110 protein-coding genes, 2 tRNA genes, 1 rRNA gene and 3 riboswitches (1 of these 116 running past the window's edge) are annotated in these 115,343 nt (G+C 46.9%); of the genes, 30 read left to right on the top strand and 83 right to left on the bottom strand.

What is annotated here, in order from left to right; translation table 11 throughout:
- The 4 genes from KNQ18_RS15025 to KNQ18_RS15010 all read right to left on the bottom strand — a co-directional run.
- Positions 1 to 721: the 5' portion of a hypothetical protein gene (locus tag KNQ18_RS15025; RefSeq protein WP_215085305.1), read on the bottom strand. 215 nt of this gene lie to the left of the window's left edge; the window shows 721 of its 936 coding nt (coding positions 1–721); it begins with the start codon at positions 719 to 721; its stop codon lies off the left edge, out of view.
- A 112-nt stretch (positions 722 to 833) separates the two neighbouring features.
- The gene (locus tag KNQ18_RS15020; RefSeq protein ID WP_050678267.1) at positions 834 to 1,193 is read right to left on the bottom strand and encodes a hypothetical protein; all 360 of its coding nucleotides are present in this window, start codon (positions 1,191 to 1,193) and stop codon (positions 834 to 836) included.
- A 29-nt stretch (positions 1,194 to 1,222) separates the two neighbouring features.
- The gene (locus KNQ18_RS15015; RefSeq protein WP_050678268.1) at positions 1,223 to 1,708 is read right to left on the bottom strand and encodes a GNAT family N-acetyltransferase; all 486 of its coding nucleotides are present in this window, start codon (positions 1,706 to 1,708) and stop codon (positions 1,223 to 1,225) included.
- Positions 1,709 to 1,723: 15 nt separating this feature from the next.
- A complete protein-coding gene (locus tag KNQ18_RS15010; protein WP_064300835.1) occupies positions 1,724 to 2,239 on the bottom strand; it encodes a GNAT family N-acetyltransferase in 516 nt (171 codons plus the stop codon).
- Positions 2,240 to 2,487: 248 nt separating this feature from the next.
- Between KNQ18_RS15010 and murB the strand changes: the two genes are divergently transcribed.
- Positions 2,488 to 3,399 (top strand): UDP-N-acetylmuramate dehydrogenase, encoded by a 912-nt coding sequence (murB, locus tag KNQ18_RS15005; RefSeq protein WP_035398835.1) that lies wholly within the window; start codon positions 2,488 to 2,490, stop codon positions 3,397 to 3,399.
- A 55-nt stretch (positions 3,400 to 3,454) separates the two neighbouring features.
- Here the strand turns inward: murB and KNQ18_RS15000 are convergent, their stop codons facing one another.
- A complete protein-coding gene (locus KNQ18_RS15000) occupies positions 3,455 to 4,678 on the bottom strand; it encodes an aminopeptidase (RefSeq protein WP_023467199.1) in 1,224 nt (407 codons plus the stop codon).
- A gap of 98 nt (positions 4,679 to 4,776) precedes the next feature.
- On the opposite strand from KNQ18_RS15000, the gene KNQ18_RS14995 reads away from it, so the two are divergent.
- Positions 4,777 to 5,196, top strand: a complete 420-nt coding sequence (locus KNQ18_RS14995; protein WP_023467198.1) for a YkvA family protein — start codon at positions 4,777 to 4,779, stop codon at positions 5,194 to 5,196.
- Between the two features lie 32 nt (positions 5,197 to 5,228).
- On the opposite strand, the gene KNQ18_RS14990 is transcribed toward KNQ18_RS14995, so the two are convergent.
- On the bottom strand, positions 5,229 to 6,065 hold the full coding sequence (locus KNQ18_RS14990; protein WP_023467197.1) for a formate/nitrite transporter family protein: 837 nt from the start codon (positions 6,063 to 6,065) through the stop codon (positions 5,229 to 5,231).
- Positions 6,066 to 6,248: 183 nt separating this feature from the next.
- Complete coding sequence (locus KNQ18_RS14985) at positions 6,249 to 6,851, bottom strand: hypothetical protein (RefSeq protein ID WP_215085303.1); 603 nt, start codon at positions 6,849 to 6,851, stop codon at positions 6,249 to 6,251.
- Between the two features lie 136 nt (positions 6,852 to 6,987).
- Here KNQ18_RS14985 and KNQ18_RS14980 point away from each other — a divergent pair, with 136 nt between their 5' ends.
- Positions 6,988 to 7,854, top strand: coding sequence for a YitT family protein (locus KNQ18_RS14980; protein ID WP_029340819.1), 867 nt, complete (start codon positions 6,988 to 6,990; stop codon positions 7,852 to 7,854).
- A 193-nt stretch (positions 7,855 to 8,047) separates the two neighbouring features.
- The gene (locus tag KNQ18_RS14975; RefSeq protein ID WP_050678272.1) at positions 8,048 to 8,686 is read left to right on the top strand and encodes a CHASE3 domain-containing protein; all 639 of its coding nucleotides are present in this window, start codon (positions 8,048 to 8,050) and stop codon (positions 8,684 to 8,686) included.
- 45 nt (positions 8,687 to 8,731) lie between these two features.
- On the opposite strand, the gene KNQ18_RS14970 is transcribed toward KNQ18_RS14975, so the two are convergent.
- The 7 genes from KNQ18_RS14970 to KNQ18_RS17445 all read right to left on the bottom strand — a co-directional run bounded on the left by KNQ18_RS14970 (position 8,732) and on the right by KNQ18_RS17445 (position 14,997).
- Complete coding sequence (locus KNQ18_RS14970) at positions 8,732 to 9,100, bottom strand: ArsR/SmtB family transcription factor (RefSeq protein ID WP_050678101.1); 369 nt, start codon at positions 9,098 to 9,100, stop codon at positions 8,732 to 8,734.
- A gap of 55 nt (positions 9,101 to 9,155) precedes the next feature.
- Positions 9,156 to 9,440 (bottom strand): hypothetical protein, encoded by a 285-nt coding sequence (locus KNQ18_RS14965; RefSeq protein ID WP_231884728.1) that lies wholly within the window; start codon positions 9,438 to 9,440, stop codon positions 9,156 to 9,158.
- 170 nt (positions 9,441 to 9,610) lie between these two features.
- Complete coding sequence (gene thiE / locus KNQ18_RS14960) at positions 9,611 to 10,249, bottom strand: thiamine phosphate synthase (RefSeq protein ID WP_214806261.1); 639 nt, start codon at positions 10,247 to 10,249, stop codon at positions 9,611 to 9,613.
- Positions 10,239 to 11,006, bottom strand: coding sequence for a hydroxyethylthiazole kinase (thiM, locus tag KNQ18_RS14955; protein ID WP_214806259.1), 768 nt, complete (start codon positions 11,004 to 11,006; stop codon positions 10,239 to 10,241). Before thiM ends, thiE begins: the two co-directional genes overlap by 11 nt.
- A complete protein-coding gene (gene thiD, locus KNQ18_RS14950) occupies positions 10,987 to 11,790 on the bottom strand; it encodes a bifunctional hydroxymethylpyrimidine kinase/phosphomethylpyrimidine kinase (RefSeq protein WP_214806257.1) in 804 nt (267 codons plus the stop codon). Before thiD ends, thiM begins: the two co-directional genes overlap by 20 nt.
- Before the next feature lie 115 nt (positions 11,791 to 11,905).
- Positions 11,906 to 12,016: riboswitch (TPP riboswitch) on the bottom strand.
- 63 nt (positions 12,017 to 12,079) lie between these two features.
- Complete coding sequence (locus KNQ18_RS14945) at positions 12,080 to 13,357, bottom strand: murein hydrolase activator EnvC family protein (RefSeq protein ID WP_215085301.1); 1,278 nt, start codon at positions 13,355 to 13,357, stop codon at positions 12,080 to 12,082.
- A gap of 203 nt (positions 13,358 to 13,560) precedes the next feature.
- Entirely contained in the window at positions 13,561 to 14,997 is a 1,437-nt protein-coding gene (locus KNQ18_RS17445; RefSeq protein ID WP_215085299.1) for a murein hydrolase activator EnvC family protein, read from the bottom strand.
- Between the two features lie 263 nt (positions 14,998 to 15,260).
- On the opposite strand from KNQ18_RS17445, the gene KNQ18_RS14935 reads away from it, so the two are divergent.
- Positions 15,261 to 15,671, top strand: a complete 411-nt coding sequence (locus KNQ18_RS14935) for a VOC family protein (protein WP_149426829.1) — start codon at positions 15,261 to 15,263, stop codon at positions 15,669 to 15,671.
- 46 nt (positions 15,672 to 15,717) lie between these two features.
- Here KNQ18_RS14935 and KNQ18_RS14930 read toward each other — a convergent pair whose 3' ends face one another.
- The 6 genes from KNQ18_RS14930 to KNQ18_RS14905 form a co-directional block, all read right to left on the bottom strand.
- Positions 15,718 to 16,230: a type 1 glutamine amidotransferase domain-containing protein gene (locus KNQ18_RS14930; RefSeq protein ID WP_029340809.1), complete on the bottom strand. Its 513-nt coding sequence runs from the start codon at positions 16,228 to 16,230 to the stop codon at positions 15,718 to 15,720.
- 26 nt (positions 16,231 to 16,256) lie between these two features.
- On the bottom strand, positions 16,257 to 16,430 hold the full coding sequence (locus KNQ18_RS14925) for a hypothetical protein (protein WP_023467179.1): 174 nt from the start codon (positions 16,428 to 16,430) through the stop codon (positions 16,257 to 16,259).
- Between the two features lie 32 nt (positions 16,431 to 16,462).
- Positions 16,463 to 16,897 carry an organic hydroperoxide resistance protein gene (locus KNQ18_RS14920; RefSeq protein ID WP_023467178.1) on the bottom strand — a complete coding sequence of 145 codons (435 nt, stop codon included), beginning with the start codon at positions 16,895 to 16,897 and terminating at the stop codon, positions 16,463 to 16,465.
- Between the two features lie 176 nt (positions 16,898 to 17,073).
- Entirely contained in the window at positions 17,074 to 18,411 is a 1,338-nt protein-coding gene (locus KNQ18_RS14915; protein WP_047395079.1) for a hemolysin family protein, read from the bottom strand.
- A gap of 192 nt (positions 18,412 to 18,603) precedes the next feature.
- Positions 18,604 to 19,086 carry a DUF456 domain-containing protein gene (locus tag KNQ18_RS14910; RefSeq protein WP_023467174.1) on the bottom strand — a complete coding sequence of 161 codons (483 nt, stop codon included), beginning with the start codon at positions 19,084 to 19,086 and terminating at the stop codon, positions 18,604 to 18,606.
- A 37-nt stretch (positions 19,087 to 19,123) separates the two neighbouring features.
- Positions 19,124 to 20,353: a DUF2254 domain-containing protein gene (locus KNQ18_RS14905; protein ID WP_215085297.1), complete on the bottom strand. Its 1,230-nt coding sequence runs from the start codon at positions 20,351 to 20,353 to the stop codon at positions 19,124 to 19,126.
- 181 nt (positions 20,354 to 20,534) lie between these two features.
- Here KNQ18_RS14905 and KNQ18_RS14900 point away from each other — a divergent pair, with 181 nt between their 5' ends.
- Entirely contained in the window at positions 20,535 to 22,019 is a 1,485-nt protein-coding gene (locus KNQ18_RS14900) for an aldehyde dehydrogenase family protein (protein ID WP_023467170.1), read from the top strand.
- 55 nt (positions 22,020 to 22,074) lie between these two features.
- Entirely contained in the window at positions 22,075 to 22,464 is a 390-nt protein-coding gene (locus tag KNQ18_RS14895; RefSeq protein ID WP_029340806.1) for a tautomerase family protein, read from the top strand.
- Between the two features lie 107 nt (positions 22,465 to 22,571).
- Here the strand turns inward: KNQ18_RS14895 and yidD are convergent, their stop codons facing one another.
- Positions 22,572 to 22,856 (bottom strand): membrane protein insertion efficiency factor YidD, encoded by a 285-nt coding sequence (gene yidD / locus KNQ18_RS14890; RefSeq protein WP_058703741.1) that lies wholly within the window; start codon positions 22,854 to 22,856, stop codon positions 22,572 to 22,574.
- Between the two features lie 104 nt (positions 22,857 to 22,960).
- Between yidD and KNQ18_RS14885 the strand changes: the two genes are divergently transcribed.
- From KNQ18_RS14885 to KNQ18_RS14875, 3 genes are all read left to right on the top strand, one after another.
- Positions 22,961 to 23,926: a quinone oxidoreductase family protein gene (locus KNQ18_RS14885; RefSeq protein WP_215085295.1), complete on the top strand. Its 966-nt coding sequence runs from the start codon at positions 22,961 to 22,963 to the stop codon at positions 23,924 to 23,926.
- A 151-nt stretch (positions 23,927 to 24,077) separates the two neighbouring features.
- The gene (locus tag KNQ18_RS14880; protein ID WP_029340804.1) at positions 24,078 to 26,396 is read left to right on the top strand and encodes a YhgE/Pip domain-containing protein; all 2,319 of its coding nucleotides are present in this window, start codon (positions 24,078 to 24,080) and stop codon (positions 26,394 to 26,396) included.
- Positions 26,383 to 26,937, top strand: a complete 555-nt coding sequence (locus KNQ18_RS14875; protein WP_215085293.1) for a TetR/AcrR family transcriptional regulator — start codon at positions 26,383 to 26,385, stop codon at positions 26,935 to 26,937. Before KNQ18_RS14880 ends, KNQ18_RS14875 begins: the two co-directional genes overlap by 14 nt.
- A gap of 16 nt (positions 26,938 to 26,953) precedes the next feature.
- On the opposite strand, the gene KNQ18_RS14870 is transcribed toward KNQ18_RS14875, so the two are convergent.
- Positions 26,954 to 27,589, bottom strand: coding sequence for a sterol desaturase family protein (locus KNQ18_RS14870; protein WP_215085291.1), 636 nt, complete (start codon positions 27,587 to 27,589; stop codon positions 26,954 to 26,956).
- Between the two features lie 127 nt (positions 27,590 to 27,716).
- On the opposite strand from KNQ18_RS14870, the gene KNQ18_RS14865 reads away from it, so the two are divergent.
- The gene (locus KNQ18_RS14865) at positions 27,717 to 27,995 is read left to right on the top strand and encodes a hypothetical protein (RefSeq protein ID WP_050678090.1); all 279 of its coding nucleotides are present in this window, start codon (positions 27,717 to 27,719) and stop codon (positions 27,993 to 27,995) included.
- A gap of 35 nt (positions 27,996 to 28,030) precedes the next feature.
- Here KNQ18_RS14865 and KNQ18_RS14860 read toward each other — a convergent pair whose 3' ends face one another.
- Positions 28,031 to 28,765 (bottom strand): metallophosphoesterase family protein, encoded by a 735-nt coding sequence (locus tag KNQ18_RS14860; RefSeq protein ID WP_215085289.1) that lies wholly within the window; start codon positions 28,763 to 28,765, stop codon positions 28,031 to 28,033.
- A 360-nt stretch (positions 28,766 to 29,125) separates the two neighbouring features.
- Here KNQ18_RS14860 and KNQ18_RS14855 point away from each other — a divergent pair, with 360 nt between their 5' ends.
- Positions 29,126 to 30,148 carry a PTS sugar transporter subunit IIC gene (locus tag KNQ18_RS14855; protein WP_029340800.1) on the top strand — a complete coding sequence of 341 codons (1,023 nt, stop codon included), beginning with the start codon at positions 29,126 to 29,128 and terminating at the stop codon, positions 30,146 to 30,148.
- A 95-nt stretch (positions 30,149 to 30,243) separates the two neighbouring features.
- Here KNQ18_RS14855 and KNQ18_RS14850 read toward each other — a convergent pair.
- Positions 30,244 to 30,316 (bottom strand) — tRNA-Val (locus KNQ18_RS14850).
- A gap of 186 nt (positions 30,317 to 30,502) precedes the next feature.
- Between KNQ18_RS14850 and KNQ18_RS14845 the strand changes: the two genes are divergently transcribed.
- Positions 30,503 to 33,643: an efflux RND transporter permease subunit gene (locus KNQ18_RS14845; RefSeq protein WP_215085287.1), complete on the top strand. Its 3,141-nt coding sequence runs from the start codon at positions 30,503 to 30,505 to the stop codon at positions 33,641 to 33,643.
- 61 nt (positions 33,644 to 33,704) lie between these two features.
- On the opposite strand, the gene KNQ18_RS14840 is transcribed toward KNQ18_RS14845, so the two are convergent.
- Together KNQ18_RS14840 and KNQ18_RS14835 are read right to left on the bottom strand one after the other, a co-directional pair.
- Positions 33,705 to 34,181 carry a hypothetical protein gene (locus KNQ18_RS14840; RefSeq protein ID WP_023467153.1) on the bottom strand — a complete coding sequence of 159 codons (477 nt, stop codon included), beginning with the start codon at positions 34,179 to 34,181 and terminating at the stop codon, positions 33,705 to 33,707.
- A 65-nt stretch (positions 34,182 to 34,246) separates the two neighbouring features.
- On the bottom strand, positions 34,247 to 35,074 hold the full coding sequence (locus tag KNQ18_RS14835) for a M15 family metallopeptidase (protein WP_149426824.1): 828 nt from the start codon (positions 35,072 to 35,074) through the stop codon (positions 34,247 to 34,249).
- Positions 35,075 to 35,291: 217 nt separating this feature from the next.
- On the opposite strand from KNQ18_RS14835, the gene KNQ18_RS14830 reads away from it, so the two are divergent.
- Together KNQ18_RS14830 and KNQ18_RS14825 are read left to right on the top strand one after the other, a co-directional pair.
- Positions 35,292 to 35,837: a methyltransferase family protein gene (locus KNQ18_RS14830; protein ID WP_353049776.1), complete on the top strand. Its 546-nt coding sequence runs from the start codon at positions 35,292 to 35,294 to the stop codon at positions 35,835 to 35,837.
- Positions 35,838 to 35,853: 16 nt separating this feature from the next.
- The gene (locus KNQ18_RS14825) at positions 35,854 to 37,341 is read left to right on the top strand and encodes a phytoene desaturase family protein (RefSeq protein ID WP_023467150.1); all 1,488 of its coding nucleotides are present in this window, start codon (positions 35,854 to 35,856) and stop codon (positions 37,339 to 37,341) included.
- 58 nt (positions 37,342 to 37,399) lie between these two features.
- Here KNQ18_RS14825 and KNQ18_RS14820 read toward each other — a convergent pair whose 3' ends face one another.
- The 3 genes from KNQ18_RS14820 to KNQ18_RS14810 are packed head-to-tail and all read right to left on the bottom strand — an operon-like array spanning position 37,400 to position 39,984.
- On the bottom strand, positions 37,400 to 37,966 hold the full coding sequence (locus KNQ18_RS14820) for a histidine phosphatase family protein (RefSeq protein WP_215085285.1): 567 nt from the start codon (positions 37,964 to 37,966) through the stop codon (positions 37,400 to 37,402).
- 16 nt (positions 37,967 to 37,982) lie between these two features.
- Positions 37,983 to 38,633: a response regulator transcription factor gene (locus KNQ18_RS14815; protein WP_215085283.1), complete on the bottom strand. Its 651-nt coding sequence runs from the start codon at positions 38,631 to 38,633 to the stop codon at positions 37,983 to 37,985.
- 1 nt (position 38,634) lies between these two features.
- Entirely contained in the window at positions 38,635 to 39,984 is a 1,350-nt protein-coding gene (locus tag KNQ18_RS14810) for a sensor histidine kinase (RefSeq protein ID WP_214725340.1), read from the bottom strand.
- A 147-nt stretch (positions 39,985 to 40,131) separates the two neighbouring features.
- Between KNQ18_RS14810 and KNQ18_RS14805 the strand changes: the two genes are divergently transcribed.
- Entirely contained in the window at positions 40,132 to 40,683 is a 552-nt protein-coding gene (locus KNQ18_RS14805) for a YdhK family protein (RefSeq protein ID WP_133208512.1), read from the top strand.
- Between the two features lie 46 nt (positions 40,684 to 40,729).
- On the opposite strand, the gene KNQ18_RS14800 is transcribed toward KNQ18_RS14805, so the two are convergent.
- Positions 40,730 to 40,802, bottom strand: a tRNA-Val gene (locus KNQ18_RS14800).
- 140 nt (positions 40,803 to 40,942) lie between these two features.
- Complete coding sequence (locus tag KNQ18_RS14795) at positions 40,943 to 41,569, bottom strand: nitroreductase family protein (protein ID WP_035398905.1); 627 nt, start codon at positions 41,567 to 41,569, stop codon at positions 40,943 to 40,945.
- A 184-nt stretch (positions 41,570 to 41,753) separates the two neighbouring features.
- On the opposite strand from KNQ18_RS14795, the gene yhfH reads away from it, so the two are divergent.
- The 4 genes from yhfH (at position 41,754) to KNQ18_RS14775 (ending at position 44,599) form a co-directional block, all read left to right on the top strand.
- Complete coding sequence (gene yhfH, locus KNQ18_RS14790; RefSeq protein WP_064505459.1) at positions 41,754 to 41,900, top strand: protein YhfH; 147 nt, start codon at positions 41,754 to 41,756, stop codon at positions 41,898 to 41,900.
- A gap of 193 nt (positions 41,901 to 42,093) precedes the next feature.
- On the top strand, positions 42,094 to 42,939 hold the full coding sequence (locus KNQ18_RS14785) for a polysaccharide deacetylase family protein (protein ID WP_215085281.1): 846 nt from the start codon (positions 42,094 to 42,096) through the stop codon (positions 42,937 to 42,939).
- 15 nt (positions 42,940 to 42,954) lie between these two features.
- A complete protein-coding gene (locus KNQ18_RS14780) occupies positions 42,955 to 43,596 on the top strand; it encodes a YkyA family protein (protein ID WP_214725346.1) in 642 nt (213 codons plus the stop codon).
- Between the two features lie 100 nt (positions 43,597 to 43,696).
- A complete protein-coding gene (locus KNQ18_RS14775; RefSeq protein ID WP_214772474.1) occupies positions 43,697 to 44,599 on the top strand; it encodes an EamA family transporter in 903 nt (300 codons plus the stop codon).
- A 21-nt stretch (positions 44,600 to 44,620) separates the two neighbouring features.
- On the opposite strand, the gene nagE is transcribed toward KNQ18_RS14775, so the two are convergent.
- From nagE to KNQ18_RS14760, 3 genes are all read right to left on the bottom strand, one after another.
- Positions 44,621 to 46,129, bottom strand: a complete 1,509-nt coding sequence (gene nagE / locus KNQ18_RS14770; RefSeq protein ID WP_023467140.1) for an N-acetylglucosamine-specific PTS transporter subunit IIBC — start codon at positions 46,127 to 46,129, stop codon at positions 44,621 to 44,623.
- Positions 46,130 to 46,350: 221 nt separating this feature from the next.
- A complete protein-coding gene (locus KNQ18_RS14765; protein WP_149426819.1) occupies positions 46,351 to 46,548 on the bottom strand; it encodes a CsbD family protein in 198 nt (65 codons plus the stop codon).
- 151 nt (positions 46,549 to 46,699) lie between these two features.
- A complete protein-coding gene (locus tag KNQ18_RS14760) occupies positions 46,700 to 47,902 on the bottom strand; it encodes an ornithine--oxo-acid transaminase (RefSeq protein WP_029340787.1) in 1,203 nt (400 codons plus the stop codon).
- A 186-nt stretch (positions 47,903 to 48,088) separates the two neighbouring features.
- Here KNQ18_RS14760 and KNQ18_RS14755 point away from each other — a divergent pair, with 186 nt between their 5' ends.
- Positions 48,089 to 50,116, top strand: a complete 2,028-nt coding sequence (locus KNQ18_RS14755) for a sensor domain-containing protein (protein ID WP_215085280.1) — start codon at positions 48,089 to 48,091, stop codon at positions 50,114 to 50,116.
- Between the two features lie 57 nt (positions 50,117 to 50,173).
- Here KNQ18_RS14755 and KNQ18_RS14750 read toward each other — a convergent pair whose 3' ends face one another.
- Positions 50,174 to 51,571 (bottom strand): basic amino acid/polyamine antiporter, encoded by a 1,398-nt coding sequence (locus tag KNQ18_RS14750; RefSeq protein ID WP_208796388.1) that lies wholly within the window; start codon positions 51,569 to 51,571, stop codon positions 50,174 to 50,176.
- Between the two features lie 110 nt (positions 51,572 to 51,681).
- Here KNQ18_RS14750 and KNQ18_RS14745 point away from each other — a divergent pair, with 110 nt between their 5' ends.
- Both KNQ18_RS14745 and KNQ18_RS14740 read left to right on the top strand, forming a co-directional pair.
- Positions 51,682 to 52,365 (top strand): MgtC/SapB family protein, encoded by a 684-nt coding sequence (locus tag KNQ18_RS14745; protein ID WP_149426816.1) that lies wholly within the window; start codon positions 51,682 to 51,684, stop codon positions 52,363 to 52,365.
- Between the two features lie 109 nt (positions 52,366 to 52,474).
- The gene (locus KNQ18_RS14740) at positions 52,475 to 54,109 is read left to right on the top strand and encodes a peptide ABC transporter substrate-binding protein (RefSeq protein WP_029340783.1); all 1,635 of its coding nucleotides are present in this window, start codon (positions 52,475 to 52,477) and stop codon (positions 54,107 to 54,109) included.
- Positions 54,110 to 54,225: 116 nt separating this feature from the next.
- Here KNQ18_RS14740 and KNQ18_RS14735 read toward each other — a convergent pair whose 3' ends face one another.
- Positions 54,226 to 54,483 carry a hypothetical protein gene (locus KNQ18_RS14735; protein ID WP_023467133.1) on the bottom strand — a complete coding sequence of 86 codons (258 nt, stop codon included), beginning with the start codon at positions 54,481 to 54,483 and terminating at the stop codon, positions 54,226 to 54,228.
- 262 nt (positions 54,484 to 54,745) lie between these two features.
- Positions 54,746 to 56,479 (bottom strand): adenine deaminase, encoded by a 1,734-nt coding sequence (gene ade / locus KNQ18_RS14730; protein WP_215085277.1) that lies wholly within the window; start codon positions 56,477 to 56,479, stop codon positions 54,746 to 54,748.
- A 124-nt stretch (positions 56,480 to 56,603) separates the two neighbouring features.
- Between ade and KNQ18_RS14725 the strand changes: the two genes are divergently transcribed.
- Positions 56,604 to 57,143 carry a gamma carbonic anhydrase family protein gene (locus tag KNQ18_RS14725; RefSeq protein ID WP_050678069.1) on the top strand — a complete coding sequence of 180 codons (540 nt, stop codon included), beginning with the start codon at positions 56,604 to 56,606 and terminating at the stop codon, positions 57,141 to 57,143.
- Positions 57,144 to 57,254: 111 nt separating this feature from the next.
- The gene (locus tag KNQ18_RS14720; protein ID WP_215085275.1) at positions 57,255 to 57,440 is read left to right on the top strand and encodes a hypothetical protein; all 186 of its coding nucleotides are present in this window, start codon (positions 57,255 to 57,257) and stop codon (positions 57,438 to 57,440) included.
- Between the two features lie 145 nt (positions 57,441 to 57,585).
- Here KNQ18_RS14720 and KNQ18_RS14715 read toward each other — a convergent pair whose 3' ends face one another.
- Together KNQ18_RS14715 and KNQ18_RS14710 are read right to left on the bottom strand one after the other, a co-directional pair.
- On the bottom strand, positions 57,586 to 59,169 hold the full coding sequence (locus tag KNQ18_RS14715) for an ABC transporter permease/substrate-binding protein (protein ID WP_029340779.1): 1,584 nt from the start codon (positions 59,167 to 59,169) through the stop codon (positions 57,586 to 57,588).
- The gene (locus KNQ18_RS14710; RefSeq protein WP_029340778.1) at positions 59,166 to 60,293 is read right to left on the bottom strand and encodes an ABC transporter ATP-binding protein; all 1,128 of its coding nucleotides are present in this window, start codon (positions 60,291 to 60,293) and stop codon (positions 59,166 to 59,168) included. Before KNQ18_RS14710 ends, KNQ18_RS14715 begins: the two co-directional genes overlap by 4 nt.
- A 192-nt stretch (positions 60,294 to 60,485) precedes the next feature.
- Between KNQ18_RS14710 and KNQ18_RS14705 the strand changes: the two genes are divergently transcribed.
- Entirely contained in the window at positions 60,486 to 61,481 is a 996-nt protein-coding gene (locus KNQ18_RS14705) for a LysM peptidoglycan-binding domain-containing protein (protein WP_214806222.1), read from the top strand.
- A 124-nt stretch (positions 61,482 to 61,605) separates the two neighbouring features.
- Here the strand turns inward: KNQ18_RS14705 and lysA are convergent, their stop codons facing one another.
- The 12 genes from lysA to KNQ18_RS14645 form a co-directional block, all read right to left on the bottom strand.
- The gene (lysA, locus tag KNQ18_RS14700) at positions 61,606 to 62,922 is read right to left on the bottom strand and encodes a diaminopimelate decarboxylase (protein WP_149426811.1); all 1,317 of its coding nucleotides are present in this window, start codon (positions 62,920 to 62,922) and stop codon (positions 61,606 to 61,608) included.
- Between the two features lie 13 nt (positions 62,923 to 62,935).
- Positions 62,936 to 63,994: an alanine racemase gene (gene alr / locus KNQ18_RS14695; RefSeq protein ID WP_055966600.1), complete on the bottom strand. Its 1,059-nt coding sequence runs from the start codon at positions 63,992 to 63,994 to the stop codon at positions 62,936 to 62,938.
- A complete protein-coding gene (locus KNQ18_RS14690) occupies positions 63,991 to 64,923 on the bottom strand; it encodes a branched-chain amino acid transaminase (protein ID WP_023467124.1) in 933 nt (310 codons plus the stop codon). The genes alr and KNQ18_RS14690 overlap by 4 nt, the downstream gene beginning before the upstream one ends.
- 25 nt (positions 64,924 to 64,948) lie before the next feature.
- Positions 64,949 to 65,656 (bottom strand): 2,3,4,5-tetrahydropyridine-2,6-dicarboxylate N-acetyltransferase, encoded by a 708-nt coding sequence (dapD, locus tag KNQ18_RS14685; RefSeq protein ID WP_029340774.1) that lies wholly within the window; start codon positions 65,654 to 65,656, stop codon positions 64,949 to 64,951.
- Positions 65,643 to 66,389: a 4-hydroxy-tetrahydrodipicolinate reductase gene (gene dapB / locus KNQ18_RS14680; protein ID WP_023467121.1), complete on the bottom strand. Its 747-nt coding sequence runs from the start codon at positions 66,387 to 66,389 to the stop codon at positions 65,643 to 65,645. Before dapB ends, dapD begins: the two co-directional genes overlap by 14 nt.
- Positions 66,386 to 67,267, bottom strand: a complete 882-nt coding sequence (dapA, locus tag KNQ18_RS14675) for a 4-hydroxy-tetrahydrodipicolinate synthase (protein ID WP_023467119.1) — start codon at positions 67,265 to 67,267, stop codon at positions 66,386 to 66,388. The genes dapB and dapA overlap by 4 nt, the downstream gene beginning before the upstream one ends.
- Before the next feature lie 17 nt (positions 67,268 to 67,284).
- On the bottom strand, positions 67,285 to 68,277 hold the full coding sequence (locus KNQ18_RS14670; protein WP_214772465.1) for an aspartate-semialdehyde dehydrogenase: 993 nt from the start codon (positions 68,275 to 68,277) through the stop codon (positions 67,285 to 67,287).
- Positions 68,278 to 68,290: 13 nt separating this feature from the next.
- Positions 68,291 to 69,490: an aspartate kinase gene (locus KNQ18_RS14665; RefSeq protein WP_047395005.1), complete on the bottom strand. Its 1,200-nt coding sequence runs from the start codon at positions 69,488 to 69,490 to the stop codon at positions 68,291 to 68,293.
- Positions 69,491 to 69,603: 113 nt separating this feature from the next.
- Positions 69,604 to 69,781: riboswitch (Lysine riboswitch) on the bottom strand.
- 70 nt (positions 69,782 to 69,851) lie between these two features.
- Positions 69,852 to 71,222: an argininosuccinate lyase gene (gene argH / locus KNQ18_RS14660; protein ID WP_047395002.1), complete on the bottom strand. Its 1,371-nt coding sequence runs from the start codon at positions 71,220 to 71,222 to the stop codon at positions 69,852 to 69,854.
- Positions 71,219 to 72,424, bottom strand: a complete 1,206-nt coding sequence (locus KNQ18_RS14655) for an argininosuccinate synthase (RefSeq protein WP_050678063.1) — start codon at positions 72,422 to 72,424, stop codon at positions 71,219 to 71,221. Before KNQ18_RS14655 ends, argH begins: the two co-directional genes overlap by 4 nt.
- A 118-nt stretch (positions 72,425 to 72,542) precedes the next feature.
- A complete protein-coding gene (locus tag KNQ18_RS14650) occupies positions 72,543 to 72,971 on the bottom strand; it encodes a GNAT family N-acetyltransferase (RefSeq protein ID WP_023467111.1) in 429 nt (142 codons plus the stop codon).
- A complete protein-coding gene (locus KNQ18_RS14645) occupies positions 72,968 to 74,116 on the bottom strand; it encodes an alanyl-tRNA editing protein (protein WP_215085273.1) in 1,149 nt (382 codons plus the stop codon). The genes KNQ18_RS14650 and KNQ18_RS14645 overlap by 4 nt, the downstream gene beginning before the upstream one ends.
- Before the next feature lie 128 nt (positions 74,117 to 74,244).
- Between KNQ18_RS14645 and phnF the strand changes: the two genes are divergently transcribed.
- Positions 74,245 to 74,979 (top strand): phosphonate metabolism transcriptional regulator PhnF, encoded by a 735-nt coding sequence (phnF, locus tag KNQ18_RS14640; RefSeq protein ID WP_029340766.1) that lies wholly within the window; start codon positions 74,245 to 74,247, stop codon positions 74,977 to 74,979.
- A 56-nt stretch (positions 74,980 to 75,035) separates the two neighbouring features.
- On the opposite strand, the gene KNQ18_RS14635 is transcribed toward phnF, so the two are convergent.
- The 5 genes from KNQ18_RS14635 to KNQ18_RS14615 form a co-directional block, all read right to left on the bottom strand.
- A complete protein-coding gene (locus tag KNQ18_RS14635) occupies positions 75,036 to 76,148 on the bottom strand; it encodes an LCP family protein (RefSeq protein ID WP_231681811.1) in 1,113 nt (370 codons plus the stop codon).
- Positions 76,149 to 76,447: 299 nt separating this feature from the next.
- Positions 76,448 to 77,209 (bottom strand): glucosamine-6-phosphate deaminase, encoded by a 762-nt coding sequence (gene nagB / locus KNQ18_RS14630; RefSeq protein WP_050679000.1) that lies wholly within the window; start codon positions 77,207 to 77,209, stop codon positions 76,448 to 76,450.
- Positions 77,206 to 78,363, bottom strand: coding sequence for an N-acetylglucosamine-6-phosphate deacetylase (gene nagA / locus KNQ18_RS14625; protein WP_215085271.1), 1,158 nt, complete (start codon positions 78,361 to 78,363; stop codon positions 77,206 to 77,208). Before nagA ends, nagB begins: the two co-directional genes overlap by 4 nt.
- Before the next feature lie 183 nt (positions 78,364 to 78,546).
- Complete coding sequence (gene mprF, locus KNQ18_RS14620) at positions 78,547 to 81,105, bottom strand: bifunctional lysylphosphatidylglycerol flippase/synthetase MprF (RefSeq protein WP_215085263.1); 2,559 nt, start codon at positions 81,103 to 81,105, stop codon at positions 78,547 to 78,549.
- Positions 81,102 to 82,457, bottom strand: coding sequence for an MATE family efflux transporter (locus tag KNQ18_RS14615; RefSeq protein ID WP_023467101.1), 1,356 nt, complete (start codon positions 82,455 to 82,457; stop codon positions 81,102 to 81,104). The genes mprF and KNQ18_RS14615 overlap by 4 nt, the downstream gene beginning before the upstream one ends.
- A 92-nt stretch (positions 82,458 to 82,549) precedes the next feature.
- On the opposite strand from KNQ18_RS14615, the gene KNQ18_RS14610 reads away from it, so the two are divergent.
- Complete coding sequence (locus KNQ18_RS14610; protein WP_023467100.1) at positions 82,550 to 83,338, top strand: CHAD domain-containing protein; 789 nt, start codon at positions 82,550 to 82,552, stop codon at positions 83,336 to 83,338.
- Here KNQ18_RS14610 and glsA read toward each other — a convergent pair.
- The 3 genes from glsA to KNQ18_RS14595 form a co-directional block, all read right to left on the bottom strand.
- Entirely contained in the window at positions 83,329 to 84,261 is a 933-nt protein-coding gene (gene glsA, locus KNQ18_RS14605) for a glutaminase A (RefSeq protein WP_023467099.1), read from the bottom strand. The genes KNQ18_RS14610 and glsA overlap by 10 nt on opposite strands.
- Before the next feature lie 127 nt (positions 84,262 to 84,388).
- On the bottom strand, positions 84,389 to 86,965 hold the full coding sequence (gene clpB / locus KNQ18_RS14600) for an ATP-dependent chaperone ClpB (protein ID WP_215085261.1): 2,577 nt from the start codon (positions 86,963 to 86,965) through the stop codon (positions 84,389 to 84,391).
- Positions 86,966 to 86,971: 6 nt separating this feature from the next.
- Positions 86,972 to 87,829, bottom strand: coding sequence for a DnaJ C-terminal domain-containing protein (locus KNQ18_RS14595; RefSeq protein ID WP_050678995.1), 858 nt, complete (start codon positions 87,827 to 87,829; stop codon positions 86,972 to 86,974).
- A gap of 195 nt (positions 87,830 to 88,024) precedes the next feature.
- Here KNQ18_RS14595 and KNQ18_RS14590 point away from each other — a divergent pair, with 195 nt between their 5' ends.
- Entirely contained in the window at positions 88,025 to 88,219 is a 195-nt protein-coding gene (locus KNQ18_RS14590) for a YwbE family protein (RefSeq protein ID WP_023467094.1), read from the top strand.
- A gap of 55 nt (positions 88,220 to 88,274) precedes the next feature.
- On the opposite strand, the gene KNQ18_RS14585 is transcribed toward KNQ18_RS14590, so the two are convergent.
- From KNQ18_RS14585 to KNQ18_RS14575, 3 genes are all read right to left on the bottom strand, one after another.
- The gene (locus KNQ18_RS14585; RefSeq protein WP_215085254.1) at positions 88,275 to 89,450 is read right to left on the bottom strand and encodes a M20 metallopeptidase family protein; all 1,176 of its coding nucleotides are present in this window, start codon (positions 89,448 to 89,450) and stop codon (positions 88,275 to 88,277) included.
- 13 nt (positions 89,451 to 89,463) lie between these two features.
- Positions 89,464 to 90,318: a MurR/RpiR family transcriptional regulator gene (locus tag KNQ18_RS14580; protein WP_215085252.1), complete on the bottom strand. Its 855-nt coding sequence runs from the start codon at positions 90,316 to 90,318 to the stop codon at positions 89,464 to 89,466.
- Positions 90,319 to 90,589: 271 nt separating this feature from the next.
- The gene (locus KNQ18_RS14575) at positions 90,590 to 91,768 is read right to left on the bottom strand and encodes a CamS family sex pheromone protein (protein ID WP_047394974.1); all 1,179 of its coding nucleotides are present in this window, start codon (positions 91,766 to 91,768) and stop codon (positions 90,590 to 90,592) included.
- A 134-nt stretch (positions 91,769 to 91,902) separates the two neighbouring features.
- Here KNQ18_RS14575 and KNQ18_RS14570 point away from each other — a divergent pair, with 134 nt between their 5' ends.
- Positions 91,903 to 92,484, top strand: a complete 582-nt coding sequence (locus KNQ18_RS14570; RefSeq protein ID WP_023467085.1) for a class D sortase — start codon at positions 91,903 to 91,905, stop codon at positions 92,482 to 92,484.
- Positions 92,485 to 92,954: 470 nt separating this feature from the next.
- Here the strand turns inward: KNQ18_RS14570 and ligA are convergent, their stop codons facing one another.
- From ligA to rrf, 21 genes are all read right to left on the bottom strand, one after another.
- Entirely contained in the window at positions 92,955 to 94,949 is a 1,995-nt protein-coding gene (ligA, locus tag KNQ18_RS14565) for an NAD-dependent DNA ligase LigA (protein ID WP_047394971.1), read from the bottom strand.
- A 14-nt stretch (positions 94,950 to 94,963) separates the two neighbouring features.
- Positions 94,964 to 97,189, bottom strand: coding sequence for a DNA helicase PcrA (gene pcrA, locus KNQ18_RS14560; protein WP_050678990.1), 2,226 nt, complete (start codon positions 97,187 to 97,189; stop codon positions 94,964 to 94,966).
- Positions 97,190 to 97,234: 45 nt separating this feature from the next.
- Positions 97,235 to 97,930, bottom strand: coding sequence for a heptaprenylglyceryl phosphate synthase (gene pcrB, locus KNQ18_RS14555; RefSeq protein ID WP_023467081.1), 696 nt, complete (start codon positions 97,928 to 97,930; stop codon positions 97,235 to 97,237).
- Between the two features lie 62 nt (positions 97,931 to 97,992).
- Positions 97,993 to 98,217: a hypothetical protein gene (locus KNQ18_RS14550; protein WP_035398958.1), complete on the bottom strand. Its 225-nt coding sequence runs from the start codon at positions 98,215 to 98,217 to the stop codon at positions 97,993 to 97,995.
- Positions 98,218 to 98,229: 12 nt separating this feature from the next.
- A complete protein-coding gene (locus tag KNQ18_RS14545; protein WP_050678989.1) occupies positions 98,230 to 99,609 on the bottom strand; it encodes a TrkH family potassium uptake protein in 1,380 nt (459 codons plus the stop codon).
- A 37-nt stretch (positions 99,610 to 99,646) separates the two neighbouring features.
- Complete coding sequence (locus KNQ18_RS14540) at positions 99,647 to 99,961, bottom strand: YerC/YecD family TrpR-related protein (RefSeq protein ID WP_023467078.1); 315 nt, start codon at positions 99,959 to 99,961, stop codon at positions 99,647 to 99,649.
- Between the two features lie 68 nt (positions 99,962 to 100,029).
- On the bottom strand, positions 100,030 to 101,769 hold the full coding sequence (locus KNQ18_RS14535; RefSeq protein ID WP_215085250.1) for an adenine deaminase C-terminal domain-containing protein: 1,740 nt from the start codon (positions 101,767 to 101,769) through the stop codon (positions 100,030 to 100,032).
- Positions 101,770 to 101,979: 210 nt separating this feature from the next.
- Positions 101,980 to 103,242 (bottom strand): phosphoribosylamine--glycine ligase, encoded by a 1,263-nt coding sequence (gene purD / locus KNQ18_RS14530; protein WP_215085248.1) that lies wholly within the window; start codon positions 103,240 to 103,242, stop codon positions 101,980 to 101,982.
- A 15-nt stretch (positions 103,243 to 103,257) separates the two neighbouring features.
- On the bottom strand, positions 103,258 to 104,778 hold the full coding sequence (purH, locus tag KNQ18_RS14525; protein ID WP_029340747.1) for a bifunctional phosphoribosylaminoimidazolecarboxamide formyltransferase/IMP cyclohydrolase: 1,521 nt from the start codon (positions 104,776 to 104,778) through the stop codon (positions 103,258 to 103,260).
- Complete coding sequence (purN, locus tag KNQ18_RS14520; RefSeq protein ID WP_023467073.1) at positions 104,775 to 105,350, bottom strand: phosphoribosylglycinamide formyltransferase; 576 nt, start codon at positions 105,348 to 105,350, stop codon at positions 104,775 to 104,777. Before purN ends, purH begins: the two co-directional genes overlap by 4 nt.
- On the bottom strand, positions 105,347 to 106,381 hold the full coding sequence (gene purM, locus KNQ18_RS14515) for a phosphoribosylformylglycinamidine cyclo-ligase (protein WP_215085246.1): 1,035 nt from the start codon (positions 106,379 to 106,381) through the stop codon (positions 105,347 to 105,349). Before purM ends, purN begins: the two co-directional genes overlap by 4 nt.
- Before the next feature lie 16 nt (positions 106,382 to 106,397).
- Positions 106,398 to 107,807: an amidophosphoribosyltransferase gene (purF, locus tag KNQ18_RS14510; RefSeq protein ID WP_133208497.1), complete on the bottom strand. Its 1,410-nt coding sequence runs from the start codon at positions 107,805 to 107,807 to the stop codon at positions 106,398 to 106,400.
- Positions 107,783 to 110,002, bottom strand: a complete 2,220-nt coding sequence (gene purL, locus KNQ18_RS14505; RefSeq protein ID WP_215085244.1) for a phosphoribosylformylglycinamidine synthase subunit PurL — start codon at positions 110,000 to 110,002, stop codon at positions 107,783 to 107,785. The genes purF and purL overlap by 25 nt, the downstream gene beginning before the upstream one ends.
- On the bottom strand, positions 109,983 to 110,666 hold the full coding sequence (gene purQ, locus KNQ18_RS14500; RefSeq protein ID WP_050678983.1) for a phosphoribosylformylglycinamidine synthase subunit PurQ: 684 nt from the start codon (positions 110,664 to 110,666) through the stop codon (positions 109,983 to 109,985). The genes purL and purQ overlap by 20 nt, the downstream gene beginning before the upstream one ends.
- Positions 110,663 to 110,911, bottom strand: coding sequence for a phosphoribosylformylglycinamidine synthase subunit PurS (gene purS / locus KNQ18_RS14495; protein WP_023467069.1), 249 nt, complete (start codon positions 110,909 to 110,911; stop codon positions 110,663 to 110,665). Before purS ends, purQ begins: the two co-directional genes overlap by 4 nt.
- Positions 110,908 to 111,615: a phosphoribosylaminoimidazolesuccinocarboxamide synthase gene (purC, locus tag KNQ18_RS14490; protein WP_023467068.1), complete on the bottom strand. Its 708-nt coding sequence runs from the start codon at positions 111,613 to 111,615 to the stop codon at positions 110,908 to 110,910. The genes purS and purC overlap by 4 nt, the downstream gene beginning before the upstream one ends.
- Before the next feature lie 59 nt (positions 111,616 to 111,674).
- Positions 111,675 to 112,970 (bottom strand): adenylosuccinate lyase, encoded by a 1,296-nt coding sequence (gene purB, locus KNQ18_RS14485; protein WP_215085242.1) that lies wholly within the window; start codon positions 112,968 to 112,970, stop codon positions 111,675 to 111,677.
- Positions 112,967 to 114,070, bottom strand: a complete 1,104-nt coding sequence (purK, locus tag KNQ18_RS14480) for a 5-(carboxyamino)imidazole ribonucleotide synthase (protein ID WP_215085240.1) — start codon at positions 114,068 to 114,070, stop codon at positions 112,967 to 112,969. The genes purB and purK overlap by 4 nt, the downstream gene beginning before the upstream one ends.
- On the bottom strand, positions 114,067 to 114,558 hold the full coding sequence (purE, locus tag KNQ18_RS14475) for a 5-(carboxyamino)imidazole ribonucleotide mutase (RefSeq protein WP_215085238.1): 492 nt from the start codon (positions 114,556 to 114,558) through the stop codon (positions 114,067 to 114,069). The genes purK and purE overlap by 4 nt, the downstream gene beginning before the upstream one ends.
- Positions 114,559 to 114,647: 89 nt before the next feature.
- Positions 114,648 to 114,749: riboswitch (purine riboswitch) on the bottom strand.
- A gap of 209 nt (positions 114,750 to 114,958) precedes the next feature.
- The gene (locus tag KNQ18_RS14470) at positions 114,959 to 115,156 is read right to left on the bottom strand and encodes an NETI motif-containing protein (RefSeq protein ID WP_023467064.1); all 198 of its coding nucleotides are present in this window, start codon (positions 115,154 to 115,156) and stop codon (positions 114,959 to 114,961) included.
- A 99-nt stretch (positions 115,157 to 115,255) separates the two neighbouring features.
- Positions 115,256 to 115,343: ribosomal RNA gene (rrf, locus tag KNQ18_RS14465) — 5S ribosomal RNA — on the bottom strand; the annotation flags it as partial.

Raw genomic sequence — 115,343 nt, 5'->3', positions numbered from 1 at the left:
GCATCACACGGTTCAACAAAGATTGGAACAGTACGGTTTGTCGTCCGATCAACGCATAAAAGGGGAAATAATGTTTAGCATAAACAAACGTCGGCAAATAGGCATCCGCCTCAATCGTCTTTAGCAACAATGGTGAAGCGGGACGTTGTAATCGTTCTGCAAGTCCAACGGTCGCCTTGCATTCGCACAGCTGATCAAGCACTCGAACCGTCAACTCCTCTTCGATATCGAGCAATAAGACGAGGTCAAGCAGATTCAATTCATGCGTCTCCATGAATTGATCACTGCGTTGAAGATGCATCGTGTAAGTAAAGTCCAGTTTTTCAGCAACAAGTGCCCATAACTCGGAATGGCGCGCCGCATATAGACCTACCGGAAAGTGAAGGGGTTGGCGGACGATCGATCGATGCCCTTCAAGTGTATAGACTTGATTGACGTCTAGACCGTATGCTAGCAGCATTTCGAGTAACTGCTGACGATTTTGACAAGTGACGAGTGTTTGAAACAGACGATCGACTTCGACGAGTGGTTGTTTCATTTCAAGCGCTATTTTTAAATGAGCAGGTGAATCCTGCTCTAGCGCCCGCTTAATGAATTGTAAGGCCTGTTGTTCCGCATCGTTCAGTTGGGCAACATGTGTCCGAAACATTTCGATGTCAAGTTCCCGGAAGGCTTGTAACGCCGGTGCAATTGATTGATTTTTAATAAAGGGTTTCCACATGATTCCCTCGACCTCCTCATTCCAGTATCTCTTCGTAGTGTACGCAATATCCTATCGTCTTGAAAGCAAAAAATGGAGAATCTTCCGTCGTTTCAGGAAGATCCTCCATTTTTTATTTTTTACCGACTTTTAAATGAGCGTTTCGAAAGACGGCATCTTGTTTTCCTGTCTTTTCAACACTTGTTCCGACAGACCCCAGGTATTCGATTTCATCCTTTGGTTGAATGAACTCATATGTGATGGCAGGTTCACCCCGAAGTCGAACGTGTATGATTTGTCGATGTCGTAAAGAGAATGATGCGCGCACTTCAAGAAAGGAGGAAGCTGATAAATCATGTTGCCGCTCTAAAATCGTCATCAACTCTTTTTCAGAGTCACGATAGTTTCCCTGCAATTGAGCATACGAAATACCGACTCCTAAAGATAGGATACCGATTAGACTAAGAGCGAAAATGACCAGCACTTTCTTCATGACTGATCCACCTCCGAGAAAAGTTCATTCTACTTATTCATCGGTTCATCCATCGTCGACGTGAAGTCTTTTTTCGAATCCTTTACGTGAAACTGCATGTCCACATGTGGAATATCATCTTCTAAATAAGGTTCGGATACGGTTTCGAAACCAAACGATCCGTAAAACCCTTCTAGGTGTGCTTGTGCCTGTAAGTAGATCGCAGCTTCTTTCTGCAAATGAACCATCGCTTTCTCCATCATTTGTCTCGCTAACCCAACCGACCGGTGTGCACGATGAACGGCTACCCGTCCAATCGCTATTCCTTTTGTCGGATGATCGTATATCCGAAGACATCCGACGATTTGACCCCTCTCACTCCGTACGACCAGGTGTGTCGCTTGTTGATCTTGATCATCTAACTCCGGATACGCGCACTCCTGCTCGACGACGAAGATATCTGTGCGTAATTTCAAAAGTTCATATAAGGTATCAGGTGTCATGTGATGAAAAGACTCGAATTCAAATTCGTACATAAAAAGCTCTCCTCTTTAGTTACGACAAAGTCGTGATAATTGTCCTGCGTAGATCGTGACGGGAATACCTCTAAAAATCGTATCTTTTTCCCAGTTCAGCCCGTTTGCACGAGCGACATTTTGCGAAGCACGATTATCGGGATGAATGATCGAGATGATTCGATCATGCCCTCGGTTGAACGCCTCCATCATTAGTTGTTTCGCTGCTTCACGACCATAACCGACTTTCCAGTGCTTCGGTTCGAGCCAATAACCGACTTCTAATTCTTCAATTCCATCCACTTCCTGCATCAATAATCCGGCGAAACCAATCGGTTCATTCGTTTCTTTTTTGAATAACAGCAAAAAACCAGTTTGTCGTTCATCCGAGTATCGCTCCAATTGCCGTTCGAACCACTCTCGTGCTTCATCTTCACTCAGGGCAGTACCTCCATTGATATAACGCATGACTTGCTCATTTTGGACAAGCGACTTATAAAAACTGAAATCCTCTTCTTCGAACGGTCGCATCCATAAACGTTCACTTTCCATCGTCATCGCCTCCTTCTATACTTCTCTTTTCCCGAGTTCTTTTCGCTTCATTCCTCTTCCTGACTCTGCTTTCCTTGTGACATTTTTCATTACTAATCGATGACATTCACTCCCTAGTGCTTGCAATTCCCGGCATAAGTCGGTATTTTGGGAACAGTATGTTGAACAACGACCGCACGATTAATGTTAAAATATATTTTGAGCGCATGAGCGCTGAGTAGGAATTCACGAAAAGGACTGAGACCATAATGACTGAACAAGTAATGACGGGACTGTATGAAGGCATTTCAAAAGAGTCCGTACTAATCAATGAACCTTTAAAATATCATACGTATACAAAAATGGGAGGAATCGCGGATTTATTCATCATTCCAACCTCTTATGAAGAAACGGCTTTTGTCGTCCGATATGCTTACGAACAAGGTATTCCCTTGACGTTGCTTGGAAACGGATCGAATCTTGTCGTTCGTGATGGTGGCATCCGTGGCATTGTCCTCTCCTTTGAGAAGTTAACCGACATCTCGGTCGAAGGACATGAACTCGTCGCTCAAAGTGGCGCAGCAATCATCGAAGCTTCTCGTGTAGCTTACGCGCATCAGCTCAGCGGTCTTGAATTCGCTTGTGGAATTCCAGGAACGATTGGTGGCGCATTGATCATGAATGCGGGAGCATACGGTGGTGAAGTCAAGGATTGCCTCCATAGCGCTACTGTATTGACACGACAAGGAGAACTGTTGAACATTTCGCATGATGAACTCGAACTGGGATACCGGACAAGTTGCTTCTCGAAGAAAGAATACATCATCCTCGAAGGTCGATTTGCGTTAACAGAGGGTGACCCAGCATTGATCAAGGAAGTCATGGATGATTTGACGCATAAGCGGGAAACGAAACAACCACTCGAGTACCCTTCTTGTGGTAGCGTCTTTAAACGTCCAGAAGGCTATTTTGCAGGTAAGCTGATTCAAGATAGTAACTTACAGGGAACACGCATCGGTGGCGCTGAAGTGTCGAAGAAACACGCTGGCTTCATCGTCAACGTCGAGAATGCGTCAGCATCCGACTATATCGCGCTCATTCGTCATGTCCAAGAAACCGTTCAAGAAAAATTCGGTATCTTACTTGAGACAGAAGTGAAAATCATCGGTGAAGAAGCATAATCAATCATTTTACGAAAAAGGTGAGCTCCGTATTCGGACTCACCTTTTTGTTCGTTTAGATCGACCAGTTTCCGTCACGCATGACTGATTCACGCGTTCCGTCTGCAAGTTCTCCTTCAATCGATAGATCCGCTGATCCAATCATGAAGTCGACATGCGTCATCGAGTCGTTCGCGCCTTGTGCTTCTAGTTCTTCTGCTGAAAGGCTTGGACCATTTTCGAGACACGTCGAGTATGCACGACCAATCGCTAAGTGGCATGAAGCATTTTCATCGAACAATGTATTATAGAATAGGATACCCGAGTCAGAAATCGGCGAGCGGTGTGGTACGAGCGCAACTTCTCCGAGATAACGTGCACCTTCATCAAGTGAAATCAAGTCATCTAATGCTTCTTGACCCTGTTTTGCTTCCGCTTTAACGATTTTTCCGTTCTCGAACCAGAGTGTGAACTCATCAATCAAGTTCCCACTATAGCTAAGTGGTTTTGTGCTTGAGACGTGTCCGTTGACTCCTGTCTTTTTCGGCAATGTGAACACTTCTTCTGTCGGCAGATTCGCGATGAAATCAACACCATCTGCATTCGGGCCACCGCCACCTAACCAAACGTGACGTTCTGGTAATTCGATTGATAATTCTGTTCCTGGAGCTGTGTAGTGCAATGTTTTGTATTTCTTCTCTGTCAGGAATTTTGCTTTTGAACGCAGATTTTGATCGTGATCCGCCCATGCAGCGACCGGATCTGCTTGATCGGCTCGTGTTGCTTTCAAAATAGCTGACCAGAGCTCTTCAACGGCATTCTCTGAATCAGGGAATACTTTCTTCGCCCAGCTTTCAGAAGGTGCTGCTACGACACACCAGCTGACATTGTCACTCATGACGAACTTCCGCCAATTAGCAAGAGCGACACCGGCTGCTTTATTCGCACGTGCAATTCGGCTCGAGTCAACGCCATTCAATAAATCTGGATCTTCACTGACGACTGATAAGAACGCTGTCTTTTCTTCTGCCAGTTGGTCGTAACGTGCTTTTAACCAATCCGGGAACGTATCAAACGACTCTTCCGGTGCATCGAAATAACGGATTTTCGTCATCTCATCATCTGACCATTGTACATACACTTGCGTAGCTCCTACTTCGTAGGCAACACGTGTGATTTCACGAACGAGCGGCAAATTTTCGATTCCTGCGCGCACCTCGAGTTGTTGTCCTGGTTGTAGATTAATTCCCGTACGCACGGCTAAAGACGCGTATTGTTGTAATTCTGCTTGTGTCGGCATTATGTAATCCCCTTTCTTGTATCTTTATTTTCACGAAATAGTTGCAATTTTGCAAGAAATAAGACGAAACTAGAAAGAGAAGAGAAGGAGGCATTACCATGGAATTCACACCCGGCGATTTTAAATCGGCTTATACGTATTTTCACCGACAGGCACTCGACCTCGTTGGTGATGAAAAAGCACAGCAAGAATTGTTAGTTCGAGCAGAAATCGGACTTGCACACTTGACGCAAGATATTGCGTCTACAGAAAGTTCCGATATTGAACGCGAGGCAGAACTCGTCCTTTATTTTCAATTAAAACAACTGCTTGAAATGCTTCGTGCTCTCTATCAGAAAAAATTCGAGATGCATGCGGAGCAAGAACAATTGTTATTGACGGCTGTTCTGTACTTCACGTCTCCAGTTGACGCCTTACCGGACGATAATGTCCTCGGGCTCTTCGATGACGCACAGATCGTCGAAACGATTTATGAAGAACTGGCTGCAGACGTCGATCGCTTTCAACATATGGAATAAAAATAGGCAGCTGTCGCAACAGCTGCCCTTTTTTATGCGTTTTGCTTCGAAGCGATATGAACAGGTGTCGTGGATTGACGTGATTCATCTACCTCTAGTTTTTCTTTATTCAACCACGTATAGATCATTCCCATGAAGACAGCTCCACCAATGATGTTTCCAGCTAGAGCGGGTAACAGGTTATGCATCGCTCCTGCAAATGTGATCGTATCCGGGTGTGGCACGACTAACGCAATGGAGAACAATGCCATATTGGCGATGACGTGATCAAATCCAGAAGCAAAGAAGACTGCGACCAGTACCATCATCATCATGATCTGCGCCAACTCATTCTTCATGTTCTTTGGAATGAAAATCGCTAAACAGACCATCCAGTTACAGAAGATAGCTCGTGTGAAGATTTCCCACGTCGTATGGTGGATCTTCGTTTCTGAGACAGAAAATAACCAGTTGTTCATACCAAGCTCTTGGATGATTCCTGTTTGAGAAAAGAGTAGCGCAAACGCTAATCCTCCAAGTCCATTTCCAATCAGACAGATCAACCAGACCTTCATCGTATCCATCTTCGTCGTATAGCCGCGCATCGTCGCCGTCGTGAAATACATCGTATTTCCTGTGAACAGCTCTGCCCCACCGTAAACGATCAGGACGAGTGCCACTCCGAAGGTCAGTCCACCGACAAGTGTCGCAACAGGTGACTCCGCCATATATAGACCGTTAATTGCTTTTAAAGTAAAAATGATTGCAAATCCAATGAAAATCCCTGCTAGCATGGCACGAACTAAGTACTCGAGAGGACGCATTTGTAGCATGCGCGTCGACTTGATTGCTTTATTCCGTAATCCTTCTAATGCTTCTACCTCGTTCATCGTAGAAACCTCTCTTTCTTTTGTTCAACACTTCACAATGTTTGTTCATTTATTATCATACTTCCATCTTAAAAGATGTTCAAGTATTGAATAGACCTGTTTTATCGTTTTTATAAAAGAACGAGATGTAAACGATATCATTGTGTCGAGATTGTGAAAAATGCCTTTTCTTGCTTTATACAACTAATTAGTTTGGATTTGCAGTCGTGATGCGAAGCGTTCAAAGAAAGTATTTCGTCTTGATGCATCGAGTACATAACCATCAATGACAACACGATTAAAGCGTCTAGAAGATGAAGTAGCTCGTTCGATATCGGTCGGAGTGTAGGCGTCGAATGTTTTCCGGTCCATCGTAAAATCTGCACCTGAATACGGATCCGTGTAGTGAATTTCAAGGTCGGTTAAATCAGGAATCGTTGAAAATAAAACAAGCGTATGATGCATCAGAACTTTAGATAACCGAGCCTTTAAAAAATCCTGATTCACTTGTAGTGTTCCGGTGTCGGTACCAATCCAAGCTTGTCGCTCTTTTCCTGTCACTTCATAGGCAAGACGTAACGATTCTCCTTCGACATCTACCTGTTTTAATTCTGATGAGAACGGAAGTTGTTCGGCTAATTGACGAACCGCTACCGTATTCATCATCGAGGCACCCACTTGTCTCGCTACAAGATCACCATCATGCCAAATGGATGATTGATTTTTTTCATTGGGTTGTTCAAAAAGACGAATTCCGACCAGTACTCCTAAACAGATACAACCAAGAATCCATAGTATTTTCTTCATTTTCATCACCTTCCTAAAAAAACGTACCCTTTTTCATCTTTTTTCATAAGAAGGGTTGAAATTTTATGCATATGAGCGTACTCTTGCAGGCAGATACTCACAGAAGGAGGAGCATGAGGTCACTCATCATATTGCCATGACTACAACACACCCACAGAAAAAGAGAGTTGAAAAAATCAGTTTCTTAATCATTGGTACGTTGCTGTATTCCCTTTACATCAGCCTACTACTATCCCCAAATGATATCGGATCAGGCGGTATCATGGGAATCACGCTCATTATTCAAGAGCTCTTCCACACGCCAATCGGATTAACGCAATTGCTCTTAAACATTCCCCTCTTCCTTTTAGGTTTCCGTTTCCTACGCAAACGATTCATGTTCTTATCTGGAATTATTGTCATTGCTTCTTCCTTTTTAATTGACTGGATCCCGACTCAAATCGTTCCGGAATCTCTAAACGATCCGCTCGTCGCTTCCATCTTTGCTGGTCTAGTCTCTGGTCTTGCAATGGCATTGATTTTCTTCGGTGGTGCTTCAACTGGAGGGCTTGATATTCTTGGAAAGTTTTTCTTTGCTCGTTTTCATAACTGGCCACTTCCTCGTATATTTCTGATGCAAGATCTTGTCATTTACATCCTTGTATGGTGGGTATTCGATCTTAAACACGTTATGTATGCTCTCATCATGAGCTTTGTTCGCGCCAAAGCCCTTCAGACGGTTTACAGTTTCTATTCTGCTTCTAAGCAATGTATCATCATTTGTGAGAAAGCAGATGAAATCAATGAAGTCATTACAAAAGAACTCGGTCGTGGTGTCACGATTCTCGATGCACGTGGAGGATACTCCAACCGAACGAAAAAAATGGTCTATGTCGTCGTTCAAAATAACGAAATCGTCCGTTTGCAAGAAATCGTCTCTTCTGTCGAGCCGAATGCATTCGTTACATTTTCGGAAATCCATACTGTTTTTGGCAATTACAAGGAACATTCGTATTCGTTTTAACACCAAGCGCAGCTTAGCTGTGCTTTTTTCATCTTCTTAGAACAGCTTCTCGTATTGCATCATCTTTCCTGCTTTTTTATTAGTATTATTCAGTTTTTCAGTCATTATCCCTATTCAAAAAATAGACAGGCTTCACTTTTTTTACGATAGTAGTTAAGCTTATGACATGTCTTTTATTTAAAGGAATGATTGCATGCACTCTCTTTGGCGTCAGCGTATTCTGCTGATTTTCTTGATCAGCTTATTCGCCTCTATCCCGATCATCTATGCTTTATCCGGTTATCGGACGATTGCAACGATGACCGAGCAAATGAAGGATCATGATATACCGTTAATCAATCAGGTAGATCAGTTGGTCGAACACAATCGAGATCGTGCCAATGCGGTTCGTGGTCTCTTATTGTATGAAGATAATCGTTATATCGAACAATATTACTTTTCAACGTCTAAAATCCATGATTTGCGAAATAGTCTGAACCAATCGTCGACTACTCCAGGGACGATTAAGGATCTCCTTCGCCGCAACAATGTCTGGGAGTCCGAGATTGAACGCGTGTTCGTCGTCTATGAACGTCAAAGTCCAACAGCCGCAAAACGTCTTGCTAGACAATCGACTCAGACGACTCAAACGATTCTCGAAGACTTATCCCGTGTGAAAGATGATTTGTATAAAACGCTTCAAGCCAAATTACAACAATCAGATACTTTAATCGCTACATATAAATGGATGTGTCTCGCTCTCTCCATCCTGTCCTTTTTATTGATTAGTGCCACGGTCTTTTTCTTCCACCACTTCGCTCCAAAAGGATCAGAACAATCGTCTTTAGAATAAACGAAAAGCGCAGCTAAAGCTGCGCTTTTCGTTTATTCTAAAGACTCATTCAGGCATTGCTTTTCCCTCTTGTACATGTTCCATCGCCATATGTACAAGCGATGACACATGATGGTCATCCAAGGAATAATAGACGACTTTACCGTCTTTTCGAAACTTGACGAGTCCTTGTTTCAACAAAGATCGAAGATGATGCGACGCTGTCGCGATCGAACAGTCGACAGAGGCCGAGACATCACAAACGCATAGTTCTTCTTCGATCGTCAGCGCATAAACGATTCGCAGTCGTGTCGCATCCGAAAGAATCTTAAATAGCTTTCCGATTTCAAGCGTCGGAATCGTATCAACGATATGTCCGATTTCAGACGCACGTTGTTCATCAATCGCAATCGTTTCACAACGGGGAATGTCCATGTCCGTCACCTCGTTTCTACTTATATTGCACCATGAGAAACGAGACATTGCAAGTTCAGCGCATTCGTCTGCGAATGAGCCAAAACACGAACCATCCTCCTACGTAATCTCCGATATCCCAGACAATTCGATTTTGATCGACAGCGCGTACGCCGATATCAATGATTTTCGTGCTTTCTAATCGGTTCGTATAACGTTGACGAAGCCGAGTCGGAATCGGTAGACGAAGAAGTGCCCGGTAATAAATATCTAAATGAGTATGTCCCCAAATTTCCGTCGCAATCGAGCTCGTTTTAATATACAACGGACGTTTGTAGCGTCTTTCATACTTTTCTTTCAATAAAAGGGCCATCTCATAAGATATACGATTAGGATGTGGAAATAAGACTTTTCCTAGATGGTAGATCCCCTGATTATCGACTCGAATGATTTGTGGTTCTAACCGATATCGAATCCAATAGCCGCGAAAACGGATCGTCTGCCATTTCAATACAATCACCTCTGAACGGATTATACCCTGTTCTGAAGTGATTGATGCCATTCACGCACAGCATCTGTCATTTGCTGCGCAGCGAGTTGCCGATCTTCTTTAGCGAAAATTTCTGAGATGACGGCATACCCTTCCAACGGGATGGGCAGAGAGGAGACATTCGTTGCTGTGATTCCACCAATACCGATTAGGGGTAATCGTACAGCTTCCCGAATCGCCTGAAGCATCGTATGCGACATGGAATCAGCGTCCGCTTTGGATGACGTCGCAAATAGAGACCCCACGCCTAAATAAGATGCTCCGTCTCGTTCTGCTTCAATCGCTTGTGCAACGGTTGCTACCGACACACCAATCACGGCATCTGGTAAAAGGCGACGTGCTGCGGTTAAAGGAATGTCTTCTTGTCCGATATGCAAACCAGCTCCGACGAGTAACGCGATATCAATCCGATCATTGATGATCAAAGGAATGTCTTCCCGATCCGTGAGTGCTTTCAACCGAACTGCCTGATCAAAGAATTCCTTTCCTTGTGCTGTTTTTTCCCGTAGTTGCACGATCGTTGCACCACCTAAAATGGCTTCCTCAACGACCGTCTCGATCGCGACTCCAGGATGGTACCGACGATCCGTCACTGCATAGATGGAGTAATCAATTGACACGTTCTGTCACCTCCACAAGATCTTGTACCGTCATGAGGCTGATGGCATTGAACAACTCTCGTTTAAAATCACCAAGACCTTGCGCGGAGGCTGCTTGTTCTCCTGCTTTTCCCATGACGAATGTTCCGTGAACAGCCGCCTCAAACGCTGTATATCCTGCACCGAGGAAGCTCGCAATCAAGGAGGCCGTCATACAGCCAGTACCCGTGATATCTCCTAGACGAGGTGTTCCTACATGTAATTCCATTTCGCGCGTTCCATCCGTGATATAGTCGTTCGGACCTGTCACGACGAGGACAGATTTGTGTTTGCGAGCGAATGCACGAATACTTTCTCGATCCATCATTGCATCTCCCGCAGCATCGACTCCCTTAGTTCGCCCATCTTCCCCAAGTAACGTCTTGATTTCAGAAGCATTTCCTTTAATGACCGTACACCCGAGATCAATGAGTTCTTTAGAAAAGGCAGTACGTAATGTCGTTGCCCCTGCTCCAACTGGATCAAGAACGATCGGGACATTCAAACGTTCCGCTTCACGGGCTGCAAGTCGTTGAGCTGCTTGCATGTCTGCATCGATCGTACCAATGTTTAAGACGAGGGCTTGTGCGAGTCTAACCATCTCTTCTACTTCGCGAATATCTTCCGCCATGACAGGTGATGCTCCAACAGCGAGTGTGACGTTTGCGCAGTCGTTGATCGTAACCGTGTTCGTCAGATGGTGAATGAGTGGTTTGTGTTCAAGAATGGTCGTAAACATGTGTATCCCTCCAAAGTGAGTGAAAATGATGTGTCGGTCCAATACCTTGTCCGAGAGCAAATCCATGACGAATTGCCTCCGTGACATAGTTTTTCGCCTGTCGTACACTATCTTGTAAATCTTCTCCAAGCGCCATCCGTGCTGCAATCGCTGCAGATAAGGTACAACCAGTTCCATGAGTATGTTGATTGTCTAACCGTTCCGATGTGAAACGATGTTCCACTTCCCCATCAAACAACAAATCCGTCGCAGCTCCTGAGAGATGTCCACCTTTTAGTAATACTGCCCCTGTCTGTGTAGCCAATTGATGCATCGCCAGTTGCATTTCCTCTAGATTGGTCACTGATCGTCCTGTTAACCGCTCCGCTTCCGGTAAATTCGGTGTAACGAGTGTCGCAAGCGGCAGAAGTTCTGAAATCAATGCTTGTTCAGCTTCCGTCCGCAATAGGGCATGACCACCTTTAGCGACCATGACGGGATCTAATATGATAGGAACTGTCTGTTTGCCGAGATGTCTAGCAATGACACGAATCGTCTGCGCATTCGAGACCATCCCGATTTTGATCGCATCGACACGAATGTCTGAAAAAATCGACGTTAACTGGGCATCTACGATTTCTGGGGATAACTCTTCCACCGCTTGAACACCCAACGTATTTTGCGCCGTGACGGCTGTCAGGACGCTCATTCCATAAACCCCTAAAGCCGAAAAGGTTTTTAAATCTGCTTGAATCCCAGCTCCACCACCGGAGTCGGATCCTGCAATCGTCAGTACATGTTTCATGTTCTTTTCACCTTCCCATCGAGCAATGTAAGGGAGTCGTGACCGACAAAAAAAGCGTCGACCGCTGTAAAAAAGCAGTCGACGCTATACGAAAGCGTTATACACGCATTCCGGTATCCGTTCGGCTCAACTTTCCTACGCTGGTATTATCCAGTTCAGGTAATAGGGTCGAAAACAGATTGGTTTTCCTCTCAGCCGGATTCCTCCAGCTCCCCTAGTTGCTCAAGTATTCGTTTCGCCTTAACTGTAGCATAGAGAAGAAAAAAAAACGAGCCGAAGCCCGTTTTGATTACAGATATGCTAATGGATTGACTGCATTTAGAGGAGAAGAGGCACTGTATTGATATCCTCCGACATGTAGTTCGAAATGTAAGTGTGGTCCTGTTGAATTCCCTGTACTACCAAGTGTCCCGACTTGCTGACCTTGAGAGACCGTTTGTCCTGCACGAACCGATAATGAACTCATATGTGCGTAGACAGTCGTGTACACTTGTCCATCGAGGAAGTGAGAAATCATGACATGATTGCCGTAAGGTCCACCACCTGATGCTGTAATGACCGTTCCAGCTGCTGCAGCGACGATTGGAGATCCGACCGAACCACTGAAATCAACACCGTTGTGGAACGTATAACCGTTCGCGCCGCTTGCTGGTCCGAATCCTTGTGACACTCCACCAGAAGATGGTCGAACGAATTTCCCTCCACTCGAAACAACCGGCGGGGCAACAGAATCAGTTGATTCCGAACTCTTACCTGTTTGTTTTGCTGCTTGAGCATTCGCTTTAGCGGCTTTTTCGGCTGCCGCTTTCTCCGCTGCTGCTTTTTCAGCCGCTGCTTTAGCAGCTGCCTTCGCTGCCGCAATTGCACGTTCTTGCGCTTCGAGAGTCGCTTGAAGTTCTTTTGCGTCTAACAGTTCTGTCGTGAACTTCGTCTTCCCTTTTCGTAATTTCTTCAGCGTGGCACTACGTTCTTTCATTTGAAGCTTTAACGCTTTCTTTTGTTCAAGCAATACTTTCTTTTCTTGCATTTGCTCCGCTTTTTTCTCAACGAGCGCTTGTTTTGCTTCTCCTAATTTTTGTTGCGTTGCGATGTAATCCGAAATCATTTTATCGTCTTGCTCAGCGATTTTTTTCCCCGCCATGACACGGCTGAATAAATCACCTAAATCCTTCGATCCAAAAATGACTTCTTCCCATTTAATCGAATTTCCATCGTTCTCTTGGAAAACACGCAAACGATCACCGAGTAGTTCTTCCTGTTTCTGTAACATTTCTTCGTAACGGACGATGTCTGCCTTTAACTCATCGATTCGAACGTTCAACTGTTCGATTTGTTTATTTTTTTCAGAGACTTGGAAAATCTTTTCGTTGATTGCTGCGTCAATTTGATTGATTTGACGTTGCTCTTTTGAGATTTTAGCTTCTTGTTTTTTGATCGCTTTTTCAAGTTTACGTTGTTCAGCGGCATTTTCAGCTTTTTTTTCTTTAATGGTCGCTGCTGCGATCGGTTGTGTTCCTGTTATAAGTAATGCTCCTAAAACAATGGTAGAAATTAGTTTTTTTAGCATATATCGTTTTCCTCACTTATGTTTTTTTCATATTTTATTATAGTATTCAAGTTTCTCTCATATCTGAAATAGATTATAGCACCGTAATCGTTTCAAAAAAATTTCATTTACATTTCAAATGAAAACGGTTTTTTGTAATATACGATTTGTTTTTTGAAAATGACAAAAAAAAGAACCGTTGCATACGCAACGATTCTTTACGATTAAAGCATCGACAATGGATTGACTGAGTTAGCTGGACCAGTTGCACTATAGCTGTATCCACCAACGTGAATTTCGAAGTGGAGGTGTGGTCCTGTTGAATTTCCTGTACTACCTAACGCGCCAATTTGTTGACCTTGGCTGACACGTTGACCAGCACGGGCATTGAGTGAACTCATGTGAGCATATACTGTCGTATATGTCTTCCCGTTCAATTGGTGAGCGATCATGACATGATTTCCGTAAGGTCCGCCACCTGATGCTGTAATGACTGTACCTGTTGCAGCTGCCACGATCGGCGTACCGACTGGACCACCAAAGTCAATTCCGTTATGGAACGTATATCCGTTCTCTCCGCCTGCAGAACCATAACCTTGTGTAACAGTTCCAGCAGTTGGATGAATGAACAGACCACCTGATGATGGTGCTGGTTTTGGTGCAGCTGGTGCTGGAGCAGGCGCAGCTGGTGCTGGTGTAGATGGTTTTGGTGCTGATTGTTTCGTCGAACCAGAAGGTTTTTCCGATTGTGCCGCTTTCTCTTGTGCTGCTTGCTGAGCTGCTGCTTCTTTAGCAGCTTGCTCTTCTGCTGCTTTTTGTGCTGCTGCTTGCGCTGCTTCAGCCTCTGCTCGTGCTTTCGCTTCACGTGCCGCTTGAGCTTGACGCTCTTTTTCGAGTCGAGCTTCACGTTCACGTGCTGCTTTTTCAGCAGCAATCGCTTTTTCTTGCGCAATCAGAATTTGTTGGACTTCTTTTGCATCCATCAATTGTGTTTCGAACTTTTCTTTTTTCTTACGTAGTTCTTTTAAGCGTTTATTCCGCTCTTTTAATTGTGATTCAAGGTCCGCTTGTTGACGTTTTAATTCTTTTTTCTCAACTACCAACTGCGCTTTCTTTTCTTTTACTTCTTGCTGCGCATCCGCTAATTGCTTTTGCGTATTCTGGTAATCCGTGATCATTTTATCATCTTGTTTTGAAATGGATTTCCCTGCCATGACACGGCTTACGAGATCACCAACGTTTTTAGCACCAAAGATGACTTCTTCCCATTTAATTGAGTTTCCATCATTCTCTTGCATGACACGAAGACGATCACCGAGTAGTTTTTCTTGGCGTTTTAGTTTCGCTTTATATTTCTCGATTTCTTTTCCAAGTTCAACGATTTCACGTTCTGTTGCTTTGATTTGACGATCCTTTGTTTCGACAGCAAAGATTTTTTCGTTCAACGCTTCGTCTAGTCGATTGACTTCTTGTTGTGTTTTAGAGATTTTTTGACCTTCTTGATTAACAGAAGACTCTAAGTTTTTTTGCTTTTTAGCATTGTCTTGTTGCTGTTGTTCGTTTTTGGCTTTCTGTTCACTTAAATCGTCAGCTGCTGCAAAATGAGGTGCTGATGAAAGAACCAGTGCGGAAACGATGAGCGACGCGAACGTTTTTTTCATGTAGTATTCCCTCTTTTTCTGTAGTGTATGTTTTATGATTTATCGTAGAGTATTTAAGTTAAATTTAAATTCTGTAATAGTTTTTCTTTTTTATAAGAACGTTTTTGATTATAGCATTCATTCCTCTTCCATAATATTTCAGTGATATTTCATTTTAAATAAATCTTTCCTCTTCTATGTAATAGAAACATTTGGAAGGTAACTCATCGTTGCAACTTTGGAGTGTTTTTGGGAAACTGAAGCGAACAGAAGGAGGATATCATATGAAATTAGACCACACTGGAATTGCCGTTCGCGACATGCAGGAAGCCATTTCATTTTATACAAACGTACTTGGAGGAATTTTAACAAAAGAGTACTCGAATCCTGCGCCTGGTGTCGCTTCCAATATTGCGGTCATCGAGTTCGATGATGCGCACATCGAGTTGTTAACGCCAACAAGTCCGGATAGTCCGATCGCTCGTTTTTTGAAACAACGTGGGAAAGGTGTCCACCACATTGCTTATCGTGTAGAGAATTTAGATCAAGCGATTGAAGAAGCAAAACAACAAGGCTTAACATTTTTAGAAGATACGTATCGAACGACGCCATTCGGACGACGATTGATTTATATGAATCCTCGTCATTCACACGGCGTCATTACGGAACTCTGTGATTATCCAGAAAATCTATAAAAAATCAGCACTGCGTTATCGCAGTGCTGATTTTTGTTCTATACCATTAGCCAAGTTTTGCAACGATTTCCCGATTGAATGCAGGAATATCATCTGGTTGACGACTTGAGACGAAATTATCGTCAACGACGACTTCTTCATCTGCAAAGTCCACACCAGCATTTTCTAAATCAATTCGAATTGATTTATAACCTGTCATTTTTCTTCCTTTGACGATTTTTGCGTTAATCATCAATTGTGGTCCATGGCAGATCGAGAAAATCGGTTTTTTCGACATATCGAATTCTTCGACGAATGAGACGAAACGCTCATCTTCTCGAAGTAAATCTGGTGAAAATCCGCCTGGAATCAGGAGAGCATCGTAGTCTGCTGCTGAAGTCTCATCAATCGAGAGATCAACATTTACTTTTGCCTCTTCCTGTTTGCCGACGAGTTCTGCACCTTTCTTAGCACCAATGACCGTGATCTCGTGCCCTGCTTCTTTTAATGCATCAACCGGTCCTGTGAATTCTACATCTTCAAAATGATCGGCGAGTACGACTGCTACTTTTTTAGACATGTGATTCATCCCCCAAGTTGTTTGATTTAAATCGGATCTTCTCCGCGATCTCGTGGAGAAACCGTATCATCTGGCATTTCGTCTTTTCCTTTTAGGATTTCCTTTTGTTGCTCCTCTGTCAGTTTCCGTTCTTTATCCGACAGACGATCCCGTTCATCTTCAAACTCTTCATTTGGACGATCGGTTTCTTTCGGTGCCATGGAAAACCCTCCTTATGATTCGTCGATTATGCTTATAGTGAATCGACGACTTTAACAGAAAGATCGACATCAATGTTGCCACGTGTCGCTTTCGAGTACGGGCAGAAATTGTGTGTCTTCTCTAGTAAATCTTCGGCTTCTTCTTGCGATACGCCGACGACCTCGACGACGAGTTTCGCTGCAATTTTTACACCGTTATCCGCTTCGTCCTGTAAGAGGCTGACTTCTGAATTCGTCCGCGTCTCGACTCGTTTTTTTGCTTGGCGCGCCATCAAATTATAGGCACCATCAAAACAAGCGGCATATCCTGCTGCGAATAACTGTTCCGGGTTTGATGTCGGAATGTCTTCTTTGCCTTTTGTTCCTGGCATGACTAAATCGAGATTGATGACGTTATCGTCTGAAGCGACTTTCCCGTCGCGACCACCGACTGCAGATGCACGTGAAGTAAGAATGACGTTTGACATAATAAAAAACCCCTTTTCCTGTTGAATTGAAAAATGCTTTTTTGCCACATAGACAGTAATACCCGTCAGTGAGGGAGATAAACACAAGATGTGTCTATCACCTTAGCTGATTCATTTTTTTAGTAGACAAAAAAAGACGATGAACTCGAAGTCCATCGTCTTGCACATTCTATTTCTTATCCGATCTCTTCTGTTGCAGTTTCTTCTCGATCAGGCAATTGAAGATAAATTGATTTGACTTGATGATTATCGACTTCCATGACTTTGATCGTGTATTCCTGATAGCGGAATTCTTGGCCACTCGACACTTCCGTATCCTGTGCCATGACCCAGCCACCAATCGTATCGATGTCTTCTTCTTCGATTCCTAGGTTAAAGCGTTCATTTAGGTCATCAATCAAGACACGGCCTGAGATCCGGTATAATCGCTCATGAATTTGTTCGATATCTGCTTTCTCATCCTTATCGAATTCATCTCGGATTTCTCCAACGATTTCTTCCAATATGTCTTCCATCGTAATCACACCAGCTGTACCACCATACTCATCAATGACGAGTGCCATTGGCGTCCGTTCCACCTGCATTTTCAACATAGCGTCTTGAAGCGGTGAATACTCGGATACAATCGGCAAGTTGTGGATGTAATAGCTTAATGCTTTTCCTTTGTTAGCCATATGATCCGTAAATAATTGTTTTGCATTGATGAAGCCAAGGATTTTATCCTTATCTCCTTCTTCCGCTACTGGGTAACGTGTGAACTGATACTCTTCAACGAGACGAATGATGTCCTCCATCGATGCATCGTTCGAGATCGTGATTAAGTCCGTCCGCGGTAACATGATATCTTTCGCGATCCGCTCATCGAACGAGAAGATGTTCTGCATGTAGGAAAGCTCAGTCTGGTTGATTTCTCCACTCTTATAACTCTGTGTCATGATGATTTTAATCTCTTCTTCAGAATGGACTTCTTCGTGTCCCGCTGGCTCGACGCCAAACAACCGAAGAATGATTCGTGCTGAACCGTTCAATGTCCAGATGAAAGGTTTCATGATTTTACCGAACCAATATAGTGGTGGCGCGAGTAACATCGTGATCGCTTCCGTTTTTTGAATCGCTAAAGATTTTGGAGCAAGTTCTCCAAGCACGACATGAAGAAACGTTACAATCGAGAATGCAAGAACGAACGAAATGATCGTCGAGACGGAGTTCGGAATGTCAATCTCTTCGAACAACATACCGAGAATCGCACCTACCGTTGATTCTCCTAACCACCCGAGACCAAGCGCTGTCACGGTAATTCCAAGTTGACAGGCCGATAAATAATAATCCAAATTCTCAAGTAGCCTCTTCGCCACTTTCGCAGTCTTGCTTCCTTCTGTAATCAACTGATCGATTCGAGACATTCGCATTTTGACGACCGAAAATTCGGCAGCTACAAAAAAAGCGGTTAAGACGATGAGTAGTGCAATGACGAGTAGCCGAATGATGATCGTCGTCGTGTCGAATGTCTCCATTGAGTGTGTACTGTCCAATCGTTTCCCCGAAGAAAGGGGATTCACCTCCATTAATATAAAGCCAGATGCCGAGGCATCTGGTGGTTTACAGCAAAAAGAAGCTTCAGACTTTCAAAGCTTCCCTACTTTTTCATATTCATACTATAACGGAACTTTCATAAAATGTGTACTTGAAGACATCATTTCAGACCGTCAGACGACATAGAGAATAAAGATTACGATCATGAGTAACATCGCGATTCCCTTTAACAAGGCACTTGATAAGATACCAAGGACTGTTCCGATCCCAACTGAAACCGAGGTTTGCCACGTCTTTTTACTAATGATTTTTTCCGTCAAGATGGCAAAGACAAACGGGAAAATTAATAATCCGATACCCGGCAAAATAAATGGTCCCGCAATCAATCCGACTGTCGTTGCAATCTTAGCCGCTTGTGAGCCTCCCCGTCGATCGACGGTGTAGGCGCTAACGAGATAATCGAGTGTAAATAAGAGAATGATGAAAATCGCTTGAATCACCCAAAAACTAATCGATAGTTCAGAGAACCCAAATCCGAATCCATAAATCAAAAAACCAACTACTAAAATCGGCGCACTTGGGATGATCGGATACACGAGACCTGCAAAAGCGACTAGAAAACAGACGACGATCAGACTCCATAACAAGATTGTCACTTTCTATTCCTCCCTTCTTTTGATTCTCTTGCCCTTTTTACGTCGAAGGGAAGACAAAAGTTTCATTCAACGCCCGATGGATTTGATTTTGTAAAAAATCACGATCCCAGTCGTTCATTGTTTCAAAACGTACTTCCGAACAGATGTATGGAATGAACCGTTGAATCGTTTCATAGTGAGCTGGTAAGGCTTGCCGCTTCATCGTTCCAAGCGACTCAAGCATCGTCGCGAGAACTGAAATATCTTCTGCTCCGTAATGTCGTAGTTGATAAAACGTCGTGTATAACAATTGTTGGTAAGTTTCCCTGACGACGATGTGTTGCTGGTCCTTTCCAACAACTAGCACACCATCTGGTATTACGGCATACTGTCGCATTAAGTCACCAATAATCCGAACCGCATGTCTCGCTGTATTCGGATCATTGATTCCTGGAGAAATCGCACGTAAAGCAACTTCACTTAATTTTTCAAGAACAAATGCAAAATCCTGTTCTGAAGATTTCGTCGGTCCAATCAATATACTTTCATTGATATCCCGGCAAGTTGCCCGTCCGATGGCTTCTCCCTCTGTTACGAATGAGCCGACCGTTCGATCAATATACACGCGGTCTTTCTGATCAAAAACATCATAATCGACTGCTTGAATATATCCGGTTCGAGTTGCCTGAATAAGATGTGGATAATTTGTCGTCATCTTTCTTTCAGTAATCTTTTGTTCTCCTGATCCTAGATGTTCGACTTGTCGTTTCAATAATTCGTTCCCTTCTTCGTGTAATCGATCGAGTAATGTCGTCACGCGAATCGACTGACTGACGATATGAATGAATGCGACGAATGCCACGATCGATATCAACACGACGAGAACGGCTACTGTCGAAGCGACGACGCTCGTCTTCAACGCCGGACGAAGAAAAAAGAGCATCGTCATCGAGTAACTGACCGCTCCAATGAATATGCCGAAAATGTGTTGCACTTGCCGATTCTCGATGAAGTTAGGCAATGTCCGTGGTGAGAATTGTGATGAATAGGTCGTCAATACGACAAGAATGGTTGAGAATGTGAACGTCATCATGGCGAGCAGTCCGGTAAAGACAGAACTATGGATTGTCTGCGCTAAGCCAAGCGTCGTTTGCCAGTCTTTTGGAAACCAGTTTGATATATACACATCTAACCACGTCACGATTCCCGTCAAACCAATCCCAATGAGACCATATAACAATGGCCACCACCAATTGATTTCTCGAGACAGGACTTTCAGCTTCTTCAAAATAAAATTCCTCCTTTTTATAGCACTATATTGATTGAATTCCTGATTTAGAGCGCTTTAAAACCCATCTGACTGACTGACTTTGAGCAATATGTTTGGTCGAAGTGCACGGATGTGTTTTACTTCTTTTCATAACGTGAATAACTTAATTGTTATGAAAACGAATGGGAGATGAAATGATATGGCTCAACAAAACGAAGCAACATTGCATACAGATTTCACGAAGATTTACATTGATGGTCAGTGGCGCACAGGCGCAAGTGACAGCAACATGACGAACACGAATCCTTTCACGGGTGAAGAGCTCTTTACAATCTCTGCAGCGAATCAACAAGATTTAGATGACGCTTATGAAGCGGCTCAAGTCGCTCAAAAAGACTGGGCGAAAGTTCCTGCCTTAAAACGTCAAGGTCTCATCGAAAACTTCTTGAAAGTCTTGTACGAAGAGAAAGAAACGATCATCGAATGGTTGATCAAAGAGTCCGGAAGTACACGCATCAAAGCGGAAGGTGAATTCCTTGCTTCTGTCTTGATCGTCAAGGAAGCTGCGACATTCCCACTTCGGATGCACGGTGAAATTCGTCCATCGGTCGTACCAGGCAAAGAAAACCGGATCTACCGTAAAGCACTTGGTGTCATCGGTGTCATCAGTCCATGGAACTTCCCGTTCCACTTAGCTGTACGGTCGATCGCTACTGCCATTGCCATCGGGAACGCAGTCGTTGTTAAACCGGCTACGGACACACCTGTTTCAGGTGGATTGATTTTTGCTAGTCTATTTGAAAAAGCTGGATTGCCAAAAGGTGTCTTGAATGTCATCGTCGGTCGCGGTTCAGAAATCGGTGATGCTATCGTCGAACATCCTGTACCACGTTTGATTTCATTCACAGGATCAACTGAAGTAGGTCGTCATATCGGTGAACTTGCTGGTAAACACCTGAAGAAAACAGCGCTTGAACTTGGCGGAAACAACGTCTTCGTCGTACTTGATGATGCTGATCTCGATCGTGCGGTCGAATCTGCTGTCTACAGCAAGTTCTATCACCAAGGTCAAATTTGTATGTCGACGAACCGAATTCTCGTCGCTTCTTCGATTCATGATGAATTCGTCGAGAAATACGTCGCTCGTGTAAAAGAGCTACAATACGGTGATCCATCACATGATCGGACACAAGTCGGACCACTCATCAACCAATCACAAGTTGAACGGATTCTTGAAGATCTCGAGAAAACAAAAGCTGCGGGTGCAACCGTTCGTGTCGGTGGCGAAGCAAAAGATAACGTCATCGCACCTACTGTCGTCACTGGTGTTACGAATGATATGCCACTCGCTAAAAATGAAATCTTCGGACCGGTCGCTGTCATCATCCCGTTCGATACGGATGAAGAGGCACTTGAAATCGCGAACTCGCTTCCGTACGGATTGAGCGGCGCTGTCCATGGTTCTTCTATTGAACGCGCGACTGCCTTTGCGCTTGAAGTCGAGACAGGTATGATTCATATCAACGATCAATCGGTCAACGATGAGCCACATATGCCATTTGGTGGTGAAAAAGATTCAGGGCTCGGTCGCTTTAACGGCGAGTGGGTACTTGAAGAATTCTCGACTGTCCAATGGTTATCTGTCATGCACGATCGTCGTCAATACAAACCATTCTTTGAGTAATATAAGAGTAGGGTTTTCCCCTACTCTACATAATTTTGTGAAGGAGTGATTTCACATGCCGTTATTACGATTCGACGTCATTGAAGGACGTTCAGAAGAAGAGTTAAAAACGTTACTCGATACCGCACACGATGCGATGGTCGAAGCATTTGATGTGCCGGAGCGCGATCGTTATCAAATCGTGCATACGCATAAAGCACATGAGATGGTCATTCAAGATACAGGACTCGGATTTGAACGGAGTAAAGATATCGTTCTTATTAGTGTGACGAGTAAAACGCGGACGGAAGAGAAAAAACAACGTCTCTACCAATTACTCGCCGAACGCTTACAAGCAAACTGCGGACTCGCACCGACTGATTTGATGGTGTCGATCGTCGAAAATGATGCAGCCGACTGGAGCTTCGGTCTTGGCGAAGCACAGTTTTTAACGGGTAAACTATGATCGTCTGTAAGTAGAACAAAAGGGAAGTATGTTATCGGTAATTTCCGGTAACATACTTCCCTTTATTTGTTCTTACTTCATTAAACAAGAGAGAACCTTCACATGACTTACTCCTTCGTTTCTTCCGTCTTCTCCCGTGGATTTTCCCGTTGCAGCGGTGCTTTCCAACTAAATTGATCGGGTTCTGGAACGAAGTCAAGGCCTCCTGGATGGAACGGTTGGCACCGTAACAATCGACGCGTCGTCAAATAACTACCTTTTACCGCACCATGACGTTCAATCGCCTCCATCCCGTAATGGGAGCATGTTGGATAGAATCGACATGTAGCTGGTTTCATGGGAGAGATGACTTTTTGATAAAAACGAATTCCTCCCATTAAGACACGCTTCATACTGTCCCTTCTTTCGTCTTTTTTTCTAGTGTAACGCATCTGTCCATCATTTTCAGATGTTCTGCCTTATACTAAAAGCAGATTTAAAAGAAGGATGTGTTGAGATGAAGGCATTAACTTTCCACGAATTCGGAGGTTCTGATGTATTACGCTTCGAAGACGTACCAACGCCAACAATCACTGAACAGGAAGTTCTGATTGAAATGAAAGCGATCGGTCTGAATTTTGCAGACATCTATCGCCGAAAAGGAAACTATCATTTAGAAGGACAGCCTCCCTATATTTTAGGGTATGAAGGTGCAGGAGTCGTCACCGCAATCGGTGCTGCTGTTTCAACGTTCCACGTAGGTCAACGAGTTGCTTTTGCGGACGTTCCGCTTGCGAACGCGGAGTACGTCGCAGCACCCGTCGATAAATTGATTCCGCTTCCTGATGGTATCTCATACGAAACAGCAGCTTCTGTCTTATTACAAGGGTTAACAGCGCATTATTTAACTCGAGATAGCTATCATGTCCAACCGGGAGATGTCGTCTTAGTGCATGCAGCTGCCGGTGGCGTTGGTCAGTTGTTGACACAGCTCATTCGTTTACTTGGCGCAACTCCGATTGGATTGACGTCTTCTCCTGAGAAAGCACAGATCGCTAAAACTGCGGGCTGTGAATCTGTCTATTTATATTCTGAGAACTGGGTCGAGCACGTGCTCGCGCAAACTTCTGGTAAAGGAGTTGATGTGGTCTACGAATCCATTGGTTCTACCTTAATGGATAGTTTCCATGTGACAAAAGTCCATGGAACGGTTGTCTTCTATGGTATGGCAGGCGGCGATCCCGTATCTGTCGATCCTCGCTTTTTGATGGATACGTCCAAAACATTGACGGGTGGTGACCTTTGGAACGTATTAACATCTTCTGAAGAACGAATCCGTAGATCTGGTGAATTATTTGATTGGATTCTATCCAATCATCTCACCCTGTCTTCTTCTACAACATTCAGATTATCTGATGGCAAAGCAGCACATGACTTTTTAGAAAGTCGACGCAGTACAGGAAAACTACTTTTGCTTCCTTAACTCGTTTTTCCAAGACGGCTCCCTGCGAGTCGTCTTTTTTATGTGAAATTAGAATTATCGATTGATTTTTTTTAATGAAGAGAGTAAAGTAAATCTCATCAAAACCTAAAACCCAAATAAGTTTTGAGTTTTAGAAAGGGGATTTGTATTTATGTTTCGCTCAGAATGGAAGAAATTGAAGAGTCCGATGATGATTGTTGTCATTCTCGCCCTCATCCTCGTACCGTTTCTCTACAACTCCATCTTCTTATCTGCATTCTGGGACCCATACGGTCAAACAGAAGATATCAAGGTCGCTATCGTCAACGAAGACAAGGCGACGAAGTTTAAAGGAGAGAAAGTCGACATCGGGGATCAATTCGTCGACAAACTCAAAAAAAATGATGATTTTGATTGGCAGTTCTTATCTAAGGACAAAGCCGAAAAAGAATTACGTGACGGCAAAATCTATATGACGGTCGTCATCCCGAAGAACTTCTCTAAAAATGCAACGACACTACTCGATGATCATCCGAAGAAGATTGAGTTGGAGTATTACTTGAATCCAGCCAAAAACTACTCGGGCACACAAATTTCGAGTACGGCTGCAAAACAATTAAACGAAAAGATCCGAAAATCCGTGACGAAACAATACAGTAGTGCGATCTTCGGTGCGTTAAAGAAAATCGCAAACGGTATGGAAAAGGCATCGGACGGTTCTTCTAAACTAGAAGATGGCAACCATAAAACAGCGGATGGTGCCAAAACACTAGCAACGAATCTTGGAAAACTTGCGGATGGAAGTCTGACACTGTCCGAAAAACTGGGCGAAGCCAATCAAGGTTCGAAAAAACTCAGTGACGGCGTCACGACACTCGACGAAAAGACTGCCCTCTTCGCCCAAAAAACGGGTGAGTTGTCTTCTGGGTTGAACACGCTAGACGAAAATGGTGGCAAATTACAAGCCGGTGCTGCACAACTAGAAGACGGAGCAACGAAACTCAGCGGTGGCTCGACACAAGTCCGTCAAGGGGCAGAACAACTGGCTGCAGGTACGGCTCAGCTTAATGAAAAAATCCCTCAATTGACGGATGGATTAAATCAATTGGATGAAAAAGCACAAGCTGCCAACGCCTTTTTAACGCAACTTAATCAAGATGCTGAAAAAGCGAAACAAGATTTACGAGCACGTCGTGAAGCCCTTGAAGCAAACGTTGCGCAACTAAAAGAAGTCATTTCTGCTTCTGAACAGTTATCGGATGAAGAAAAACAAACGTTACTCGGTTCTATCGGTTCATTAGAAGAAAACATCCAAAATCTCGCCGCCCAAGAAGGCGCGATTGATCAGAGTCTTGCTCAAGCAACGGACGCGACGAAAAAAATTGGTCAACTGGCTGCAGGTGGTCAACAAGTCGAATCAGCTGTATCACAACTGAACGCAGGTCAAGTGAAACTCGTCGACGGTGCGAAACAAGTCGAGTCTGGTGCACAACAATTAGCAAGTGGTCAACAAACATTCAATGAAAAACTCGGTCAATATACTGCAGGTGTGCATAAAGCCGCAACAGGTGGCGCACAACTGGCTGACGGGGCTAATCAGCTTTCAGATGGCACACATCAACTCCAAACAGGTGCTAGCGCGTTAAATAACGGGTTAGGACAATTGGCTTCTGGTTCAACTACGATTACGGACGGAATCGGCAAAACGACCGATGGGGCTTCGAAAATCGCGGATGCCAACACAAAACTTGAAGATGGTGCTAAAACATTGAAGGACGAGCTCAGCAAAGGAGCTAAAGACGCAACCGTCAAGCCGACGAAAGAGCGGGATAATATGCTGGCAGAACCCGTCGTCTTAAAAGAACATGACTATTCGACGGTCAACAACTACGGTTCTGGTTTATCAGCTTACATCCTTAGTATCGCCTTGTTCGCAGGTGCCTTGATGTTCTCGTCTGTCTATCAGATTCGTCCAGAACATGGCGAAAGTCTGACATGGCGCTTCCTTGTCGGTAAATTATCACTCATCTTACCGATTGGAGCCTTACAAGGTGTCGCAGCGGCTACAGCCATCGTCTATGTCCTCGATGCTGATGTCGCGAGTGTTCCTGCGCTCTATGGATTTGCTGCCTTAACAGGTATGACGTTCATTACGATTCTGTTCACGCTCGCGATGCTACTCGGTCGCGTCGGACAGTTCCTTGCCTTCCTACTACTTCTGCTTCAAATCGGTGGTAGTGGTGGTACGTTCCCAGTCGAGATGACGCCAAGCTTCTTCCAAGCCATTCATACGTTCTTACCAATGACGTATTCAGTCGGCGGATTCCGTGAAGCGCTTGGACTTGGTGTGACAGACGCCCTCATTTCAAACAGTCAAGTCCTTGCGACCATCTTAGTCGTCGCGTTGATCATCAGCTTCGTTGGAGGGCTCGGAGCCAAGCGAATTTTACTCTCAACGAAAGTGAGACGAAAACAACATGACACAGTCTGATAAAGAAATATTGATACTGGACTCAGCGATGGCTTGTTTTTCTGAACTTGGTTATAAAGGTACGACGATTGAGCGTGTCGCCCGACGCGCTCATGTCGGGAAACCGACCGTCTATCAATTGTTCGAAAGTAAACTCAACCTGTTCGAATCACTCGTAACACGTGTGCTGCAAGAGATGAAAGAAGAAGCAGAACGCGCTTACGTCGAACATGCGACGGTAGAAGAAAATAAGCAAGCAATGATCGACGCTATCGTCTATCATCAGCAACAACATTTGTTCATTCTTCAAATCATCGAAGAAACACGTAATCTCAAATTACAAGAAATGCAAGAACTACGGACACGTATCGAACGACATGTCGTCGAATATCTTAAAACGCTACTCGAGACTCGCCTTGGACAAGATGATCGTGACGTACCAGTCGATGTCACCGCCTTTCTGATTTTCCGGACGTACATTGCGTTAATTGCCGAATGGCCATTGATTGCTCGACCGTTGGAATTAGATACGATTCGTCGTGCCATGCTACGCATTTTATGAATCAAAAAACCGCCGGTCAGCTGATCGGCGGTTTTTCATATTCTTGATTCTTTTCTAAATTCCGTGCCGTTTGACTAGAAGCAACTGTTTTTTCATCCTTCAGTGTGCCAAACAACCAATCCCCTACCGGATTCGATACACCAAACCAATAGTGTTCATTTTTGAAATGATGTAACAGATGCGTTTTTTTCATCCATTTTCCAAAGCGTGTTCTCGGTTTCAACGGAACGTGTGCCACATAATGCTTCCATTCGTAAGCAAGTAACATGACGATCAATCCACTCGCGGCTGCAGCTGTCGAGACGACAGATTGTGTCAGAAGATAGGTCAGAGCCGCAAAGAAACCAAGATTCGGCAAGGAATACCAGACAGGTAAAAACAACAGATGCAGTTCATTTGGATGCGCATGATGATCGTAATGGAGTCGTTTCAACAATTTTCGTCCAAGCGCATTTTTAGGTGGTGGTAAATGGAACAAAAAACGATGCGTCAGGTATTCACTGAAACTAAAGACGATCAGTCCAAGACAAAAGAACAGTAAAATCGACCAATGAAACGGCTGAGCAAGGACATAACTACTTATTCCAATCAGTAGTACGAGCATGATCAAAATATCCGGAAATAGAAAAAAACGGCGATAGATGTCTGACATAGATGCCCTCTCCTTTCTTTTTTCGTTACAGCGTCTAATCGTACGTTCATCGATTCGTCATGTTTTTTTACTTCAAGTCGTGTAATCATTCTCACTCTTTCCCTTATACTAAATAGGGAATGGAGTGATGATCGCTTTGAGTTTATCGACCGGAATCATCTTCGTGTTACTCGCCTATACACTCATGTCGCTCTACGACATGTGGCAGGTATATCGGACAACTAGCAAGCTTTGGATGTTTGTATTATTTCTTGCGACATTAATCAGTCTCATCGTTGCCTTTTTTGTGGCCCCTGTCCTTGCGCTATTCTTTTACTGGTCACGCCATCCATTGAAACGAAACATCGGTATCGTGTTACTGATTGTCGTGTGCCTCATCTCAATTACGACGAAGCTATCTGCTTAATCGACTTCCTTCATGAACTACTCATGAAGGTTTTTTCATGTCCTACTACCGAAGAAGAGACGGCGCATCAACTCACGTTCCGGCATCTCCGTCGTATTGAGGACGTCTAAAAATGGTCGATCATCATATGAAAGCTTCAGGATTTCTGAACGGACTTGATCCTTCTCCCAATCAATGATTGCTACTGGGGCGATGGCTGTCTCCTGACATCCAAGTGCACCTGGATTAATAAAGAGTGTTTGTCCTGTCTCGACTTGTTGCGCTGGATGATGGTGACCGAAACCAATGATCCGCGCCTCACTTCCAGCAAACAGGACGGATAAGTTTTCTTTCGTTCCATCCACCGCTTGCTTTAACGGCTCTTCACCAACCTTCTTCGTCTGGTCGGCATAAGCATAGTGCGTCAGGTGCATCGTTTGTTCCTGATGCATGATATTTAAGACACGCGGTAAACGTTCCAAATACTTTTGATTTTCTTGCGTCAACGTATCCGCGATCCATTGATGGTGCTCTTTCGCATGGCGGTAACTATCGGGATATGTCTCCCCATGGATTAAAGCAAGGACACATTCATCATGATTCCCAGAAATCGTTTGAATATCAGGTCGTTGCTTCAATAGATCAATGACTTCATTATGCTCTGGTCCAATGCCGACAAGATCACCGAGACAATAGACGGCATCGATATCTGATTGTTGATCAAGATAGGACAATACCGCACGTAATGCTGATGCATTGCCATGAATATCTGTAAAAAGCATCACTTTCATGTAAACGCCTCCATTGTTGGTACATTAGGATTTCCCGATGATACCGTGAATTCCTGTCAGATTTCAGGAAAAAATAAATTGTCAGAAAATATTGATTATTAATCAAGAGCGTGTTAGGCTTAGAAAAATTCACAGAGAGGGGCACGATCGAATGATTCCGACGCAACAGCCATTTAACCAAGCCGGCCGACTGATTATTCTATGCATGAGGGACTGAAAACTTTTCCGATGATGAAACGGAAATGATTTTTGGGCCCTTCTTTCGATGCATCGAATGAGGCGCCCGCACAGAATGAGTGGCGCCTATCCCAAAAACGGATAGGCTTTTTTCATGGCAAAAAATAGAGATAGATAGAGAGGATGACAACGTTGAAAGAATATGCGATGGATCGAATGGTAAAAGTATCAGCTGGAATGGCAAATGCCGTTCTTGTAACACTCGGTGTCGGACTCCTGATTGAGACGCTCGGAAATCTTCTACATATCCAAATGCTACTGACGATTGGTGGTGTCGCAAAAGTACTACTCGCCCCTGCGCTTGGTGCCGGTATTGCCTTTCAGCTCGGAGGAAACACACTTGTCCTGTTCAGCGCGATGATCGCAGCGACGATTGGTGGTGCCGCTCTTCAATCGACTGCTTCTGGACTCGTTCTTGTACCCGGTCAGCCAATCAGTGCGTTACTCGCAGCTGCTGTCGCTGTATACGTCGGAAAACGCATGACTGGAAAAACGAAATTTGACATGATGGTGATCCCGATGAGTGCTGTCCTTGCTGGTGGCGTGACTGGAATCGGTGCTGCTGCCGTCACGACACCACTCCTTACAAAATTCAGTGCCATGATCACGGCTTCAGTCGAGTCTTCTCCTATTGCTACATCTCTTGTCATTGCACTCATCTTTAGTGTCTTATTGATGTCTCCTGCTTCGTCCGCTGCACTGGCTATCGCTTTGCAACTTGATCCTGTAGCAAGTGCCGCTGCACTGATTGGCTGTTCCGCTCAATTCGTCGGCTTTACGTTGATGGCATACCGTCAGACGGATCCAGGTGGTTTGATTGCTTCATTCTTTGTAACACCTAAAGTACAATTCCCGAATATCGTTAAAAATCCACGTCTTGTCGTTGCACCGTTTCTCGCAGCGATGATTTCAGCTCCTGTCGCGACGCTTCTACTCTCTTTGAAAGTACCGTACGAACTCGCAGGACTTGGATTAAATTCGATGATTGCCCCACTCAATATCTTCGTCAACCAAGGTCCTCAGGCGTTCCTCGTCTTCTTCTTGACTGGTGTCGTTCTACCTGGCGTCTTGACGCTCGTCTTCTATCGATTGACGACCGTCGCAGGGTGGACGAAGCGCGGCGATCTTCATCTCGAAATTCAATAAAACAATTTACCTCCCTTCCAACTATTCCTGATTGATTTCGGGAATAGTTTTTTAACGCAAAAAAATCGCTCCTTCGAAAAGGAACGATTTCGGTATGATTCTGACTGGGCTCGAACCAGCGACCTCTACCCTGTCAAGGTAGCGCTCTCCCAGCTGAGCTACAGAATCATGCTGTGTTGTTACTGGGTATGTTTTTATTATAGCAGCATATCGAAAAGTGTAAAGCCTTTTTCATAAAAAAAATTTATCTTTTTTCAAAAAGATCTTTTTAAATAAAAACAGTTTTAAAGTTGCGGGTTCTATGAGTGTCCTCTACTATGTAAATAAGCACATATAAAAGAAAGGAGCGTTCATATGAACTTTTTAACCCGATTTAGTTTGAAGAACTCGGTTGCTGTCTTCATCATTGCAATCCTATTGATTTTAGGAGGCGTGTATTCCTTCTCACAATTAAAAGTCGATCAGTTCCCAGAAATCGAGTTTCCTCAGATTTCAATCGAAGCGGTTTACCCTGGTGCATCTCCTGACGATGTCGATAAACAAGTCGTCTCAAAGCTTGAAACTTCCCTTAAAGGAATTGAAGGGGCTACCAAGCTAACCAGTTCTTCTTATGAAAGTATCGGTATCTTAAACATCGAATTCCCGTTCGATACCGATATGGATAAGGTCGAACAACAAATCGATGCTGCAATCCAAGATGCGAATCTACCGGAGGAAGCAACGACGAAATTGAATCGTTTGTCATTTGGTTCATTCCCGATCTATAACATCTCTTTCTTTAGTAAGGATGGTAAAGACATCGAAAAAATCCTAAAGGAAGATATCGAACCTGAACTTAATAAGATTCCAGGAATCAACAGCGTTTCGGTTGGTGGCTATAAGGATGATCTCGTTCAAATCACCGTCGATAAGGAGAAAGCGACGGAAGCGGGTCTCTCGCTCTCGAGCATCAAGGAACAAATCAATGGAAAGTATGTCTCGTTCCCATCTGGTCAGCTATCAGAAAACGATTCGAAAATTCCGATTCGCGTTGAGGAAAAACTAGAAAATCTAGATAAACTAAAAAATCTACAATTGACACCTGCTGCAGGTGCGACTAGTTCATCAAGTAACGGTCAAACAGGTGGTTCATCTGCTGGCGGTCCACCACAAGGTGCAACGCAAGGTCCACCAAGTACAACAGGTGGAGCAGCTGCAGATCAGGCGTCTGAACCTGCAGAACCGATTCGCCTAGAGGATATCGCAAAAATCGAAGCCGTCTCACAACAAAGTGAAAAAACGCGTTACGATTTAAAAGATTCCTTATCGATGGCAATCACGAAAAAACAAGATGCCAATACAGTCGAAATCGCAGATGAAGTCACGAAGATTCTCAATAAATATGACGACCAAGTCGACTATACGATTGGGATTGATTCAGCGAAGGATATCGAGGAGTCCGTTGCGACACTCGTCAAAGAAGGATTACTTGGTGCCCTCTTCGCATCACTCGCTGTTCTGTTATTCTTGCGGAATATCCGCGCGACGATCATCGCCATCGTCTCGATTCCATTATCATTACTCATCGCCGCTATCTTCTTGAACTGGCAAAATATCTCCCTGAACATCATGACACTTGGTGGGATGGCTGTTGCAGTCGGTCGTGTTGTCGATGATAGTATCGTTGTCATCGAGAACATCTTCCGGCGCGTCCGAAAATCCGAATCCGGTATGACGGATGAGATCATCGAACAATCGACAAAAGAGATTCTAAAAGCAATCACGTCATCTACGCTGACGACCGTCGTCGTCTTCCTACCGATTGGATTTGTCGGTGGTATTACTGGTAAGTTCTTCTTACCGTTCGCTTTGACGATTATTTTCTCATTACTTGCTTCACTACTCGTTGCGATCACGATCGTACCGATTCTCGCGAAGTTTGCATTCAAGAAGGTACCAGCGGAAGAAAAAGAAGGCGCTCTCCAACGTTGGTATGGCAAGCTGATTGAAAAATCACTCTCGCACAAGGCGATCATCTTGGTCGTATCGTTCATCCTTCTCGGTGGTTCCCTTGCGATCGTACCGCGTCTCGGCTTTACGTTCATTCCGAACGAAGCATCGAAGACCTTGACGGCATCGCTTGAACTTCCGGCTGCCACATCACTTGAAAAAACAAGTGACGTCTCGTTTGAGATGGAAAAAATGTTTGATAAAGAAAAAGCCATTGCTGACGTGACGACTTCTGTCGGAGCGCGTGACTTCACGACAGGCTTACGTCTCGATAATAAAGCAAGTTACTTCTTGAATCTAAAAGACGGTGTAAACGTCGAGAAAACGATCAAGTCACTTGAAACACAGATGGAAGACATCGCTCAAGATGAAAACGTCGATGTCAAAATCAGTGTGGCTGAACTATCAACAGGTGGTCCTCCGTCGAATAACAACGTCGATGTCGACTTGTTCTCGAACGACCTCGAAGCCCTTCAAGAGGCGGCAAAACTCGTCGAGGATAACATGTCGAAAAATAATGATTTGAAATATATCACGAACAACTTCAGCGAAAAACAAAAGCAGTATCTCGTAGAAATCGATCCTGAGAAAGCAAGTGATCGCGGACTATCTGGTTTCCAGATTCTCGGTACCGTTAACGATCAAACGAAGCCAGTTACGGTCGGAACGCTCAATCTCGACAATAAGGATCAAGACGTACAATTATCTTATGAAGAAGGACTCGTCTCGAAAGAAGATCTCGAAGACGTCCAACTCTTCTCAGCAAACGGTCCTGTCGCATTGAAAGATGTCGCGAACGTCAATGAAGTCGAGACTTTCACATCGATTCAGAAACTCGACGGAAAAGTATATGCTCGCGTATCTGGACAAGTCAAAGGAGACGACGTTCAAAACGTATCGAATGCCGTAAAAGCTGACGTCGAAAAAATCGATTTACCAGACGGTGTCTCATTGACAAGTGGTGGCGGAAATGACGATACGGTTGAAATCTTCCAATCACTTGGAATTGCGATCGTCGTTGCAATCGGACTTGTTTACCTGACAATGTTGATTACGTTCGGAAAAGCTCGGATTCCATTCATCATCTTGTCTTCTCTGATCTTTGTTCCGATCGGTTCACTCGTCACGCTCTTCCTTGCGAATGAACCATTGTCTGTCAGTGTCATGATCGGCTTCCTGATGTTGATCGGAATCGTCACCACGAACGCAATCGTTCTCGTAGACCGCATCGGTCAAAACGTCGGACGTGGTATGCCGATTCGCGAATCATTGATTGAAGCTGGTAAAACGCGATTACGCCCAATCCTGATGACCGCATTTGCAACAATCATGGCATTGGTACCACTCGCATTAACCACTTCTTCAGGAACATTGATCTCAAAAGGTCTTGCCTTGACGGTCATCGGTGGATTAACGACCTCTACGTTGTTGACACTTATCATCGTTCCTGTCGTCTATGAATTGTTCTTCTTCAAAAAAGCAAAAAAAGAACGTACGACTAAGTAAATGCACATGAAAGAAGCCTATCGCTTGGATCGCGATAGGCTTCTTTTCATTCTATAAGACCTTACGACTCTAACTGTTCATCCGTTCGTTCCAACGTACCATCATGTTGCGCCACTAATCCGTCGAGGACGGATGGCTCAAACTCTTCACCGATCGCGATAATCCCTGTTTGTCCAGGCGGAATGACACCGAGTGTTCGTTTGAATGTTTCTTGGATTTCTTGATTTTCCTTCATGTCTTTTGATCCACCAATCAGCATACCCGTCATCGAACCAAGTAAGATGCCGAATGGGCCTCCTAGAATACCAACCGCCATTCCAATTAACGACCCTTTGACGGCGCGATTCGATCCACTTAGGTCTACAGCATCTTCAAACGAAAAAGCACCATTCTCATTTCGCTTGATGACGGCAATCTGTTCGAAATCGACTTGACCTCGCGCATGATATTTCTTCAATTCACTGAACACTTGATAGGATGTCGCTTCTTCTTTGAACGTAAACGTCATGATGTGATGTTTCGCATCTTTTTTTGCCATTCGTTCCACCTCTTTCACCTGAGACGAATAACCGACTAATCCAACATCCTCTATTTACCATGTTTTTAAGGAGTCGAAACCTTTACTGGTTTCCATGGTGCGAGGTGGAAATACTCCTCCATTGTTAATCCACTGACTTTTAGACGAGCGGCAAGCGTTGCTCCGACATACCGATAGTGCCAGCTCTCATACGTATACCCCGTCCAAGATTCTTTACCAGAAGGATAGCGGAGATGGAAACCGTAGCGGTGAGCATTCGCAAACAACCATTTTGCCTCTTTTGTTTTGGAAAAGCTAAACGTGGCGTATTTTGTTGAATCAGCGCCTCCGATATCAAACGCAAGACCTGTTTGGTGTTCACTTTTCCCAGGTTCTGCACTATACGTACTCGCCTTCTCATATCCATCACGCGCAACATATTTATCAAACAACGTTTTTTGATAGGCATAGGAGCGATATGTACTAAACGCAACGAGCGTAATTCCCTCTTTTTTAGCCGCTACACGCATTTTCTCAAACGCTGCTCTTGCTTGTTGATTCTCACCAGGAGCGTACGTCGCGCGGAGCGCTAAGTTCTTATTCGCGATGAGGGTCTTACCGATCCGTTTCCCACCGATTTGTTCATCCGTCAGTAGATACTTCGTACTCGCATAACCAATCTTCGTACCATATTGTACTTTTGACCACGTACCGACTTTTGAAAGTTCCGTCACATAGATCCCCGTCGGAATAACCGCAAGACTCGGTTGATCAATCGATGCTCCTTTACGCAAATGAAGAGATGTCTTTGCTTGCCGATAAGTAGAAGTCGATGCTTCGACTGTTGGTATATACACTGATGTACAGGCCGCTGTTAATGTCAACGTCGTGATGAGTGTCGTGATGTATTTCATGAATCGTATATCTCCTTTATGCATGTTCTAATCTGCATCCATATTTTAGATTAGAATACCATTCTTTTTTTTCAAACAGGGTTCTTTCGGAATGCTTGTCATGAAAATGAAGTATTTCTGAAGTTCTCTAAATGTAGCTTAAGGACGAATTACAATGGGTAAATAACGATGTATGCGTTTTCGAAACATGATTCTGATGTAGAAAGGAGTAGCGTACGTGTCACTTTGGGAATGGATTTTCAGTATTGGTAGCATCTGCTGGATTGGTGAGATGATTCGTTTTCGGAATCGCTCCGAGTCTAAGTCAGGCGCAGCAGAACAAGTGAGTTTTTATTTGATTTTCCTTGTCCTAAGCGTAACGATCGTCTGCGCTTTCCTCTTTGCGAATGAAACCGTTTCTTCTATCATGCGCATCTTTTCATGCATTTTGTTATGGTGTGGTGTTTCCTTACGTCTATGGGGAATTCTCCACTTAAAGCAACAGTTCACTCGTCATGTCGTCGTGGCGTCTGGTGATCAGCTCGTCAGTAGCGGTCCCTATCGTTTTTTACGTCACCCGTTATACAGTGGATTGTTGTTGATTACGATGAGCTTCCCCCTGTTCACCGGTCAGTCCGGACTCTTCATTCTCTCTGGACTTCTGATGTTCATTTTCTTGCTCTACCGGATTCGAATCGAGGAAGCGATGTTAACGAAAGGTTTTGGACCTGCCTATACGGTATGGGCTGCGAAACGAAAACGATTGATTCCATTCATCTACTAAAGGAGAAGTGATTCATTTGAAGAAACGCGCAATTGTCATTGGAGCAGGTCTTGCTGGTATGTCTGCCGCCATTCGTTTGGCTGGAGATGGTTATGCAGTCACGATGCTTGAAAAGAATGCAAACGTCGGAGGGAAACTGAATCAACGGAGTGGAAAGGGATTTACTTTCGATACCGGTCCTTCCATCTTAACGATGCCTTGGGTACTCGAACAACTCTTCTCAAGCGTTCATCGTAACTTGGATGATTACTTAGAAATCGAGCGCATTGAACCGCAATGGCGTACATTCTTTGAGGATGGAACAAAAATCGATGTCAAAGGTGACTTACCTGGAATGCTTGAAGAAGTCGAACACGTCTCGTCACGGGCTGATTTCGTTGAATTGTTCCGGTACTCCAAACAAATGTACGACTTGTGCCTCGACAGTTTTTATAAATACAGTCTCGAAGATTTAAAGGACTTAAAAAAATACCATACGATGTCTGATTTATTAAAGATGGACCCGATGAATACGGTCGCGACCGGAACAAAGAAACATCTCAATGATCCGTATCTCGAACAGCTGTTCAACTATATGGTCATGTATGTTGGTTCCAACCCGTATCAGGCACCTGCTGTCTTCAATCAGATGATTTACGTTCAAATGGGACTCGGCATCTATTATGTCAAAGGTGGTATGTACCAAATCGCGCGTGCCATGAAACGGTTGCTTGATGAGCTCCGTGTCACGGTTCATCTCAACTCACCCGTTGAACAAATCGTCCTTGAAAATAAAAAAGCGGTTGGCGTCTTATCAAACGGAACGTTTCATGCAGCCGACATCGTCGTTTCAAACCTTGAGGTCATCCCGACTTACGAACGGATCGTACCGGAGAAAAAAGCCCGGAAACAGGCAAAAAAATTACAAGCGTCGTTTGCCCCTTCCGTTTCAGGTCTTGTCCTGCTGCTCGGTGTAAATCGTGAGTATCGCGGGCTAGCGCATCATAATTTCTTTTTCTCGGAAAATCCAGAGCGTGAATTCGCCCAAATGTTCAAAGAAGGTACCCCTCCTGAGGATCCGACGATTTACGTCGGAGTCTCGTCAAAATCCGACGCCTCCCAAGCTCCTGAAGGGAAGGATAACTTATTCGTCTTGACACACGTTCCACCGCTAACACTTCAAAAAGGTGAGGTCGACTGGGATGCGTACCGTGAAGTCGTTCTCGATAAACTGGAGCGGATGGGACTTCATGGACTTCGAGAATCGATCGAGTTTGAATATCGCTTTACCCCAGAAGATTTGAAGGAATTATACGGTCCAAACGGTGGATCGATTTATGGTGTCGCAGCCGATCGGAAGAAAAATGGTGGATTCAAGATTCCATCGAAGAGTGACTTGTACGAAGGACTTTATTTCGTCGGTGGTTCGACACACCCAGGCGGCGGTGTACCGATGGTCACATTGTCCGGTCAACTGACGGCGGACTTGATCCGAAAACATGAAGGTGCTGTTCCTACACCTTAAGATTTCTCCAATTACAAAAGAGACGGAAACTGATTCACGCATCAGTTCCGTCTCTTTTTTACTTTGTATTCGTCAAAAGTGGTACGACGTGAATATCCGCCTTTTCTCCTGATTTCACATCCATTCGACATACGGCTGGCATCGGTAAGGACTTCCAAAATGCGTAATCGAATGTCGGATCAAATGTTTCTAAGAGTAGCACCATGATATTTCCATGTGTTCCAAGAACGACTGTTTCGTCAGGATGCTTCTCCATTAGTCCGTCGATGAATGGTCGAATGCGTTGCGACGCTTCTTTGTTCGTTTCGCCTCCATACGGATTTTCATTCGGATGTTGCCATACATATGTGACCGCTCCTTGAAAATCGTCAAGCTCTCCCGGTGCCAACAATCGCTCTCGTAGTTCCTCTACCTCAATGAGTGGTTGTTGACGTGCCTCCGCGAGCGGTGCAATCGTCTCGATTGCCCGTTGATACGGGCTACTGTAGAATCTGTCGATTGGAATCCCTTTAAACGTTTCAAGTAAACGTATCGCATCTGCCTGTCCTGCATCGGAAAGTGACCGCTTCCGTTCATCTGGTGAATATGTCGAGTGTGCGTGCCGTACGAAATAGAGTGTCGTCATGTTTTGATTTTCCCCTTTATTGGTGTGTCCAGCGGTATCCGATTCCGCGAACTGTTTCGAGATGCTGTTCAATCGGAAAACCGCAAACACGTAGTTTTTCTCTTAAATGTCTGATATGCGAGTCGATCGTCCGCTCGTCTACAGACGCTTCCGCTCCCCATAACATCGTCGTTAGTTGATCGCGCGTCCAAACACGTCGTGGAGAATCTAAAAATACACCTAACAACTCAAATTCCGTTTTCGTTAACGAAATCTTTTGTTGGAGGTAACTACAACGATAGCTTTCCCGGTCATAGGATAGACCATCATACTGTTGCTGTAATAAAACTTCCATTCGCCCGATCAGTTCCCCTTCTTGAATCGGTTTTGATATGTAATCATTCGCTCCTACTTCTCGTGTCCGAATGATGTCTTCCCGTTGATCCCGAGCCGTAACCATCAAGATCGGGATGTTAGAGTGTTCTCGAATGAGACGACAACATGTCCAGCCATCCATATCCGGCATCATGACATCTAGTAAAATCAGGTCGAATACGTGCTGACGGCAGAGATCAAGAGCTTGTTGCGCAGAATCCACAAGCTGACACGTGTACCCATACGGCTGAATATACAGTTTGAGCAGTTCAAGCATTCTTGGTTCATCATCTACGATCAATACATGCGGCATTTTATTTCTCCTTCCACTGCAGTGTCACTTGTGTTCCATGTCCAAGTTGACTCTTGATGTTCAATTCTGCACCATGTGTCTGAGCAATTGCTTCAACGATGGAGAGTCCGATTCCAGTTCCTCCATGTTTTCGAGAACGAGATGCTTCCGTTCGGTAGAGCCGTTTCGTTACATGAGGTAAAGATTCTGCAGCGATCCCTTCTCCTGTATCTTCGATTTGAATGAAAGCCCCTACTGCGTTGACACCATAACGAACGATAATTTTTCCCGACGTCGTATGTCGCCGTGCATTTTCAATGATATTCACGATCATCTGACGGAGCTGCTGAGCGTCACCCATCACTTCTAATCGCTCACCTTCTATCTCGAACGAAACATTTTCTTGTTCGATGTCTGGACGCATCAATCGTATCACTTGATGAATCAAGTCTTCGACATCGACAGGTTTTCGCTCCATCATAAAAGCATTGGCGTCAATTCGTGCTAACCAAAACAATTGCTCAATCCATTCATTCATTTGCTGACTTTCTTCTCGAATGATCGTAATGTAGCGTTGTTGCTCATCCGGCGTCAACGTTTGGCGTTCGAGAATATCCGCGTATCCCTTTATATATGTCAATGGTGTTCGTAGTTCATGAGATACGGTTGCTAAAAATTCGGATCGTTCCCGATTCAAAAAATCGAGATCTTGTTTTAATTGCTGAATCGAACGCGCCAATTGTCCCAGTTCATCTTTTCGATCAATCGGCAACTCTCCACCTTCCCCATCCAATAGACGCGCTGTCGCTTTTTCCATCTGAATCAACGGACGAGAAATGAGTCGGGTCGTCCAAATACTTGCCGCACCTGCTAATAAAAGCGCTAGCAGACCCACTTGGAGAAACTGCTGTTTCAACGGATCAAGTACGTGATCTACGATTTCTTTAGAAGCGAACATGAAGACATGACCACGATGTTCCCCGTCAATGGTGATGGGACTGTCCGTCATTAAAAAGTCACGCATCGTCACGATTTTTCCTTGTTGACGGTAATCAAAATCCGTATGCTCTAACATGCTCTTCATCTCATTCGACAAAGGTCGTGACGCTTCGAGTTGTTTTCCATCTGCATCAGTGATCACCACAGTAAACGATGAATCTGCTTCCATCATGCTGACATGGCGCATCGTCGTTTGGTCATAGGAATCGACAAGGACATCACGGTGTGTATTTCCTCGGTTCAGTAAACCGTCTACTACTTCCTGCGTTCGTGTTTGAGACAACTGATAATACAATGTCCCAAACAACACACTGCCACAAATTAAAAATGCCGCAAGCACGATTCCTCCGACTGAGTATGAAATACGACGCATGACGATTCCTCCTTTTTCTCTCCACTTTTAGTATAGCTAAAAAAAACGCGATCGACGCAGGCAAACGAAACTGTCACCTCATCTGCACACGATTTGCATATACGCTGGGTATAGTAAAGAAGACTAGTGACTTCAGGAGGGTTTTATATGAAAAAATCATTGACATTAACCGCACTTGCTCTTAGTTCTACGCTTTGGCTCGGTGCATGTGGATCCGCCAATAACGATGGAAGTAATAGTGACTCACACGATATGTCTCATGGAGATATGATGCATTCGAGCGACGGAAAGCTACCATCCGGTTTAAAGGAAGCCAGTGATCCGACTTATCCGAAAGGAAGCAACGTCACGTTGACGACGGATCATATGGACGGTATGGACGGAGCTAAAGCAACGATTGCGGGAGCTTACGATACCGTCGTCTATGCGATCAGTTACAAACCGACTACTGGTGGAAAGATGGTGAAAAATCATAAATGGGTCATTCAGGAAGAACTCGATCCCGTTCCAACTAAACCACTGCAAGTTGGTGATGAAACGACTGTCAAAGCGGATCATATGAAAGGTATGGATGGAGCAAAAGCGACGATTGATGAAGTAAAGGAAACGACGGTCTACATGGTGAACTATGAACCGACGGACGGTGGAGAGATGGTGAAAAACCATAAATGGGTCACAGAGGATGAGATAAAGAAATAATAAAAAAAGCCCGCTTTTCCTATAAAGGAAAAGCGGGCTTTCGGTATGATTCTGACTGGGCTCGAACCAGCGACCTCTACCCTGTCAAGGTAGCGCTCTCCCAGCTGAGCTACAGAATCATGTTTGCAGTACGTTATGTACTTGCTAGGACATGTATTAATATATCAAGAAACTAAAAGGCTGACAAGTCTTTTTCCGAAAAAAAAATAAAAAAATTTAAAATGGGGGAATCAACCCCGCTTCCCCCATTTTGAATGACTTACAGGAAGGTTGATACTCGATCAATCGGTAAACGTAGTGCCGGACGTTTTTTCGCATCTTCAACCGCTTTTCCGACAGCAATTAGCATGACCGGTACATACCGTGACTCGGTGATGAACGTTTCCGCAAAACGTTGATGATCAAATCCACCCATTGCGAGTGTTGATAATCCACGCGCTTCTGCCGCAAGCATCAATTGCATCGCAGCAAGGCTCGCATTCGACATAGCCGCGTCGCGTCCATACGCCTCACTTTGATAAGCGCCTTCTACCTGTGCCTTGATCGAATCAAACAGATCCTCTGTCATGCCACCTGCTTCCACTGCTGGCCCGTACACCGGATTGTAGTTTCGATTAGCTTGAACATCACCTAAGATCGCAATGACTGCTGAAGCCGAAGTGATAGCCGGCTGATTGTATGCGATCGGTGCAAGCTGCTGCTTCGCTTCTTCCGAATGAAAGACCGTGAAATGCCAGTGTTGCAAATTCCAAGCACTCGGCGCGGCTGTCGTCCATTCTAATAGTTCTTCTACTTCCTGTTTTGAAAGCTTGAACGTTTCGTCGTAATGACGAACGGAACGTCTTTCTGTTAAGACACGCATTGTATCAAGTGTTGCCTGTGTCATGTGTAAATCCCCCTTATCATTATCAGATTACTTAGATATCGTAGCATGTCTCTTTTTCATTGTCCTCTATCAGTACTTCAAATGAATTAACTGTTATAAAACAATAGTTGACATTCAATTTCTGTACTAATACAATAAAATCAAGAAAAAGATCATTGCGTTTACTTTGAAGGAGGAAAAACACATGGAACAACCCCTTTACCAAGAAGCATCTGCTGCATTCTATCGTGAGCTTCCCGTCAAGACGTGTGCCCATTGCGGAAAAGAGATGGATGAACAATGTGAATCCTATCAAACGGAATGCGATGAGTGTGCTGTAACAGAACACTAATAACACATGAAACAATCACTTACTTAGTGGTTGTTTTTTTTATTTCTTTTAAACTCTTTCTAAATAAATCGATATTTTTTAGAAAAATTGATTTTCCGTCATCTTTTTGTCATCTGTTTGTTACAAAAGAAACAGTCAGAATGTTACATTATCTGTATATGATATTTTTTGACAAAAGGAGCGACAGACAACGATGGATCCATTTACCTCAAGCCACGCTAGCGAACTCGGTCCACGACCGCGTACAAAAAAAAGAAAGTTTTTCCCTCGATTTTTCTTACTTCTCACACTTGTTTTTCTCGGAGTTGGGGGATATGTCGCTTATCGATACGTTTTTACTCCTGAACAGCAATCCATTACGACAGGTAAATCCATTACTGAAGTACCTGTCGTCAATATGGAAAAAGCACGCGTGGAAAAATGGAATGGTGTGACGAAAAAAGTCGCTTATTTAACATTCGAGGATGGTCCATCCGCATTAACACCGGACTTACTTCGAACATTGGATCAACTTCAGACTCGTGCCACCTTCTTTTATCTCGGATCACAAGTAGATGCTTTTCCGCAAGAAGTCAAAGCTGCTGCTAAAGCTGGACACTATATCGGATTACACGGGGAAACACACGATTACGATACATTGTACGAAAAAGGAAAGTATGTCTCAGAGATGCAAAGTGTTCAGAAGAAAATCCATGAGTTGACGAAGCTAACACCACATTTGACACGACCACCTTATGGCTCTGATCCCGGCATCACGAAAAAAATTGCATCTGCCATTCATTCAGCAGACTTCCGTGTGTGGGACTGGTCAATCGATTCAATGGACTGGTATTACAAAGATAGTGCAAAAGAAGTAGCGAATACGGTCATTCGGCGAGCAGAGCGTCCGTTTGAAATCATACTCTTACATGAACAACCACAAGCCATCAAGGCACTTCCAGCCATTGTTGCCGGACTTCAGAAAAAAGGCTATCAATTCGCGATTTATGATGAAGATTTCCATATTCCGTACAACTTCGCGCAACACTCGAATTTATAAGGAGTTACTATCCAGATGAAAAAAACATTCGTAGCAGTACTGTTCCTGTCGAGCTTTGGACTCGCTGCCTGTTCCAACGATTCACCAGCCTCTCTTCATGAACAGCTAGAGCAACAAGTGAAAGGTGAAGAGAAGGCATTCACGCTAGCTGATCAACGTGCTCGTAAGGATGAAATTTCAGTTAATACGTACCAAGCCGTTCTTGATGCAGGTGCTGAAGAAATCAAACGCTCTCAAAATGAACGAGAGGAATTAGAAGCCTTAAATGACGAACGGCTTGCTTTATTGAAACAAGAAGAAACGTTACGTAAGGAAACGTACGCTGCACTCGATCTTGAAGAATTGAAGGATGCTGTCAACCAACTTGATGGTAAAGCAAAAACAGAAGGAACTGCCTTAGTGACAATCATCAAGGAACGCCAGCAGACATTTCAAACGTTCTCGAAAACGTATCGACAAGCGATGGACGCTGAAAAGAAAGTGCTTTCACGCTTGACGAAAAAACCGGATTTCGTTAAGATTGATGAGTCAACAGCGGATTTAAATCGTTTAACACGGAAAGCTACCGCGTCATTAAAGAAGTGGAATGCGCTGACCGTTCAGTATAATCAAACGAAAACCCAGCTGTATCGTTTGCTCGACACATCAACTCAATAAATCACACAGGTTGCAACCAAACCCTGTCCAAAAAACCTGGACAAGGCCCTGTTGCAACCTTTTTTGTGTGGTTTTTATTAAAAATGGAGGGAATTTATTCATGCATCGTTCAAAAGCAACCTTATTCGTTCTGATTGGCGCTATCAGTTATGGTGTCCTCTCAACGATCGTCAAACTCGCTTATGCCGCTGGATTTAACTCAGCAGCCGTTTCAGGTAGTCAATTTTTCTTCGGCTGGCTCATGATTTTCGGACTTGCCTTATTTACGAAAAATCTTCGTCTCGATCTCAAGACAGCTGGTCTGCTCATGCTGATCGGTATCTCAAGTGGTACAACCGGTTATCTGTACTATCAAAGTCTTCAGACTGTATCCGCATCCGTTGCGATCATTCTCTTATTCCAATTTACTTGGATCGGTGTCGTCATCGATGCGCTCGCATTCAGACGTTTACCTACTCGCGCGCATTTCCTGTCCGCGATTCTACTGATTGGCGGAGCCATTCTTGCGAGTGCCGCTTACTCGAGTCCACTCGATTTACGTGGAACATTATTCGGTCTTGGAGCAGCTGTCAGCTTCTCAATTTTCTTACTCGCTAGTGGACGCATCGCCAATCATTTACCCGTCATCAAGAAAAGTTTTTATATGATGACAGGTGGTCTTGCTTTCGTCATGACCATGTATCCACCGACGACATTCTTGTCCTCTGCGAACTTCGAAAATGGACTTCTGTTATACGCGATTCCGCTCGGTCTGTTCGCGTTGATTTTACCACCACTCTTATTTGCTGCTGGCGCACCTCATCTTTCCCCAGCAAGCGTTTCTTTACTTGGAGCGGCTGAACTACCGACAGCAGTCATCTGTTCTGTCTTAATTTTAGGAGAACATCTGATGAGTTCCCAATGGATCGGGATCGTCATCATCTTGATCGGAATCTTTTATCCAATCTATCGCTCAAGCAAAACAGCAGCTGTTGCGAACGTACAGCAAAACGACCTTTCCTGAGCTCAGGAAAGGTCGTTTTCTTTACTTCTGTCGTTTCATCGCATCCGCAACGAACTCGACGTCCGTGCCGATGATGATTTGCACGCTAGTCGCCCCCATCTTCATGACACCTTTTGCTCCAGCCGCTTTAATCGCTGCTTCGTCAATGATGCTTGGATCTTTGACTTGAAGACGTAAACGTGTCGCACAGTTGTCAATCGACGTGACATTTTCTGTTCCTTTTAGTCCCGCAAAGATGCGTGCTGCTTGTTGCTCATATTTATCGTCTGAATCTGTCAAAACGACTCCCGTGTCTGTGACGAGCGATTCATCTTCACGACCTGGTGTCTTCAGATCAAATTTCGTGATCATGAAGTAGAACAGGAAGTAATAGACGACCGCGAACGCGAGACCAACCGGGATGAGAAGTAATGGTTTTGTGGCAATCCCGAAGTTTAAGGCGTAATCAATGAAACCAGCCGAGAAGGAGAAGCCATGTAAAATACCGAGTAAGTTAACGATTGCCATCGATAGACCAGTTAAAACCGCATGAATGACATATAAAACAGGTGATAAGAACATGAACGAGAACTCGATTGGTTCCGTGATCCCTGTCAAGAAGGACGTCAGTCCAAGACCAATCATCGCTCCAGCAACTGCTTTTCGATTTTCTTTACGCGCAGCCATAACGATCGCAAAAGCTGCAGCCGGTAAGGCGAACATCATGATTGGGAAGAAGCCTGCTTGATAAATCCCAGCTGTCGGATCTCCAGCGAAGAAGCGCGCGATGTCACCGTTCGCGACCGTACCATCTGCTTTTTCATATGAACCGAAGACGAACCAGAAAATATTATTTAAGACGTGGTGTAAGCCGACAGGAATCAAGAGACGGTTAAAGAATCCAAACAGAGCAGCGCCTCCTGCACCAAGACCAACCATCCATTCACCAGCACCGTTGATGCCTTGCTCGATGAACGGCCAGACATAACCAAAGATGAAAGCAAGTACGAGCATGACCGCTGATGTAATGATTGGAACGAAACGACGACCACCAAAGAATGCTAACCAATCCGGTAACTTAATGTTATAGAACCGATTGTATAGAAGTCCTGCGACGATACCCGCGATGATTCCACCGAATACCGCCATATTAACGGTCGAACCGAGTGTCGCCTGATTCGCGATCGAACCAAGTGTCGCTCCGTCGACCTTAGTCGAGGAATCATTGACAATCGCCGCGATCGCATCATACTTCGCCTGAATCTGTGCGCTGGAATAATCCTTGTTCATCGAGTCGACGCCATTTTTTAAGACAAGATACCCGATGGCCCCAGCAAGACCCGCTGCTCCACTCGCATCGATCGATAGACCAATCGCGACACCAATGGCAAAAATCAATGGCAGGTTATCAAAAATAGCCCCTCCTGCTGCTACCATCAACGGAATATCAAGCATATCCGCCGAACCTAACCGGAGCACGATTCCCGCAGCCGGTAGTACTGCGATTGGTAGCATCAAGGCTTTACCAATTCGTTGTAGAAACTGCAACATACCTTTCACCCTTTCCTGAATAAAACGATAATGACAGAACAATGTAAACGCTTTTACGTTTTTTATTATTCCACATAAACAACTAAATGACTAGACCTTTATACAAATTATTTCTCATCTTTTTAGGTGATATAAAATTTCATTATAGCAGACACTAAAAACCGGACTAGAGTGATTACTCAGTCCGGATTTATTTATTTATTTATTTAGTTAAGACAGTATTAGCGACGATTCGTATCTTCGAAATTTTGTTGGACGTTACCGACGGTTTTCTTCGCCTCACCTTTTACTTGATCTTTTTTACCTTCGCGTTCTGTTGATTTATCACCTGTTGCTTTCCCGAGCGCTTCTTTCGCTTTACCTGCTACTTTATCGACGAGACCATCTGCTTTTTTATTGAGACCACTGTTGTTTGACATAACCATTACCCCCGTTTAAAAGTTTTTTTTGCGATAGTTGTCTGTTCCCTTGTCACTGATTTTCAAACGTTTCCTGAAGAAAAACCAACACTCATCCAAACAAAAACAACAGTGAACATCTCGTCCACTGTTGTTCGATGAATCTATTCATTTACTGGGCGACGGAAACACCTAACACTTGTTCAATCCGTTCGAACGCCCAATCCAATTCTTCTTTTGTAATGACGAGCGGTGGTGCAAAGCGAATGACTGTCTCATGTGTTTCTTTACAGAGCAAGCCTTTTTCTTTCAACGCTTCGCAATATGGTCGCGCTGCTTCTGTCAACTCAACACCAATGAATAATCCACGACCACGTACTTCTTTGATCATCGGGTTGTTGATTTGTTTTAGTTTCTCCATGAAGTACGTACCGAGTTCGAGTGAACGTTCCGGTAACTTTTCGTCTTCTAATACTTCAAGTGAAGCAATCGAGACGGCACACGCAAGTGGATTACCACCAAATGTCGAGCCGTGTGAACCTGGATTAAAGACAGAAAGGACATCTTTATTCGCGGCAACACACGAGATTGGGAATACACCACCACCCAGTGCTTTACCAAGAATGTACATGTCTGGTGTTACCTCGTCCCAATCAGAAGCAAACCATTTACCGGAACGACCGAGTCCAGACTGAATCTCATCCGATACGAGCAACACATTCTGCGCACGACAAACTTCTTGTGCGTCCTTCAAGAAACCATCATAAGGAATTAAGATGCCCGCTTCGCCTTGAATCGGTTCCAAGATGAATGCCGCTGTATTTTCAGTGATCGCCTGTTTTAATGCCTCAAGATCGCCATATGGAATCGTCTTGATTCCAGGAAGAAGCGGTCCAAATCCCCGTTGGTATTCTGCTTCCGTCGACATCGAGACGGCTGTCATCGTCCGACCATGGAAGTTTCCTTCACAAACGATGATTTCAGCATCACCTGGAATTTGTTTGACTTCATATGCCCAGCGTCGTGCTGCTTTTACTGCTGTCTCGACAGCTTCCGCACCTGTATTCATTGGTAACACCATGTCTTTACCCGTCAATTGTGCTACTTTTTCATAGAAAAAGCCAAGTTGATCATTGTGGAAAGCACGTGACGTCAATGTAATCTTGTCTGCCTGACGTTTTAAGGCGTCGATGATCTTTGGATGACGATGTCCTTGGTTAACGGCTGAATAGGCACTTAGCATATCCATATAGCGACGTCCTTCAGGATCCGTAACGAAGACACCCTCAGCCTCTGAGATGACGATTGGGAGTGGATGGTAGTTATGTGCTCCGAACTGTTCTGTCTGTTGAATGATTTTCTCTGTTTGATTCATCGAAATTCCCCCTCATAACTCTTTAGAAAACGCTTTCAATGTTATTATAGCAGATTCTTTCACAGAATCTTCATCTAAAAAGTATCCGAGCGAAAGGATTCTAATGCGTAAGAATTGAATATATTGGGAAAAGACAAGAGAAGTGAACCGTCATCTCTTTTCAATATAAAGGAGCGTGCGCACGTAATGGACCGTTCGACCATTGATTCCTATGAAGTCGTCATTCAAGAATTCCCTTTACCCGCTTTCATATTGAATACTGACTTGACCATCCGCTCTTGGAATGAGCTAGCCGCACAGCAATGGGGCTGGACACAACAAGAAGTCGTGGGTCAGACTGTTCCACTTCTTGAACGGGAAGACATGGCATTCAGCCAGCAGATTTGGCATGCCTTCTTGGAGCGCCGTCAATCCGTCCAATTACCGAATGCCTCCTTATTGCATAAGACGGGCACTTCTGTAACGTCAACTCTCCTTTTGTCTCCTTTACTTGATGATACAGGAACTGTCATTGCCGCTTTTGCTTGCTGTATCCCTTCAGCTGAGCAACAAACGAATATGAAACCACTCTTCCAAGGATTGATGGATTTGCGTCATGCCTTCGATCAGATTGCTTCTGTCGCCGTCTTCGACGCACGAGGAACGATCACGTACGTGAATGATCAACTCATCGATGTGACAGGATATTGCTCTGAGATGCTTCTCAACCAGCCTTGGTCACTCATCCTAGATCCATCCAGTCCCGTCGTTTCGGGGATTCGTGCACAACTTCGTGAACGAAAAGCATGGTCTGGTCGCCTTAGCCTCACTTCGCAAACGGGCGAACGAAAACATCTCCAAGCGACGCTCATTCCGATCTATGATGCGAACGGCGTTCGCTTCCAACATTTGTTCATCGGGAACGACATCACGGAAACAACAGCACTTGAAGAAGAACTCGATTTTTTAGTACATCATCATGAGATGACGCATTTATTAAATAAACGAGGATTTTTACGCGAAGGCGAAGCATTATTCCGTTCTGCCGCGTCGCATGATCCGATTGCGCTCATCTTGTTCGATATCGATCGTTTCAAAGTCATCAACGATTCGTTTGGAACACATGTCGGCGATCAACTACTTCAAGCGATGGCAACACGCCTTTTGCAACATACGACAGGTGTACTCGCCTTTCATCCGACGAGTGATCTATTTGGTGTCTTGTTACCTGCACCGTCGAGCAATCTGCTTTTCCAATATGCTCGAAAACTACAACAAGCACTGCAGCGTCCTTATTATATCAACGGTCATTCATTGATCGTTTCTTGTACGTTCGGGATCACGGTCTATCCGTCCGAAGCCAAAACATTGGAAGATTTATATCGCCGGTCGGAAACAGCTCTATACGCAGGAAAATCGATTGGTACTGGAACGATCCAGTATTTAACGCACGAGATGGACACACAATTCACACGGAAAATCCAACTCGAGCGCTCCCTTTTCACAGCACTCGAAGATCAATCCCTTTATCTTGCTTATCAACCAATCATTGAACTTCAGACACAAGCCGTCAAAGGCTTCGAAGCGTTATTACGCTGGAATCACACGGCACTCGGGAGCATTCCACCAGATGAGTTCATCCCACTCGCTGAAGAAGCTTCACTGATCACACCTATCAACAACTGGGTCATCATCGAAGCATGTGAACAGCTCGCAAAATGGCAACAGACGATTGACCCTGAACTGACGATCGCAATCAATATCTCACCGCATCAGTTCCAAAGCGACTCCTTTATTCGAACGCTGCAACATATCGTAACGGAGCGACTCGTTTCACCATCTTCCGTTACGCTGGAGATGACAGAGAATATTGCAATCTTACAGACACAACGAACGGTCGAACGCATGCACCTCATCAAGTCGCTCGGCTTCCGTTTATCAATCGATGATTTCGGTACTAGTTATTCTTCTTTACAGTATCTCAGTGCTTTTCCAATCGACGAATTAAAAATCGATAAAGTATTCATTGATGGTCTGGCGACAAATGATCATGCTTTGCTCGATTCCATCATTCAACTCGGTCGCAATCTAGAGTTGAATCTTGTCGCTGAAGGTGTTGAGACAGAACACGCGTTAGATTATCTAAAAACGACATCATGTCAGCATATGCAAGGATTTATTTTCTCTGAACCTCTATCTGTACAGGATGTCGAAAAGAGATTCTTAACACCTTAATCAAAAAAGAAGTCACGGTGGATAACAATCACCGTGACTTCTTTTGCATAGAGTTTCTTACAATTGAATTTCTCCTACAACCATTCCGTAAACAGCTACTCCTGCTAAGACAACGAGAATCATACTGGCAATCCACTCATAACGTGACATGCCCGTCCGTTGCTGTTCTCGCTCTGCTAACGCATATGCGAGAATCCCTGGCGCATAGACTAATGCCGCGATGACGATGTACCAGATACCCGACGCATAGACGAGCCAAATTGAATACGCTGATGCGATGACAGAGAAAAGTAACATTTTCTGATTGCGCTCTTCTCGCGATGTCCGAATGCTATACAACGCTGACAATAAATATGGCAATAACGCACAAATCCCAGCGATACTCGACAGGACAAGATAGGTTTGTGCTGAGAAGAGTGCGATTCCAGCGACGACCTGTGTCGCGATTTGTGTAATCAACAGCGCACCGACTGGAGCACCTTTCCGGTTCGTTTTTGCGAATGCTTTCGGAAATGCGCCGTCTTTTGCAACGAGATACGAAATCTCCGATGCGAGAATCGTCCATCCGAGAAGTGCGCCGGATAGTGAGATAATCAAACCAATCATGATGATCGTCGCACCGACCGGTCCGATCGCTGCCTCTAATACATACGCCATCGTCGGTTCTTTTAATCCAGCTAGTTGTTCTTGACTGAGCACTCCGAGTGATAAAACGGAAATTAAGATATAGATGACAAGAACGCCAACAAGTCCTGTTACTGTCGCCTTCCCGACATCACTTCGGTTTTTGGCACGGCTTGATAAGACGACAGCACCTTCGATACCGACGAAAGCCCATAGTGTGACGAGCATCGTTCCTTTTACTTGATCAAAAATCGAACCGAGTTCTGTTCCCTCTCCCCAGATATCCAAATTAAACGTTTTGATATTAAAAGCAATTCCTACTAGAAGAATGAAAATCAAGATTGGAACGAGCTTTGCGATCGTCGTAATCAAATTGACCAGCGTCGCTTCCTTGATTCCGCTCGAGACGAGCCAGAACAATCCCCAGATGACGACTATACTCATCAAAAGAAGGAATATTCGATTTTCTGCTGCGAAAATCGGGAAGAAATAACTAATCGCATTGAACACGAGCGTGATATTCGCAACTGTTCCGATCCACGCCGATACCCAGTATCCCCAAGCGCTGTTAAAACCGACGAAACGTCCGAACCCTTCACGCGCGTAGGCATAGATACCGCCTTCAAGCTCTGGTTTACTATTGGCGAGATGTTGGAATACTAGCGCGAGCATGATCATGCCAATCCCCGTTATACTCCACCCGATGAGGATAGGCCCTGCACTTGCACTTTGGGCCATTGCACCAGGAAGGTTAAAAGCTCCTCCACCGACCATGGAACCGATGACCATTGCAGCGAGCGCAAAGAATCCGATTTTTTGTTGATTCATGATGAGACACTTCCTTTTTCGTATATCTATTACATCTTACGTATATTCATTCGAAAGACACAAAAGTCATTATAACAAATCACCTTTTAAAGTAAAGAAAGGATTTGAGACAAATGAACTGGATTCATGTATTTCAGCTCGAAGACCTTCTAAAACTCCTGTTAGCCGCTACGCTTGGAATTTTCATCGGATTCGAGCGTGAAATCAAAAATAAACCGGTTGGTATACGCACTAGCCTCGTAATTACCCTGATCAGTTGCTTGTTAACCATCGTTTCCATCAAATCGGTCTTACTCTACCATGACATGGCGACGAATGTTCAGATGGATCCGATGCGTCTCGTCGCCCAAATCATTACCGGAATCGGTTTTATCGGCGCTGGTGTCATCTTACGTCGACCGCATGATATCGTCAGCGGATTAACGACTGCCGCTATTATTTGGAGTGCAAGCGGGATTGGAATCGCTGTCGGTGCAGGTTTCATCTGGGAGTCGATTTTTCTCGTTCTCTTTCTCTTCCTCTTACTGGAAGGTTTAACTCGGATGATGGGACGTATCAACAATAGTCGGTTCGAAGCAAATGTCCTCGTTGCGCATCTCTTACTTCCTTCCGGACTTGATCCGACGGACATCGTTCTTGCTCTTGAGCGTAAAGGTGTCCGTATTACGAATATGCGTTTACGTGGTAATCCCGTTCGATTGACGTTACGAATGTATTCCCCGCATAAGCTGACCTTATTCCTACTTTATGACTATTTGAAATCGCTTGGAATTGAGGATATAGACCTTGATCAGTGAGAATTATCTGAAAATTTATGTTGCATTTTTAATCACTTTCACTTAAATTAACAATATGTTCACATTTTTCTGAAATATTTAACACTAACTCTCGGGGGGTCATCGTTCCATGAATAAACCATCGAAAATCGCTTTTGCTGGACTTTCCAGCATCGCGCTTCTTGCTGTCGCTGCATGCGGGCAAGGAAATGACGAAAACACAAGCGGATCAGATTCGAAAAACAAAAAAAAGGAAGTCACACTCGTTTCGACGACGGATGTACCTCAGCTAGATCCGACGAAAACGACGGACTCGACTTCCATCATCGTCACGAACAACGTCTTTGAAGGGCTATATCGTCTTGATGGAGATAACAAACCAACACCTGGAATCGCGGAAAGCGTCGAAGTGTCGGAAGATAAAAAAACATACACATTCAAACTGCGTAAAGATGCGAAGTGGTCAGATGGATCAGCCGTCACAGCAGATGATTTCATCTATGCTTGGAAACGCGCACTTGATCCGAAGACAGCAGCAGAATACGCGTACATTTTACAAGATTTAAAGAACGCCAACAAAATCATGGCTGGCGACGCTGAACTTGATGAGCTCGGTGTCAAGAAAGTCGACGATCAAACACTTGAAGTCCAACTTGAAGCTCCAGCACCTTATTTCCTTGGTTTGACAAGTTTCCCAACTTACTTACCATTAAAACAATCATTCGTCGAAGATAAAGGCGATAAGTTCGCGACAAGTGTTGATACAATGGTCTTCAACGGACCTTTCGTCCTCGATAAGTGGCAAGCAAATGCTGGCTGGACATACAAGAAAAATCCAGATTACTGGGATAAAGCGAATGTCAAGATGGATAAAATCGATGTCAAGGTCGTCAAAGAAATCTCAACTGGCGTCAACCTGTTCGAAGCGAAAGAAGTCGACTTCGCACCAATTACGTCTGAGTTCGTTTCGCAGTATGAAAAATCAGATGATTACAAGACACGTCCAGATGCTCGGATCAACTTCCTTCGCTTTAACCAAAAGAATAAAGCTTTGAAAAATAAGAACATCCGAAAAGCGCTCGCGCTTGGTTTTGAAAAGCAAGGGATTACAGATGTCATCCTAAACGATGGATCAAAACCAGCAAACTTCATCGTCGCGAAAGACTTCACGTTTACACCAGATGGGGAAGACTTCCGCGCGAAATATCCAGATCTTCAAAGCTACGATGCTGACGCCGCGAAAAAAGCTTGGGATGCTGGCTTGAAGGAACTTGGTGTGAAAACAGTTGAACTCAGCATGCTCTCACGAGATGAAGATGCCTTTAAGAAGGTTTCTGAGTACTTAAAAGGAGATCTTGAGAAGCACCTGCCTGGTTTGACGATCAAAATCAAACAACAACCATTCAAAAACTTCCTCGAACTCGAATCGAAGGGAGATTACGATATCTCTGCGGCTGGTTGGGGACCTGACTACCAGGATCCAATGACGTTCCTCGATATGTGGTTAACGGATGGAAGCTTCAACCGGATGGAATACTCGAACAAAAAGTTCGATGATCTCATTAAAGGAGCAAAACAACAAGCAGATGAAGCGAAACGTTGGTCGGACATGCAAGAAGCTGAAAAAATGCTGTTGACAGAAGACTACGCCATCGCACCAATCTACCAAAAAGGGGAAGCTTACTTACAACGGACAAACATTGATAAATTGTACCGTCACCCATTCGGTGCCGATATGAGCTTTAAATGGATGGAAGTAAAATAACCCTTTAAAACATTGATGAACAAGTAGCGGACCTCGTTCCCTACTTGTTTTTTTATTTCCAGACGACATTCTCAAAAAACAACAAAGACCCCTTCTGACGGAGCCATCGGGGGTCTTTACTGTGCAATTTGTTTGTAAAAAGCAATCTCTTCATCCTGTCCTTCCTCAACTGCTCGGAAGAATTCAGCGAAGTATGCATAAAGAACGGTGCGTTCCTCATATGTCGGTCGAGCTTGACGAATGACGGAGAATGCAAGATTTCGCAACTGACGTTTCGTTCGTCGATGTGTCGGTAGGGCATGAAATTGACGCGTGAATGAACGGTAGACATCCGCAATCAAGGCTTCATGTCCTTCAAAATAGGTCTTATCCATAATGATGATCTCCTTTCTAACCTTGTTGTCCTACTGTTTTCTACGACCCTTCTAGATAAAAGTTTCATAGAAAGTGAGATTTCTCACAAACGATATAGAACTTACTATAACAAGCTTTCCAAAATGATTCAACATCCAAACTATTAAGTTTCATTAAGGAATTTTAGCTGTTTTGTAAAGTGGCTTTTTTTGATTTTATCGTAACTCGATTGATAGAAAAACGGTCTGAGTCCCGGAATAAGACTCAGACTCGCGACGGACATCAGTCTGCTTGTACTGAAATATGCTGAAAGTGTTTTACGTCGAATAATCCACTGTCGGTCAGCTTCAACTCCGGAATGACCGGTAAGCAAAGGAATGACATCGTCAAATAGGGATTAAAGGAGCGATCCGCCTCTAACACATCGAGGGCATCATTCAATGCTTCGAGTGTATCTCCAACTTCTTGGAAGGGACGATTCGTCATCAGTCCAGCGATTTCAAGCGGTAACTCAGCAAGTACCTCTTGCCCATTGACAGCAATGACTCCTCCACCCGCTTGGACGAGACGTTCCGCAGCCAGTTGCATTTCCTCATCCGACGCGCCAACGATGACGAGGTTGTGCGAATCATGGGCAACAGTCGCCGCAATCGCTCCGCGTTTCATCTTGAAACCTTTGACAATCCCGACTGCCGAGAAGGATGTGCCGTGATGCCGTTCAATGACAGCGATCTTTAAGAGATCCTGCTCCGGCACAGGCATGAAATGCCCGTCTTGAAGTGGAACGTCGAGAATCAAGTGCTCGGTGACGATGCTTTTTGGAATGACTCCGATGACATGCGCCCGTGCTGATTCAAGTGGAAGGGCAAATACTTCTGGTGTAATCGGTTTTGTATTCAAGGTTCCACGTAATGACTCCGGCACATAAGCACGTCGAATAGGTCGAATCGTTTTCCCAGATCGCGCGACGCAATTCCCCTGAATATACACCTCGTCAATCACGACGTTATCGGCATCGGATAACAAGACGAAGTCCGCCCGGCGTCCTGGTACGATGGCTCCCCGATCGTCTAAACGATACGCATTCGTCGCATGCAACGATGCCATCGCATACGCTGTTTCGCGTTTAATTCCATGACGAATCGCATAGCGGATATTATAGTCGATCGTACCTTCGCGTAATGTATCGTCCAAATGTTTATCATCCGTACAGAAGAGGAAACGGCTCGCATTGCTTTCCGTCACAGCATCGAGTACTTCTTTTAAGTTTCGAGCTGCCGAACCTTCCCGTACTTCGACATACAGACCACGACGTGCTCGGGCGATCGCATCTTCCTTACTGACAGATTCATGATCCGTTCGAATTCCGGCGACACCATAAATGTTAATTTCGCGTGGTTCGAGTCCCGCCGCATGACCATCGACCAGTTTTCCTGCGTCTTCGATCTGTTTAATTTTTTTGAGCATATCGTGATCGGCTCGTTCGACCGCTGGATAATCCATGACTTCTCCCAAACCATGGACACCAGGATGATCGACGAACGGTGCAAGTGCCGCCGCATCAAGAGATGCTCCCGCGTGTTCAAACGAAGTAGCCGGTACGCAGCTCGGTAGCATCATGCGGACATCAAGGGCGAGACCTTCAGCATCGTCTAGCATGAAGGATAATCCTTCCGCTCCTTTGACATTCGCGATCTCATGCGGATCGGCGATGATCGTCGTGACACCTAATGGTAGAATCGCTTGCTCATACTCACTCGGTGGCACCATCGATGATTCAATATGGACGTGGGCATCGACGAAACTTGGTGCGATGAAAAGTCCTTCTCCCGGACGATTCTCGATTCCCTCATACCCCTCTCCGACAGCAGCAATATAGCCTGAATCAATCACTACATCTGCTGTATATGTCTCACGTGTCATGACATCAATGACTGAAATATTCTGATAGACGACGGCTGCTTTCTCTTTTTTTGCAGCAATCGCGATCAATCGTTCACGCACTGTTTGTTCCATCCTGTCTCCTCCTGTTGTAAGCGTATTTTTACCATCTTACAATTAGTTTGGAAGCTGTTGCAATTTATTTTTTGTAACGTCAAGATGAAAGAGTATCGATTTAATGTCTGAGGGGGAAAAACGCATGAAATATCGTGTCGGTTCACTTGTTCCAAACATCGATCCATCCGTTTATTTAGCAGACGGATCTAAAGTCATCGGAGAGGTCACGATCGGAAAAGACTCATCTGTCTGGTTCAATACGGTCATACGCGGAGATGAAGGTCCGATTCACATCGGGGAACGCGTCAACATCCAAGATGGTTCGATGATTCATCAGTATGAAGGATATCCGACCATCATTGAAGATGAAGTGACGATTGGTCATATGGCGATGATTCACGGCGGAATCATTCGAAAAGGAGCGTTAATCGGAATGTCGGCGACGATCCTCGATGAAGCCGAAATCGGAGAAGGAGCATTCGTTGCTGCGGGGAGCCTTGTTCCGCCAAAAATGAAGGTACCTGCCGGCGCGATGGTCATGGGTGTTCCTGCAAAAATCGTCCGGGATATCAGTGACCATGATCGATTCATCATGGAACGAACAGTCCGAAAATACGTGAAACGAGGTCAGCAGTATGCTGACAGTTGTGAAGCTATTACAGAGGATATGACAAGTTTGTGAGAACGTTTACAAAGTTCACAGGTTCTTAATACCTCCCCTCTTCCGTCTTTACAATTCTTTCGTACACTAGAGGTGTAAGAGATGAATCAAGACACAGAGAGGGGATTTTACATGATTCCAGTATACGAAGAACGCATCATGTCTGATTTGTTTTCATCTACGAATAACCCAAGTTACGGTTTGCCGACGTTACCCGAATCAGAAACAGATTGGTTGACAGTCGAGATTCAAGCACGTATCGTTAAAGATGCCGAGCACCGCTTTGGAACATTAAACCGAGAGGAAGAACGTGTATGATTCAGCAACGCACTGTTCGCGCTTGGCTCGCTAGTCGCATCAAAAAATAATTTAATCACTTGATTACGTATTTTCCAAAACGATATAGCGCGTCAGCGCGCATACCAAAAGAGCCGAAGCGGATTCCCGCCTCGGCTCTATCTGTTTATTTTGAAATTAATCCTTCTTCGATCAAGAAATCACGCGCGACTTTTTCAGGACGCTGTTTCTCGACATCTGCTTTGTAATTCAATTCTTGCATCTTCTCATCCGTAATCTTATCTTTTAACGTGTTGAGGACTTTCTTCAGCTCCGGATGTTCTTCAAGTGTTTCTTGACGAACAAGCGGTACCGCATAGTATGGTGGGAAGAACTTTTTATCGTCTTCTAGCACTGTTAAATCGAATTTTTGTAACAAACCATCTGTTGAGAAGCTATCGATGACGTTCGTTCGACCATTCGTCAATGCTGTATAACGGAGTCCTCCATCGACTGGTTGTACATCTTGGAATTTCATGTCCGGATACTTTTTCTTCAGACCAAGATAACCATCTTCCCGGTTCGCGAATTCGATTGTTGATCCGAGAATCAAACGATCACTGACTTTTGACATGTCTGATACCGTCTTCAAGTCATATTTTTCGATATCTTCTTTCGTCATGGCGAGGGCGTACGTATTGTTGAAACCGATTGGGTCCAGGACGTCGACCTGACTTTTCTCAGGAATCATCTTCCCGACTTTTGCATAGACTGTTTCTGGATCCGTCTCGACGTCTTGCTTGAGCACGTCGATCAACAAAGTACCTGTGTACTCGACATACGCGTCGATTTCCCCTTTTTCAAGCGCCCCGTAAGCGACTTTCGTCCCCCCGAGGTTCAATTGACGTTCGACTTCTAAATCCGTTTTATCTTCGATTAAATCCGCTAACATATTTCCGAGAATCAATTGTTCCGTAAAGTTCTTCGATCCGATGACGATCTTATCTTCCTTGAGGAAAGAGTAAGCGACCGTTCCACCGATTAATAAGAAGACGATACTTGCAATCGCGATCTTACGTCCAGCTGGCATCGCCTTACGACGCTTCCGTGCCTTATTCTTGATCCGACCATCTGCAAGTGGAATCCCATTTGGCGCCACGGAGTATTCAATCCGACTGACGACGAAGTCGATGACGAGTGCTAAAATACCGGCTGGAATTGCTCCGGCAAGAATCTGGTTATTATCAACTGTTTGAATACCTGAGAAGACGAGGTAACCAAGACCACCGGCACCGATGAATGCTGAGATCGTCATTAAACCAACAGCTGTAACGGCTGAAATTCGAATCCCTGCCATCATGATCGGCAAGGCAAGTGGAATCTGAACCTTACTGAGGATTTGCCGATCCGTTAAACCAATTCCTTTAGCTGCTTCGAGCGTGTCCCCTGGAATGCTCGACAGACCCGTGTACGTATTTTTAACGATTGGCAAGAGTGAATAAAGCACGACCATGATGATCGCTGGTGTCGATCCGATACCAATGAACGGAATCAAGAAACCAAGTAAGGCAAGACTCGGAACGGCTTGCACGACACTCGTCAGCGCAAGGACAGGTTTCGCGAACTTTTGGTAACGGGTGATCAGAATTCCGATCGGAATCCCGAGAACGACCGCGATGACGACGGCAAAGACCGTCAGCTGTAAGTGCTCTAGCAATAAATCACCGATCTGATCGGTATTATTTTTTACATAATCAAAGAATCCGTTCATTGGACTTCCTCCTCATGAATGAATTGCTCACTCAAGACGGAAAGTAAGCTACTACGTGTAATCAACCCTCTGAGTTTTCCTGTTGCATCCGTTACTGGTAGATAACCAGTCTCTTCCTGATTCATGACTTCAAGAACATCGAGTAATGAATCGTGTTCATTGACGGCGATGATTTCGCCCTCCATCACTTCTTCGATCCGTTGGCTCTTATCCGGAATCGTCTGGATGTTCTTCAACTTAATCAGCCCTTGTAAGACGCGGTCACGATCGGTGATCAACAGGCTGTCGACTTTGCGTCCACGCATGATTTCAATTCCCTGCAACAACGTCCGTTTGCCACTGATTGAAACTGGGTCCTCGATCATGATATCTTCTGCCTTGATGAATTCTGGACTACTCCAGATTTTATTTTTTCCGATGAACGATTCGACATATTCATCTTTTGGATGACGCAAGATTTCTTCTGGAGTATCGAACTGGACGATTTCCCCATCACGCATGATACATATCCGATCCGCTAACTTGATCGCTTCATCCATATCATGGGTGACGAAAACGATCGTCTTTTTCACTTCTTCCTGCAAGTTAAAAAGTTCTTCCTGTAGATCGTTACGGGTAACGGGATCGAGTGCACTGAACGGCTCATCCATCAAAATGACATCAGGATCATTCATTAAAGCTCGTGCGAAACCAACACGCTGTTGCTGCCCACCACTGAGTTCGCTTGGATAACGATCGATGAATTGCTTTGGATCAAGCCCGACCATCGTCAACAGTTGTTCTGTCCGTTGATCCATCTCATCGTGGTTCTTCCCCTCAAGCCCAGCAATCAATTGAATGTTTTCCCGGACCGTCATGTGAGGGAACAAGCCGGTTTGCTGAATGACATATCCCATATGACGTCTTAATTCGATCGTATCCGTCTTCATGATGTCCTTCCCGTTGACCAAAATCGTGCCTGAAGAAGGTTCGATCAGTCGATTGATCATCTTAAGTGACGTCGTTTTCCCACAGCCACTTGGTCCGATGAAAACAACGAGTTCACCCTTTTGAATCTCGAGCGATAAGCCTTTCAAGACGACATTGTCCTTAAACTGCTTACCGACGTTTTTGAATTCGATCATTCCTTCTCACTCCTTTTTACTATTTCCATATATTATGGTTTCCCAAAAAGATTACGGTTTAAACAAATTTTCTGTAATTTAGTTTTATTTCTTTGCAAAACGGGAATTTCTTAGTTCTTTTTTTAAAATAAAGGGAATACCTTAATAAAGAGTACTTGTAAAGCATATTTTTGATGAAGGAGGTACTAGACGATGAACATCAAGAAACCTACCATCATGATGATCGGATTACTTCTCCTTAGTCCACTTTCGATTCCTTCACAGGTTAATGCGGCGAGCTCTACGTTTGTGACGAAAGGAACGACGACACAAAAAGTCGTCGCATTGACGTTTGATGACGGTTCAGATGGGACGAACATTGCAAAAATCTTAAGTATCTTGAAAAGTAACCAAGTGAAAGCGACTTTCTTTTTGACAGGCAGTGGTGCAAACAATCATCCTCAATCGATCAAGAACATCACAACCGCCTCTCCTACACACCAAATCGGCAATCACTCGTATTCGCATCCGGATTTTACGACCTTAACAGCAAGCCAGATGACGAGTGAATTATCCCGAACAGAATCTCTCATCCGGTCCTTGACCGGAAAAACGACGAAACCAATTTTCCGAGCGCCGTTCGGTGCAAGTAATAGTAACGTATTGAGTGCCGTTGGGGCGGCAGGTTATACGAAAACGATTCAATGGAATATTGATACGACGGATTGGAAAGGCATCTCTTCAACAGCCATCTTGGATCGTGTATTACCAAAAGTCGTTCCCGGATCGATTATTCTGATGCATACCGGTGCTGGTGCGAAAGGAACACCGACCGCCTTGCCGACGATGATTTCAAAACTAAAAGCAAAAGGCTATTCGTTCGTCACGATTTCAGAACTGTTACGGTCACCGACTTCAACCGGTACGACGTATACCGTCAAAGCTGGCGATACACTCTATTCCATCGCCCGCAAATACAACGTCTCGGTCTCTGCCCTCGCGAGTGCGAATAACATCACGAACTGGAATCTGTTGAACGTCGGTCAAGTCTTGAAAATTCCAACAACGACTTATACGGTTAAAGCCGGTGATACACTTTACTCGATTGCGACACGATATGGTGTCACCGTCACAGCATTGATGCAGGCAAACAACATTACGAATCCGAACCTATTGCTCATTGGACAAGTCTTAAAAATTCCAAACTGAATCTGCTGATCACAACAAAAAAAACGATCCCTCTCTATTCAAGAGAAGAATCGCTTTAGATCGCATGCATGAAATCGGCGCGATAGCGTCGGTTTTTTTGTCCTTTCGTTTGACCCCGCACCTCTTACGACTCTGATCGGACACCGTTGATCCCAAGATCACACTGAATCAAATCCGCATACGTTTGTCGACGGACGACTTCACGGGATTCCCCGTCCCGAACGAAAACGAGTGCCGGACGTAAGAACTGGTTATAATTGCTTGCCATCGAGAAGTTATACGCTCCTGTCCCAAAGACAGCAAGTGTATCGCCACCGTTCGGTGTGACCAACTGTGCTTTTTCAGCGACGAGATCCCCTGATTCACAAGCTGCTCCGACGACCGTCACTTCAGTCGTTTCACCACTCATCCGGTTTGCGATGACGGTTTCATACACGGCACCGTAAAGTGCTGGGCGAATGTTATCCGTCATTCCGCCATCGACTGAAAGATATGTTCTGACGCCTTCAATTTCTTTGATGGCCCCGACCGTATACAGTGTCGTTCCTGCATTCGCAACGACCCAGCGCCCTGGCTCGATCCCGATTCGTGGACGTTCGATGCCGAGTCGCTCCGTTTCCGTCTCGATCACGTCCATGACGCGTGCGATCGTCGCTTCAAAATCAAGCGGCTGATCGTCCTGTGTATAGGCAATACCGAAGCCACCGCCAACATTGACTTCGCTGACTGTGAAGCCATGGTGCGCACGAATCGTTTCGACAAAGCCCATCATCGTCCGAGCTGTCTGTTCGAACAGTGACGGATCTTGGATTTGCGAACCAACATGACAATGGATGCCAAGTAACGACAGATGTTCCGATGCTAAAATTGCCTCGATCGCGTCCAAGTAATCTGACGCATGTGTTGAGAAACCGAATTTCGTATCGACGCCACCTGTCTGGATTTTCGCATGCGCTCCCCCGATGACTTGTGGCACGATCCGGATCAGGACATGGACCGTTTGACCAGCTTGCGCTGCGATGGCTTCCAGTTGTGCAATTTCGGCAAAGTGATCGATGACGATCCGTCCGACACCTTGCTCAACGGCATATTGAAGATCAGCCGTCGATTTATTCGAACCATGGAAGTAGATCCGTTCTGCCGGAACCCCGGATTGACGGGCGATGAAGAGTTCCCCGCCTGTGACGACATCGATTCCAAGACCATGACGAACGACTTGTTCATATACGGCACTGACAGTCAGAGCTTTAGAAGCAAAGGAAGCATACGTGTTCGGATACTTATCAAGGAAGTGTTCCCGGACGGTCGCTAATCGATCCGTCAGCTCCCGCTCTGCCATCACGTACAATGGTGTTCCGTACTGTGCTGCAAGATCGGTCGCTGCGACACCATCGATGTGCAACGTGTTGTTTTCTTCTGTCAGGTATTGACTTCCATACATAATAAGTTCCTCCTTATAGATACTGATGCGTCAAACGCCACGACCGGGCGCACATCTGCTCTGAATTGTTCGCTGCTCCTGTCCGGGTGATATCGTCAATTTCAACGCCATCCCCGTATAGCACGACCTCGTCTCCGACCTCAATCGTCCCATCGACAGCGACGAACGTATGACTCATGAATAATTTATTGATGACCGGATAAGGTTTTTCTTTAATATGAACAGGCAACGCGGCACGCCCACGGACTACACCGTCTCCATATCCGACGGGTAAGATAGCAATCCGCATCGGTTCTGTACTCGTAAAGTTCGTCCCGTATCCCACATGCTCACCCGGTCCAATTTCGCGAATTTCAACGACCTCCGTCGTCATCCGTAGCGAAGGAACGAGCCAGTCCATCTTTTCAATCGGTGAATAGCCGAATAAGAAGATGCCAGGGCGGACATAGTTACAAAATGCGAGACGCGGATCGTGTTTGACGATCGTCGCACTGTTTTCCGAGTGCATATACGTAAACGTATGGCGCTTTCGTAACACATCGGCAATGGCGACGAAACGTTCGACTTGTCCATCGTGATCCGCATCCGGTTCATCGGCAAGTGGAAAGTGTGTATATAAACCTGTTAAATCAAGCGAATCTGCTTGCGCAAGCGCAAGGACAGCTTCCGCCTCTTGAAGCGAACTGACACCAAAACGATTCATCCCGACGTTGATCTTCAAATGTAACTCGATTCCCTGCAGCTGTTTACTGTTTAGGGCGAGCCATTCTAGCGATGAGACACCGAGTGCGATTCCGAAACGTCGTGCTGTTTCAAAATCCTCCGTCGGATTCATCACCAGTACATAACTGTCTGGAAAATTCGTTTTGATTTCAATGGCTTCATACAACTCAGCGACAGCAAAGTGATGCACATCAGATGCCATCAGCGTCTCGACCATCTCGAGCATACCTAAGTTATACGCATTGTTCTTGACCACGGCAAAAATACGTTTACGTGACCGAGCGAAGACCGATGCGACATTCTGTCGCACCGCCTTCCGATCGATCGTGACGAGTGTACGCGTCGTCATTCTGCGACAGCAGGTGTCACGTACGTCAACCAATCCGCGTATTGCGGTAATTGACCTGTGACGGCTTGACGATAAAGATCGAGCAACTCATCTGCGACGTTCCGTGTTCCGCCGTTGATCGAGATATGATCGATTTCACCGACACTCGTGATTTCAGCAGCTGTTCCTGTTAAGAAGATCTCATCTGCGACATACAGCTCATCGCGTCCGATATGACGTTCGACGACAGGATAGCCTTGATCTTGTGCCAAACGGATAATGACTTGGCGTGTGATACCGTCGAGTACTGAACAATCAAGTGACGGTGTATGAATCGTTCCGTTTTTAAGAAGGAAGAGGTTCGCAACACTCGCTTCACTGACGTTTCCGTTCATGTCGAGCGCGATTGCTTCATCAAATCCATCACGGATCGCTTCACCTTTTAAGAGTTGTGAGTTCATATAGTTCGCAGCCGCTTTCGCTTGCATCGGCATCATCGTTGATGAGACGCGGCGGTATGATGCGACTTTGGCACGGATGCCAGCACCTTTATCGAAGTATTCCCCAAGCTCCCAGCAAGAGATGCCGACATGAACCGTCGTATCTTTCGCCATCAATGCTTGCCATGGCGTACCGAGGAACACGAATGGACGGATATAACACGATTCAAATCCGTTTTTCGCAACTAAATCGATCGTTGCTTGAACAAGTTCGTCGACAGTATACGGAATCGTGACGTGGTAGTACGCACAACTGCGGAAGAGACGCTCGATATGTTCCTTCAATTGGAAAATCGCCGGTCCGTCCGGTGTCGCGTATGCACGAATTCCTTCAAAGAATCCACTACCGTAGTGAATCGCATGTGACATGACGCTCGTGTTCGCATCTTTCGGATCATGAAAGACTCCATCTAACCAAATTGCTTCTCCATACTGTGTATCCACTGCCATGTGTTTTCCTCCTCTTCGACGTCAATCAGAGTGAACGTAAATCATCCACCAATTGCGTCTTCTCTTCTGTTTTCGCATCTTTCTGTTTGATGACACGTGCAGGTGTTCCAGCAACGACGCTTCCAGCAGGTACGTCTTCTGTGACGACACTACCAGCAGCGACGACGGCATCTTTGCCGACTTTGACGCCTTCAAGAATGACTGCATTTGCACCAATCAAGACACCGTCTTCAATGATGACAGGTGTTTTTGAAGGTGGTTCGAGGACACCCGCGACCACGGCACCTGCGCCGACATGAACGTTTTTCCCGATCGTCCCACGTGCACCGACGACAGCGTTCATATCAATCATTGTACCATCTCCGATTGATGCACCGATATTGATGATCGCACCCATCATGACGACTGCGTTGTCACCGATGACGACATGATCACGAATCCATGAACCTGGTTCGATGCGCGCATTCAAGTGACGTGTATCAAGCATTGGTACCGCACTGTTGCGACGGTCATACTCCACGTGAACATCCGTGATGCGATCTGAATACTTTTCTAAGAAAGTAGCCGCAAGTCCTGCATCCGCGAAGAAAATCTTTGATTCATCTGATCCGAATGCTGTAGCGCCTTCGATCGTCAAGCCCGCCAAATCGCCGTTGACGTAAAGTTTTACCGGTGTTTGTTTTTTAGCATCTTTAATGAATTTAGCAATTTCGTAAGCATCAGTGAGTAACATGTGAATCCTCCTGTGTGTAGAGCGTCTCTAATGTATAGAGTCCCGCTGTTTTTTGAATGAGTGCCTCAGCTGCTTTGATCGCACCAGAAGCAAATACTTTTTTCGATAGCGCTGTATGTTTGATTTCAATCAATTCGTCGACACCTGCGAATAAGACTTCGTGTTCTCCGAAGATCGTTCCACCGCGCATCGCGTGCATCCCGATCTCGTTCGTCTCCCGCTTTTGCCGCGTCTGTGACCGGTCATATACCGGTGTGACGTCACGTGCCGTCTGAATCGTTTGCAATAACAACTCAGCCGTTCCGCTTGGCGCATCGACTTTTTGGTTATGATGTTTCTCGAGCAATTCGATGTCATACGCTCCTGCTAGTGGCACAAGTGTCTTCAGCAGTTGCTGCACCATCGCGATACCGTACGACATGTTGTACGACTGGAAGATCGGAATTTCTTTTGCGGCGTCCTTAATCGATGCCAGTTCCGCCTCAGAAAAACCAGTCGTTGCGATAACGAGTGGTGTTTTTGTCGCCAGCCCGTATGCGAGCAGATCAGGTAGCAAACTCGGATGCGAGAAGTCGATGATCGCATCGACCGTTTCTGACATCTCTGTTAGCTCGGCATATGAAGCGATCGTATCGGATGACTTCGTCCGGTCAACGATCGCCACGACACTTTGTGGTGCGAGTTCGACGACGTATTGTCCTGTCGCCCCATAACCGTGTAACGCGAGTTTCATCGAACCACTCCTTTGTAAGCCCGCATCGTTTCGAGTAAGTGGGCATGTCCCGCTTCCGATTGACGGACGAGCGGCAAGCGCGGCGCACCGACAGCAAAGCCAAGTTCTTCAAGCGATGCTTTGACTGGAATCGGATTAACGTCACTGAACAAGGCACCGATGACCGGTAACAAGTCTGCCTGAATCCGGCGAGCTGTGACGAGATCTTGTGCGAGTAACGCCTCAGCAAGTGCTTGTGTCTCTGCTGGGTACGGGTTCGAAAGAACTGAGATGACGCCTTGTGCCCCCCATGCCATGTACGGCAGGATTTGATCATCATTTCCACAGAAGACCGCGAAATCTTCCGGAATCGCCGCCATCAGTTCACCCATGAAGCTGACGTCTCCACTCGCCTCCTTAAACGCTTGGATTCGTGGATGACGTGCTAACGTCACTGCTGTTTCGACTGCGATCGCAACGCCTGTCCGCGATGGAACGTTGTACAGCATGATTGGTAATTCGGTTGCATCAGCGACCGCCGTGAAATGTGCGACGAGACCCGCTTGCGATGTTTTATTGTAATACGGTGTGACGAGCATCGCTGCGTCCGCACCGAGGCGCTCTGCGAGTAACGTCTTCTCGATTGTTGCTGCCGTGTTGTTCGAACCCGTTCCGGCAATGACTGGTACTCGTCCTGCCGTGATTTGAACGGCAGTCGTCAGTAGTTGTTCGAATTCCGTGTTCGTCAGTGTCGATCCTTCTCCTGTCGTTCCTCCGACGACAAGCGCCTGAATTCCTGCTGCGAGTTGTTGCTCGATCAAGCGTTCGAATACGTGTAGATCCAACTCGCCTGCTTCATTAAATGGTGTGACGAGCGCTGTACCTGCTCCTTTGAACATGAAGAACTCCTCCTTTTTTATGAATGAATCGACTGTTCGATTGCTTGGCGTGCGACTTGTACGGCATTTGAGGCGGCACCTTTTCGAATGTTGTCGGCTACACACCAGAGATGGAACGTGTTCGCGAGACTATCATCTTGTCGAATCCGACCGACGTAGACGTCGTCCGTACCACTTGCATCGAGTGGCATCGGATAACGCGTATTCGCGACATCATCGATGAGGACGACGCCCGGTGCGCCTTCAAGTGCTTCACGGATCGCTGCAACCGTCGTCGGCTGCGTAAACGTGACGTTGATCGCAACCGAGTGAGAATTCGTGACTGGAACACGCACACATGTCGCACTGACTGGTAGTGCTGGAAGATTGAAGATTTTCCGTGTTTCGTCAATCATCTTCTGCTCTTCTTTCGTATAGCCGTTCTCAAGGAACACATCGATATGTGGCAAGATGTTATCGTGAATCGGATGCGGATAATTGACGGGCTCTTCTCCGCGTGCTCCACGTGCCAGATCCTCGATTCCTTTTTGACCAGAACCGGATACGGCCTGATACGTCGTATAGTTGACACGCTCGAATCCCAGTGACTGGAGCGGTGCTAAGGCGACGACGGATTGAATCGTCGAACAGTTCGGATTTGCGATCAAGCGGTCCGTCACTTGAATCGCTTGTGGATTGACTTCTGGCACGACAAGCGGAATCGTCTCCTGCATCCGGAAAGCACTTGAATTATCAACGACGAGTGTTCCGTTTTCAGCTAGTAACGGGGCATATTGTTCACTGATCGTTCCGCCCGCCGCGAACAACGCGACGTCAATCTCGTCTTCCGTGATACTTGGTGTCAGTGCTTGGATCGTAATGGCTTCTTCCTTGAACTGTACCGTGTTCCCTGCTGAACGAGCAGAAGCGTAAGCGGACAGGCGGCTGACCGGGAAGTCCAGTTCGGCTAGTACTTGTAACATTTTTTGACCGACGGCGCCGGTTGCTCCAATGACTGCTACATGATACATCCTGTTTTCCTCCTTATAACTCGAACGCGTTTGCAATCGCTGCAACCGTCCGTTCAATATCTGCTTGTGCAATCGTGTATGAGATGCTGATTTCTGAAGTCGTAACTTGATAGAACGGAATGTTCTCCGCTCGGAAGATTGCGAACAACTTCGAAGCGACACCTGTTGCATCCCGCATCCCGATGCCGACGACAGATAACTTCGCGTGCTGATTATGGCGATCGACCTTGACTGTCGTGAAGCGATCCATGATGTCTTTCAATGCTTCATCGAGGAACTCTTCCTCATCGAGTGGACATGAGAACGATAAGAAGATGTCACTGTCGAACGTCGTTTGACTGATCATGTCGATGTTGACGTGGCGATTGGATAACAGTTCGAAGATATCGGCTACTGCTGCATTCGTTTGCGGTACGTGTTTGATTGATACCGTCAAGACGTTCTTCGTTACACTGACACTCGTCACCGCTTTTTGTTCCATTGTTTCCGTCGCTTCCATGATCCATGTTCCCCTTTTCGATTCAAGTGTTTTCCCGACGAAGATGTGTACGCCGTATTTTTTTCCTAGTTCGACACTTCGCATTTCCATGACCTTCGACCCGAGGGCGCTCATTTCCATCATCTCATCATACGAGATATGTGGAATCGGTTGAGCGGCGGCGTGGATTCGTGGATCAGCTGTATAGACACCGTCGACATCGGTATAGATTTCGCACCGTTTATCAAGGACTGCCGCAAGGGCAACTGCCGTTGTATCCGACCCACCCCGTCCAAGCGTCGTGACATCACCGAGTTCGTTGACACCTTGGAATCCGGCGACGATGACGACATCGTACGTTTCGAGTTTTTGTCGTAACAGATCTCCATCGATCTGTTTGATCTTACTTTTCGTATGCACGCCCATCGTGCTGATTCCTGCTTGAGCGCCTGTTTGCGATAACGCTTTGACACCGAGCGAGTTGAGGGCGATGCTGAGTAATGAAATCGTCTGTTCTTCTCCGATGGCAAGCAGTCGATCGAGTTCTCTTCGCTCGGGGCGATCCGTGATGGCTTGCGCCTGAGCGATCAAAGAATCTGTCATCTTGCCCATCGCCGAAACGACGACGACGAGTTTTTCACCTTCGGCTGCGCGACTCTTCAAATAATTCGCAATAGACTGAATCTGTTCGACAGTCGCAACCGAGCTTCCACCAAATTTAAGTACAGTTGTCACAATCCTATCTCCTTTGTCCCGATACAGAAAAAAAACGACGGGCCGGTAGGAGCGTTCCTACGGCCCGTCGTTATCACGATCGGACAAACGAAGACAAAGTCATTCGTTCTTTTACGTAAGATAGCGCTCCGAAACATCGGTTTCGGCAGTACAACGGATCTTAACCGTTGTACCAGCAAACAAGAAGAAGCATCTTCTCGTTCACTTCGGCGGACTTCCCCTTTCACATCATTCGGCATGCTTGCCTTCAAGAATGATGCTACTCATGTCATCCGCGCCTCTATCTGTCGGTTGTTAGTTACAGTTATAGCAGACATCTTTTGTTAAATCCAGTCATTTGACTGTTTTTTTTCAAAATTCGTCAATTCGCAAGATGCTGTTTCGCGAGTTCGAGTTGCTCCGACACGGCAGCAAACCCTGTCCCGCCGTAGCTAGTCCGGCGTGCTACTGCTTGAACCGGATCGAGGAGCGGATAGACGTCTTCTGTGATATCAGGATGGAACGTTTGATACGTCTCGAGGTTCAAATCCTTCAGGAAACAACCGTTCTGCACACAGTAAAGGACGGCTTTGCCGACGATTTCATGCGCTTCCCGGAACGGTATGCCTTTCGTTACAAGGTAGTCAGCGAGTTCCGTTGCATTCGAGAAGTCTTGCATTGTCGCCTTCTTGAGCGCTTCGGTCTTAAACGTCGCAGATTCAATCATTCCGGTGAAGATTTGAACGGATTGGAGAACGGTATCTGCTGTATCGAAGACCCCTTCCTTATCCTCTTGCATGTCTTTGTTGTAAGCGAGTGGTAATGCCTTCATCGTCGTCAAGAAGCCCATCAGATTGCCGTAGACGCGCCCCGTTTTCCCACGAATCAATTCAGCGAAATCAGGATTTTTCTTCTGTGGCATCATGCTCGACCCTGTCGAGAAAGCATCAGACAACTCGATGAAGCCAAATTCTTGCGATGCCCAGATGATGATTTCTTCACAAAAACGCGAGAGATGCATCATGACGGTCGAGGCGATCCCGAGGTATTCGATGACGAAATCGCGGTCGGAGACAGCGTCGAGACTGTTCGGATAGATTGACTCAAAACCGAGCAACTCGGCAGAACGGAAACGATCGATTGGGAATGTCGTCCCCGCGAGCGCGCCTGCCCCGAGCGGTGATTTCCGGATCCGCTTTTGATTATCCGTCAACCGTTCGACATCACGTTCGAACATCCAGAAATAAGCGAGCAAGTGATGCGCAAGCGAGATCGGTTGTGCCCGTTGCAAATGCGTATAACCTGGCATGACCGTCTCGATATGTTGCTCAGCTTGTTCCGTGATAACCGATTGGAGCTCGCGTAATGCCGTCGTCAACGCTTCAACATGTTGTTCCATCCATAGATGTAAATCCGTTGCGACCTGGTCATTTCGGCTCCGTGCCGTATGCAGTTTTCCTGCAACCGGACCAATCTGTTCCGTCAATAGACGCTCGAGATTCATGTGAATGTCTTCATCTGCTAGCGTATACACATGATCCGCTAACGTCGTTTCCAGTTGCTTCAGTCCTTGCTCGATTTGTGTCCACTCGTCTTGAGCGAGGATCCCTTGTTCAAATAGCATCTGCGCGTGTGCGAGACTGCCTTTTAAATCGACGCTCGCTAATTTTTGATCGAACGTGATCGATGCTCCGAAGGCTTCCGCTTGAGCGGAAGCACTTTCCGTAAAACGTCCACCCCAGAGTTTGGTCATTTCGTTACACCCGCCTGACGATGTACGCTCGCATGAGTCGAAACGGCAAGTCCGTGTAATTTGATGAAGCCTTTTGCTGCTTCATGATCGAACGCGTCTTCTTTCGTATACGTCGCAAGTTTCTCATCGTAGAGTGAGACAGCGGACTGACGACCTGTCACGGTTGCGTTTCCTTTGAACAGTTTAACGCGAACTTCTCCTGTGACGTCCTGTTGTGTCGCCGTCAGGAATGCTTTCAAGCCTTTTGTCAATGGTGCATGGAAGAGACCGTTATAGATCGTTTCTGCGTATTGTTTGCTGAGTAGTGGTTTGAAATGCGCGACGTCCTTCGTCAATGTAATCGTCTCGAGTGCAGCGTGAGCTTTGAGTAAAACCGTTGCTCCTGGGCACTCATAGACTTCCCGCGATTTGATACCGACGAGACGGTTCTCGACGTGGTCGATCCGTCCGACCCCATGTGCACCAGCGATGATGTTCAGTTCCGTGATCAGTTTCGCCAGTGGATATGTCGTTCCGTTGATCGAGACCGGAACACCTGCTTCAAAGCCAATGATGACTTCTTCTGCCTGATCCGGTGCGTCTTCTGGCGCTACTGTTAACGCGTAAGCGTCTTGTGGTGGCTCTGTCCAAGGGTTTTCTAGGACGCCACACTCGTTACTCCGTCCCCAGAGGTTCATGTCGATTGAGTATGGGCTGTCGAGGTTGATCGGGATCGGCACGTTGTTTTCTTTCGCATAGGCGATCTCTTCTTCCCGTGACCATTTCCATTCCCGAACCGGTGCGATGACTTCGAGTGATGGATCAAGTGCTGCGACCGAAACTTCGAACCGGACTTGGTCGTTCCCTTTTCCGGTACATCCGTGAGCAACCGCTGTTGCACCATGTTGATGCGCGACTTCGACGAGCTTTTCTGCGATCAACGGACGCGAAAGCGCTGAAATCAACGGATAGGCATTTTCGTAATGCGCGCCATATTGAAGTGCCGGTAATACGAAGTCTTGTGCGAATTCTTCTTTTACATCGAGGACGATCGATTCGATCGCACCGACGAGGAGTGCTTTTTCTTTAATGACGGATAAATCTTTTCCTTCTCCGACATCCATGCATAAGGCAATGACGTCATAGTCCTTGCTCAACCATTTAATGGCTACCGATGTATCAAGTCCCCCAGAGTACGCTAAGATCAATTTTTGTTTCGACATGTATAATTCCCTCCTGGTTTTAAATTCATCTGTCTGTATAAAAATTCATTATGAATTATATATATACATAGAAAACAAAAAAAAGAAACCCTTTTTGCAGGATTTCTTTCAAAATGACTTACATTTTTTTCTCCATCGTTCGGTGCGGGATGCCCGCATCATCGAATTCATCGGAGACGATCGTATACCCGAGTCCTTGATAAAACGGGATCGCTTGAACTTGTGCGCCGAGTGTTAGCAATTGCTTCCCTTCGCGACGTGCGACTCGTTCCATCGCCTGCATCAACTCGCCACCGTATCCTTTTCCTCGCGCTGTCGCTAGCGTCGCGACACGCTCTACCTTCATCCGTTGGTCGTCATATGGACGGGTACGACCCGTTGCGACCGGTCGACTCTGCTCATCGAGGACAAGCAGATGAATCGCTGTCTCATCGTGTGTATCGTATTCAAGATGACGTGGTACGCCTTGCTCCTCGACGAAGACACGCTCCCGGATCATCCGGACGGCTTGATGTTGTTCTGCTGTACGTACTTGAATGACTGTCATGACTGATATTCCTCCCGTAATCGATCGACATATGCCATCGCATCATCCCGATTCGTAAATTGTGCCTGTGCCTGAACCGCACTTCCTCCGCCTCGCCCGTTAAATGTTTGGACATGTGCTTTAGCGAACTTCCCGAGATGGGGTTCACCTGGACTACTCATCAGTAACTTGTTCGTCGTCGCATTCCAGACGACGCCGACGCGTCCCGCTTCTTGAATCGCTTTAGCAAGCTGCTCGGATATTTTGATTTCTTCATCCAGATGTTCGAACACAAGAATGCCTTCTTGTTGTTCTAGAGCATGAGCGAGTGTAAACGTTGCGAGTTGTTCCTGGGCGTGTTCGATCTGTTTCGTTAAGCGTTTCTGCTCTTCTTGTAACGCTTGGACGGCTTCTAGCATTTGAACTGGTTTGACCGACAAGGCTTGCGCCGCTTCCCGTAAGGCTCGTCGTTCTGCCTGAACGAGTTGGTATGCCCGTTCCTTCGCGACATAGGACAGACGAATATTTCCACGAACCCGCTCGACTCCGGTAAAGAGAATCGACTCGAGCTGTGCCGTTGAATCAAGATGCGTCCCACCACAGGCACTATAATCGAGTGTGCCGATTTGAACGACACGAATTCGTCCTTCAACTTGTGGTGTTTTTCGTAATGGTAAGCGTAGAGCTTCCGCCTCGTCATACTCTGTCGCCGTGATCGGTAATCCTTGTTCAATCACATGTCGTAATCGTCGATCCAGCTGTTCTTGTTGCATAGTTGTCCATTCAGGTGTCTCGATATCAAGCGTCGAGACCTCACTTCCCGTCCGAAAACTGAGTGTCTTGATATTTGATTCATCTTGTAGGATTGCAGAGATGACATGTTGTGCCGTATGCTGCGCCGCATGATCGATTCGGACTGCGTCATCTACGATACCGGTGACGTCACCTGTGAGCGGCGTCGCCAGTTGGTGCCAGACGACACCGTCTTCGATTTGAACGTCAAGGACCGGTTGGTCGTTCAATGTTCCACGATCCGCCGGCTGTCCACCGCTCTCCGGATAGAAGTAACTTTTCTTTAAAGCAACCCAATAACCATCTACTTGTTTTGTTGCACGAATGGATGTCTGAAAGGTTCGGACATCGGATTCTATTTGTTCGGGGCGCATACCTCGACCACCTTTCTCTGTCAGTTTCACTCTGTATTATGCCATATTTCATCCAGAATCGTTTGTCGGCTTGCCTTTTTCCTAGTACACTAGACGAAAGACTACCGATCGCGAAGGGACGAAATGCCGTGATTCAGCATATCAATAAAAATTCACCACTCCCCATCTACTATCAAATCGAAGCTGCCTTAAAACAACAAATCGAAAGCGGTGTTCTTCAACCTGGCGATCTGATCCCGTCCGAGCGCGAATTTGCGGAAGCGCACCAAATCAGCCGAATGACGGTCCGACAAGCCATTTCAAACTTGGTCAACGCCGGTTACTTGATTCGTCAAAAAGGACGTGGAACATTCGTCGCGAATAAAAAAATCGTCATGCAACTGTCTGGATTGACGAGTTTCTCGGAAGAGATGGAGCACTTAGGTTTAGAACCGACGAGTGCGCTACTTTCCTATCAAATCATCGACGCCTCGATGACGATTGCCAATAAGCTACGGATTCGCGAAGGGGCATCGGTGTATGAACTGAAACGTTTACGAATTGCTGATGAGCAAGCGCTTGCCCTTGAGACCGTCTATATCCCGGAACAGCTCTTACCTGGACTCGATCAAGACGTCGCGACCGCATCGCTCTATGCATTTGCAGAAGCGAGCGGATTAAATCTTGGGCGTGCGAGTCAAACGTTCGAATCACGCCTGGCAACGAAGGAAGAGGCGGGCCATCTTGGTCTATCGACCGCTTCGCCTGTCTTATCTGTCGAGCAACTGACGTATCTTACAACGGAGCAACCGTTTGAATATGTCATCTCTGCTTACCGAGGAGACCGCTATACCTTCACCGTCGAAATGGAACGACAACGCTAAAAATCCCCTTGTATCGTCGTATAGTGACAATGATACAAGGGGATTTTTAGCGTATATTATTGAGCAGGAACGGCTTCTGTTTCCGTCACTGGTTCTTCTGTCGTGCTTTGTGCCGGGTCTGTCTCTTCCTTGATCGGTTCGACTTCTTGACCTTGCATCGCTTTTGCTAAGTTACTTTTCACTTGCTCCAATTGATTCGGATCGAGGTGATACTCCCATTTCCCGCTGATACCAATATAACCTTCTCCAGCGAGTTGGTACTCCGTCGTGTTACGTAACGCTGCTGTGAAATCTGCTAAGCGTGTATAATCGTTCGGACCTAAATTCGTTTCGACGTTATCACCGACAGCATCCAAAATATCACGGTATGCACTGAGGGAACGGAAACTTGCCGCTTCTTTGGCGACCGCTTGAATGACTTGCATCTGTTTTTGACCGCGTCCGATATCACCGAGCGGATCATCATGACGATTCCGGACGTAAGCAAGTGCTTGCTCTCCTGTTAAATGTTGCATACCTTTATCAACAGTGACAGTACCGGCTTTACGTTTTGAATCTTGCTCTTTGAACGCATATCGTACATCGATGTCTACGCCGTCCAATGCATCAATCAATTGAACGAATCCTTGGAAATTAACTTTAACGACGTGATCGATTTGAATACCGAGCAGGTTTTCTGTCGTTTCACGCGCTAATTTAATCCCATTATAGGAATTCGATTTATCCATCGAACCGAAGTAATGGGCATGGGTGATTTTATCTTGCTCAACACCTGTCTTACCATAAGGTACATCGTATTTCGAATAATCGATGTTCACGAGTGAATCACGCGGAATACTCGTCAACACTAATTGTTCCGTTTTTTTATTTAAGATCCCGACGATCATGACATCTGATCGCGCCGGTTCATTTCGTTCTTTACTTTTTTTCGTTTCATCCGTTCCAAGAATCAAGAACGATTCAGACGGAACATCATCATATTTAGAGCTCACCTTCGAGCCGGGAATGTTAATCTGCGTCTTTGCCAATGTTTCTTGCGTTTTAATAAAAACAGCTCCAGCATATCCAGAACCGATGATTGTGACAAGCAGGACGAGTGCAGCGATGACTTTCATGAACATCTTGCCAGCACTTGGCTGTCTCTTTCGTGCGGATCGCGTTTCCATCATGTAAACCCTCATTTTCATGTAAATTTTCCGTAAAGTTCGCTAATCTCCATTATCCGGACATTTAATGAAATGTCAATTTACGTTTCGGTTAAAGAAATCGTATGGAATCGTTGCACTGAAAAAATCATGGATCCTTAGTGCGCTGTATCATGAGATTGAATGATCTTGGTATATGTCCTGTTGATACCTTTCTATCTAAATAACAAATCGCTTGAGACTAGGCTCAACAGAATCAAAAAAAGGAATAGAGTCAATCCAATGATTGTCTCTATCCCTTTTGATTCATCGCTCTTCCATCGTCATACTTTCATGAAATTCAGATATGCCGCCCGTCCTGTACGTTTAGCGTCATCTGACAATAAAGATGCAGCTTCTTCGTCCAAGATCACCATGACATCAGCATGACGCTTGAGTACAGTTGCTGGACAATCCGTTGTTGCGACACCTTCCATCATATCGCGAACCGCTTCTGCCTTTCGTTCACTAGAAGCAACGAGAAGAATCTTTTTCGCTTCCATGATCGTACCGATTCCCATCGTGATCGCCTTCGTCGGTACTTCTTCTAATCGATCAAAGAATCGTTGGTTCGCTTCTCGTGTCGACTCTGTCAATTCCGTTACGTGTGTCTTAGCATCGAACGGTGTACCTGGTTCATTGAAGGCGATGTGTCCATTCGCTCCGATTCCAAGTAATTGAATGTCGATTCCTCGATTGCGGACGAGCGCTTCATATCGTTCACTTTCGCGCACGGGATCTTCTGTGTCCCCGATTGGAACGAATGATTCCTTAAACGCGACATCTTTGAATAGATGCTCTTGCATGAACGTATGATAACTTTGTGGATGCTCTGGGCTGAGACCGACATATTCGTCTAGATTAACCGTCGTCACATGTCGACAATCGAGCGAATCCTTCCGCCATTCTTCATAAACGCCGACCGGTGAACTTCCCGTTGCCAGTCCTACCGTCAAACCTTCCGGGTGACGCTCAATTTCCTGTTTCAAAAATTGATAGGCCACCTGTGCTAATTCTTCTCCTTTTTCTACGATCATCCATTTCATGAGGTAGACTCCTTTCCGTTCGTGATCCGGTGTCGCGTACCACGATGAATCGTTTCTTGAATGTGTAGCGCTTCGTCGAGCAGGACGATGTCCGCATCCTTGCCGACCGAGAGGCTTCCCTTTTGAGTCAATTGAAGTTCTTTTGCCGCATTGACCGATGTCATGCGAACCGCTTCTTCGAGCGAACAGCCTGTATAGGCGATGATATTCCGTAAGGCGGCGTCCATCGTTAAGACACTTCCAGCTAAGCTACCGTTTTCAAGACGTGCCGCACCGTCTCGAACGAATACAGCCTGACCACCTAACTCATATTCACCATCAGCTAATCCTTTTGCACGCATCGCATCCGTGATGACGATCAGTCGATCTGCGCCTTTCATTCGGTAGGCGAAGTCGACCATTTCTGGCGCACTGTGAATCCCATCCGGAATGATCTCCGCATAGACGTCTGGTGTCAGGAGGCAATATCCGACCGTGCCTGGTTCCCGGTGATGAAGTGCCCGCATTTGATTGTAGAGGTGGGTACCATGCGTGACGTGACCGGCTTGGTTTTGGGCATACGTCGCGTCTGTATGTCCGGCTGACGGAATCGCACCCGTCAAGCGCACCGCTTCTTCGAACGCCCGTGCTCCCGGGCGTTCCGGAGCGTATGTGACGAGCTTGATCGTGTTCCCTGCTGCTTTTTGCCATTTCAAGAACTGCTCGACATCCGGTTCGACGATATGTTCGTGAGGCTGTGCACCCGCATAATCCGGATTGATGAATGGTCCTTCAAGATGAACGCCGACGATCGTTGTATCGTCTTGCGCTACGACTTCTCGGACCGTCTCAAGCGCGCGTGTGATATTTCCCCAGTCCTGAGTAATCGTCGTCGCTAAAAATGATGTCACACCTTCTTGTAACATCTGTCGGCTGAAATGACGCAACCTCTCGGCATCTCCATCCATGACATCGACATCATATCCCCCATGAATATGCACATCGATCATTCCCGGAATGAGTGATTGATACTGCGCATCGATCATCTCTTCTCCTGCGATTTCCTCGAATTTCGACATGGGTCCAATCGCCTCGATTGTTCGGTCAAAACGAATGAAGCCGTCTTCAATCGTCTGCTCTCCCGTGTAAATCCGAGCATTGATGATCACTGTCATCTGGCATCTTCCTTTCTCTATCCGTTCCATGACTTGCTTCCGTATCTAGTATAACGCGATTAATTCTAGTTGTATAGACCTTTGTACATTTAAAGGAAATTATAAAAGGACGATCCCGCATATCCGTAGATATAGGGTCGCCCTTTGTATACCCGTCGATTGCCGACTTCATGCGTCAGTCGATCATGGTAATAAAATCCGGTCTTTCTTTCGAGAAATCAGACGCGTTGCTTTTAAGATTGCCATCGGTAACGATTGACGCTTGCGGTAAGCAAGATATCGTCCTTCCCATTTTGGATCGTACTTTTCTTTGTATCGTCGTAGACCGGTGAAACTATACATGTAGCGAATATTATTGAAGACATCCGCTGCCACACGTTCTTGCCAGAAGGACGTCTCGTCCTCTCCGACGGACGAAAGCGGAGCCATTCCCATGTTGAACGTATGGTAGCCTTCATCTTTCGCATACTCGAATAGTCGGATGAACATCGCATCCATGATTCCATTCGGTCCATCTGGTCGAAAACGCATCAAGTCAATCGATAGGACCCCTTCTTGGTAAGCAGGCATGAATGTCATGAACCCGATCAATCGTCCTTCCGCTTCACGCATGATGCCGATCGGTGCCCGGTTTAAATAAGGTTCGTGGAAGTAACCGAGCGAGAAACCTTTCTCGGACTTCCCTCCTAACCATTCGTCGGAGACCTCTTGTAGTTCTGCTAATAGAGTTCCTGAAATAGGTGGCTCGACTACTTCGAACGTCATGCCCTCTCGTTCAAAGCGATTTTTAATCGACCGAAGTCCAGCTCGTTTTTTTCCTGATACAGTGAAAGATGGAATATCAACGATCGCTTCTTCACCAAGTTTGAAGAAGTTGAAGCCAAAATCATGATAGAGAGACATATTTTGCGCTTGAATTTGATAGATGTTCGGAATATATCCAAGATCTTCGACGCGACGCAAGAAAGACGCGATGACTTGTGAATGCTCCTTCGGATCTCCACTAGGGTCGCCAAGGACCATGATCCGATTGCCGGTCTGACTGAACTGGATGAATGAACGTCCTGTTTCGGAGAAGAAGAAACGTTTATCACCTAGAAACGCGAGATGGCTTAAATAATTCCCACCCTGCTCACGCAACACCAACTCGATCTTTTCAGCATCGAATCGCTCACCGAGAACCGGTTGATTGAATGTATTGAATAAGCGGATGAAGACGAGAACATACACGAGCGCAAAGATAGAGGCACTCGCTGCAAACATGAAAATTTCATGTGCCGGATACACTTTTGTTCCGTCTGCTGATCCGAGTGTATAGAAGGCGTATCCAAAAAAGACGAATCCTCCAATGTACAATAGACCAGCGAAGGCAACCCGGATGAACCGTGTCGTCGTAATGAGCGTTCGTTCTCGGTGAAATGCTTTTCGCGACATCAGTAGCAAGACGAGGACGATGATGACGGCAAGGAAGGAAATCAAGTTAAAACCACGAAGTGCCATTCCAATCAACGCGAAAAAAGATGCCCCGTACATCATATATAACGACCGTTTTGTTCGACGATACAGTGCTGTCGATAAGAGGACGAACAATAAGCCGCCCATCAAGAAGAAACTATTCGCGAGTAACAGCGCTTCATGCGGTAATTTCGATTCCAAATATTCATATTGCGTCGAGACAGGTGGTAAAATCGCCAATCCCCAGATCGTGATCCCGGCAACGAGTGTGATCAATGCGAGTGTGAAATGACGAATTTTACTGAGGAATCGCAGTTGTAAGCGCCAAATGACGCTCCCGACCTCCATCGATGGACCAACGATCGGTTTGTCTTCGATCATCTTGACGACCGGACCGCTGAACTCCCGAGCTGAGAAAATGACACCGATCAGGAACGGAATCAAGTAGTAGACAAGACGGTAGATCAATAATCCTGTCAAGACGATGCCTTCCTCGACACCCGCACGCTGCATGCCGATCAAAAACACTAAGTCAAACGAACCAAACCCACCCGGTACCATCGAGATCAAACCGGCTGTCGCAGCGATGATGAAAACACCGATGACTTTTGAGAAACTAACATCCGTTCCGAGCGCTGCCAAGATCAGATAGACGACAACGCCAGCACTGAACCATTCTGCGAGTGAAACGAGTGAATATAACGCAATCGATTTCGGATGGATGCTACTATTGCCTCGTCGAAACGAGAACAGCAGATAGAGTGGAAAGAAGAATGCGACACCAATGATGACGGGCCACAGCCATTTTTTTAAATCGAGCACTTCAAACGCCGGAAAAACGTGTAGAAGCGATAAGGCAGATAAGATGGACAATCCACTGATCAACGTCGGTGCCATCCAGCCGATCGCCTTCAACAAACGACCGCCTTCAACGAATGGTCGATAAAGAGCGGAGCGGATCGCCATCCCAGCGAGACCGCCGAATCCGATGATGCCGTTAAAGGAGTTCGCAATCCAGGATGCTCGGAAAATTAGTCCGATCGGTACTTTCGCCTCCAATGAACGTAATAAGAAGAAGTCATAAAAGAACATCGTCGAGACTGCCGCAAGACCTGCGAGAATCAACAGGATGAATTGCCAAGATGGGACTTGACGAATCGCTTGAATCGATTCCTGTAGCGACAAACTACGCAATTCGTTTTGTCCTTGATAAAAAATGAATCCAATCAAGACGATCGGCAAGATGATCTTCGCAATCGTCATGATGCGTTGTTTTGAGAATTTCAAGCTGCCAGCCTCCTTGATTTACGGATTAAATGCATAAGACGAACAAGTAGTAGCGTTGCTCCGACCGCAAGACCGATGATCAATCCCCACCAGTAACCATCTGGTCCGAGCGTCGTATAGCGTTCGAGATAAAAACCTAATGGTAGTCCAATGACCCAGTAGGCAGCAATCGTCAACAAGAAGGTGACGTTGACATCCTTGAATCCACGTAATGCACCTTGCGTCGGTGCAGCAACGGCATCCGACAGTTGAAAGAAAATCGCTAAAATCATGAAATGTGCGGCTGCTTCGATGACTTGAGGATCACGACTATATAAAGCGGCAAGTTCTTCATTCTTTAAGTACAACAAGATCCCGGAGAACAAGGAGACGGCAACACACATCGTCAATCCAATGACGACGTACTGGACAGCGTCCTTAATCCGTTTGGCACCGACCTCAAAACCGACTGTGATCGTCAAAGCGGACGCAGCAGATAATGGGATCATATAGACGAACGAAGCGAAGTTGATGGCCGCTTGATAGGCACCGATGATGACATCGCCGTACGCTCCGAGCAGCAACGTGACCGCCGAGAAAATACTGACTTCAGAAAAAATCGCTAGACCAATCGGAGCACCGAGTAGAATCAATTCCTTGATTCGCTTCATATCTGGACGGTAAAAGCGCCGCAGAATCCCAAGGCGTTGAAATAATTCTCCTTTGAAGACGACAGCGATGATCGCTAGACAGAGAATCCAGTACGTGATGGCAGTCGCAACTCCCGCGCCCACTCCACCAAGTTCCGGAAAACCGAAGTTTCCGAAGATGAATAGATAATTGAAAAGGACGTTAATGGGTAAAGAGATTAGTAGTAAGACCATCGTGATATTTGATTTACCTAATGAATCGACGAGTGTTCGTAAAACGAAGAAAACGAACATCGGTACGATCCCGAGTGCTAACATCACGAGATAATTTCGCGCGACTTCACGCGCCTCTGCTGATAACTCCATCCGTTCGAGAATCGGATTGACAGCAATAAGTCCGATGACGACAGTCAAACCAATGATCACGACAGCAACGTACAACGCCTGCATGACGATCCGTTTGACTTCCCGCTCGCGTTTTGCTCCCATCGCTTGGGAAACGAGCGGTGCGACGGCAAGTAGAATACCGGTCAGTCCTGTGTAGACGGGTGCCCAGAGACTTGCTCCGACCCCGACGCCTGCTAAATCAGCAGAACCATATCGACCGGCCATGACCGTATCGAAAAAACTAATTAAGTAAAACGCGACTTGCGTTACGAGGATCGGAAAGAAAATTTTCATGAATTGCTTCATCTTTCCTGAGAACGTAACTGTTTCTAACATGTTTCCACCACATTTCAGGAGGTGTCCTCCTTAATTTTAAAACCTAGCACTCTTGAACTCTTACGAAAATAATCCGAGGAGGGATTCATCTCATGAACCATCGAGATACTGAAAAGCTGACTTTCGAACTGCTTGAGACATGGTCGACCTTCAATCATTATGCCAAAGAGGCTCAAACCTTTGAAAATCCGGAAGATGTCCATCAAGCGCGGATTCGGTTACGGAAACTAATCACATTCGCCCGATTGGTCGATTTAACGGAGGAACCCGTTTATTTGATTTGGAAGCGGCTGATGCATGCTTTCGGCGAAGTCCGTGACCTCGACGTACAACTCGAAGCAACCTCAAACAAAACAGAAATCGATCAGTTATTCGCGAACCATGTCGCTCTGCAACTTCAAGGGAAACGTTCGACTTTAATCGAGACGATGCATCTCTTGATCTCCAATGAACTGGATCGATCCGTTCGTCGCTTTTTAGCCGGTCCGATGACAAAGCGCCTCAAACGGATGTCAGAAAAAGAGCTGATTCAGGCCGCTGAGAAACGCTATGAAAAAAAACGTGAACAATTTGAAAAAGTGCAACGAAAGGATGGAACGAAGCGTGTCGAACGGATGCATGAATTACGGCTTGCTACAAAAGCATACCGTTATACGGTCGAGTATCTTCGTCCCTACACGCATCAACCGAAGTCTGCTGTCGATCGCCTAAAGACAACTCAGACACGACTCGGACACATCAATGATACGTATCAGCGATTAGAAAGATGGCGCTCTTTCGAGGTTCCATCTGCTTATCAAGAAGAGCGTTTGCGTCAGATTAAGCGTTTAGAGGACGAGCTACGTTCTGCGCTTGATCAGATTGAAATCGCTCATGGATGACGTTGAACGAGTAATTCCAGCATCTTTGTTCCGGCAATGGAGTTCCCTTTGGCATCAAGCGATGGTCCAAAGACACCGATTCCGAGATCAGCCATATCGAAATCACTTCGACCGCAAGCAACGACTGCACCGGAAACACCACTTTTTCCTGGAAGCCCGACTTGGACGGAAAATTCTCCAGATGCATCGTACATGCCACACGTCGTCATGATTGCTCGAATGATTCGTGCGTTCCGACGTGAAATGACTTGGCGTCCTGATGGCGTTTTTCCGGATGTACTCAAAATTTTTCCCATCATGGCAAGTCCTTTACAGTTCGTCAAAATCGCACATTGTTTCGTATAGACGTCGATGATTTCTTCGACATTTCCCTCAATCACACCGTGATAGCGCATGAAGTAGAGCAGTGCCCGATTCAAATCCGTCGTTTCGAATTCCGATTCAGCAACATCTGCGTCATATTTTACCATTTCTACTTCAATATCCAACAGTTTTGCGATGAATTGCCGCAATTGGAGTAATTTATCGGCAGCATCCGTTCCCGGTAACATGCTCGTCACAGCTAGTGCTCCTGCATTGATCATTGGATTGAGCGGTTTTGTTGGAATCGTCTCTTCAAGTTTCGCGATCGAATTGAATGCATCACCCGTCGGTTCCATCCCGACTTTTGAAAAGACATAATCTTCTCCGAATGTCTCGAGGACGAATGCGAGCGTGATGATCTTCGATACACTCTGTAGTGTAAACATCGTATCCGCATCACCTGCCGAGACGAACGTCCCGTCGGCGTTACAGACGGCGATTCCGAGTTGTGTTGGATCAACCTTCGCAAGCTCTGGAATATAACTGGCGACTTGTCCAAGCACTGTATACGGACGGCATTCTTCAATCAACTCCTCGAGTTGGGCTTGTGTAACATTCATGGCGTTCCCTCTTTCTCTTTTTTTCTAGCTTATCACGCATCTGACGAATACGGATATGGTTCTTCCGTAAACGCTAAAAGGAGTCGACTCGTTTCAGCCGAGTCGACTCCTTTTTCTAGCATCCGCTTCATCCGTGTACGACTAGTTCGCCGTCTTCTACGTCAATCGCAATCCGGGCACCATCTTGAATCGCCCCACTGATCAAGGCACGGGCAAGTTTCGTCTCAATCGTCCGTTGCATATAACGATTGATTGGACGTGCGCCGTATTGTGGTTCAAATGCTTCCTCGAAAATCAACGTCTTCGCAGCATCCGTGACATCAATCGTAATGCCTCGTCCAGATAAACGTGAACTCATTTTCTCGACCGCTTTGTCGATGATTCGTTCGATTTCCGTCCGGTGGAGTGGATGGAATAAAATCGTATCATCGATCCGGTTCAAGAACTCCGGTCGGAAGTGGCGCTTCAGTTCTTGGCGAACGGCTTCCTCTTCCGCTGCATCGATGACACCATCTTTGGCGGCTTCAAGCAGGATGGGTGCTCCGATGTTTGACGTCATGATGACGATCGTGTTCTTGAAGTCGACGACCCGTCCTTGCGCATCCGTCAATCGACCATCGTCGAGCAACTGAAGCAAGATATTGAAGACGTCGCCGTGCGCTTTTTCGATCTCATCGAACAACAGAACCGAATACGGGCTCCGTCGGACGGCTTCCGTCAATTGACCGCCTTCTTCATAACCGACGTATCCTGGAGGCGCACCGACGAGACGGGAGACATTGTGTTTTTCCATATACTCCGACATATCGATGCGGACGATGTGATCTTCACTATCGAACATCGCGGCTGCCAAGGCTTTGGCGAGTTCTGTCTTCCCGACCCCTGTCGGACCGAGGAACAAGAACGAGCCAATCGGGCGGTTCGGATCCTTGATGCCAGCTCGCGCTCGAATGACAGCGTCCGCGACGAGACGGACCGCTTCGTCTTGACCGAAGACACGCTCATGAAGCGTATCTTCAAGATAAAGTAATTTTTCGCGTTCGCCCTGCGCAAGCCGCGTCACTGGAATGCCGGTCCATTTCGAAACGATGTCGGATATCTCTTCTTCCGTCACCGCTTCTCGAACGAGTTCGTGTGAGACGTGTTCAGATGACTCTTCCGCGACTTTCAGACGTGCCTCAAGATCCGGAATTTGACCGTACTTGATTTCCGATGCTCGGTTCAAGTCATAGCGCCCTTCCGCTTCTTGTAATGCCAGTTTTGCCTTCTCAAGATCCGCGCGTAACTGTTGGACACTTTGCGAACTCTCTTTTTCCCGTTCCCATCGTGTCCGAAGTGCACTCTCGTCTTCTCGAACAGAGCTGAGTTCTTGTTGTAAGATGGCAAGTCGTTTCCGAGATGCTTCATCTGTTTCTTTTTTTAACGCCGCTTCTTCGATTTCGAGCTGCATGACCCGACGGACGAGTGAATCGAGTTCAGCTGGCATCGACTCCATATCGGTCCGAATCATAGCACATGCTTCATCGACGAGATCAATCGCCTTATCCGGCATGAACCGATCCGTAATATACCGATCGGATAACACCGCCGCCGCGACGAGCGCATTATCATGAATCCGCACACCGTGGTGAATCTCGAACCGTTCTTTTAGTCCACGCAGAATGGAGATCGTATCCTCGACATCCGGTTCTGCGACGAGTACTTGTTGGAAGCGACGTTCGAGCGCTGGATCTTTCTCGATATACTTCCGGTACTCATCTAGCGTCGTTGCACCGATACAGTGCAATTCTCCTCGTGCAAGCATCGGCTTGAGCATGTTTCCGGCATCCATTGCGCCGTCCGTCTTCCCGGCACCGACGATCGTATGCAGCTCATCGATGAACAAGAGAATCTGTCCTTCGGCTTCCTTGACTTCATTCAAGACTGCTTGCAGTCGCTCTTCGAACTCACCACGGTATTTCGCACCAGCGACGAGCGCACTCATGTCTAAACTGAACAACTGCTTGTTCTTCAGACTCTCCGGTACATCTCCTCGGACGATCCGTTGCGCTAGTCCTTCAACGATTGCCGTTTTCCCGACGCCGGGTTCTCCAATCAAGACGGGATTGTTTTTTGTCTTCCGACTCAAAATCCGGATGACACGTCGAATCTCATCATCACGGCCGATGACCGGGTCTGTTTTCCCAGACCGGAAATCCGCTACGAGATCACGTCCATATTTTTTCAGCACATCAAACGTCTCTTCGGGATTTTTCGTCGTGACCTTCCGATTGCCTCGCATACTGACGATCGCTTCCCGGAGTGTCTCTTCCGTAATGCCTTGACGACGTAAATATTGAGCTGCTGGACTTGATTGTTTGATCAATGCTAGCAATAAGTGTTCGACGGAGACATAGTCATCCTGCATGAGACGCGCTTCCGTCTCTGCTTCCGTCAACACGTTCAGCAACGAGCTACCGATCCGAGGCGTCGTCGCCTGGGACAAAGCAGGAAGCTTACCAATCGCCTCGTCAATCGCTCCATTCAATGTCTCAATCCGTTGATTCAGCTTTTCGAAGACGACTCGTGCAATCCCTTCTTCTTGAGCAAGTAAGGCAAGTAACAAATGCCATTCTGTGATTTCACTATGACGACGTTGTTTCGCGATCGCTTGGGCAGAGACGATTCCCTCGTGTGCCCGATCCGTTAAACGTTCAAAATCCATCCTTGATCACTCCTTCACTGCAAGTTGACGTTCCCACTCTTCATAAAAGGCACGGTCCATCTCAGGTAACTTGACTTCGAGTTGGACAAGTAACGCCCCACGATGACCATTCGCTTGACTCAGACCACGATTTGGAATCCGGAGTCGTGCTCCTGGTTTCGTGCCCGGTTTGACTTTCAGTTTGATTCGTTTCCCTTCAAGCGTATCTGCGACGACTTCGCCTCCGAGCACAAGCGTCGTCGGATGAACACGGACGGTTGAAATGACGTCTTGATCGACCCGTCGGAACTGATCGTCATCCTTCAAGTGAATCGTCACGTAAACATCTCCCGCGACACCTTGTCGGTTACGCATCGAACTTTTTCCACGTAAGCGAACTTTTTTACCGTCATAGACGTCTTTCGGAAGCGTCAGCTGGATCGAACCCGTCGCAAGACGCACCGTGACTTTTTCGTTCGTACTGAGATGACTGAGTGGGACCGTCAATTCAAGCTCTTCATCGGTCGACACTTCTTCCTGACTAAAGAACGAACCGAACATATCTTCAAATCCGAACGATTGTCCAGGTCGTGTCCGTCCACCACCTCCGAACTGTCGGAACAGATCTTCGTAATCTCCAGCGCCACCAGCTCCAGCGCCTGCCATCTGATCGAAGTTACTGCCGTATCGATCATACTTCGCTCGTTTTTCCTCATCTCCAAGCACATCGAAGGCTTCTTGGATATCCTTGAAACGCTGGTCCGCACTCGCCTCTTTATTGACGTCTGGGTGATACTGCTTTGCCAATTTGCGGTACGCGCGCTTAATATCTTGATTCGATGCATCCTTTGCGACACCGAGTGTTTGGTAGTAGTCTTTTGCCATTCGAATTCACTTCCTTTTCCTATACTTCATTACCTTAATTATAAAAGTCGTATCTTAATTGGTCAAATATAGTCAAACTTTTTTTTGACATTCTGTTCTCTTTTCACTTTACGTCCTTGCGACAAACAAGTTTCACCGACTGAACCATGTTATACTGATAGCCAAACAGGAAATGAACGATGGGAGGATCTACAGATGGATGGTAAAACACGTAAAAATATCACGCCCGGTCTTAAAGTCAGCATCGTGTTGAAGCAAGATCAACGAACAGGTAAACGAACAGAAGGAATCGTCAAAGACCTTCTCACGAAATCTCCGCAACATCCGCACGGGATTAAAGTGCGCTTAGAAGACGGTCAAGTCGGTCGTGTTCAAGAAATTTTAGGATAAAAAGACAGCAATCGCTCGTCCTGATTCCTTTTCGGAGTCAAGACGAGCGATTTTTTCATGATTCAGTAGCTTGTTCTAAGTAACGCCATGTCGCTTCGACGAGAATACGCGCTGCATCGAGCATCGCCGGCTCCTTAAAATCAAACTGTGGATGGTGATGCGGTGGATACGAAGCATCTCCCGCTCCTGTAAAGAAGAACGCACCAGGTACGTGTTGCAAGTAATAAGCGAAGTCCTCGCCACCCATCGTCGGTTCAATCTCAAATACACGCTCGTCTCCTAAAACTTCTCGTGCGACAGATTCAATCAATGCGGTGGGTGCAGCATGATTGACGACAGCTGGATAGCCTTTTTCGTATGTAAAGTGATACGTTGCTCCGACTGCCTCACAGATTCCTTTGATCGTCCGCTCCATCCGCTCAATGATCTCGTCCGCTGTCGCTTCATCAAACGTCCGGACCGTTCCTGTCAACATCGCTTGATCTGCAATGACATTAAACGTATTCCCAGCATGTAATGTTCCAACGGTCACGACTGCCGGCTCCAGTGGATTGAGTTGACGACTGACGATCGATTGTAATTCCTTAACGATTGTTGCCCCGAGTAAGACAGCATCAATCGTCTCATGTGGTTTCGCACCGTGTCCGCCTTTTCCATATAAGGTCAGTTCGAACTTATCCGCCGCCGCCATGATCGGACCAGTCCGAACACCTACGTGTCCTAAATCGATCGTTGACCAAAGATGCGTTCCAAAGATGACATCGACTCCTTCGAGACAACCGTCCGCAATCATATCGCGTGCACCGCCCGGAACGACTTCTTCCGCATGTTGATGAATCAAAACGACGTTCCCCGGTAATGATTCTCGCTGTTGCATGAGCGTCTCTGCGACAGCAAGTAACGTCGCCGTATGACCATCGTGACCGCATGCATGCATCACACCCGGAACCGTCGACCGATACGCGACCTCTTTAGCGTCAGCAATCGGTAAGGCATCAAAGTCGGCGCGTAACGCGACGGTCTTTCCCGGTTTTCCTCCACGAATATACCCGACGACACCACGTCCGCCGACCTCCGTCCTGACTTCGATTCCGAGCGCTTTTAAATGTCGCGCGATATAACGCGGAGTCTCGACTTCGTGAAACGACAACTCTGGGTGCTGATGTAAATAACGACGGCGCTCGACCATTTCTGGATACAACGCGTCTAGTCCGGCAGTTCGTTCTGACATATATGTATCCCCCTTATTTCTTTTGATGCAGTGTCTTAACGCTTTCTCGCGTGTATTGAAGACGTTCGAGTGTGTCTTCATAATGTCCCGCAGCATACGATAAGAACAAGACATCGATTGCAAATAGTTGGGCGAGACGCGAACTGAGCGCTGCACTACGAAGCGGCGCTTCCGGTGCGCGGGATGTCCAAAGCGCGATATCCGCGAGTTGGCTGATCCGATTGTCCCCGAAACGTGTCAGACTGATGACCTTCAGCCCTTGGATTTTCGCCAAACGGATCAACTCGACGACCTCTTCCGTTTCTCCGCTGTAAGAAATCGCAAAGAAGACATCTTCTTTACGTGCATTCGCTAAGATCGTCGCAAGTAGATGCTGGTCCGTTTCTTGAATCGCTACTTTCCCGACACGCGTCCATTTTTGAGCAGCGTCTTCAGCGACGACATGCGATGCCCCAATCCCGTAAAAATAAATCGCGCGTGCCTGATCAATCACATCAATCGCATCCGCAATCCGTTCATCATTCAACTGCTTCGCAGTATCCTGTAACGCTTGAATGCTGTTACTAAGCGTTTTTTCAATCAAGTCGACAGGACGTTCATCCTTTTCGATATCGTGATACCCTTTTAAATCCGTCCGTGCTGTATCGGCAGAAATGCGCATCCGCAACTCCGGGTATCCCTTTAATCCGAGCGCGCGGCAGAAGCGGACGACTGCAGCGGCACTTGTATCTGATTCCTCTGCAAGTTGGTGGATCGTCATGCGCGCAATTTGGTTCATATGCGTCAAGACATAGTCTGCGACTTTTCGTGAGGATGATGGTAGTTCCTCTCGAACTGCACCGATTTGTGAATAGATACCGCCTTTCATCTAAATCTCCCCTTTATCCTCTTCTTTTTAAAAGAACTAACGATTCATCACTTACCGCGTCGTTCCTGTTTGTAGAACTGTTCTTCTTTCATTATGCTCTCTCCTACTAGCTTTCGTAAATCTAAAAAATGGGAAAGTGAAACAAAATACCATTCTTCTTCCATACCCTTCCTTTCTTATTCATATACTTCTCTCTTTCAGCGTCCGTTATATAAAAAAAGCGACATTCCGTCCATTGGAGGAATGTCGCTTCATAAAATAAATCGAGAAATCAGCGAATCTTGACGATCGGTTTCTTTGTATCCGGATCGAGGAATAGCATCGCTTCCGTATCCCCGTTCAAGTTCGTCACAGTAATCGTCGTTGGAATGTTTCGATTATACTCCCAACGATTCTCAAGCAGATACGTCACGTACTGAACGAATGCGACGAGTTCTGCTTTTCCGTAAAATTGAACGGGAATCTTCATCTCAAGCTTTTTCAGTTCATCTTCTTGATAGAAGCCTTCCCCCATCATACCGGTGTAGTTCGGGAAGTAGTCTTCTAGGCGGTCTTTGAATAAATCGAACTTCGCTGCATCATCCCGCACGTCATTCGTTGCGCGTGCTGACGGGTAGTAGTAATAGCGCTCATTGTAGTTTTTCCAGTCGTTCGCACTGATTTGATTCCCGCGACCGATGAATGCAGACGAGAGATAGTGACCGGAAACCGGTGACCCTTCTTTTTCCTGGAGGTAGAGGGCGACGTGAATCGGTGTCGTCTTCATCCCTTGTGTCTTACGCATCTTCTTGACTAAATCGTTTGCCATCCGCTTCCCTTCAGCAACGACTTTCTTTTCATCAAGTTTAACGGTATAGGTCGGTCCATAGTTTTCATCTTGGAACACATACTCACTATTTAAGACAAGCGCAATCGACGTGCCACCAAGTTCGAGTTTCTTATCTTCTTCAAGCATGTAGTCTTGCTCTAAGATATGCGATAGAATCATAGGTGACTTTTGGTTTTTTTCTTTATACGACTTACCAGACGTGTAGGCTGGGTTCAGACCTTCAGGATCGCTGACGCCATCGCCTGCTTTTCCTTTTCGCAACAACCATTTCGCGATTTGGTCGGCTTCGAGTAACTGACCTTCTTGGTAATAGTATTTTTCCGGATCAAAAAACTGTGTCGAATGACGCATTAAACCCGTTTCGATTTCATCGAGCTCAAGACGTGAACTGACACGTTTTTGTGTCATTCCACGTGCAACACTTGGACGAAACGGCAAGACCGTCCGATAGTACGAATCCGTCGTATCAATGGCTGGACTGACAACGGCTTGGACTTCCTTACCTTGTTCACTTTCAGTAATGACTTCTTTTGTATCGCTACTTGGCGAAAGGTCGAACGAACAAGCACCTAAAAATAACGTGCTCGATAACGTCAACGCTACTGCTGTTTTATAGTTCATCTCTATTTGCACCCCATGTTTTTAAATCGTTCTCTTTATCATAACAGAATCGTTTTCCATCGGGGAAGGACAAGTTTTCCCCTGATTTTCAAAAAAGATGATGCGCCTTGGCGTATCCGAAAGGACTTTTTCTCATGACACGTCGTAAATTCATCGGTCTGCTTTTTTTACTGGCAGGCATCGCCCTTATTGCTTGGCCCTTCATCAGTGACTATCAGCGTGAACAGGAAGCAGCAAATTTAAAGGAACAATGGACCAAAAGTTTGAAGACCGTCGATGCGAAAGAGACAAAACAACCCCTTGCTAAATCTGGTGTCGGATTGCTCTCGATTCCGAGCATTGATTTTGAACAAGTCATCTTAGAGGGTTCGACGACAGCGGTGTTGGACCGTAGTATCGGTCATATTCCAGAAACCGGATCACCCGGAAAAGGCAATTATGCGCTCGCCGGACACCGAAGTTTCACGGAAGGGCTTCACTTCAATCGTCTACCTGACGTCAAAAAAGGCGATACCGTCGTCGTCACGACAAAAACACATCGGTATACGTACCGCATCACGTCCAGTCGTCTTGTCACACCGACGACATTGTCCGTTCTCGACCAATCCGTCGCTTCCCCAACCATCACATTGATCACCTGTGATCCACCAGAAACGGCAACGAATCGTCTCATCAAACAAGGTACTTTGATTCGGAGCGAGACGATTGCTTCGTGACAAGGATGAACACGAATAGAAGGAAGGCGGAATTCCACCTTCCTTTCAGATTATAGACAAAAAGAAGGATGACTCAAAAAATGACGCGTCTTTTCACGCCCTTTCCTCAGGCGAGACACAAGCCGGTTTTCCCGCTCTATTCGAGCAGGAAAACGGGTCTCGTTTGTCTCTGACAGCGCAAAATCGCGCCTTTTCCTGTAGGAGTGGCGTATGACGCGTCATTCTTTTTTATCCCCGGAAGAAAGATCAGAGAAGCGTTTTGTTCCCTCGACATCGCTTCCTAGGGAAAAACAAGCAAGAGCGACCCTGCAGCGAAGCGAAGCGGCGCGATGCTTGTCCCAGGAAAACGATGCGAGACGAACAAAAAAGCGCAATCCTTCTCGTTAGAGAAAAATTGCACACTATCTTCAGTTTCAAAGGAAGGCGGAATCCCGCCTTCCTTTTTGTTTGATTGTTCTCATTCATTCTGCTCACGCTTCGTGTTTAGCTAGTTCTTCTAACAGACGCGCTTCATCCCAAATTTCGATACCAAGCGATTCAGCCTTCGTCAGCTTAGAACCTGCCTTTTCCCCTGCGACGAGTACGTCCGTCTTTTTACTGACGCTTCCTGTCACATCGGCACCGAGTGCTTCGAGTCGTTTACCAGCCTCTGACCGTTTTAAGCTCTCGAGTGTCCCCGTCAAGACGATCGTTTTGCCGCCGAGCGGTGCATTCGTCTGATCGACCCGTTCACCAAGGAAACGTTGATTGACGCCGAGTTGTTCCAAATCACGAATCAATGCCTGTGCTTCCGGATGCTCGAAGTACTTCACGATTGAATCTGCGATTTTCCCCCCAATGCCATCGATTGCGACAATCTCATCGTAGCTTGCAGCCGCAATCCCTGCTAACGAATCAAAACGTTCCGCTAAGAGATACGCCGCTTTTTGACCGACGAGTCGGATTCCGAGACCAAATAAGAGACGCTCGACCGAGTTCTGTTTCGAGGCTTCGATCGCCGCAAGTAATTTATCGACGGACGTCTCACCCATGCGGTCAAACGTCAATAATTCCTCACGATCGAGTCGATATAAATCGGCAATCGTCCGGATCGCTTCATGGTCATACAATTGACGAACGACTTTTTCACCGAGACCGTCAATGTTCATCGCTTGACGCGAAACGAAGTGAATGATGCCTTCCATCAATTGCGCTGGGCATTCCGGACTGACACAGCGGATGTCCACTTCACCTTCGAGACGGACAAGTTCCGACTGACAGGCCGGACAATGCGTCGGGAAGACGATCGGTGTCTCTTCCCCCGTTCGCTCTGCCGTGACGACTTGTACGACTGCCGGGATGACATCGCCCGCTTTTTTAATGATGACCGAGTCCTGAAGGCGGATATCTTTTTCAGCGATGAAGTCGGCGTTGTGTAGTGTCGCATATGTCACCGTCGATCCCGCGACGACGACCGGTGCAAAACGGGCACGAGGCGTGACTTTCCCGGTCCGACCGACACTGAAATCAACGTCTTCGACTGTCGTCATGACTTCTTCCGCCGCGAACTTATAGGCTGTCGCGAAGCGGGGACTTTTTGCTGTGAAGCCGAGCTCTTCCTGATCATCGTATCGATCGACTTTCAAGACGATTCCGTCGATCTCATATGGCAGGCTCGCGCGTGCTTCCGTCCAATGTGCGATGTAGGCAAGAATCTCTTCCACCGTCTCACACGTCTGCATATGTTGATTGGTCGGTAACCCAAGTGAGGCAAGTTGTGCCATCGCTTCGCTATGTGAACGGGCCGTCAACGTATTGACACCGACGCCATACACGAATAACGACAGATTACGCGACGCTGTGATTGACGAATCCAGCTGACGCAGACTACCTGCGGCCGCATTACGCGGATTCGCGAACAATGTCTCTTCTCGGCTAGCCCGGTCTTCATTCAAGCGTTCGAACGATTGTTTCGGCATGTAAGCCTCACCGCGGACTTCGACCGTCTCTTCCGCCTGCAAACGAAGCGGTAACGCTTTGATCGTCCGTAGATTCTGCGTGATGTTTTCGCCGACTGTTCCATCGCCACGCGTCGCCCCACGGACGAATCGCCCGTCTTCGTATTTCAGCGAGATGGCAAGTCCATCGAATTTCAGTTCGGCGACATACGTCGTCGAACGTCCGAGCGACCGCTCAATCCGAGCGACCCATTCGCGAATTTCCGTCTCATCAAAGACGTTTCCGAGCGACAGCATCGGTAAATCATGCGTCACCTTCTCGAACGCTTCGAGCGGTGCCGCGCCGACGCGTTGCGTCGGCGAATCCGGTGTGATCAGTTCTGGATGCTCTGTTTCTAACTCCGTCAGTTCACGAAGCAATTGATCGTACGTCGCATCCGGTACCGTTGGTTGATCCAGTACGTAGTATTCGTAGCTGTATCGGTTCAATGTTTGACGAATCTCATCTATACGCTGGCTTGCGTCCATCTGTGGACCTCCCGTCATACCTTTTTAATCGGTGCGAATTTCGCGAGCAATCGTTTGATTCCGACTGCTGGGAATGCGATATCGATTTCAAGATTATCCCCTTCACCACGAGTCTGGACGACTGTACCGAGTCCCCATTTCCCGTGCTCTGCCTTATCTCCGACCGACCAACCGAGCGTTTCCGCACCTGACGTCTTCATTGCTGTCGGTTTGCTGATCGAGCGACCGATGACGGCCTTGCCTTGCGGGACGGGACGGTCTTCCCATGGGAGTGGCTTCGCTTTTTTACCTGTCCGCTCGATGACGACTTCCGGCAGCTCTGCTAGGAACCGTGATTCTTGGTTCGCGTTCGTCCGTCCATAAAGGGAGCGCATCCGCGCATGTGACAAGTAAAGGCGTTTCTCAGCACGTGTGATCCCGACATACGCGAGGCGACGTTCTTCTTCCATCTCGTCTTCATCTTGAAGCGAGCGGCTATGTGGGAACAATCCTTCCTCCATCCCAATCAAGAAGACGACAGGGAACTCGAGTCCTTTTGCCGAGTGAAGCGTCATCAACGTGACTTGTTCTTCCGGATCCGTCTCGTCGAGTGAATCAACATCGGCGACGAGTGTCAAATCGGTCAAGAAGGCGATGATCGTCCGGTCTTCTGGATCGGCTTTCGCCGTCTCCTTCTCAAAGTTTTGCGCAACGGTGATGAACTCGTTGATGTTCTCGAGACGACTCTGCGCCTCAAGTGTTTTATCTTCCTTCAGCACTTGACGATAGCCTGATTTCTCGAGCACTTCTTCGACTAGTTCCGACAGGCTGATGAATTCTTGCATTTGGCTGAGTCCGAGAATCATCGTCCGGAAATCCGTCAGCTTCGCTGCCGTCTTTGGTGCGATACTCGACAATTCGATATCGCGAATCGCTTCCATCAATGACACACCTTGTAAGTCGGCGAAATCACGCAGCTTATCAATCGTCGTCGCACCAATCCCGCGTTTTGGTTCGTTGACGATCCGCGCGAAGGACAGGTCTTCATCCGGATTCGAAATCAAACGGAGATAAGCAAGCACGTCCTTGATCTCTTTACGATCGTAGAACTTCGTGCCGCCGATCATTTTGTACGGAACGTTCGACTTCAGAAGCGTTTCCTCAATGGCACGCGATTGTGCATTCGTCCGGTACAGAATCGCGATATCGCTCAGTTTCATCCCGTAACGAAGTGAGTTCCGAATCTCCTGGACGATATAAAAGGCTTCTTCCCGCTCATTCTCCGCCGTATGAACGACGAGCTTCTCGCCTTCATCATTATCCGTCCAAAGTTTCTTATCTTTGCGTGTCGAGTTGTTTTGGATGACATGGTTGGCTGCTTCCAAGATTCGTTTGGAAGAACGGTAGTTTTGCTCGAGTAAGATGACAGCTGCATTCGGATAGTCCTCTTCGAACGAGAGGATGTTCGCGATGTCAGCACCACGCCAGCGATAGATCGACTGATCCGAGTCCCCAACGACACAGAGATTCTGATGTCCCGATGCTAACAGGTTGACGAGATCATACTGGGCTTTGTTCGTATCTTGATACTCATCGACATGAATGTAGCGGAATTTCTTCTGATAGTAAGCAAGGACATCCGGACTCTTCTTGAACAATTCCGTCGTTTTTCCGATTAAATCATCAAAGTCGAGCGCGTTGTTCCGGCGTAAGACCGCTTCATATCCTTTATAGATTTCAGCAACTGTCTTTTCATACGGGCTCGTCACGATCGAGGCGTAGAATTCAGCACTGCGTAATTCATTTTTCTGTGACGAGATGATCGTCAGCATCGAACGTGGATCCCATTTTTTCGGGTCCAAGTTTTGTTCCTTTAAGACGAGCTTGATCGCCGACTGCTGATCACTTGAATCAAGAATCGTGAAGTTACGATCGTATCCAAGCTGATCGATGTCGCGACGTAACATCCGGACGCACATCGAGTGGAAGGTCGAGACCCAAATATCGTTCGCGACACCACCGACCAAACGACCGATTCGGTCTCGCATTTCCCGCGCCGCCTTGTTCGTGAACGTAATCGCGAGGATGTTCCACGGTGCGACTTGTTTAGCCGCCATCAAATAAGCGACCCGATGTGTCAGGACGCGTGTCTTCCCGGAACCGGCTCCTGCCATGATCAGCAGTGGACCTTCCGTATGCTTGACTGCTCTTGCTTGCTCAGGGTTTAGTCCACTGACGAGCTGTTCACTCAAATTAAACATATCAATAGCCTCATTTCTTATATTCCGAACTTTTGTTCCTATATTTTATCGTGTCGCTGCGACAGTCGCAAGCGCTGCTTTTAAATCCTCATAAATGACGTTCCCGACGACGATCGTATCCGCATACTGCAGCATCTCACGCGCTCGCTCCTCGGAGTCGATTCCTCCACCGTAAAACAGGCGTGCCTGTTTCAAGACATCGCGAACGGCTGCTACTCGTTCCGGTTCTCCGTAAACGCCGCTGTATTCGAGATACACGACAGGTAGACGGAAGACGCTATCCGCTAACTGCGCATAAGCGACAGTCTCATCTAATGTTAGCGGTTTTGCTTGTGTCACACGCGCGACCTTCGCATCAGGATTCAGGACGATATACCCTTCCCCGACAAGATCAGCGTGCGCCAGCATATGACCGACTTGTTCTAACGCCTCGACTTGTTTTTCAACGACGTACTCTAATGTTCCCGCATTCAGGACCGTCGGTGTCAGATACGTATCAAATCCCATCGTTGCGGCTTCGAGTTCAGAAATCTCGAGTGCCACTGCGACTGGATACCGGCGCAAACGCATCAAGAGATCAAGCGTCGCATCGAGTGTGATGTCATCTGTTCCACCGACAAGAATCGCATCCGTTCCGGACGTCGCAATCGCCTGCAGGCTAGCATCATCAATTGGTTTTGCTGGATCTAGTTTAAAGACATGTCGCCATTCATTAAAAGGTAATAACACGGTTCGTCCCATCCTCTCTTTCTCATTCCACATTCAGTATAAAACAAAAAACCATCTCGCGCAGGGCGAGATGGTCAGACGTGTGTCCGTCGTTTCGTCAAGAGTGACGCCAGTAACAACGCAAAGACAGCATATACCGGCACGAACGCCCACGGCTCTGCCAAAAAGAAGCCGAGTACCGGAACGTCCAGTAACGGTGAATCCGGTGAACAGAGTGCTCGACCGTTGACGAGCGCCAAAAACGGTAAGACAGGAACAGCAAAGATATAGGCGAAGTTGATCCAAAAGGCACGTTTCATAAAAGAGCCTCCTTATCCGATGATGACGGATTCCTTCGGATAGTTGTAGTTACGTTTCGGTTGGTTCGCCTTCAAGAGAAGAACGAACGAGATGACACCGATTCGACCGATGAACATCAGCACGGACAACGTCCATTTTCCGATATCCGATAGTTGATCCGTGATGCCGAGCGATAGACCGGTCGTTCCGAACGCCGAACAGGCTTCAAAAAACAGCACGAGGAATGGGGCATCCTCGACAAGCAACAAGACGATCAATCCGACCATCGTCACACCAGTCGAGACGACGATGACGACGAAGGCTTTCCAGATGTCCGACTGACCAATCTCACGACCAAAGATTTTGATGCCGTATTCGCCTCGGATGAAGGCGATGACACTCAAGACGGCGACCGCGAACGTCGTCGTTCGAATCCCCCCACCAACGGAAGACGGTGACGCCCCGATGAACATCAAGAGCGACAGGACGAAAATCGACGCTTGTGAGAAGGAGGTGATATCGACCGTCGTCAATCCCCCATTTCGGGTCGTGACGGATTGGAACAAGGCATCGACGAGCTTCTCATCGATCGGTAAACCTTTAAAGGATTGGTTCCATTCAAATAGCAGCAATGCTACCGTTCCGAATAGGACGAGAATGAAGAACGTTGACGCCGTCAATTTCGTAAAAAGTGAAAAATGATACGGTTGACGTGTCGCTTGGCGTGTCGCCCGGTACGAGATGTAGCGCCGGACTTCGACGAGTACTGGAAAGCCGATCGCACCAAGTGTCAGTAACAAAATTTGCATGAAGACGACGAACAAATCACCACGAAACGGTAGTAACGATTCACCCGTGATATCAAAACCAGCATTCGTCGTCGCACTGACCGATCCGAACAGTCCTTGGAGCATCGCTTCACCTAGTGTCGGAAAATATTTCGTATAGTACAGCCCGAGAATCAATGCCCCAATCAATTCAATCGAGACGATGATCAAGATGACTTCCCGAATGTATTTGACGACCCCTTGCATCGTCGTCTGGTTCTGATCTCGAACGACGAGTTGGCGTTCCCGAAAGCCGATTCGTTTTCCGAGAATGACCCACATCGCGATATGAAGCGACATCAAACCGATTCCGCTGACTTGCACTAAAATCATGATCATGAAGTAGCCGAACGTCGTGAAGGTTTCTGAGACCGAGACCGTCGTCAAACCAGTGACACTGACACAACTGACCGCCATGAAGACGAGGTCCGTGAAATCCCAGTTGTAGTCTCCCTTGGTCGACCACGGCAGACCGAGTAGGATGATTCCGATGATGACCGCAACGAAGTAGATGATGACGAGCGACTGGATGGGCGTCAGCCTTCGAATGAAATGCTGAATTTTATGTTGTAACGCAAAATCCAATATGACACGCCCCCCTTCATAGAAGTAGCGGATAACATTAGTTATCCGCTACTTCTTGCTCGATAAGACCTAGGCGGGCAAGCGCCAGATCATAACCGCCCGAACCGTAGTTCAAGCAACGTTTGACACGCGAGATCGTTGCTGTTGAAGCACCGGTCGCCTTTTCGATTTTGTGATACGTATTGCCTTCACGTAATTGACGTGCGACTTCAAGACGTTGGGCGAGCGCCTGGATTTCGTTGACGGTCGCTAAGTCTTCGAACAACGTATAACAATCTTCTAATGAATCCATCTTCATGATGGCTGTAAATAACTGATCCAATTCTTTTCCACGCAATTTATCGAGTTGCATCTTGTGACTCCCTTTCCCATTCAATTGCTCTTTAATAGTTTAAAGCGCGACGTTTTAAAATTCAAGCATCATCGCAAAATCGCTGGGAAAAGGACTTTTTTCCGAAGGACTTCGTATATTCCCTGCGGCGTGATCCGCACATATGGCAAGTGAGTTGACGCTAGGAATAGCAACGTATAGACAGGATCTTCAAACGCATAACCGCGTTCGAACAAGGCTTCCCGTAGAGCGGTTTCCTGAACGATCAAATCTTCGAGTGGCAAGTCGGACGTCTGCCCCATCAAGGTCAACGGAACTTCAGCGATGACTTCTCCGTCCTCGACGAGAACGATTCCGCCGCCGAACGCTTTCATTCGATCAAACGCGACTTGCATGTCTCGTTTCGATTTACCGATCATCAAGATATCACCGCTAATCGAGTACGAACTGACGAGACCACCGACTTGTGTCGCAAAGTTTTTCAGAACGGTATTCAGTCGCCACTTCCCTTCCCGGTCGAGTAACATCAGGAAGGATTCATCACATCCTGTCGGTAGCACAGGCACACTTGTATCGTGTTCGACTTGATAGAGCTTCATGATGACGGAATTGACCATCTCAAGACCAACCGGCATGCTAAACGAAAAATCCTGTTCCGTTAAGGAAACCTGGACTTCCGAGCGTGGCATGAGCGCATAGACAGCATCAAGCGCTTCTGCCGGGTAACAGGGGATGTCGGCTTGACGGACCCATGTGCCGCGCGCAAGTACGGCGACAGGTGTCGGTGCATCTTTTGCCTCAAGGAAATTGAGATGCGCGATTCGTCCTGGTGCGATACTCCCGAGTAGATGATCGAAATTAAAATGACGCGCTGCATTGTACGACGCGATCCGGTACGCTTCTTCGACCGGGATGCCTGCCTCGAGCATCAATCGGATCGTCTCATCCATCATGCCTGCCTTATAAAAGGACGGCGTTGAACCATCTGTCGTCACGAGCACCTTATCGAACTGCGTCAACCCTGCTTCGACGAGACCTTTAAAGATATCCGGTAGATCTGGACGAATCGATGAATAACGAATTGTCGTCGTATAGCCAAGTTCAAGACGTGTCATCGCTTCTTCGACCGTCATCGCTTCGTGATCGCTCGTCACGCCATACAGCGCCATCTTCGTCAGCGTCTTCGCTGAAGCACCAGGGAAATGACCTTCGATCGGTTTTCCGAGTTTGATCGCATCCTGCATCCAATGGAGCAATTCATCGTCCCCTTGCGAGAGACGTGGCCATCCCGTCAACTCACCTGCTTGGATGACTTGTGGATGCTTGAGCCACGCTTGAATCCGGCGATTATCGATCGAGATACTGTCGGCATCAAGCTCGGTTTGTGCGTCGAGTCGTGCCCACCAGTACATCGAGGTCGGTAAGTCTGCTAGCGCCTCAACTTGAGCAAACGCTTGCTCCGTCGGCTCTAATAATAACAACATATTGTCGTTGACGAGCGTCGATGTTCCCCGCTCTGCTGCGAATTTTGCAAGACTCGCTGGATTGTAAAGTTGGAACGGATGGGCATGGGGTTCAATGTAACCGGGTACGATATATTGACCTGTCGCATCATGGTACGCATCGGCTTGTTCCGGCATCTCTGGACCGACATAGACGATCCGGTCGCCACTAATCCAGATGTTCGCCGTCCGCCATGCTTTGACACCATGATTCAGGTAAGTGGCATTCTGTATGACAAGTGTCGGTGCAAGCTTTCCGCTGATGACCGCTTGGTGTGTTCGTACTTCAGATTTCGTCCAAGGGGATCTTCCACAATTTTTTTTCACGAAAGCTCGACCTCCTTTGTTTTATTGAAAACGCTTTCTTATAGTTCTTATACTAAAATGTTGCTAAGTAAGTTTCAAGAAGTTTTGCCCCGTTCCGGATTCATTTGGTCAAAATAACACAAATTCGCCATGGAAGACAAATCTTTTCGTGCACTTCGCCAAGAAACAAAAAACCAGACGAGGCTCCTTCGAGCACGTCTGGTTCAGATATCATGATTCATGCGAGGCACGAAAGGCTTTTTGAGCGATATCAGTTCGGTAAAAGAATGGCTGATCCGTCACGTCTGGTAAGTTTGCATAGACCTGTTCGACAGCCTGCTCGATTGTCTCGGCACGGCTGACACACACGAGGACACGTCCACCAGCTGAGACAAGTTGATCGTTTCGTTCTGCCGTTCCGGCATGAAAGACGAGAAGATCATCCCCGATCTGGTCAAGTGGAATCACTTGTCCCGTTTTTGGCGCTTCCGGATATCCTTCTGCTGCGACGACGACACCGACAGCTGCTTGATCCGTCCAAACGACTTCTGGTGTCTGTCCGTCCATCAGCGGCATGATGACATCAAGCAACGGCGTCTCTAAGCGCGGGAGAATGACTTCTGTCTCCGGATCACCGAACCGAGCATTGAACTCGATGACGAATGGTCCTTGTTTCGTTAGCATCAGACCGGCATAGAGGAAGCCGGTGAACGGAATCCCTTCGCTTGCCATCTGATCGACAAGCGGCTGAATGATGCGATCAACAGCTTCTGTCGTCAACGCCGCTTCGTCCCACTGAGGTAGCGGAGAATACGCGCCCATTCCTCCTGTGTTCGGACCTAAGTCACCGTCAAACGCCCGTTTATGATCTTGCGACAATACCATTGGAATGACCGTCTCTTCGTAAACGAATGCCATCAACGAACACTCTTCCCCGATCAGGCATTCTTCGATGACAACGCGGCTTTGTTGACCGTATTCCCCGGCAAACGTATCGTAGATTGCTGCAAGCGCTTGGTCCACGGTTTCTGCGACTGTGACTCCTTTTCCGGCAGCGAGTCCGTCGGCTTTGATGACGATCGGTGCACCCGCTTCGCGAACATACGCTTCTGCTTCTGCTGCTGAAGTAAAGACAGCGTGAGCAGCGGTCGGAATACCGGCACGCGCCATCAATTCTTTCGCGAACTGCTTACTTCCTTCGATCGCCGCCGCTTCCCGTGTCGGTCCGAAGATTTGCAGTCCCGCTGCCTGAAAGGCGTTAACGACTCCGAGAACGAGTGGTCCTTCTGGTCCGACGATCGTCCAATCGATCTGTTCGTCTTGTGCGAACGTCACGAGTTCATCGATGGCATCTTCGGCGATCGGAACACATGTGGCTTGTGTCATCCCGGCATTTCCAGGCGCAGCATACACGGTCTCGATCCGTTCATCCTGTGCCAGCTTCCAGACGAGCGCGTGTTCACGCCCTCCTTTACCAATCACCAATACCTTCATTCAAATCGCCTCCGCTTAGTGTTTGAAATGTCGAACGTTCGTAAAGACCATCGTAATGCCATGTTTGTTACACGCATCGATTGACTCTTGGTCGCGAATCGAGCCGCCTGGTTGGATAATTGCCGTAATGCCAGCTGCTGCTGCCGCTTCGACCGTATCGCCCATTGGGAAGAAGGCATCGGAAGCAAGGGACGCGCCAACTGCTTTTTCTCCGGCTTGCGTAATCGCGATGTTCGCTGAACCAACACGGTTCATCTGTCCTGCACCAACGCCGACCGTTACTTCGTCTTTCGCGAGAACGATCGCATTCGACTTGACGTGTTTGACGGCGCGCCATGCGAGTTTCAAGTCCTCCCATTCCGCTGCTGTCGGTTTGCGGTCTGTCACGACACGTGCTGCTGCATCATCGAGCGTCTCATCGTCACTGTCTTGGACGAGCATGCCGCCAGCGACTGCCGTATAACGGATCGCTTGGACACGTTTGACGTCGAGTTCAAGCAGACGGATGTTCTTTTTCGCTGACAACAAGGCGAATGCTTCTTCCGTGAAGGATGGGGCGATGATGATTTCAAGGAAGATGCCGCTTAATTGTTCTGCTGTCTCTAGGTCAACTTCACGGTTCAAGGCGACGATGCCACCAAAGATCGACACTGGATCGGCTGCATGAGCGCGGCGGAATGCCTCTCCAATCGTTGGACCGACGGCAACTCCACACGGGTTCATGTGTTTGACGACGACGGCTGCTGCTTCGCGGAACTCATCAAGGATTTCGAGTGCGGCGTTGGCATCTTGGATGTTGTTATACGACAACTCTTTACCGTGTAACTGTTTCGCTGAAGCAAGGGAAGCCCCACGGTAAATCGGTGTTTTATAAAAGGCTGCTTCTTGGTGTGGATTTTCTCCGTAACGGAGATCCTGAACTTTCTCAAGCGTGATCGTCAACTGATCTGGGAACTTCTCGCCTGTTTGCGTCAAGAAATAATCCGCGATCAACGCGTCGTACGCCGCTGTATGCCGGAAGGCTTTCGCTGCAAGACGTTGACGTGTCTCAAACGTCGTACCGCCTTCACGAATCTCAGCAACGACCGTTTCGTAATCAGCTGGGTCGACGACGACCGTGACAGCTGCGTGGTTTTTCGCTGCTGAACGCAACATGCTTGGTCCACCGATATCGATGTTCTCGATCGCATCGGCATAGGCGACGTCTTCTTGTAAGACCGTCTGCTTGAACGGATACAGATTGACGACGACGAAATCAATCGGTTGAATCTGTTGCGCAGCCATCTGCTCACGATGGGATTCAAGATCACGACGACCGAGTAATCCACCATGAACCATCGGATGGAGCGTCTTGACACGCCCATCGAGCATTTCTGGGAATTGTGTGACTTCACTGATACCAATGACCGGAAGCCCAGCTTCCTCTAATGCTTGATGTGTTCCGCCTGTCGAGACGAGCTCGATACCTGCTTCATGGAACGCTCGTCCTAATTCGACGATTCCTGTTTTATCCGACACACTAATTAACGCTCTCATACGTTTGCCTCCTCTTTCATCCACTCTTCGATGACTTGCGGATACAGTCTATGTTCGACACGCTGAATCGCTTGTTGCAATGTTTCACGCGTCATCTCTTCTGTAATCCGGACGGCTTCTTGGGCCATGATCGGTCCTGTGTCCATGCCTTCATCGACTATATGAATTGTAACACCTGTGATTTTAACTCCGCCACGAAATGCTTGACCGATCGCATCTTTTCCCGGGAAGGCCGGCAGTAGCGACGGATGGATGTTGACGATCCGCCCTGCGTATCGTCCGAGCAACTCTTCCCCAATCAATCGCATATAGCCGGCGAGAATGATCCGTTCAACGCCTTTTGCTTCAAGACGGGCAATGATTTCCCGCTCAAAACTCGGTTTATCCGGATAGTCCTTCGCCCGAAAGACGAAGACGTCACATCCGCGTCGTTTCGCCCGTTCAATGACTGCTGCGTCCGGTTGATCGCAGACGATCAGTTCAATCGAGGCATGTAACGTTCCTGCCTCGATTGCTTCAAAAAGTGCTTCGACATTACTACCGCTTCCTGATGCAAAACAGGCGATCTTCATGCGTCGACTCCTTGAATTCGAACACCTTCTTGATCGGTCACGTGACCAATCACGTACGCCGTCTCATTTTCACGAGCGAGGCGTGCTGTTACTTCCGCGACATCTTCTGGTTTGACGATCAACATGAAACCAATCCCCATGTTGAAGACATTATACATGTCATGTCGTGGAAGGTCACCCGCTTGCTCGATCCAGTCGAAGACTGGTAACGTCGGCCACTTTTTCGGGTCGAACGATGCGCCGAGACCTTCTGGCAAGACGCGTGGTACGTTCTCGTAGAATCCCCCACCCGTAATATGAACCATCGCTTGGATCTTTTCCGTCTCAAGGGCTGCTTTGACCGCTTCGACATAGATACGTGTTGGCATGAGGAGCGCATTTCCGAGCGTATGACCGAGCATCATGACTTCATCTTCGTATCGGAGACCACTGTCGGCGACGATTTTACGGACGAGTGAGAACCCATTTGAATGGACGCCAGACGAAGCGAGACCGAGAATGACATCTCCTGCTGCGACCTTATCACCTGTGATCAATTTTTGTTTCTCGACGGCACCGACGGCGAACCCGGCGATATCATATTCGCCGTCCGCATACATCCCTGGCATTTCCGCTGTCTCGCCGCCGATTAACGTACATCCCGCCTGGACGCAACCTTCTGCGACACCTGCGACGATCCGTTCGATCTTCGCCGGAATTGCCTGACCGAGCGCGATGTAGTCAAGGAAATAAAGTGGTTCCGCGCCTTGGACGATGATATCGTTCACACACATCGCGACACAGTCGATCCCAATCGTATCGTGTTGTTCCAGTGCGAAAGCGAGCTTGAGCTTCGTACCGACACCGTCTGTCCCACTGACAAGGACCGGTTCTTTCAACTGCAATTGGCTGAGGTCGAACATCGCACCAAAGCTACCGAGTCCCGTCAATACTTCTTTGCGCATCGAACGGGCGACGTGTTTTTTCATTCGGGTGACTGACTCATATCCTGCTGTCAGACTCACACCTGCTGCTTCGTAATGTTTGCTCATGTTCTTCCCCCATCTATCAAAGTTTAGCTTCTAACTCGAGCGAACCGAGCGGTGTCGGATACTCTCCTGTGAAGCAAGCGGTACATTGTCCTTTTAACGGTCCATCGAACGGGCGATCGATCGCATCGACCATGCCCGGTACAGTTAAGAATTCAAGTGAATCCGCACCGATTTCCTGACGGATTTCTTCCGGCATCAACCGGGCAGAGATCAACTCGTCTTTTGACGATGTATCAATCCCGTAATAACATGGATTCGTAATCGGTGGTGCCGTGATGCGGACATGCACTTCCGTCGCACCGGCTTCACGTAATAAACCGACGATCCGGCGACTCGTCGTTCCCCGGACGATTGAATCATCGACCATGATGACACGCTTTCCTTGCACGACGCCGCGTAACGCAGACAACTTCATTTTGACCCCACGTTCCCGTAACTCTTGTGACGGCTGGATGAACGTCCGTCCGACATACCGGTTCTTGATCAATCCCATTTCATATGGAATACCACTCGCTTCCGCGTAACCGATCGCTGCCGAAATACTTGAATCTGGCACTCCGGTAACGACGTCTGCTTCGACCGGTGCTTCTTCATACATCTTTTTCCCGAGTGCTTTGCGAGCCGTATGGACGTTGACGCCATCAATGATTGAATCCGGACGTGAGAAGTAGATGTATTCCATCGAACACATCGCCCGTTCACGTGGTTCCATGTATTGACGAGACGACATGCCGTGTTCTGTGATCGTTACGAGCTCCCCTGGCTCGATATCACGAATGAACTCCGCACCGACGATATCAAAGGCACATGTCTCTGACGCAAACACGATGCCGCCGTCCGGTGTCTTCCCGAGTGACAGTGGACGCAGTCCGTGTGGATCGACCGCTACGAATAACGTATCTTCCGTTAAGAAAAGAAAAGCGAACGCCCCGACGAGACGCGCGAGACTGTCGGCAATCCGATCTTCAAGCGTGTCGAGCTTACTGCGTTTGACAAGGTGAGCGACAACTTCCGTATCACTCGTCGTCTGAAAGATGGCACCTTCTGCTTCTAATAGATGCTTCAGTGAATCGGCGTTGACGAGGTTCCCGTTATGCGCGAGAGCAAGATCTCCCGTCCGCGATTTGAAATGAAGCGGTTGAGTATTCTCAAGCGTGTTTCCCCCTGCTGTCGAATAACGGACATGTCCGATCGCATGATGTCCTTTAAGATTCGTCAGTGTCTCTTCCGAAAAGACTTCCGTCACGAGTCCTTGCCCGCGGTGCGGGAAGAGGTCGTCACCATCACTCGTGACGATGCCTGCCCCTTCCTGTCCCCGGTGTTGCAAACTGTGCAAGCCGTAATAGGCGAGTTGCGCTGCATTCGGTTGTCCGAAGATCCCGAAGACGCCACACTCCTCATTTAGTCCTTTGATGTCATATAACACGCGATTGCTCCTTCCCAGTCTCCCTGTAAGGTCGAACGGTCTGCTTCGATCCGTGTATCTGCCGTCTCGATGACAAGAAGCTCATCGTTCGTGACGACACCGATCGCTTGAGCACCAGTCCGTTGTTCGAATGCTGTGACGTGCGCTTGTGGCACCGTGACGACGAAACGTGATTGCGATTCACTGAACAGGTGTAACGTTGGTCCGTCAAACTGAACCGTCAACCCGAGATCCGTTCCAAACGTCATCTCAGCGAGAGCGATTGCGAGACCACCTTCTGACACATCATGCATCGCATTGACTTCACCTGCTTGTACTGCCTGCTGTAACAATTGTAAGCGTGCGTGTTCGACGACTAAATCAATTTTTGGTGCACGACCGAATGATTTACCGAATTGCATATATTGAAGCTCACTGCCACCAAACTCGGCTGTTGTTTCTCCTAATAGATAAATCTGGTCACCAGCTTGTTTGACGTGTTGTGTCGTGATCCATTCGGTTTGCTCGTGTAATCCAACCATTCCGACGACCGGTGTCGGGTGAACCGCTTGACCGGCTGACTCGTTGTAGAGTGAGACGTTTCCACCGATGACAGGTGTCTCAAGGACACGACATGCTTCTGCCATACCGGCTGTTGCTTGCTGCAACTGCCAGAAGCCTTCTGGTTTATCCGGATTTCCGAAGTTCAGGCAATCCGTGATGGCGAGTGGTGTCGCCCCACTCGCGACGATATTACGGGCTGCTTCCGCAACCGCGATCTGTCCACCGACATATGGATCCAAGTAGACGAAGCGGCTGTTACAGTCGGTCGTCATCGCGAGCGCTTTGTTCGTGCCGCGGACACGGATGACGGCTGCATCTGATCCTGGTGCGACGACGGTCGATGTCTGGACCATATGATCGTACTGATCGTAGACCCAACGTTTTGAAGCAATCGTCGGCTGACGAAGTAGCGCCCGCCATGTCTCAACGACGTCTTCAACGACTGGAAGCGTCTCTTCCATCGCTTGGAATTCTTCATAATACGCAGGGACGCGAGATGGTTTTTCATAGACTGGTGCTTCTTCCGCTAACGCGTCGACCGGAACTTCTGCAACGATATCCCCGTGATGGATCAAACGTAAGACTTTCTCTTCAATGACTTCTCCAACGTGAACGGCATGGAGTCCCCATTTGCTGACGATTGCTTCGATCTCTGCTTCGCGACCACGCTTGACGACGAGTAACATCCGCTCCTGTGATTCCGAGAGCATCATTTCGTAGGCAGTCATCCCTGTTTCTCGTTGCGGGACGTCATCGAGGTGCATCTCGATGCCCATGCCTGCTTTTGAAGCCATCTCTGCTGAAGACGATGTCAGTCCAGCAGCACCCATGTCCTGCATCCCGACCAGTGCCGGGTGCCCGACGATTTCAAGACAAGCTTCAATCAATAGCTTCTCCATGAATGGATCGCCGACTTGAACAGCCGGACGTTTTGCTTCCGTATCCTCTCCGAGATCCTCAGAGGCAAACGTCGCACCATGAATTCCGTCGCGTCCAGTAGCTGCACCGACGTACATGACTGAGTTCCCGACACCTTTTGCCTGACCTTTTTGAATATCCGCATGGTTGATTAAACCGATACACATCGCGTTGACGAGTGGATTGCCTTCATACGAGCGATCAAATCCGATTTCGCCACCGATCGTTGGGATACCGACACAGTTGCCATAACCCGCGATCCCAGCGACGACTTGTTCGAACAGTTGATTGACACGTGGTGTACCGAGATGACCGAAACGGAGCGAGTTCATGAGTGCGACCGGTCGTGCGCCCATCGAGAAGATGTCACGAATGATTCCGCCGACGCCTGTCGCAGCCCCTTGATACGGTTCAACAGCGGATGGATGGTTGTGGCTTTCGATCTTAAAGACGACTGCCTGCTCATCGCCGATATCAACGACACCTGCACCTTCCCCTGGTCCTTGTAAGACACGTGGTCCAGTCGTCGGGAATTGACGGAGGACAGGTTTAGATGTCTTGTATGAACAATGCTCGGACCACATGACTGAGAACAATCCTGTTTCCGTATAGTTCGGTTGGCGTCCGAGTAAATCGACGACCATCTGGTATTCTGTATCACTCAAGCCCATCGTGGCATAGACGCGTTGCTCTTGAATCAATTCTGGTGTTGGTTCAGACTGTTGTTTTAGCATGGTGTGCCCCCTGTTTGACGAGTGAAGTAAAGAGTTTTAGTCCATCTGTTCCGCCGGTCAAGAGTTCGACCGCTCGTTCCGGGTGTGGCATCATCCCAAGAACGTTGCCGGCTTTGTTCGTGATTCCGGCGATATCGCCGCGCGAGCCGTTCGGATTGTCGACATATGTGAAGGCGATTTGTCCGTTCGTTTGTAGCATCGCGTAAGTCGCATCGTCGCAGTAGTAGTTTCCTTCACCATGCGCGATCGGAATCGAGATCGTCTCGCCTGGCAGATAATCCGATGTAAATCGTGTCTTCGTATTTTCAACCTTCAGTTCAACCGTCCGGCACATGAACTTCAAGCCGTTGTTGCGGTGCAAGACACCTGGCAAGAGTCCCGCTTCGACAAGGATCTGGAATCCGTTACATACCCCGAGGACCGTTTTCCCTTCTGCCGCAAAACGTTTGACTTCTTCCATGATCGGTGAGAAGCGCGCGATCGCACCGCAACGAAGGTAATCTCCGTAGGAGAATCCGCCCGGCAGTAGGACGCCATCGTAGCCTTCAAGTGATGTTTCGGTATGGAAGACGTATTCCGCTTCTTCTCCGAGAGCATCCTTGACCGCATGGTACATATCTAAATCACAGTTCGATCCCGGAAAGACGATGACCGCGAACTTCATGCTGGCGTCACCTCTTCGATCGTAATCTGGTAATCTTCCATCACTGTGTTGACGAGTAGTTTTTGACACATCTCATGAATCATCGCTTCTGTCGTTTCCGTTTCAACGAGCAGTTCAATCTGTTTTCCGATTCGGACACTCTCGACACCCGTAAAACCAAGCTGTTGCAATCCGCCTTTTACAGCAACTCCTTGTGGATCTAAAATGCTTTCCCGTAATGCGATCGATACGATGACTTTTTTCATTGTGTGTTTCCTCCTAGGCGATTGAATAGTGTTTGGTAGGTCTCTGTCAGTGAACCGATGTTGCGGCGGAAGACATCTTTATCGAGATGTTCTCCAGTTGCTTGATCCCACAAACGGCATGTATCTGGTGAAATCTCATCAGCTAGTAGAATCGTTCCGTCTGCCATCTTTCCGTATTCCAGTTTAAAATCAATCAACGTGATTCCGTTTTGACGGAAGTAAGGTTGCAAGACTTCATTCACGCGAAGTGCCTTGTCCGACAACTGTTTCAACTCTTCAGAAGTCGCAATCTTCAGTAAATTGATGTGTGATGAGGTGACGAGTGGATCGCCTAACGTATCATCTTTATAGTAGAACTCAACGATTGGTGTTTCGAGCACCGTACCTTCTTCGATACCGAGCCGTTTACTCAAGCTTCCCGCGACGACGTTTCTGACGACGACTTCGAGTGGAATGATGGTGACACGACGTACGAGCTGTTCGCGCTCCGAGACACGTTCAATGAAATGTGTCGGAATGCCCGCTTGTTCGAGGATTTCAAAGAAATGACTCGTCAACCGGTTGTTCAATTCGCCTTTTCCAGCAAAGACTTCTTTTTTCTCGCCGTTGAATGCCGTGGCCTCGTCTTTATAGACGATCCGGAGCACATCCTGCTCCTGCGTCGTGTACAATCGTTTTGCTTTTCCTTCATAAAGTGGTTGCATCGCTTTCGTCCCCCATGATCCTAAGATGTAGACGGGGCAAGTGCCCCGTCTCAGGTTGATTAGTTCAAGCCACACCGTTCAAAGATTTCATCGACGCGACTCGTATGGTACGTCGGATCGAAACACGCATCGAGCTCTTCTTCTGTGAAAAGCTGTTGAATGTCTTCTTCTTGCCACAATAAGTCACGGAACATGATTTGTTCTTCCCACGCCTGCATCGCACGCGGTTGAACGAAATCATAGGCGGCTTCACGCGACCAGCCTTTTTCGATTAAAGCGAGTAAGACATGTCCAGAGAAGATGACACCGAACGTCCGGTCCATGTTCCGCTTCATGTTGTCCGGGAAGACCGTCAAGTTCTTCACGATGTTTCCGAAACGGTTCAACATATAGTTGAGTAGTCCTGTCGCATCCGGAAGAATGATGCGTTCTGCCGAAGAATGCGAGATGTCACGTTCGTGCCAGAGTGAGACGTTCTCGTATGCCGTCACCATGTGTCCACGGATGACTCGAGCAAGACCTGTCATGTTCTCAGAGCCGATCGGATTTCGCTTGTGCGGCATCGCCGATGATCCTTTTTGACCTTTAGCGAAGAATTCTTCGACTTCACGTGTTTCCGTCTTTTGCAGACCTCGGATTTCCGTTGCCATCTTTTCAATCGATGTCGCGATCAAAGCCAGTGTCGACATGTAGTGTGCATGACGATCGCGTTGTAACGTTTGCGTGGAGACCGGAGCTGGTTTTGTTCCTAACTTTTCGCAGACATACTTTTCAATGAACGGATCGATGTTCGCGAATGTTCCGACGGCACCCGACATCTTGCCGTATTCGACCGTCTCACGCGCTGCTTCGAAACGAACTTTATTCCGCTTCATCTCTTCATACCAAAGCGCTAGTTTCAGACCGAACGTCGTCGGTTCTGCATGTACGCCATGTGTGCGTCCCATCATGACCGTATATTTATGTTCGTTCGCTTTGACTTTTAAGATTTCGATGAACCGATCAAGATCCGCAGCAAGAATGTCGTTTGCTTGCTTCAACAAATACGAGAGCGCTGTATCGACGACGTCCGTTGACGTGAGTCCGTAATGCACCCACTTGCGTTCTTCTCCGAGTGTTTCAGAGACGGCACGCGTAAAGGCGATGACATCATGACGTGTCTCTTGTTCGATCTCAAGGATGCGGTTGACATCAAATGAGGCATTGTCCCAAAGCAACTGGACGTCCTCTTTCGGGATGACACCTAGTTCACTCCATGCTTCACATGCAAGAATCTCGACTTTTAACCAAGCCTCGAATTTGTTTTGTTCGGTCCAGATTGCTTTCATCTCAGGACGTGTATACCGTTCGATCATTGAACTGTCTCCTTCCATATCGACAGGCGTTCGACTTCTACCAAAGCATCGTCGACGGTATCCGCAAGAATGTTCAAATGTCCCATCTTGCGACCTGTCTTGGCTTCTGCTTTTCCATATAAGTGAACTTTCGTCCGAGCGTTTAGTCTCGGCAGTTCCTCGTATAATGCTGTGACATGCTGACCCAGGATGTTCGCCATGACGACCGGTGTCGTCAGACGGGTATCACCGAGTGGGAGACCACTGATGGCACGGATATGTTGCTCGAATTGGGATGTTTCGCAAGCATCAATCGAATAGTGACCCGAATTGTGTGGTCGAGGTGCTAGTTCATTGACGATTAGTCGAGAACCAACGACAAACAACTCGATGGCGAGTGTACCGATCAGCCCGACGGCATCCGCGATCGATTCAGCGAGCGCAATTGCTTCTTGTTCGAGTGATTCGGAAATGCGTGCCGGTACGATCGATAGATGCAAAATGTTCTCTTGATGAATGTTCTCACTGACCGGGAAAACACGAGTCTCTGTTGCGCTTCGAGTGACGATGACGGAAATTTCCTGATCAAACGGTAACCATTGTTCTGCGACATACTCAGTCGGTTCGAATTGTTTGATTGCCGCTTGGAACTGTTCTTCCGTCCGAATGACGGTCTGTCCTTTTCCGTCGTATCCGAATCGTGCTGTCTTCAAGACGAACGGTAAGCCGAGTCGCTGTTTTGCTTCCTCTAAGTCAGAAGGATGCGTCACCGGATGGTACGGAGCGACAGAGTGCCCAATGCGTTCAATCATCTCTTTTTCCCGTATCCGATGTTGCGTTTGAAAGAGGAGATCCGTTCCGTGAATCAGTTTCGTCCCGATCGCTTCAGCGACTTCCGTCGAGATGTTCTCAAATTCGTAGGTGACGACATCTGATTCAGCTGCGAGCTGTTTGGCTGCCTCGACATCCGTAAAGGGAGCTTTAATATGTTGATCCGCCACTTGCGCACATGGTGCGTTGTCCGTTGGATCGAGTGTCAGAATCTCAAAGCCCATCTCACGGGCGGACAGTGCCATCATCCGACCAAGTTGACCGCCACCTAGTATCCCGATTCGTTTCATAACAGGTTTCCTCCAGATGCAATGACGTCTCCTTCTAGTTCGACTCGCATATGATCGAGCTTGCGGGCAAGTCGTTCATCTTGAATCGAAAGAATTTGAGCAGCTAGCAATCCGGCGTTTTTTGCGCCTGCTTCTCCGATGGCAACCGTTGCGACCGGTACACCACCTGGCATTTGAACGATCGAGAGCAAGGAATCAATTCCTTGGAGCGCTCTACTTTTCACAGGAACACCGACGACGGGTAATGTCGTTTTAGCGGCTACCATGCCCGGTAGATGAGCAGCACCGCCTGCACCGGCAATGATGACCTTCAGTCCTCGTTCACGTGCTGATTCAGCATAACGAAACATTAGATCCGGTGTCCGGTGTGCGGAAACGACTTTCTTTTCGTACGAAATCTCAAGTTGCTCCAACACATCACATGTATGTTTCATCGTTTCCCAATCCGATTGACTTCCCATGATGACGCCGACTTCTGCATTTCCCATCGCTGTTTCCTCCTTTGTGCATAAAAAAAGCCCAAACCACGGCTAAAAGGGTGGCTTAGGGTATAAAAAGGTACGCCAAAGAAATATCGACGAACATCCATATACCCCATAGTCCAACGATTTAGGGTCGTTGGGTAGAAACTTGCAAGCCATATCCCTGCTATTATACGAGGTGTTTATATTCAATCATCCTGTCACGACTTCATCTTAACAAGTCCATCCCAAGGCGTCAACCAAAGGCGAACAATTTAATTGTCTGAAAATTTATCGTTCGGTTTTAAAAGTAGTTTTTCTGATTTCATCTCGCATCCATTCGGAGTTTATTTTCTTGAAAGGCATCACATGGAATTAAGCACTAAAAAAAGCACCCTCCACATGATTCGGAGGATGCTCTAGGCAGTTATTCGTTCTCTTTCACTTTGCAATCGAAGACGATTTGCTGACGAATTGGATACGGTTCGCCATTAGCGTCTAATCCAAAGATCGGTTCTTCTCGTCGGACCGTCGGGCGGTATCCCATGGCATCGATACGATCCAAACAGGCACCAATCGTCTCGTTCTCTTCGACGGCTACGCGTAGTTTCGTTTTTTTCGCCATATCCCTGTTCAGTCCCTTCATTAAAATGGATACATGTCTTTCTACAAAAAGACACAAAAAAGCGGCGGCCCTTGAGCGTATGCTCCAGAACCACCGTTTGCCTGGCAACGTCCTATCCTCACAGGGGGAAGCCCCCAACTACTTTCGGCGTTCAAGTGCTTAACTTCCGTGTTCGGCATGGGAACGG

The sequence above is a fragment of the Exiguobacterium sp. s78 genome (assembly GCF_018618985.1).
Classification (GTDB): Bacteria; Bacillota; Bacilli; order Exiguobacteriales; family Exiguobacteriaceae; genus Exiguobacterium_A; species Exiguobacterium_A abrahamii.
The sequence above is the reverse complement of the archived record's forward strand: the minus strand, read 5'-3'. Positions and strand labels throughout refer to the sequence as shown.

What these genes read in the sequence shown, in the direction of transcription:
- KNQ18_RS15020 (WP_050678267.1), bottom strand. Translation starts at nt 1,193, where the DNA reads ATGAAGAAAGTGCTGGTCATTTTCGCTCTTAGTCTAATCGGTATCCTA.
- KNQ18_RS15015 (WP_050678268.1), bottom strand. Translation starts at nt 1,708, where the DNA reads ATGTACGAATTTGAATTCGAGTCTTTTCATCACATGACACCTGATACC.
- KNQ18_RS15010 (WP_064300835.1), bottom strand. Translation starts at nt 2,239, where the DNA reads ATGGAAAGTGAACGTTTATGGATGCGACCGTTCGAAGAAGAGGATTTC.
- murB (WP_035398835.1), top strand. Translation starts at nt 2,488, where the DNA reads ATGACTGAACAAGTAATGACGGGACTGTATGAAGGCATTTCAAAAGAG.
- KNQ18_RS15000 (WP_023467199.1), bottom strand. Translation starts at nt 4,678, where the DNA reads ATGCCGACACAAGCAGAATTACAACAATACGCGTCTTTAGCCGTGCGT.
- KNQ18_RS14995 (WP_023467198.1), top strand. Translation starts at nt 4,777, where the DNA reads ATGGAATTCACACCCGGCGATTTTAAATCGGCTTATACGTATTTTCAC.
- KNQ18_RS14990 (WP_023467197.1), bottom strand. Translation starts at nt 6,065, where the DNA reads ATGAACGAGGTAGAAGCATTAGAAGGATTACGGAATAAAGCAATCAAG.
- KNQ18_RS14985 (WP_215085303.1), bottom strand. Translation starts at nt 6,851, where the DNA reads ATGAAGAAAATACTATGGATTCTTGGTTGTATCTGTTTAGGAGTACTG.
- KNQ18_RS14980 (WP_029340819.1), top strand. Translation starts at nt 6,988, where the DNA reads ATGACTACAACACACCCACAGAAAAAGAGAGTTGAAAAAATCAGTTTC.
- KNQ18_RS14975 (WP_050678272.1), top strand. Translation starts at nt 8,048, where the DNA reads ATGCACTCTCTTTGGCGTCAGCGTATTCTGCTGATTTTCTTGATCAGC.
- KNQ18_RS14970 (WP_050678101.1), bottom strand. Translation starts at nt 9,100, where the DNA reads ATGGACATTCCCCGTTGTGAAACGATTGCGATTGATGAACAACGTGCG.
- thiM (WP_214806259.1), bottom strand. Translation starts at nt 11,006, where the DNA reads ATGTTTACGACCATTCTTGAACACAAACCACTCATTCACCATCTGACG.
- thiD (WP_214806257.1), bottom strand. Translation starts at nt 11,790, where the DNA reads ATGAAACATGTACTGACGATTGCAGGATCCGACTCCGGTGGTGGAGCT.
- KNQ18_RS14945 (WP_215085301.1), bottom strand. Translation starts at nt 13,357, where the DNA reads ATGCTAAAAAAACTAATTTCTACCATTGTTTTAGGAGCATTACTTATA.
- KNQ18_RS17445 (WP_215085299.1), bottom strand. Translation starts at nt 14,997, where the DNA reads ATGAAAAAAACGTTCGCGTCGCTCATCGTTTCCGCACTGGTTCTTTCA.
- KNQ18_RS14935 (WP_149426829.1), top strand. Translation starts at nt 15,261, where the DNA reads ATGAAATTAGACCACACTGGAATTGCCGTTCGCGACATGCAGGAAGCC.
- KNQ18_RS14930 (WP_029340809.1), bottom strand. Translation starts at nt 16,230, where the DNA reads ATGTCTAAAAAAGTAGCAGTCGTACTCGCCGATCATTTTGAAGATGTA.
- KNQ18_RS14925 (WP_023467179.1), bottom strand. Translation starts at nt 16,430, where the DNA reads ATGGCACCGAAAGAAACCGATCGTCCAAATGAAGAGTTTGAAGATGAA.
- KNQ18_RS14920 (WP_023467178.1), bottom strand. Translation starts at nt 16,897, where the DNA reads ATGTCAAACGTCATTCTTACTTCACGTGCATCTGCAGTCGGTGGTCGC.
- KNQ18_RS14915 (WP_047395079.1), bottom strand. Translation starts at nt 18,411, where the DNA reads ATGGAGACATTCGACACGACGACGATCATCATTCGGCTACTCGTCATT.
- KNQ18_RS14900 (WP_023467170.1), top strand. Translation starts at nt 20,535, where the DNA reads ATGGCTCAACAAAACGAAGCAACATTGCATACAGATTTCACGAAGATT.
- KNQ18_RS14895 (WP_029340806.1), top strand. Translation starts at nt 22,075, where the DNA reads ATGCCGTTATTACGATTCGACGTCATTGAAGGACGTTCAGAAGAAGAG.
- yidD (WP_058703741.1), bottom strand. Translation starts at nt 22,856, where the DNA reads ATGAAGCGTGTCTTAATGGGAGGAATTCGTTTTTATCAAAAAGTCATC.
- KNQ18_RS14885 (WP_215085295.1), top strand. Translation starts at nt 22,961, where the DNA reads ATGAAGGCATTAACTTTCCACGAATTCGGAGGTTCTGATGTATTACGC.
- KNQ18_RS14880 (WP_029340804.1), top strand. Translation starts at nt 24,078, where the DNA reads ATGTTTCGCTCAGAATGGAAGAAATTGAAGAGTCCGATGATGATTGTT.
- KNQ18_RS14875 (WP_215085293.1), top strand. Translation starts at nt 26,383, where the DNA reads ATGACACAGTCTGATAAAGAAATATTGATACTGGACTCAGCGATGGCT.
- KNQ18_RS14870 (WP_215085291.1), bottom strand. Translation starts at nt 27,589, where the DNA reads ATGTCAGACATCTATCGCCGTTTTTTTCTATTTCCGGATATTTTGATC.
- KNQ18_RS14865 (WP_050678090.1), top strand. Translation starts at nt 27,717, where the DNA reads ATGATCGCTTTGAGTTTATCGACCGGAATCATCTTCGTGTTACTCGCC.
- KNQ18_RS14860 (WP_215085289.1), bottom strand. Translation starts at nt 28,765, where the DNA reads ATGAAAGTGATGCTTTTTACAGATATTCATGGCAATGCATCAGCATTA.
- KNQ18_RS14855 (WP_029340800.1), top strand. Translation starts at nt 29,126, where the DNA reads ATGACAACGTTGAAAGAATATGCGATGGATCGAATGGTAAAAGTATCA.
- KNQ18_RS14845 (WP_215085287.1), top strand. Translation starts at nt 30,503, where the DNA reads ATGAACTTTTTAACCCGATTTAGTTTGAAGAACTCGGTTGCTGTCTTC.
- KNQ18_RS14840 (WP_023467153.1), bottom strand. Translation starts at nt 34,181, where the DNA reads ATGGCAAAAAAAGATGCGAAACATCACATCATGACGTTTACGTTCAAA.
- KNQ18_RS14835 (WP_149426824.1), bottom strand. Translation starts at nt 35,074, where the DNA reads ATGAAATACATCACGACACTCATCACGACGTTGACATTAACAGCGGCC.
- KNQ18_RS14820 (WP_215085285.1), bottom strand. Translation starts at nt 37,966, where the DNA reads ATGACGACACTCTATTTCGTACGGCACGCACACTCGACATATTCACCA.
- KNQ18_RS14815 (WP_215085283.1), bottom strand. Translation starts at nt 38,633, where the DNA reads ATGCCGCATGTATTGATCGTAGATGATGAACCAAGAATGCTTGAACTG.
- KNQ18_RS14810 (WP_214725340.1), bottom strand. Translation starts at nt 39,984, where the DNA reads ATGCGTCGTATTTCATACTCAGTCGGAGGAATCGTGCTTGCGGCATTT.
- KNQ18_RS14805 (WP_133208512.1), top strand. Translation starts at nt 40,132, where the DNA reads ATGAAAAAATCATTGACATTAACCGCACTTGCTCTTAGTTCTACGCTT.
- KNQ18_RS14795 (WP_035398905.1), bottom strand. Translation starts at nt 41,569, where the DNA reads ATGACACAGGCAACACTTGATACAATGCGTGTCTTAACAGAAAGACGT.
- yhfH (WP_064505459.1), top strand. Translation starts at nt 41,754, where the DNA reads ATGGAACAACCCCTTTACCAAGAAGCATCTGCTGCATTCTATCGTGAG.
- KNQ18_RS14785 (WP_215085281.1), top strand. Translation starts at nt 42,094, where the DNA reads ATGGATCCATTTACCTCAAGCCACGCTAGCGAACTCGGTCCACGACCG.
- KNQ18_RS14780 (WP_214725346.1), top strand. Translation starts at nt 42,955, where the DNA reads ATGAAAAAAACATTCGTAGCAGTACTGTTCCTGTCGAGCTTTGGACTC.
- KNQ18_RS14775 (WP_214772474.1), top strand. Translation starts at nt 43,697, where the DNA reads ATGCATCGTTCAAAAGCAACCTTATTCGTTCTGATTGGCGCTATCAGT.
- nagE (WP_023467140.1), bottom strand. Translation starts at nt 46,129, where the DNA reads ATGTTGCAGTTTCTACAACGAATTGGTAAAGCCTTGATGCTACCAATC.
- KNQ18_RS14765 (WP_149426819.1), bottom strand. Translation starts at nt 46,548, where the DNA reads ATGTCAAACAACAGTGGTCTCAATAAAAAAGCAGATGGTCTCGTCGAT.
- KNQ18_RS14760 (WP_029340787.1), bottom strand. Translation starts at nt 47,902, where the DNA reads ATGAATCAAACAGAGAAAATCATTCAACAGACAGAACAGTTCGGAGCA.
- KNQ18_RS14755 (WP_215085280.1), top strand. Translation starts at nt 48,089, where the DNA reads ATGGACCGTTCGACCATTGATTCCTATGAAGTCGTCATTCAAGAATTC.
- KNQ18_RS14745 (WP_149426816.1), top strand. Translation starts at nt 51,682, where the DNA reads ATGAACTGGATTCATGTATTTCAGCTCGAAGACCTTCTAAAACTCCTG.
- KNQ18_RS14740 (WP_029340783.1), top strand. Translation starts at nt 52,475, where the DNA reads ATGAATAAACCATCGAAAATCGCTTTTGCTGGACTTTCCAGCATCGCG.
- KNQ18_RS14735 (WP_023467133.1), bottom strand. Translation starts at nt 54,483, where the DNA reads ATGGATAAGACCTATTTTGAAGGACATGAAGCCTTGATTGCGGATGTC.
- ade (WP_215085277.1), bottom strand. Translation starts at nt 56,479, where the DNA reads ATGGAACAAACAGTGCGTGAACGATTGATCGCGATTGCTGCAAAAAAA.
- KNQ18_RS14725 (WP_050678069.1), top strand. Translation starts at nt 56,604, where the DNA reads ATGAAATATCGTGTCGGTTCACTTGTTCCAAACATCGATCCATCCGTT.
- KNQ18_RS14720 (WP_215085275.1), top strand. Translation starts at nt 57,255, where the DNA reads ATGATTCCAGTATACGAAGAACGCATCATGTCTGATTTGTTTTCATCT.
- KNQ18_RS14715 (WP_029340779.1), bottom strand. Translation starts at nt 59,169, where the DNA reads ATGAACGGATTCTTTGATTATGTAAAAAATAATACCGATCAGATCGGT.
- KNQ18_RS14710 (WP_029340778.1), bottom strand. Translation starts at nt 60,293, where the DNA reads ATGATCGAATTCAAAAACGTCGGTAAGCAGTTTAAGGACAATGTCGTC.
- KNQ18_RS14705 (WP_214806222.1), top strand. Translation starts at nt 60,486, where the DNA reads ATGAACATCAAGAAACCTACCATCATGATGATCGGATTACTTCTCCTT.
- lysA (WP_149426811.1), bottom strand. Translation starts at nt 62,922, where the DNA reads ATGTATGGAAGTCAATACCTGACAGAAGAAAACAACACGTTGCACATC.
- alr (WP_055966600.1), bottom strand. Translation starts at nt 63,994, where the DNA reads ATGACGACGCGTACACTCGTCACGATCGATCGGAAGGCGGTGCGACAG.
- KNQ18_RS14690 (WP_023467124.1), bottom strand. Translation starts at nt 64,923, where the DNA reads ATGGCAGTGGATACACAGTATGGAGAAGCAATTTGGTTAGATGGAGTC.
- dapD (WP_029340774.1), bottom strand. Translation starts at nt 65,656, where the DNA reads ATGTTACTCACTGATGCTTACGAAATTGCTAAATTCATTAAAGATGCT.
- dapB (WP_023467121.1), bottom strand. Translation starts at nt 66,389, where the DNA reads ATGAAACTCGCGTTACACGGTTATGGGGCGACAGGACAATACGTCGTC.
- dapA (WP_023467119.1), bottom strand. Translation starts at nt 67,267, where the DNA reads ATGTTCAAAGGAGCAGGTACAGCGCTCGTCACACCATTTAATGAAGCA.
- KNQ18_RS14670 (WP_214772465.1), bottom strand. Translation starts at nt 68,277, where the DNA reads ATGTATCATGTAGCAGTCATTGGAGCAACCGGCGCCGTCGGTCAAAAA.
- argH (WP_047395002.1), bottom strand. Translation starts at nt 71,222, where the DNA reads ATGACCAAACTCTGGGGTGGACGTTTTACGGAAAGTGCTTCCGCTCAA.
- KNQ18_RS14655 (WP_050678063.1), bottom strand. Translation starts at nt 72,424, where the DNA reads ATGTCGAAACAAAAATTGATCTTAGCGTACTCTGGGGGACTTGATACA.
- KNQ18_RS14650 (WP_023467111.1), bottom strand. Translation starts at nt 72,971, where the DNA reads ATGACAGTCATTCAAGTACGTACAGCAGAACAACATCAAGCCGTCCGG.
- KNQ18_RS14645 (WP_215085273.1), bottom strand. Translation starts at nt 74,116, where the DNA reads ATGCGCCCCGAACAAATAGAATCCGATGTCCGAACCTTTCAGACATCC.
- KNQ18_RS14635 (WP_231681811.1), bottom strand. Translation starts at nt 76,148, where the DNA reads ATGATGGAAACGCGATCCGCACGAAAGAGACAGCCAAGTGCTGGCAAG.
- nagB (WP_050679000.1), bottom strand. Translation starts at nt 77,209, where the DNA reads ATGAAATGGATGATCGTAGAAAAAGGAGAAGAATTAGCACAGGTGGCC.
- nagA (WP_215085271.1), bottom strand. Translation starts at nt 78,363, where the DNA reads ATGACAGTGATCATCAATGCTCGGATTTACACGGGAGAGCAGACGATT.
- KNQ18_RS14615 (WP_023467101.1), bottom strand. Translation starts at nt 82,457, where the DNA reads ATGTTAGAAACAGTTACGTTCTCAGGAAAGATGAAGCAATTCATGAAA.
- KNQ18_RS14610 (WP_023467100.1), top strand. Translation starts at nt 82,550, where the DNA reads ATGAACCATCGAGATACTGAAAAGCTGACTTTCGAACTGCTTGAGACA.
- glsA (WP_023467099.1), bottom strand. Translation starts at nt 84,261, where the DNA reads ATGAATGTTACACAAGCCCAACTCGAGGAGTTGATTGAAGAATGCCGT.
- clpB (WP_215085261.1), bottom strand. Translation starts at nt 86,965, where the DNA reads ATGGATTTTGAACGTTTAACGGATCGGGCACACGAGGGAATCGTCTCT.
- KNQ18_RS14595 (WP_050678995.1), bottom strand. Translation starts at nt 87,829, where the DNA reads ATGGCAAAAGACTACTACCAAACACTCGGTGTCGCAAAGGATGCATCG.
- KNQ18_RS14590 (WP_023467094.1), top strand. Translation starts at nt 88,025, where the DNA reads ATGGATGGTAAAACACGTAAAAATATCACGCCCGGTCTTAAAGTCAGC.
- KNQ18_RS14585 (WP_215085254.1), bottom strand. Translation starts at nt 89,450, where the DNA reads ATGTCAGAACGAACTGCCGGACTAGACGCGTTGTATCCAGAAATGGTC.
- KNQ18_RS14580 (WP_215085252.1), bottom strand. Translation starts at nt 90,318, where the DNA reads ATGAAAGGCGGTATCTATTCACAAATCGGTGCAGTTCGAGAGGAACTA.
- KNQ18_RS14575 (WP_047394974.1), bottom strand. Translation starts at nt 91,768, where the DNA reads ATGAACTATAAAACAGCAGTAGCGTTGACGTTATCGAGCACGTTATTT.
- KNQ18_RS14570 (WP_023467085.1), top strand. Translation starts at nt 91,903, where the DNA reads ATGACACGTCGTAAATTCATCGGTCTGCTTTTTTTACTGGCAGGCATC.
- ligA (WP_047394971.1), bottom strand. Translation starts at nt 94,949, where the DNA reads ATGGACGCAAGCCAGCGTATAGATGAGATTCGTCAAACATTGAACCGA.
- pcrA (WP_050678990.1), bottom strand. Translation starts at nt 97,189, where the DNA reads ATGTTTAATTTGAGTGAACAGCTCGTCAGTGGACTAAACCCTGAGCAA.
- pcrB (WP_023467081.1), bottom strand. Translation starts at nt 97,930, where the DNA reads ATGGGACGAACCGTGTTATTACCTTTTAATGAATGGCGACATGTCTTT.
- KNQ18_RS14550 (WP_035398958.1), bottom strand. Translation starts at nt 98,217, where the DNA reads ATGAAACGTGCCTTTTGGATCAACTTCGCCTATATCTTTGCTGTTCCT.
- KNQ18_RS14540 (WP_023467078.1), bottom strand. Translation starts at nt 99,961, where the DNA reads ATGCAACTCGATAAATTGCGTGGAAAAGAATTGGATCAGTTATTTACA.
- purD (WP_215085248.1), bottom strand. Translation starts at nt 103,242, where the DNA reads ATGAAGGTATTGGTGATTGGTAAAGGAGGGCGTGAACACGCGCTCGTC.
- purH (WP_029340747.1), bottom strand. Translation starts at nt 104,778, where the DNA reads ATGAGAGCGTTAATTAGTGTGTCGGATAAAACAGGAATCGTCGAATTA.
- purN (WP_023467073.1), bottom strand. Translation starts at nt 105,350, where the DNA reads ATGAAGATCGCCTGTTTTGCATCAGGAAGCGGTAGTAATGTCGAAGCA.
- purM (WP_215085246.1), bottom strand. Translation starts at nt 106,381, where the DNA reads ATGAGCAAACATTACGAAGCAGCAGGTGTGAGTCTGACAGCAGGATAT.
- purL (WP_215085244.1), bottom strand. Translation starts at nt 110,002, where the DNA reads ATGCTAAAACAACAGTCTGAACCAACACCAGAATTGATTCAAGAGCAA.
- purQ (WP_050678983.1), bottom strand. Translation starts at nt 110,666, where the DNA reads ATGAAGTTCGCGGTCATCGTCTTTCCGGGATCGAACTGTGATTTAGAT.
- purS (WP_023467069.1), bottom strand. Translation starts at nt 110,911, where the DNA reads ATGAAAAAAGTCATCGTATCGATCGCATTACGGGAAAGCATTTTAGAT.
- purC (WP_023467068.1), bottom strand. Translation starts at nt 111,615, where the DNA reads ATGCAACCACTTTATGAAGGAAAAGCAAAACGATTGTACACGACGCAG.
- purB (WP_215085242.1), bottom strand. Translation starts at nt 112,970, where the DNA reads ATGATCGAACGGTATACACGTCCTGAGATGAAAGCAATCTGGACCGAA.
- purK (WP_215085240.1), bottom strand. Translation starts at nt 114,070, where the DNA reads ATGAAACGAATCGGGATACTAGGTGGCGGTCAACTTGGTCGGATGATG.
- purE (WP_215085238.1), bottom strand. Translation starts at nt 114,558, where the DNA reads ATGGGAAATGCAGAAGTCGGCGTCATCATGGGAAGTCAATCGGATTGG.
- KNQ18_RS14470 (WP_023467064.1), bottom strand. Translation starts at nt 115,156, where the DNA reads ATGGCGAAAAAAACGAAACTACGCGTAGCCGTCGAAGAGAACGAGACG.